Here is a 115,343-nt window from a genome sequence, read left to right as displayed (position 1 = left end):
AATTAAGTGCTGCTGTAAATAGTGTATTCTGGTCTGAACTTAGGATATTAATCCCCGTTAATTTTCTCCATTTTAAGGCTTCAAGGTATGGATAGATATGTAAATTTGCTCCATTTACTGTTGGTAAAACATTTAAATTCTGATCCCTTCTGATGTAGTAAAAATACGCATCATCTATCTGAGCCCAGTTTTGTGGCTGTCCAGCTTGCACATCTTGTCTAAATTTATCATAAGTTTGAATAATGGGAGAGTCATTTATACCATATTTTAGTGAATTACTAATTATTGAATTAAACAAGATTTGCTTAGAAGAATATGTAGTAATCTTTTTTAAATAAGATGGAATTATTAAGTTACCATTCGCATAAACGGTTTCACTATATTCTGTGCCATATGAACAACCTCCTCCTATCCAACTATTTGTTGTTAAACTCATTTTTTGAAAATCATTTCTATTATAAAATGAAGCCAAATAATCCCCTCTTTCATAATTTAAGTCGTAAACCAGTTGATTATGCTTATTATAAACCTTTGTTAAATACCAGGCACTAGAAGTTATCGCTGTATTAATTTGATTAAAAAAGTTTTGAAATGAAAATTCAATTGAATTTTGATTTACAATGTCTCCAAAAATAAATTTATTACCCTGATCATCCATTATTGTAATTTTTCCTAGTACTTTAGGAAAAGGAATATTATTGTTATTACCATAAGCAACGTAATAATAGTTATTTGGCTGTACTTTATCATTAATATCGATAATAACCTTTAAGTTATTAGATGATGATACTTTCCACTCCCCATCTGATCCTAAAAAAAACTTTCCACTATGTCCCATAAAATTAAATGTAAACACATCTGGTTCATAATCTGGATAATGGGTGGCATTATTAGCTAAATTTGATAAATTCTGTTGAGAATTCCAATTGCTAGTATTTAAAATATCTTTGAAATAATAATAACCTTTATTATCATAAGCATAGCCGTAATTATGTAAATCCCAATACATTTCATCCGCAGACTTTCCTCTTACCGATCTTGTTATAACACCTCCTGCTTGTAAAGTCCAATTTTGACCAACCCAGCCAGGAACATCATTAACCCTTACTCCTCCCGTATCATAGGACATCGAAATATCCATTGGAACCCCCCTTCTTCTAGCTGGTATAATGGTACGGTCACATTTGCTCTTCCTGTATTCAAGTCCATTGTTAAATCACCATATTTACCTAATGATGATGCATTTGGAGATTGTATATTAATTGGCATCTCTCTATTTTGTGACAATAATATAGTACTCAGAAATATTATTCCATATATTAACTTATTTATATTTTTTTCCATTTGTTTATTTCTTAATTAATTTGGCATTAGCTGTTTTATTCGTATCCGTTTTGATCGTGATGAGATAAACCCCCTGAATTAAATTCTGTGTGTTCATCTTTGTCACCTTATTCTTCGTTTTCAAACTTTGCAACTGTCTTCCACCCATATCATACAAAGTGATCTCTGCTTCCTTAAAATCAAATCCGATTTCCACATAGGCATAATCGGATACAGGATTCGGATATATTTTGATGTCTTGTTTTTCGATTAACTGATCGATTTGCTTGTCTCCCAACTTTACAATCTTCCAATTTTCTTTTCCGAGTTCTTCTGCGCTGGTTCCTGCTAAAACAATCGAACCGTCTCTGTTTAATTTAATATCAGACAATCTTTCCTCTCTTTTTCTGGATTCTCCTTTCACATGCTTTCTCCATTGTTCATTTCCATTATAATCCAAATACAGCATCCAAAAAGTCTCATCATCATTTTCAATTCTTCCTTCAGCCTGAGTGTAACCTCCTAACAAAATTCCTTTTGAAGATTTTTCATCGGAAGAATGTAAAACACTCATTCCCATTAAAACATCTCTGTTTTTAAAATTGTAAGACTTCTGCCAGATTTCTTCTCCTCTTTCATCAAGAGAAATCAACCAAAGGTCTGTACCTTCTTCAATGCCAACAGATTTATTTCCTGATCTCTCAGATCTTGATTCTCCTCCGATTAAATAACCCGTCGACGTTAAAGAAAGCGTTCTCAAATGATCGTCCCGCTTTCCTCCAAAGTTCTTTTCCCACTCAACCTTTCCGTCTTTATTTAGCTTAATGATCCAGTAATCACCTTCTCCGAAGTTTTCTGTTTTCTTTGACCCTCCTGCATTACTTCTTGAATAAGCTCCTAATAAAGCTCCGCCATCTTTTGTCGGAATCATTTTCTCGACTTCATCTAAACCTTTGCCGCCTAAAACCAGTTGTGATAATTCTTTCCCATTTTTATCAAGTCTTACAACTAAAACATCTTTTGAACCGTAACTTTTTGTTGAATTTTGAACATTTCCAGCTACAAAGAATCCTAAATCTGTGGTTTGAATAACTGATCTAGCTTCTTCATCCGAACTTCCGCCAATGGTTTTCTGCCACAATTCATCTCCAAATTCATTGATTCTGATAAGCCAAATATCTGATCCGCCTTTAGAGTCTTCTTTTTTGTCTAAACTTTTTCCTGAGTAAGAAGTTCCTGATAAAAGAAATCCGCCTTCCTGAGTTGCAACCGAACCTGCAAGAAAATCATGATTCTGCCCTGAGAAATATTTTTCCCAAACTTCTTCACCTTGTTGATTAAGTTTTACCAAATGAAAATCGTAGCCTTGATTTTGTGTGTTTTCTGTAGAAATTTTCTTAGATTGAATGGAGCTCCCTGAAATAAGGTACTGCCCATCAATTGTTGTTGTAATCTGAGAAAGAAAATCCTGTGTTGAGGATTTAATATCTTTCTGCCAAACTACTTCCTGAGCAGATAAGCTCAAGATTGTGCACATAGAAAGTACACTCACATAGAGTTTTCGCATTAGTTATTTTGTTTATTAAATTTTTTTAAACGGTGCAAAAATATTCATTTTACTTCACCATAAAAAGATTTATTAATTATATTTAATATGATCCTTATCACTTTTTAGCGTTTTCATATTAATTTAAATCATGTGCAGCAAAGATATTTTCTCAAAGCGTCAAAACTTGTCGTATAATTTTTCAATAAAAAATCAAGAGTTTTCTTCAATCTCCTCCCTCCTGTTCTTAATAAAATCCGTAGGGCGAATTCCATTAATTTCATAAAAAAGATCGGAGAAATTCTGGCGGGAAGCGATACCGCATTCTTTTGCTAAAGTTTCGATATTATATTTCAGATATTCTTTATTTTCGAACAGAAGATTTGTAATGTAATTGATTCGAAGTTCGCTGAGGTATTTATTAAAATTCACCCCTTTATGTTCGTTCACAACCTGCGAAAGATAATTGGAATTGGTATTCAGCTGAGTGGCTAGCTTACTTATTGTAAGACCTTTTTGGGTAAATTCTTTTTTCTCTTCAAAGGTTTTTAATTTTTGGAGCAATTCTTCAACTTTGCTTTCATTTAGGCTTGATCTTCGCTCCTCAACTGGTGCAGCAATGGGAAGTATCGGAAGAGTTTCATCGTGCTGTACAGTGAATTTTTCTTCCAGTAAAACATATTTCTGCTTAATTTCTTTTGCTTTTTTATGTCTTCTCGTTAATAAAGCCCCTAAACCGATTGCCCAAATAATGAGAACAATAATGATAACAGTTCCAAAATAATTGATCTTTTGTAGTTTTTCTTTCTCGTCCAACAGGGTTTTAGCATCATAATCTTTATGAATCTTCGGAGATAAGTAAATAAAATCCTTCGACATAATGCTATCCGCTTTGAGAAGCTGATTAGTATAATATAATTGCTGCTCCTGGTTTTTCTCCTTTTTACTCTGATCAATTAATATTTCATAATTTTCCCGTAATTCAGGGAGAATAAATTGATGTTTTGTAAAAATCGAATCAACTTTTCTAAAGTATTTCATCGATTCTTTGGTGTTTTTTAAACCGAAATATGTTTTACCGATGTAATAATAATCTACGGAAAGTCGGGCAAAGTCGCGCCCTTTTTTAATGGAGGGAAGCGATTGATTTAAATTATTTAAAGCAGATTGAAATTTATTATTCCTATACTCAGAAATCCCTTTAGACAAAAGAAAATATCCTTTTTCCTGCGCGTATTCAGGATTATCGCCAATTTCGGCAAGACCGGTCTGAATTGCGTAATCGGTTTCGCTGTACTGCCCAAGATTACGGTAGCAGATAAGCAACTGATGCAGACAGTTCAGATATGCTCTTTTATTATTATATATCGCATTCGAGCCAAGATCCTTTCTGGATTTTTCCTTACTGTAATAAGCTAAGCTTTTTTGGAACAGTTCCGAAGCGTCCTCATAATATCCTAAATAGCTTTTTACCACTCCCATATGATAGAGGTTCTGATATTTCAGATACTCATTTTTGGTATTTTTAGCATATTCATAGGCTTTAAGATATTCATTAAGTGCCTGTTGAAATTTTTTATAGTGGTAATAATAGATAATTCCCTTTTCTAGGTATGCAATACTCTGCAGATCTCCTACCTTGGACTGGCTGGCTACCGCAATCATACTATCAGCGTATTTTAACTTAACTTCATTTTCCGGAGAAAAAAATACACCGTCTTTATAGCCTTGAACTAATTTCTCATAGTTCTTTTCTTTTTTGGCTTTTTCAATATAAGGTTGTAAAAACGGAAATGCTCTTGAATCATTTTCTTCAAGATTTTCAAATTTCTGCCTTAATTTATAATAGTCACTATACCCTTCCTGAGATAAAAGAAGTTTAAAAAAACAAATAAAAAGGATAAAGTATATTTTTTTTACAACCTTAAACAACATTCAGTGTCTTAATTTCCCGTCAAAAGTACATAAAAATGATCAGTTTTCACGAATTAATTACAACATTTATATAATTTAAATTTAAACACTTAATAAATTATTATTCAGCGCATTAAATTTTACCAATTCATAAATTAGGACGTATCAATTTATAAATTAAGACAACAAGTGTTTTTTTTCTCCGCCCAAGATTATAATTTCGGCTCAGAATTTAAATGGAAAGTTAAAAAAACAAAGAGGTTGTAAAAACAGAAATACAGTAAAGGGGAAAAACACAAAAAAAACACTAATAAATTTTGAAGGGAATAAATATAATTTCATGATTGTACAGTAATAATACCGCCTTCCTTAATAGGGGAATTACTTTAGGGAAGGTTGGTTTTGTACTGATGATCTTTTTTAAAAAACTAATAACCATTTTTTTTAGAACTAATAACCTTTTTCATATAAAACTAATATCCATTGAATACCAGTTTAGTTGTGGTGTGGTCATATCTACAGGTAAATTTTGAAGGTTCTTGCAAAAGAACCTTTTTATTAAAGTTTTCAGTTTAAATCGAAAAGAGACTGTTCCGTATGGGCACAGCCTCTTTTCTTTTAAAACATTAAGGATTTATATCTACTTCCAGCCTCCTCCCAGGCTTTTGTAAATATCAACAACTGTACTCAGCTGTTTTTGTTTAGCTTCCACCAGCTCCATTTTTGCATCCAATGCATCTCTCTGGTTCAGAAGAACTTCCAGATAATCTGCTCTTGAATTTCTAAATAGCTGATTAGCAATATCGATTGATTTCTCCAAAGCCTGTGTTTCTTCAGACTTCAGTTTGTAATACTGATCTATGTTTTTCACTTTAGACATTAAATTGGCTACGTCCAAATATGCATTCAGAATCGTTTTGTCGTACTCGTAAAGAGCTTGGATTTGTCTTGCATCAGCCGATTGGAAATTTGCCTTGATCGCACTTTTATTAATCAGCGGACCAGCCAATTCACCAACTAAACTTGCCGCCATAGATTCCGGAAGCTTCACCAGATAAGATGGTTTGAAAGCTTCCAATCCTAGCGTTGCAGAGATCTCCAATGATGGATAAAACTCTTTTCTTGCTGCTTCTACGTCTAATTTTGATGATTTTAATTCTAATTCGGCTTGTTTAATGTCAGGACGGTTGGCCAGCAACTGTGAAGGAATTCCTGTATAAACGGTTTGCGGAATTGTAGTCATAAAATCTTCTTTCGTTCTTACAATAGGCTGAGGAAAACGGCCACAAAGTGCATTAATTTCATTTTCCTTTTCGATAATCTGCTGACGGATTGTATATTCCGAAGCTTTTGATTTTGCCAATTCTGCTTCAAACTTTTTCACCGCCAATTCAGTTGCTGCTGCAGCTTCTTTCTGAATTTTTGATATTTCCAAAGCTTTTTGCTGAAGCTTCGTATACTGCTGAATAATATCTAATTGATTATCCAATGCCAACAATTCATAATAATTGTCTGCTACTTCTTCAATTAAATTGGAAAGAACGAAATTCTTTCCTTCTACTGTCGAAAGATAATGAGCAACAGCTGCATCTTTCTCTGTTCTTAATTTTTTCCAGATGTCGATCTCCCAATTGGCCATTAAACCACCTTCGAAATTTCCAAGAGGATCGGGAACTTCTTTTCCTGGCTCGATCTCTGTGGACGCATCACCCGCACCTTCGCTTGTGTAACGCCCAACTTTACTTACGCCAGCTCCTATTCCTGCAGAAACCGTTGGTGTTAATCTTCCTTTCTTCGCTAAAACACCACTCTTTGCAATTTCAATTTCCTGCAAAGTGATCATCAGTTCCTGATTGTTTTTTAAAGCTGTTTCAATTAAAGAAACTAAATTTGGATCTGTGAAAAATTGTCTCCAGGGTGTAGTTCCGCTGTTATTATTCGCGTCGCCCTGCTCTTCCTGATTAAAGTTCTGAGGTACGTTTTCTTTCACCTCATCCTTTATCACGGTCGCCATCGGCGCCTTACAGCTTGCTAAAACAAGCGATAAGGCAATGGCTGCTATATATTTATTATGTTTATTATAGATCTTCATGTTTGTCATCGTGTTGATACGGTTCTGTTTGTTCTGTTAAAGGATTTTCTTCTTCATATTTGGACAGTCTCGACTTATCGGCAATGGTTCCAAAGATGTAGTATAATCCTGGGATGATCATTAATCCGAAAATGGTTCCGATCAACATCCCTCCTGCTGCTGCTGTACCGATCGTTCGGTTACCAATTGCACCTGGTCCAGTCGCCATTACCAATGGAATCAAACCTGCGATAAATGCAAAAGATGTCATCAAGATCGGACGGAAACGGATTGCCGCTCCTTCAATAGCTGCCTGAGCAACAGGAATTCCTTCTTCTGCTTTTTTCTGAACAGCAAATTCTACGATCAGTACGGCATTTTTACCCAAAAGACCAATTAACATGACCATTGCTACCTGAGCATAAATGTTGTTTTCTAATCCTAATAATTTTAAACATAAGAAAGCTCCGAAAATACCCGTTGGCAACGATAAGATTACCGGCAACGGAAGAATGAAACTTTCGTACTGTGCAGAAAGAATTAAATAAACAAATCCTAAACACACTAAGAAAATGAAAATCGCTTCATTTCCACGACTTACCTCATCTTTGGAAATACCTGCCCAATCGATACCGAAACCTCTAGGAAGTGTTTTGTCTGCCACTTCTTTAATCGCAGCAATCGCCTGTCCCGAACTATAACCCGGTGCTGGAGTTCCACTTACCTCGGATGAGTTATACATATTATGTCTTGTGATCTCCGATAAACCATACACTTTTTCCAAATGCATGAAATCTGAATACGGAACCATCTGATCTTTATCGTTTTTAACGTATAATTTCAATAAATCCGTCGGCAAAGCACGATATTGAGGTCCCGCCTGAACAATTACTTTATACGGTCTGTCGAAACGGATGAAACTCGTCTCATAATTCGAACCAATTAAAGTAGATAAATTATCCATTGCATTTTCGATCGTTACCCCTTTTTGTTCGGCAAGATCGTTATCCACTCTCAACATATATTGTGGGAAACTCGCAGAATAGAAAGTAAATGCAGAACCTAGTTCAGGACGTTTTTTCAGTTCCTTTACGAAGTCGTTACTTACCTGTTCCATTTTATGATAGTCTCCACTTCCCGCCTTATCCAGCAAACGAAGCTCAAAACCACCTGCTGCACCATACCCCGGAATTGATGGTGGTTGGAAGAATTCTATATTGGCACCCGGAATATTTTTAGCTTTTTCTTCAAGCTTTTCTATAATTTCCGCAGCAGATTCTTTACGGTCTTCCCAGCTTTTTAAGTTAATCAGACAAGTACCGGAGTTGGAACCTGTACCTTCCGTCAGGATTTCATAACCTGCCAGTGAAGAAACAGATTGTACTCCATCGATACCTTCAGATTCTCTTAATAATTCTTTCGCGATCTGATTCGTTCTTTCCAATGTTGAACCCGGTGGCGTTTGGATAATTGCGTAAATCATCCCCTGATCTTCCGCAGGAATAAACCCTGAAGGAAGTGAGTTACTCAGGAAGAATGTACAAGCACAGAATGCCAATAATAAAGGAAGAGTAAATGTTTTCTTTTTAACAGTTTTAGTCAACATTCTTTCATACTTCCCAGCTCCTTTCGTAAATAAATTGTTGAATTTATCCAAGAATATCGTGATTGGAGTTCTTTTCTTAGCTTTTCCGTGGTTATTTTTTAAAATTAAAGCACATAAAGCCGGAGTTAATGTCAAAGCTACAACCCCGGAAAGGATAATCGCAGAAGCCATTGTAATGGAGAACTGACGATAGAAAACCCCAACCGGACCCGACATAAACGCAATCGGAATAAATACGGATGCCATTACTAAAGTGATCGCGATAATCGCTCCACTGATTTCGTGCATTGCTTCTTCTGTCGCCTTTAATGGAGATAAATGCTTCTCTTCCATCTTGGCGTGAACGGCTTCAATTACTACAATCGCGTCATCGACCACAACCCCAATTGCCATTACGAGTGCAAAGAGCGAGATCATGTTTAATGTAATTCCAAATGCGGACATGACGGCAAAAGTACCAATCAATGACACCGGAACGGCAATTGCCGGAATTAAAGTTGAACGCCAATCTCCTAAGAAAAGGAATACCACAATTGCCACCAAAATAAAGGCCTCAAATAAAGTGTGGATAACTTTTTCAATCGATGCATCCAAGAATCTCGATACGTCATAACTGATGTCATAGTGCATTCCTTTTGGGAACGTAGTTTTCTGCAACTCTGCCATCAAAGATTTTACGTTTTTGATAACGTCACTTGCGTTGGAACCATAAGATTGCTTAACAGTGATCGCTGCAGAAGGTTTACCATTCAAGGTAGAATAAATATCGTACATCGAAGAACCGAATTCGATATCTGCAACATCTTTTAATCTGATAAATTCTCCGTCCGGTTTAGCTTTAAGAATAATATTTCCGTAATCTTTTTCATTATTAAAACGACCTGGATATTTTAAAATATATTCAAATGACTGAGATCTTTTACCCGAACTTTCCCCCGTTTTACCCGGAGATGCTTCCAAACTTTGTTGGTTTAATGCTTCCATTACTTCATCTGCCGAAATGCTGTAAGCCGTTAATCTGTCTGGTTTTAGCCAAATACGCATCGCATATTCTCTTGTTCCCAGGATATCTGCGAAACCAACTCCGCTTACCCTTCTCAATTCCGACATCACGTTGATATCTGCATAGTTGAAAAGGAATTTTTGATCGGCTTTCGGATCATCACTATACAAGTTGATATACATCAACATGTTAGGTTCTTCACGGGTAATTTTCACCCCTTCACGAACTACCAAAGGAGGTAATTTATTAACAACCGAAGATACACGGTTTTGAACGTTTACAGCTGCTACGTTCGGATCGGTTCCCAAATCGAAAACCACCTGAATAGAAGCTTCCCCGTCGTTTCCGGCATCGGAAGTCATATATTTCATTCCCGGTACACCATTTAAACCTCTTTCCAACGGAATAACCACGGATTTAATCAACAATTCGTTGTTGGCTCCAGGATATTCTGCGGTGATGTTTACTTTTGGCGGTGAAATAGATGGGAACTGTGTAACCGGTAATTTGGTAAGTGACAGTACTCCCATAAATACAATAATCAATGAGATTACAATAGACAGAACAGGTCTGCGAATGAATTTCTTAAACATAATACTGCTTCATTTATAGAGTCCTACTCTGCTTTTAATTTCAATGATTGAAGAACTTTTTTCGGATCCTGAGCTTTTGTCTGAACTTTCTGGTCGTCCTTCACTTTCTGAACTCCTTCCAACAAGATTTTATCACCAGTTGACAATCCTGACCCTACCACATAAATGTCCGGAAGCTCATAAGCTACTTTTATATTTCTAGATTTTACCACTCCGTTATTCCCCACTACAAAAACATATTTCTGATCCTGAATTTCGTATGTTGCTTTCTGAGGGATGATCATAGCGTTTTTAAGAGGTAAAGTCATTCTTACTTTTCCTGTTTCTCCGTTTCTTAATAATTTGTCAGGATTTGGGAATTTTGCTCTGAAAGCAATATTTCCTGTTTCGTTATCAAATTCACCTGTAATTGTCTCAACTTCACCTTTTTGTGGAAACAAATCACCATTTGCCATCAGCAAGCTTACCTGATTACTTCCTCTTGAAGCTACATTTCTCTGATAATTAAGATATTCCGGTTCTGAAACATTAAAATATGTATACATATTCGTATTATCAGAAAGGGATGTCAACAAATCTCCTTCATCCACCAAACTTCCTAATCTCAAAGGTAGTCTGTTGATAATTCCTGAAAACGGCGCTTTGATGTTTGTGAATGATAAATGCGTCTGAGCCAGATTTGCTTCTGCATTGGCTGCATCCAATTTAGCTTTAGCCATTGCTTTCTCATTTTTAGAAACAATATTGTTGTTGGCTAGCGTACTTGCATTTTTCAATTCGATTGTAGCTTGTGCTACTTCAGCTTGTGCTTTTAGTAATTCTGCCTGATAAAGTTTGGGCATAATCTGGAACAACACCTGTCCCTGATGAACGTACTGACCTTCGTCTACATAGATTTTCTCAAGAAAACCTTTCTCCTGTGCACGAACTTCGATGTTCTTCACAGATCTGATCTGAGCTACATATTCTTTGTCTATCACCGTATCCATTACTACTGGAGAGGTAACGGGATAAACCGCAGCTTCTTCTTTTTCTTCTTTTTTCTTGTTACAACTGAACAACAAAAGACTGCTTAGCGCAATACTTGCGACAACTCTTTTCATCATAATACTAGAGTTTATATAAATCGTTAATGTTTTAATTGAAATAAAAATGGTAATGGAGAATGCTTACGATGTGCAGATTACCAGCAAACACAACGCAGAATCTTTCCTACCAAAATCATTAGCAGAAAATAAATCGAAAAATAAAATCTTAAATTCTGATAGAACGAATCAGAATAAATCTTTTTACAGAATTAAATTCGGAGAGGAAGCCGTGGATAGTCGGCTTAAGTCTTTTGAAACTTTTTAAACCAAAAACATAAACCAGCGTGAAGACACTCGCAAAGAATACAATACTTTGCACTGTATCCAACAATTGAAAATCGTCTTCTGTAAGTTCCAGAGAGTAAGCATTGCTTGTATCATCCGGAGACTGCTGCATGGAAAGTTTTTCGTAGGTTTGGTTTAAGCGGTTTGCTCTTTTAGGTAAATTGTGGGAATTATGAGCAGTGTAATCATTTCGTAAAGTTTTGACGTTGATCTTGCTTTCCACTACGAATAGCAGAAAAAGACTTGTTAAAAAATATACGATATAATTTCTCATAATTTTGAAGGCACAAAGGTACACTTAGATTTCTATACAATCATAATGGATTAACAAAATTTAACGATCCTTTAATTTTCCTGAAATTTAAGGAGTTGTGATTGATTTAAAATCTCTTATTTTATTCTGAGACAAATCGGATACCAAAAGTACCAACCTGTTCAATTCTTAATTTTATTTTAATAATTCCTAATATGTCTATAAATAAGATTTTGAAGAATATTTTTTCTAATTCATATTAATTTAATTTCGCCAAAGCTTTTTATAAATTAATATTAAACATCATAATGCACTATTTGTATTATTCTTTAAAAGGATTGACGTTTAACTATTTTTAAAAATGAAAATTTATATTAATATTGCCGAAAATTTACACAAGCAAATGATGAAACGAAACTCTACTTTAAAAAATCAATTATACCTGAACAGATTTAAATCTAAAAATATTCTTTAACCCGAACTGTTCCAATCCCTTTCTATTAACATCAAAGCAGAATATTAATTTATTTTTTCATGAATTTTTGAAGCTAATAAGAATAATCGCTTTTCATAATTGGTGCAAATTTTTAATTAATTTATAAAAATTTAACATATTTAAATTAAATATATTTGTAAATTTATAGAATATTAACACTGAAATTCATGAAACACTTTAAAATCACTTATCATTATGAAAAAATTATTAAAAAGTCTCTTAATCGTAGGCCTGGCAGCCTTTTCTGCAACAGCATGTAAGCATCAAGCAAAGGACGAAGCGGTATCCCTTACTGATAATGCTGCTGTGAGTAACGACAAAATTATCAAAGATGTATTCACTGATGAATACGGAGATCAGATAGAAGTTGCTATCAACGAAACCAAAAATACCGCAATTGTACGTCTTGACGGGAAATCTTACGAATTGAAAAAGTCAGAAGATCTACCGGAATATACTGCAGGAGATGCAGATTATCAATATTCTGATGTAAAAGGAGATGTTACCTTTCTGAAAAAAGATTATAACATGGTGCTTTTTCATCATAAAAAGGATAAATCTTCCGGAAATACCAAAATGGCTTCTTACTAGCCAACAACCACTTGAATGAAAAAACAAATTTTAACACCAAATAAACTATGAAAAGAGTACTTAAATATTTCAGCACTTTGATGCTTATTATTTTTTTGGCATCGTGTATGAGTAAACCGACTACTCCAACAACTCCTGTTCCACCCAAAAATTCGAATGATATTACTGGGAAAAAATGGAAGCTAACCGAAATTATGGGGCAACCTATTAAATTAAAAAATCCAAGTGCTAATCCTTATTTTATGCTGAACATGGCGGATATGAGATACGAAGGACACGGTGGTTGCAATGGCGTGGGCGGAACTTTTGAAATAAAACCGGAGGTAATGCGTATTAAATTCAACCAGGGAATGTCTACAATGATCGCGTGTGATGATCTGGAAACGGAAAGAGCTTTTACACAGGCTTTACTTTCTGCAGACAACTATTCTGTAAACGGAAATACTTTAACATTAAACAAAGCGAGAATGGCTCCTTTGGCAAAATTCGTTCTGGATAAAGCTAAATAACCTTTATAAGAAACACATCCACATAAATGCAATGCGCTTTTACTTTTTTTAGTGAAAGCGTTTTTTAATTTAAATTCTTTCATTTAACATAATAACATCAAATAAAAAACTAATATTTTGATCTTTTATTGTCACTCGAGATACTAAAAGATTCTCCGTTGGCTCTAACATTAAATCTCTGTATAAATAGAAAAAAGCCGAAGAAAAAATTCTCCGGCTTAAACAACATTTTATGAAAATAACACTTACTTTTAATGTTTTGGTATGGTAGAAACGGAGGAATAATTGTGGAAATAGTCTCTGCCTCAAATTTGAAAATCGATGTGTATAAAAAATAAAAAATCATCATTTGGGAAATAAAAAAACAAGTATTTCGATTTTCATTTGGGAATTTGCAATATCAATTTTTTGTCATCATTTAAATTAATTATTCCTCCTTATTATCATTTGTGTATTTTTTTGTTTTAAATTTTTTTTTAGTGTTTTAGAATTTAGTGTTTAGAAAAATCATCATTTGTGTTTTTAAATCATTGTTTGTGTTCTGACTTGTTTTCTGATACAAATGTATAACCTCCTGAGTAATAATTCTATACTGCAATTCCACTTCTTAAAAATAAATAACTGATTATTAAAAAGTTACAAGACATAATGCAGTTTAATTGTAGTAGTCAAAATTTCATAGCATTTGATTTTAAGATGAAATTTTCATCAATAAATAATATTAACGAAAATTATCAATCAAAAAGAATCATTAATAGTTTAAAATACACCTTTATTTTTCATTGCCTAATAACTTAAATAAAAAAGCCAAAGAAAAACATCTTTGGCTTTAACTTCCTCACGATAAAAACTAACCTAATCTTCATGAGGCATCATAAAAAATTAATATTAAAAAAAATAAGCAGGGAATATGGAGAAAATAAATCTTTCCCTGCTTTGTACAACTAAAAATTAGTCGATTATATAAATAACATTGAGTCTTTAAAAAAGGAAACAGAAGCTATGAAAAAAATTGAATGCTCCTGCTTCCGACTATAAATAAACTTTCTTTTAATTATACTGTACCGTTCTAAAGCTTGCTCATCGAAAAAGTATATCCATAAATAGCACCAGGTACGCTGGATATCACATGTAATTTGCGAATTTCATTACCTTGAGGCTGCCCTCCCAAATTTGTTCTATAAATAACAATTCTTACCAGATCTCCTGAATTAAACTGTTCAATTGTCTGAGGTATAATTTGCGAATAACTATAAGTCCTATTTGCAGCACCATTAATTATGGCTCTTATCCCATTTATATTGTTCCATGTACTTCCATTATCAGAGCTTTTTTGAACATTAATTAAGATCCAATAATATTCATTAACAGAACTTGCTAAGTAAAAATTTATCATTCCACCGAACTGATAATATCCACTTCTGGTAATTTTTATATTTCCATTAATCACATCAGCTCCCATTGTATTAATAAAACGATGATTCGGTTGCAAAACGAGTGGAGTTGGAATTGATTGGTTTATATTGCTTAACGTAACAGATCCAGGAGGAGCATCAAGAGCATCTCCTCTAAAGTGTGCCACCTGACTTCCAACAACGGGAGCTTTACCAACCAGCCCATTTTGATCTACATACAAAGGAGATATTGTAGAACTTGTAAGCTCTTTAGTATCATTAACTTTTAAATTTCCGTTTACTTCAAGTTTAGTTGATGGGTTTGTTGTTCCTATACCAACATTACCACTTGTACGAGTTATTACAACATCGTTTATTTGCTGAGCTGTAGAGGGTGCTGCATTTACATTATTATCGAAATTAGAATCGATATGTAAAATTGTTTGTGGAGATGCCGTACCCACACCAACATTTTGATTATCAGCAACAAACAACCCCGGTCTTGAAATATTCTCAGTATATTTTCCTGGTTGTGAAGAGCCTATTGCTAAGCCATCAAATCCCTGATCTCCAGTAGCTGTATTATGCTTAATGTAATATCCATAATTGGTATCATTTTCATTAAATCTAATCTGGCCTCCTAAACCTGCTGCATTGGCTTTTGAATGAATTCTTAGTATTGGGTTATCTATTGTTCCTGCCTGAGAAGCTGATCCTCCAACTCTCATTTCACCACCAACAACTTGAAGGGTAGAGTTTGGAGCCGTTGTACCAATACCTACTCTGTTTGTAGCAGCATCTACGGATAATGTACTTCCATCTACAGAGAAATGATTTGTTCCTGTAGTTGCAGTACTCATGAATGCTAATGTATTTCCTGCTTGTGCTACTGTTCTGTTACTCGACAAAGTTCCGTTACCTGCATAAATACTTGTATCTGTAAAGCTTTGTGCTGGAATATCTTTCCAGGTCGCAACACCATTTGCGTCGGATGTTAATACTTTGTTTGCTCCCTGAGTTCCGTCTACAATTTTTACAGCTCCGGAAGTTGCAGAGTTTACATGTAATAAATTTGTTGGTGCATCTGTTCCAATACCAATATTTCCTGAAGACTTAATCGTCATTCTAGGCGCGAAGTCTTTAGAATTTCTGGTATGGAACTGTAAACCCCATACCCATTGCTGAAATCTCTGTCAATACCTCGAATAGAAGCGCCACTTAATCCGTTTCCTTTATCTCCCGGAACAAATTCTATTCCTCCAAAATTGGCATTTGTTGTTCTTGAGTTGTATAAAACAACATTTCTTGCATCTCCTGTATCTTTATTATAACCAGCAACAATAACGTTATCAGCCTGTGCAGATGAATTTGATACTGCCAAAGTTCCAATAGGAGTAGCATAACCAATTCCTACTCTATTGGTGTTTCCACTTACTGTAAGGACAGGTGCTGTTGCACTAGTGACTGAAAATCCATTTTCTGAAGTGGTGATAAAATTTAGTTTTTTATCATTCTGAGTTACCGTACGATTTGCAGCCAGAGTTCCGTCTGTATTGTAAATATTATTATCGTTGTCTTTAAACGCGCTAGGATCAACAACCATTTTCACCCAGTAGATACCATCAAAATAATAAAAACCTACTACATCAATATTTTTAGTCGTTCCAATTGCATTTCCATTAAGATTATTTACATAAATCATTGTAGACGTTTCTACATTCTGCATCAATTGAGCACGTGCTCTATCCACTCTCGGAATTAATAATCCATCTGCGTTTCTTGCAATTCCGGTTGGGTTTTTTGCTGTAATATCAAATGTTGATTTTGGTGTCGTCGTGTTTACACCAACCTGTGCATAAGATACACTTGCTGCCGTAAGAGCGAGTGTCAAAATAATTTTGTTTTTCACTTTGTTTTAATTATAGTTTGTAGTTTTTTAGTTTTATTTTTCAGGAACATTTGTATAAAAGGGCGCTTCTACATTTATTTGTAAAAACGCCCGGTTTTTCTTCATCTTAATCCAACAACATTAATTTTTTTATCTATGTGTTTTTTTTATGGGATTGTTTAATAATTTTTTTTACCGATCATCTGTGTTTTAAAAACACTAAAAAATATTTTAATAAAGCAGGGATACAAATAAAATTCCCATCCCTGCAGATGTCAACTCCTAAAAAGTTGTAATTAAATGATAACTCTTTTCGATCATATATGTTAAAAAAAGGTAAGACAGGAATTAAAAAAAGGAACGCCATTCCTGCCTTACGGTCATATAGTTATGTTATTTGATTGCTGTTGCGAAGATTGAGCTTTCAGACCACGTACTTCCAAATGCTTTAATAACCGTAGAAGCGTTTGGATTTCCTCCCGCAACAGTATTTCCTACAATATATCTGTATGTTTTGTTACCATTAGAAGTATTATTGATAAAAATAGTACCTTGAGCAACATCGAATTGTTGCGGTGCACCTGCTGAAGCAGGTCCCTGAACTCTGAAACTCATTAGTGACGGTCCTCCATTTACATCTCCTGATCTTGCAACCGTAGCTCCCAATGCAGGGCTACCTTCTCCAAATGTACTTCTTACAAATAACCAATCATCATTATCCAATGCTCCATAAGTTTGTGCAAGCTGAGTAATTGTAACCGCCCATTTTCCCGGAGGCAAAGTAATATATCTTCCTGTGTATTTATAATCTCCATTTGTTGCAAATGGTATGTCAATACTATTAGAAGCATCAATACCTCCTACGACTGTTTCTACAGTAGGTGTTTTCCATTCTGCAGTACCATTTGTATCAGTAGCCGTTAATACAGATCCAACAGCTACAGATCCAGCCGTAGCATTTTCGAATCTTCTTGTACCAATAGTATGGAAGTTTGTTGCCGGAGCCGTTGTACCAATACCTACTCTTCCGTTTTTATTTAATGTTATTAACGGGTCCCCTGTTGCTGTTGCTCCTGCAAACAATTGTAGAACATTCGCTGCATTGCCTAGCCCGTAGAAGTCATCTCCAGTTGCGCTATTCCATAATGCTAATTTTTTTCCATTACCTGGACCAAGATCCAATAAGTTCTGTGGTGTAGTTGTTCCGATACCCACTCTGTTTGTAACAACATCTACGGATAATGTACTTCCATCTACAGAGAAATGATTTGTTCCTGTAGTTGCAGTACTCGTGAATGCTAGTGTATTTCCTGCTTGTGCTACTGTTCTGTTACTCGACAAAGTTCCGTTACCTGCATAAATACTTGTATCTGTAAAACTTTGTGTTGGAATATCTTTCCAAGTCGCTACACCATTGGCATCTGATGTTAAAACTCTATTATTTGCCTGAGTTCCGTCTACAATTTTTACAGCTCCTGCTGTTGCAGATCTTACATCCAGTGGATTTGTTGGTGCCGCAGTACCTACACCTACTCTATTATTTACAGCATCTACATTTAAAGTTGTTCCGTCTACCGTAAAGTGACTGGTTCCTGTAGTTGCGGTACTTGTGAATGCTAAATTATTTGTAGCCTGTGCAACAGTTCTTGTAGTATTTGTTCCTGCAATAGTTCCATTACCTGCATAAATACTTGTATCTGTAAAGCTTTGTGCTGGAATATCTTTCCAGGTCGCAACACCATTGGCATCTGATGTTAAAACTCTATTATTTGCCTGAGTTCCGTCTACGATTTTTAAAGCTCCTGCTGTTGCAGATCTTACATCCAGTGGATTTGTCGGTGCCGCAGTACCTACACCTACTCTATTATTTACAGCATCTACATTTAAAGTTGTTCCGTCTACTGTAAAGTGACTGGTTCCGGTAGTTGCGGTACTGGTGAATGCTAAATTATTTGTAGCCTGTGCAACAGTTCTTGTAGTATTTGTTCCTGCAATAGTTCCATTACCTGCATAAATACTTGTATCTGTAAAGCTTTGTGTGGGAATATCTTTCCAGGTCGCAACACCATTGGCATCTGATGTTAAAACTCTATTATTTGCCTGAGTTCCGTCTACAATTTTTACAGCTCCGGAAGTTGCTGAGTTTACATGCAATAAATTTGTTGGTGCATCTGTTCCAATACCAATATTTCCTGAAGACTTAATTGTCATTCTAGGCGCGAAGTCTTTAGAATTTCTGGTATGGAACTGTAACCCTCCATACCCATTGCTGAAATCTCTGTCAATACCTCGAATAGAAGCGCCACTTAATCCGTCTCCTTTATCTCCCGGAACAAATTCTATTCCTCCAAAATTGGCATTTGTTGTTCTTGAGTTATATAAAACAACATTTCTTGCATCTCCTGTATCTTTATTATAACCAGCAACAATAACGTTATCAGCCTGTGCAGATGAATTTGATACTGCCAAAGTTCCAATAGGAGTAGCATAACCAATTCCTACTCTATTGGTGTTTCCACTTACTGTAAGGACAGGTGCTGTTGCACTAGTGACTGAAAATCCATTTTCTGAAGTGGTGATAAAATTTAGTTTTTTATCATTCTGAGTTACCGTACGATTTGCAGCCAGAGTTCCGTCTGTATTGTAAATATTATTATCGTTGTCTTTAAACGCGCTAGGATCAACAACCATTTTCACCCAGTAGATACCATCAAAATAATAAAAACCTACTACATCAATATTTTTAGTCGTTCCAATTGCATTTCCATTAAGATTATTTACATAAATCATTGTAGACGTTTCTACATTCTGCATCAATTGAGCACGTGCTCTATCCACTCTCGGAATTAATAGTCCATCTGCATTTCTTGCAATTCCGGTTGGGTTTTTAGCTGTAATATCAAATGTTGATTTTGGTGTTGGAGTATTTACACCAACTTGGGCGAATGCCATAGATCCCGCTGTAAGGGCGAAAGTTAAAATAATTTTATTTTTCATCTCTTAAGTTTTTATGTTTAATACAAATATTAAAAGGGATAAATTTTCTTTGTATTTTTAGAATTTTGAGTATTGTTAGGTAAAGAATAACAGTTTGAGGTGATCTCCCTGCTATTCTTTTACACAAACACAACAAAATTTTTCTACTAAGTGTTTTTTATATTTAATTAGTTAATAGCCGTTGCAACAATTGAGTTTTCCGACCAAGAGCCACCTAATGCATTTAAAGTAATTCCTGCAGCATTTCTGTTTGCAGAAGAGCTTCCTACGATATATCTGTACGTTTTGTTTCCTGTAGAAGTATTATTGATAATAATTGATCCTGTTTTTACATCTCCACGAAGTGTTCCTGATGCAAAAGGACCTGTTACAAGAAAACTGATTAATGTGGGTCTTACATTTACATCAGTAGACTGTACTCCTACTTGTCCTACCGTTGTTAAATTCTGATCAGAGAAAGTACTTCTTACAAAAACAAAGTCATCAGCAGAAAGGTTTCCTCCCTGAGGTTTTACCCACTGACTCACTGTTACCAGCCATTTTCCCGGAGGAAGAGTGATGTTCGCTCCTGTATATCTGAAATCCGTAGAACCACCGAATGGAAAATCGTATCCTGGACCCATCGCACCCGAAATCACCTGTGTCTTAGGAGTTTGCCATTCTGCAGTACCATTTGTATCAGTAGCCGTTAATACAGATCCAACAGCTACAGATCCAGCCGTAGCATTTTCGAATCTTCTTGTACCAATAGTATGGAAGTTTGTTGCCGGAGCCGTTGTACCAATACCTACTCTTCCGTTTTTATTTAATGTTATTAACGGATCTCCTGCTGCTGTTGCTCCTGCAAACAATTGTAGAACGTTCATTGAAGTACCCAATCCATAAAAATCATCTCCTGTAGTGCTGTTATTCCATAATGATAATTTCTTTCCATGTCCTGTACCAAGATCCAATAAGTTTTGTGGTGTAGTTGTTCCGATACCTACTCTGTTTGTAGCAGCATCTACGGATAATGTACTTCCATCTACAGAGAAATGATTTGTTCCTGTAGTTGCGGTACTTGTGAATGCCAATGTATTATTACCTTGAGTTACTTCTCTGTTTCCAGACAAAGTACCGTTACCTGCATAAATACTTGTATCTGTATTTGCTGCCGGTGTCTGCCAAGTTGCAACACCATTCGCATCTGATGTTAAAATTTTATTGGCACCCTCACTTCCATTTACCAGTCTGAAAGACCCTCTTACATCAAGCGTATTTTGAGGCGTCACTGTACCAATACCAACTCTACCTCCATTTCCGTCTGTAAGATATATTAGCTCATTAGGAGTTCTCCCTACACTGAAAGAAAGATAACGAGTTCCATTATTTGTAGTTGTATTGGTATCTCCAAAATTGATACGGGCAATGTTTCCACCAAATACACTTGAAGCAGTTCTGATGTTGATACCGTAATTATCTGTTCTGTTTCCGTAGGCAAAAGAATCCTGTCCGATATTGATATCTAGAGCATTTCTTGTAGTTGAATGTGTTCTTGCTGCATTTAGATACTGAGATCCTTCTACATGCAGCTTTATATTTGGGGCTGCTGTACCTATTCCTACTCTGTCATTTGCTGCGTTTACAGAAAAAGTAGCTCCGTCAACAGAAAATGCATTAGCCGATGTCCCTGTAAATGCCAAAGTATTTGCTCCCTGTGTTACCGTACGATTTCCGGTAAGGGCACCGTTGGAATTATATATGTTATTATCTGTATCAGGCTTTACCCAAGCTGTACCGTTGAAATAGTAGTATCCCACTTTATCAATATTTACGGCTGTTCCTGCCAAAGTTCCTGTTGAAACATTATTTACATAAATCATGGTAGAAGTCTCTACACCCGTCATCGATTGCGCTTTTTGACGGTCCACTCTGGGAACAAGTAAACCTTCAGGATTTGTAGAGGTTCCTTTATCACTTTTAGCAGTAATATCAAACGTTGCTTTTGGAGCTGAGGTATTTACCCCAACCTGGGCATAAGCTATATTTGCTACGGTAAGAGCAAGAGTAATTGTAATCTTGTTTTTCATTTTCTTAGTGTTTACATTAATCATCCATCCCACATGTTATTAAACCTAAGTTGTTTAATTTCTAATGAAGTCTAGATTTTAATTTTTTTTGTATTTTATGTTTTTAGTTTTCATGGTCATCATAATCCTTCGCATTTGTTATTTTAAAGATTAATAACTAACTTGCCTTGCTTAAAAATTGTTTTGGGAACAATGTTTGTGTTTGTGTGTTTTTAGAATCGTTATTTTTTGCAGTAAATCAAAACTGGTTGACTTGGAAAAATTGCTGCAAACAAAAACCGAATCATTACATTCATTTTATTTTTCATAATTTCTGAAGTTTTAGTGTTTATATTATGATGTTTTGTAGATCACTTTCATTCACTTTCATACTACATTCGCACTTCAAAACATTATTTGCTTTTCTTGGTACAAATGTAGAACCAATACTCCAAAAAATGGGTACTGCAATTATACTTTCAAAACACAAACAACTAAAAATCAATAAATTACAACGTAGTCGTAAGTAGATATTCAGTAGATAAAAAAGAGATAATTTTAAAAGAAAATAGTGGAGTTATTCTAAAAAAACCGAATTTTAGAATTTTTTGGCATGATAAAAAAGAAAAATATCAGATATTTTTTTATTTCTAAGATTTTTTGAAAATAAAATAACATATAAGAAGAATGATATTTACAAGGACAGCAAATGCATTCGACAGAATAATAGGCAATTCGTCTTTTAAGAAGCCATACCAAACCCATAAAGAAAGTCCGGTAATAAGAACCATCAACATTACCCAGGAAAGATTTTCTGCGTCTTTTTCTTTTAAAACTTTAATAAGTTGAGGAATCATAGAAATAGAAGTAAGAACTCCTGCAACAATACCTAAAATGTTTTCGTCCATATTAAATTCTTCTTGTTTCAAGATAAGAAATTTCGTGACATTTTGGAAATTTAAGATATTATTTAATCGAATTTAAGAAAACACTTAATTCTTCCTCCTTATCCAATCCTATTTTAGATTTTATTTTCGTTTTATAAACTCTAACGCTTCCCGGTGTAATATTTTCTAACAAAGACACTTCTTTCGATGATAAATTGAGCCTGAAATATACACAAAGTCTTAGTTCATGAACAGATAAAAAGGGAAATCTTTCGGAAAGTTTTCTCATAAATTCTTTATTTTCTTCCGAACTTTCATTCACAAGGTCATGGTTTTTCTCATCAATCTGCAATAGATTATTTATTTTAAAGAAAAGGTCTTTCACAGTTTCCTCGGCATCAATATTTTTTGATCGTTTAATTTTCTTCAGATTTTCCAGGAAAGCCTTTTCTGTTTCAATTTTAAGATTGAGGTTGAGATGTAAATTTTTAATTTTCCTTTTATGAATTTCTATATCTTTTTCAAGGTCTACATTGCTATTTTCAAGTATAACATTCTGTATTTCAAGAATTTCTTTTTCCTTTTTATTTTTTTCAAGAATTTTTAAAATGATTCTTATAACAATTACAACAATAATTATCGCCAAAAAAATGAAAATCGCAATATTTCTTCGCTGTGTTTCAATCTTGAAATCATATTTCTGGTTAATATTTTTTATAATATAACCATTTAAAATATCCGAAACATTATCCATATCTTTTCTACGCTCTTTATTATATATAGAATTGAGTTTCAGAAGTTCATCGGAAAATGATTTTAGATTTTTAAGATCGTTTTTTTGAGAATAATAATTTTGCAAAACAATGCAAGCCTTTATTTTATCATTTGTATTCTTCAAAAGCGGAAACATTTTCAACAGAAGATTAATCAATCGTGTTTCTTTTTCAGTTTCTCCTGCTATTTGATATACTTTCAGCAACTCTTCCGAGTTTTTTACCACATTGATGTTATATCGTTTTCTGGTTTCATAAAATTCAATTTCCCTCGAAAGGAAGAGTTCAGCTTTTTTATATTTCTTTAGTTTTAAATAATATAGCCCTACATTTCCTTTCATCAGACTTAGAAAAAAAGATTCATCTTCTGTAAGATTATTTTTTCCCTGCAGGATTTTAATTCCATGAAAAGTTTGCTCTATTGCTTCTTTTATATTGCCTTCAGCATTTTCACACAACCCGAAATTATTATACATCGAAGCTATATATAAGGTATCTCCTCTTTTAAAGACTTTTAAAGCTTTTTCGAAATATTTTTTTGCTAAAGAATAATTTTCATGAATATAATACCAGCGTCCTTTCGCATGATAAAGATGCGGTAGAAAGATCTTTTCCCCAACACTTTTTTCTTCGGTTTTAATAGCTTCATTCAAAAATTGAAGACACAATTTCGGCGAAGTTTCTTCGAATTCCAGCGCAAGATAAAAATTACATGCGGTCGTAATATATTCATATTCATCATCATTCGTTCGTAAAAGCTCATAGATAATAGATATTTTTTTAGATTTATTATCCGGGAAAAGGAATATTTCAGAATATTTGCTGCTTAGTAAATATTTAAGATCATGAGTGTTTTTGTATCTCTTTGTTTCTCTTTGATAAATACTGTAAATTTTTTCCTTATTATGATCTGTTGCAGTAAGTTCTTTATCTAAACCGTAAAAATACATATCATCGTTTTCAGAATGACAACAAATCACTGAAAATAATACAATTACATATAAAATTACAGCACGAAACATACTCTAATTTAGAAAAAATAAAAGCTGGATTTTCGTTATTCATTAACAATATAATCAATTAACATATAACAAACATAAAAGCGATTAAACCGATTTAATAAATACTATTAATTACCAATTTTCATGTATGTCATTAATTTCAGATTAACCATAATCTTAGTTTTTAAGCTATAAAAGCACTCATAAAAGTGTAATAAAAGTGAATCTTGCTGAATATTAACTCATATTGAAAAGATGGTTCACATTCATTTTAAACAATTTAAATTTCACCCAACCCCTTTTTCTTGATTAACATTAAGCAGATTTTTAGATTAATTGTATCTCAGTTGTTACTAATTATTTATCTAAAAAATTCGAAAAAAACATTTTTTATAATATTTATAGTTAACTCATTAAATTAATGCCTATAAAAAATTAACCTTCTAATTACCAATTATTTAAACTATTACAAATTAACAATCAATATCAAAAAAATAAATTTTGATTAACACGGATTAACAACAAAAATTCTTTGTTTTTTATTTTGCCCGAGTAGATTTGCTTTAGAATTTCGCGAAAGGAATACAATCTTAACTCATAAATAAATTGTCATGAAGTCTTTCAAAAATATCAATGCAGGAGCTTTAATTAAGCAAAGAGTTTTAGAATCCGAAATAGAAATTCCAAGAATCTGTAATTTTTTTAGTACCACAGAAGAAGGAATAGAAGCAATGTACGAATCCAAAAGCCTAGACGCCGAAATATTGTTGAAATGGAGCAAACTTTTGGAATACGATTTTTTTAGAATTTATTCACAACATCTGATATTATTTTCACCACAAAGCAATATTTACAGTAACAACAAAGATAAACCACACAGTGAATTGCCACAATTTAGAAAAAATATTTATACAAGAGAAGTTATCAATTTTATTGTAGATCTCATCCATTCCGGCGAAAAAAATATGAGTGAAGTTGTGGATAAATACGGAATTCCTAAGACAACACTGCATCGATGGACCGTAAAATACAAAAATGAAAAAGAATCTAAAAAAATAGTTTAAGCAGAAAATTTAACCAAACCATAAAATAAAAACCACATTATGCAACGCACTCACCCTAATTACAGACTGATTTATAATGACATATTAGCTCTAAAGCATCCAAGCAAAAGAGAAGAATGCCGATCTATTTTAAGCAAAAGCGAAATTTCTATTCTGGACGTCATTAAACTAAACAATATTATTTTCGGGATAAATGATAAAGAAACAAATATATTTAACCAAAAGCATCGCTCTTACGACGAGAAAACTATTCTTGAAATTCTGGATTATCAAGAAAAAAATGAACTGAACAATACTGAGGTTGCCAATCATTTCATGCTCAGTAGAAATACAGTCGCAAAATGGAAAAAACACTTTAAAAATCGGCATTTGCATTCTGTTGAAGAATGATGAAAAAACAAACAACTTCTCTCTAGAAACACAGTCAGCAAACGGTTTATGAATATTAATATTTTTCAAAACCAATGCAAATGCCATTTTAAAAGATAATCATAAAATAGTTTTAGTAAATGTTTAACCTTAAAAACTCAAAAGCGTGAGAAAATAAATTTTAAATCATACAGTATAATTATTCAGTGTTAATAGGAAGTGCAAATATGCCAATACAAGATGACATAATTAAGCCTCAAATGGCTGTTTGCCTCCTATTTTTCAAAAAAAATTAGGAAAAATTTACATCATAAGTTTTCATATAGTAATAGGATCGGTGGTTATCATCCTCAAAAAAGTTAACTCATTGTAAAAAATAACTGCCATCCTATTTTCACCAAATCATTAAACATAAATCAGGGCAAATATGCCGATTCAGAATATCATCCCATCTTCATTAGCTACTTGCATCCTGAGAAAAATAATTTTAACATCTTCATAATATTAAGTAAAGTGGAAGCAGGAATGTAAGTATAAAATGAAATTTTTACTCCAATGCTGCAGATATATTTACATCCTGTTTTTTTTAAGATTTACATTTCTCTTCGATAAGTTATTTTTCAAGACAATAAAATTTTCATTTTGATTTTTTAATCTCAAATTTTCTTTTTGTTGTGTTTTATGAATTTTTTATTGTCAATTTTAAGCTTCCATATTCGGAAGCTTTTTGTGTATGAAAATTTATTTACTGATCTGAAAATATTTATTTTAAATAAAATGAAACATTTTTCGAATATCATTAAATAAAAGGCATAATTTTACAATTAATTTTAAATAAAACTAAACTGTAAATAAAAATATTTAATATAATAAAGTAAAAAAAAGAAATCCAACACATACATATATCATTAATTATCAATTAATTAAGATAAAAACTATGATAATTTATATTAAGAATAATTCCATAATACCATTGTTATTATATTTAAATTGACATGATAATAATGATATCATTTAATTTTGCAACCTTAAAACATGAATTATGTTCTTAAATTGTTATTTCAAAAAAACATTTTATGCACTATCTTTATTTTTGATTATTTCCACTCACGCCCAAACTTATACTGTAGATGAACTCGACAGCATAACGGAAAAGCTAAGAGTAAATGGAAATATCAATAAAAGTATTTCTATTAATAAGGATGCAGTACAGCAATATCAGAAAGCTGGAAATGTGGAAGGTACAATTGGTGCTTACATCAATCTTGGTGGTTTGCTCTGGTTTCTTCATCAATACAAAGAAAGTCTTGATTATCTGGAAAAAGCTGAAAATCAATTAGAAAAAACAAAAAATCCTTTTCTAATTGCAAAATTGCATGGCGAATACGGGCGAAATTTTTCTTCGTTGGGACTTATAAATCAGTCGACCGATCATCTTAATACGTCTATTTTTTACGCCAAAAAAATTCCAAACAAAAAACAAAAAGAGAAATTACTCTACTTTTATTATACCTGGAAGCTGGCCAATTTTGAGGAACTTTCTATAGTAGATTCTGTAAATAGCATTCAGAGGAAACGTATGGAACTTACTGCACAGCCACTTACTTTTGTACATATTGCTCAAAAACTATTGAAAAACAAAGAGTTGGATTCTGCAGAATATTATCTGAATAAAGCGATGCAGATTTCAGGAGATTACAGTTTATATCAGAAAGCGATGACTTTATATGCTTTTGGAAAACTGCAAATAGAAAAGCAGAACTACGAAAAAGCTTTGGAATATTATTTCCAATCTTTGGAAATTTCCCAGCGTCTTTCCAGAAAGGCCGATATCACAAATACTTATAAAACCATTTCGGAAACCTATAAACTCATGAATAATGAGGAAAAAAAGAATGAATTTCTGGAAAAATATTCCGATTCCAAAGACAGCATAGAAGAATCTGAACGTGAGGCTCTTAGAATTCCTGTCGATAAAATCATCAGCAAAGAAACTCAGAAAGAGAAGGAAGAGAGAACTCAGGCTTACATCATTATTGTGTCAATTATTCTTCTGTCTGCGATGGTTATCACATTTTTTATAAGAAGATATATTAAAAAGCAAAAGGAAACTGAAGAAATCATCAACGAAACATTGCATGAAACTGGTGAATTAAAAGTAAAACTGAACGAAGCTTTCGAAGAATTATCAAAATTAGCCAGTACAAACGATCCGTTTTTCCTGTCGCGTTTCAAGGAAGTTTATCCTGAATTTTACGAAACCCTTACAACAAGATATCCTCATTTGACTGCAAATGATATTAAATTCTCTGCTTTTTTAAGATTAAATCTATCTACCAAAACTATTGCACAGTACAAAAACATCTCGATCCGTACAATTGAGTCGAGAAAATACCGATTGAGAAAGAAATTAGGCCTTTCTTCGGAAGTAGATCTCAACAAATGGATGATGGAACTGTGATATTATTATCAAAAAAGATATTTTTTTAATCCTTTAAATTTTTTTAAAGGATTTTTTTTGCTTTTTTCACTCAATAACTCCACAAATTTCAAAATTTCACACACTTCAAATACACTTCAAATCATTATTCAAAGTACTAATAATCAAAATATTAAAAATTAAGAGTAGTATTGCAGTAATGTATTTTTCGAAAATAGGGTCTAAATTTGTCTCAACATTCTCAAGTTAGTATTAAAAACACAAATTAGTTCCCTAATAAGGATTTTAAATAGTGAGCTGACTGCCACTAGCTAAATGCTCACTATTTTTTCTAACAGAGAATAAAATGAAATAAGAATTCAAATTTTTAGAAAACATAATAAGGTTATTTTAAGGTTTACTTTTAATTATTAATAATTTACAAAAAAATTAATTAGAGTGAAGTGGAAGTAGGAAAGCAAATATTTTAATGTAAAGACTCATCCCGTTTTAGATTAGGTATTTGCTTCCTCTTTTTTTAAAAAAACAGACATTTTTTTTGTGCATATAAGGGGTAGAGTAGTGAATTGCACACTAATAATTCTTTTATTCACTACTCTTTTTTTAAAAAATTAAAAAATAGAGATACTACTTGTCGATAAGACAAATTTTATATGATCCGATTAGTTTTTAAATTTACTTACTAAATGTTGTTTTTTGAAGTTTGTTTTTCAGTAAGTAAATTCAAAGTAGGAATGTAAACAATTGATTCAGAAATTCATCCCATTCTGTTTTAATTTTACTTCCTACTTTTTTTTCAATTATTTTTACACTAAGGAAATCGCTTCTTAATTAGAACGATTTTCTTTTTTTATTACTAAATATTTTACTTAAATAAGTAAATTTGTTAGAATAAAATACACATATGCCGCTGAAAATTTTTATTAAATTGTTCTCGACAGCCATTCTACTCCTCTATTCTACGCTTTATTCACAAACATACAGCTTAGATGATCTGGAAAGAATTTCGGAGGAATACAGGACCTCAGGAAAAATTCAGGAAATCATTGATTTCAATACAAAGGCACTCACTGCATATCAAAAACAAAATAATATAGAAGGAGAAATTGCGGCTACACTCAACATTGCAAATTATCTTGCTGTTCTCAATAAATATAAAGAAAGTATTGCTTATTTAGACAAGGCTGAAGCCAAGATTAAAAAAATAAATAATCCGGAGCTTACATCTAAACTATATGGAGGATATGGCAGAAATTATTCTTCCATCAATTTATTTGAACTGTCGAATGAAAATATTGATAAAGCAATAAAGTACGGAAAACTTGTAAAGGATGCCGAAAAGAGAAAAAAGAGACTAGCTGCGGGATATTCGTGGAAGCTGTTCAATTTTACGAAAATGAATATGCTGGACTCTATAAAAAGTACAGAGCGAAAATCTTTAGCTATTTCACCGGATCCCCGATTATATACCAATATTGCAAGACGATTTATAGAAACAGAAAAAAATCTGGATTCCGGGCAATTTTACTTGGATAAGGCTATGGCAATTACTGATAAATTTCCTGCTGATAAGCCGATGGTTCTTCTTAATTACGGTGGATTATACTCTGAAAAAAACAATCATGAAAAAGCACTTGAATATTTTCTACAGGCACTGAAATATTACGAAAAAGATAAAACCAAGCTCAATAAAAAAAATGCTTATAAAGTAATTGCTGAAACATATTATTCTCTAGGAGATAAAGAAAAAGCAGCAGAATATCTTAAAAAATATACTGCAATAAGCGACAGTATTTCTAATGAAGAACAAGCTATTGCACATATTCCTATAAAAAAAGCTGTTGATGAGAAAGAAAAAGAAAAAACAAAAATTTATAGTATTTCAGCGATTATTTTTCTTTGTCTAATTATATTATTTTACTTTTTAAGAAAAACATATTTAAAAAGACAAAAACAAAAGGACGAAATCATCATCGACCAGACAGAAGAAAACGAAAAACTAAAAAGGACTTTAAATCCGGCCTTCGAAGAAGTCATACAGCTCGCCAAATCGGGTACTCCTCATTTTATGACAAGATTTAGAGAGGTTTATCCTGAATTTTATGAAAAACTTACCTCTCAATATCCTGATCTTACCTTAGGAGATATTAAATTCTGTGCATTTTTAAAATTAAATTTTAGCGGTAAAGACATTATGGAAGCCGAAAATCTATCCATCCGAACGGTAGAAAATAAAAAATACAGGCTGAGAAAAAAATTAGAACTAACATCCGATGTAGATCTTGGAAAATGGATGATGGAATTTTAAGTTTTTGCATAAAAAAATATATAAAGACTCGTAATTTTTGCGGGTCTTTTTCTTTTTCCAACACCTACTCTCCTACTGCATTGCTACTTACACAAATTCAAATTAATCTAAAAATCAAGACATTACAAAAACAGAGTAACCGGAGAGTAGAATTTTATCCAATCAACGGAAATACATTTGCACCAGAATTTTCATCAATGATACATCGAAAGAAAAGCCGGCATTTTTCTGAGATACGATTCTAAACACACAAGGAAAACAAAAAATTTATTCTGATTATCAAAATTCTAAAATAGCAGATTTTGAAATCAAGCAAACAAAAACAATTTAAACATTTTAAACACTGAAAAATGGAAAAAATAACAATCGCATTAACTTTATGTTTTGGAATAACCACTTTCGGACAAGTTGGATTCAACACTCCTGCTCCCGAAGCAACAGTAGATATCACCGCAAAAAATTCCACAGGAACAACCTCATCTCCTGAAGGATTACTACTTCCAAGAGTTGATCGACAAAGAGCACAATCGATGACGGGTGTAAAAACATCTACCTTAATTTATGTTGAAAATATTTCAACAGGAACACAAACAGGCACAGCCATTAATATCGATAATCCCGGATATTATTATTTTAACGGTTCTGTTTGGACTAAATTAATAACAGGCGGATCTTCAGACAATATTTATACCGCTAACGGAACGCTTACTGGAAATCGCGTTGTCACGCAAAACGCCAATACATTGGCTTTTACAGGAACCGCAGTGAATGCATTTTCGGTGGACGGCAGTACTTTTTCTGTAGATGCAGCCAATCACAGAGTGGGTATCGGAACAACAACTCCGCAAAACAGACTTCATCTTGGAAGTGATGCTCCGAGTGCTGTAACAGATCCTTTAGGAAAAAAATTAGCATTGTACAACAACGACAATTTCACTTCTTTTTATGGATTGGGAGTAAGTGCAAACAGACTTCAGTTTCATGCAAGTTCCAAAAGTGATGAAGCGCCTGCAATGGTTTTAACCAACAATAAAAATGTAGGAATAGGAACTACAGATCCCAATTCAAGCGCTATTCTGGAATTATCATCTACCAATAGAGGATTTCTTCCGCCAAGAATGACAACAGCCCAGAGAGACGCGCTGAATCCTAAACCTGCAGGAATCATGATCTACAATACCAGTGTAAATATTATGCAGTATTGGAACGGCAGCAGCTGGCAGAATTATCAATAATTTTTTATCATTATTAAAGCCTAAAAAACACATTTAGAAAATAAAAAATTCAAACACTATCAAAATGAAAAAAATACTATTTTTATATGCATTAACTTATTCAACCATTGCCTTTTCTCAGGTTGGTTTTAATACTCCTACTCCAGAGGCAACATTGGATATTACGGCAAAAAATTCGACAGGAAATTCTGTAAACGTTGATGGTTTGTTGATTCCCAGAGTGGATCGCCAGAAAGCACAATCGATGAGCCAGGTAAAGGTTTCTACCATTATTTATGTTAATAATATTTCTACGGGAACTCAGTCCGGAACTACGGCTAATGTAGACAGTATGGGATTTTATTACTTCGATGGAACTCTTTGGACTAAGTTTAATTCCACCTCATCACAACGAAATATATATAACATCAACGGAACTCTTTCAGGAAACCGAACTGTTGCCCAAAGATTGAATACCATTGCTTTTACAGGAAACAGCATAAATGCATTTTCTGTGGATCAAAACACATTTTCTGTAGATGCTACGAATCATAGAATTGGGATAGGAACTCGATCTCCTCAAAATAAAGTTCACTTGGGAACCGATGCTCCAGCGTCTGTTTCAGCTCCTGAAGGTAAAAAACTGGCACTTTACAACAATGCAGAAAAAAGTTCGTTTTACGGATTGGGAATAAGCGCCAACAAACTTCAGATCCACGCCAGTTCTAAAAATGATGAAGCTCCTGCAATGGTAATCACCAATAATAAAAACGTAGGAATAGGAAATACAGATCCGGGAAGTAGTACAATACTGGACCTTTCTTCTGCCAATCGAGGATTTTTAATGCCCAGACTTTCCACCGCACAAAGAGATGCAATTAGTCCTAAGGTTGCAGGATTGGCGATTTATAATTCTACGATAAACTGTATGCAGTATTGGAATGGTAGTTCTTGGAAAGGAAGATGTCCGGGAACCATAATTAATCCACCACCTCCGGATTTAAGTGCAAATTGTACAGGAGCTGTTATTAATAATTTTCCGGTAGGAACATACAATTTTGGATCTTTGGATGGGCAAAACTTAATCGCAACGTATACTACAAATACAATTTCCTACAAAACTTCAAGTACTTTCACAGATTGTAATTTGACATATACTTTCAACCCGTCATACAGCTTTACAGTTCCAAAAGAAGGTTGGAATAATGGTACTAGTAAGATTGGTACAGTCTCAATAAAATTCAATAGACCAGTAACCAACTTAAAAGCTATTTCAATGAGAAATATCACGGGAACTACTATAAAATATACATTTAAGAGAAATGGAGTTGTTGTATATCCTACCGTAACTTTCGCAAATATAGGATGCAGCAACAGTTTTAATGCCAGTAAAATTGGAAATGATGTTGTTGTAAGAACAATAACAGGAAGCGGAAATCAGAGAACGGGCGGTATTTATAATATGGGAGGAGTATGGTTTGATGAAGTTACTATAAATAAGGATGAAGCACAATTTTTCTATAATAGTCTTGTAACGTTTTGTCTGGGTAATGCTTCATAATAATTAAAATAAAAAAATCATTACATCACTTAGATTTTTCATTTTCAACAAGTGATTAGTGTTGTGTTTTGTGTTTATGAAAGCTGAGACTTCGGTCTTGGCTTTTTTATTTTATAAAAATTTTAATGAGAATCTATTCTTGGGATATTTTCATTCATTATTTTTATTAAAAAACTTATCTTCGTTATACAAAACACTTATTATGCTTCAAAAAAAAATTGGAAAATTTATCTGTATTATTCTGATGCTCACATTTTCTCTGCTAAAATCTCAGGTGTATACTTTAGACCAGCTGGAAAGTATTACTGAAAAATATCGTAAAAAAGATGATATTCAGGGAGCAATAGATTTCAATAAAGATGCCCTTAAAATTTATTATAAAGTAAACAATGCAGACGGAATTGTTGCTGCTCAATTAAATATCGCCAACTACTTATCGGTTTCCAACAATTTCAAAGAGAGCATGAAGTATCTGGATGAATCTGAAAAGTATATTACCAAAATAAAAAATCCGGAAATTATTTCTAAGTTCTACGCCTCCTATGGAATGAATTATTCCAGACTTTCTCTTTATGAACAGTCTAATGCTAAACTTGATAAGGCTATCAATTTTGCCAATCGAATTGAAGATAAGAAAAAAAAGAAGTTAGACTTTATCAGGGATATTCCTGGAAGCTCATTAATTTCCAGAGAATGCAAGTCACTGATTCCATTAAAAAAATCGAGAAAAAATGTCTTGCTTTGTCACCCAATCCTGTTTTATACATTAATATTACGCAAAGATTTTTAAGCGGGAAAGAAAAGAATCTGGACTCGGCAGAATATTATCTGGACAAGGCATCCAAGATTGTCAGCAAATTTTCCGATTATGAAAAAGGCAACGTATTTTTCTATTATGGAAATTTATATACAGAGAAAAAAGAATACGAAAAAGCTATAGACAATTATCTAAAATCCATTGAGATATTTGAAAAAAATAAACATGATGAAAACCTGAGAGACTCATACAGATTTATTGCTGAAGTCTATCACCAGATCAATAATAAAAATAAGGAGGCAGAATATTTTCATAAATATCAACAGATAAGTGAGGCTATCATCGAACAGGAAAAAAAGGGAATCAATATTTCCGTTGAAAAAACAATTAAAGAAAAAGAAAGTCATCATCAACAGCAAAAAAATAAACTTTACGGGCTCATCATAGCGATTTTTCTCGTAATCCTTGTCATTTCCTATTTTATTTTTAAAGCTTACCAAAAGAAAAAGAAAGCCAAAGATGATCTTATCCTAGAAAAATCTTTAGAAACAAATAATCTAAAAAAACAGCTTGATTCCTCAGCTTTTGAAGAGATAAAGCATCTAGCGCAAACCGGAGATCCTTTTTTTCTGGCTCGTTTTCAGGAAATCTATCCGGATTTCATCAATACGCTTACTTCAAACTATCCCGATCTCACTGCAAATGACATCAAATTTTGTGCTTTTTTAAAGCTAAATCTTTCCAACAAAGAAATTATGCAGTACGAGCATCTCTCCATCCGCACTGTTGAAACAAAAAAATACCGTTTAAGAAAAAAATTAGGAATTTCGTCGAAGATTGATCTTAATAAATGGTTCATGGAGTTATAAATCTTCTATAACTCCACTATTTTTCTAGTATTAAAGCCTACTGCATCACTACTTAACACAAAACATAAATACCTATATATCAACAACTTAAAATCAAAACGTAAATTTGTCGTAAAAGTTTTCTCGTTTTCCTACTGTACATTTGCACCAGAATTTTGATCACATGATTTTATGAGTAGATCCGGAAATATTCATAAAAAAAAGATCAAATCTGATTCTAATTACACACTAAGGAAAAAAATCAACGAATGAAATTTAATTGTAATAAATGTTCCCAAAATAAAATTACAATTGAGAAAACACTAACGAAAAAATTTACACTAATGAAAAAATTAATTGCAGCAAGTATCCTGCTGTCTAATTTAGCTATTGCACAAATTGGAATACAAACAGCGAACCCTATGGCTTCATTGCATGTCGATGCAGGCAGAGATAATCTCGATAAAAATGATTTGTCTCAAGACCAGCAGAGCAATGACTTTGCAATATTAAAAGATGGTAGCGTGGGAATAGGAACTATTGCTCCCAAAGGAAAGCTGGATATTGAAAGTACGAACTCCGGTTTTGTTCCCCCAAGATTAAATAATGACCAAAGAGATAATATTCCTGTAGGAAGAAGACCTCCCGGAACAATGATTTACAATACACAGGCTTCAAAACTACAGGTAAATGTAGGAACAGACGAAATCCCTGTTTGGACTAATCTTGATACATCCAGTAACACCATCAATACATCAGTTGTTTTTTCAAAAACAGATGAACAGACAATAACCCATGGAAGTTCTACTACCAAATATTATCCTGTTACTTTTCAGTCCACTCTTTTTTCAAATGTTCCTGGAGGTTTTATTACAAAAAAAGCAGATAATACCACAATAGCTTTAGCACCTGGAAAAACGTACAAAGTAGAGGTAAATATGGGACGATTACTTTCTAGCGACAATAATCATACATGGTGCAGAATTATAGGAGATGACGGTGAATATCTTAGCGCTGTTTCCATATTACCCAATATTATGGATTCATGGTGGAATACATTTAATACGATGCTTACATTTATAAAAGTAACCGGAGCACAAAAAACGATCAATGTTTCATGTCAAAAACAAGGTGCTGGAAGCGTTATCATCAATCATAAAATAGCACCAATCGTTTCTATTACCATTATGGATTAATAGAGGTTAAAATAGATTCTAATTACACACTAAGGAAAAATCACAGATAAAATTGAATTGTAATAAATGTTCCCAAAATAAAAATTACAATTAAAAACACTTTTAAAATTTACACTCATGAAAAAAATGACAATCAGCTGCGTACTGTTTCTGGCTTTTAATGCCACTTACGCACAAATTGGAGTAAATACTCCTGATCCTTCTGCTACATTTGATATTACTGCAAAAAATACAACAGGTGTATCTACGAATGTCGACGGATTGCTTATACCACGAGTAGACAGAGAGAGAGCTCAAAATATGCTCGCTGTTCCTACTTCCACTCTTATATATGTTAATAATATTTCAACCGGAACACAGACAGGAACTGCTGTAAATATCGATGATTCAGGATATTATTATTTTGATGAAACTGTTTGGAAAAAACTAAACTCAGGTAATGCTACCGACAAAGATTCCAACATCTACAACATAAATGGAAGCCTTCTGGATAACAGAACAGTTTCTCAGGGAAATAAGACTTTAGCTTTCACAGGAACTGCTAATAATGCATTTTCAGTAGATGGATCTACATTTTCGGTAGATGCTAACGCTAACTCTGTCGGTATCGGAACAACTGCTCCGGGAAGTAAGCTTTCTATAATTGGAAATTTTGCATTAGGAACCAATTATGCAGGTTTGTCTGCTCCATCTAATGGAGCTATTATACAGGGTGCTGTAGGAATAGGAACCAATAATGCATCTCCTGCCAAGCTTCGTGTTGTATCTCAAAATGATGACGTTGCAAATGAATATCATTTTGATGATTACAGTGGAAGCACGAATAAATACAATGCTCTGCGTTTCCATAAATCTCGCGGTACGGTTGCTGCTCCTGCAAACCTAAATAATGGCGACAATATAGGTTCTATAGAATTTATCCCTCATTTTAATGGTACAGTAGAACCATACCACAATGGTACCGGAATCAATGCATTATACGAAGGAAACGGAACAGACAATCTTACATCCCTACGATTTTTTACCAGTGGAGATATGCCTTACAGTGGAGAGAAAATGCGTATTGACCCAAAAGGTAATGTGGGTATAGGAACCAGCTCTCCTACGAATTTACTGCATCTTAATTCCTCTACAAACGGAGCTTTAAAAATCGTAGACGGAACTCAGGGAGCAGATAAAGTATTGACATCAGATGCAAATGGTGTCGCTACCTGGAAAGACCTTCCTGCTTCAGGAGGAAATTCGGAGAATATTTACACTGCAAACGGAGCACTCCTTGGAAACAGAACAGTTACACAGGACAATAAAACATTAGCCTTTACAGGAACTGCTAAAAACGCTTTTTCTATAGACGAAGACACGTTCTCTGTAGATGCTGCGGATAACAAAGTCGGAATTGGAACTACATCCCCAACTCAAAAATTTGTTGTGAAGGGAGCCAATGCTCAACCTTCCGGTACATCAGCTACAGTAAGAATCGAAGGAGACTCTAACCATGCACTTGATTTTGGAACTTTTGCGGATTCACCATATGGATCTTATGTTTCAAGTATCGACAAAAACAGTGGGAACGGATTGCCATTAATTTTAAATCCTATAGGAAGTAATGTGGGTATTGGAACAAATAATCCGCATTCAAGCGCAATTCTGGAGTTATCGTCTACCACACAGGGATTTCTTCCTCCAAGAATGACAACAGCGCAAAGAGATGCAATAGCTGCTAAAGCTGAAGGATTGGTAATCTACAATACAAGCACGAAACTATTAGAATATTTTGATGGTACTAATTGGAAAAATTATCAATAATCCTAACTGTTTGTGATGAAAAAATATATTTCAATAAGCCTCTTACTATTTTCCCAAATAGTTCTGGCTCAAGTTTACAGAGGTTTTCTACCTCCCAGAATGACAACAGTTCAAAGAGATGCCATATCTGCACCTGCAGAAGGACTTACGCTGTACAACACTACCCTGAAATGCCTGCAGTATTGGAATGCCGCAGTATGGAAAGGGAACTGTAACATATTAAAACTAGACTGTTCAGGAGTAGTTCATAATGGTACAATACAAGCCGGAGTTGCTACTCCAGCAGGTGTTACATCGGTTATTTCTTACTCGGGTGGAAATGGAAGTTCATATAATGGACAAACAATAGCCTCAACAGGAGTAACAGGATTAACTGCTACTCTTTCGGCAGGAAATTTTGCTAATGGAAACGGTATTTTAACGTTTACCATTACAGGAACACCTTCCGGATCGGGTAATGCTAACTTTATAATCGCTGTTGGTGGACAAACTTGCTCTTTTACGAGGAATGTTATAAGCGGAGATGTACCGCCAAACCCTGATACGGGAGTGAATTGCGCAGGATGGCTCGTTACTTATGTAGGTACGGGTACGGCAACCGGTTTGGTAAAAGATAAATCCGTTACAGCTACCCTTACGTTTTCTAATATTGGAGTAAGCGGTAACGCTCAGACTAGTAATTCAGGATGTCTGCCTCTTCCTCCAGTAACACCAGTCGGAACAGGATTTGGCTCCGCTAATAATACTACAGGAACTATGACTTTAAAATTCAATAGAGAAGTAGCAAATATTAAAGTTTATGGATATAGAGTTGGAATTTCAGGCGGTAGTGGACACGGACAAAAGCAGACTGCTTCAATCCGATTTAAAAAGAATGGCACCTATGTAACAGGTATGTCAAATTCTAATTTAAGTTTTTGTACTCCTAGTAATTTTAGTTATGTAAAGCTAACAAATACTGCGAATGGATATACTCTTGAAAATCAATTTGGTGTAGAATCGGGAGATATTGCAGTTCTTTCGACAGGTAAATGGTTTGATGAAATTGAATATAATATCACTCCGGGATATGGAGCCATTTTGTTTTGTATAGGTGATGCTAAATAATTGAGCTTGTATACAAATTAAATAAAGCTGTTGTTTTCATTTCAGTTTTAGTGTTTGTGTTTTTCAATTCGCTCTGTGATTTTGCAGAGCGAATTTTTTATTGGAAAATTATTATTTAAGAAGACTTTCTATCAATTTATTTTGAAGCTCCATCAGTTTTGCCATCTGGTTTTGATTATCTAAAATTTTTGAAATTAATTCTGGTGAATCATAGCTAATTGTATTGTGTGTAGATTTAATGACAAAGAATGGAGAATTTTCAAATTTTGCATTGGATAAATCTAGATTTGGAATCTGTTCTTGAATCAATTCATAGAAATCAACTTCAAAAATTTCCGCAATTTTCTTTAAATTTTGCAGAGTTGGCTTTGCTTGTCCAGCTTCCCATTTGTTATACGCAGATTGAGATAAATGACAACCAACGGTTGTTGATTTTATAACTGTTGGTTGTTGTGGAAAAATGCTAGTGTAAATATCTTGCCGGAGTGAAATAAAATATTATTAACTTTAACAAAATTCAAAATGAAAAAAGTTTTTTATTAGGAGCATTTGCTCTAAGTATCTTTATTACGATCTCTTGTAATGAAGACATTGATAATAAATCGGAAAACAGCATTCCTCAAACAGAGTTGACTCAAAAAATGCTGCTTTTATTTTAGCAATAAAATTAATATGAATAAAAGCATCTGTCTGTTAAAAACAGTAACTGATTATTCATAGAACAAAGACGGGAAATTTTTTTCATTTTCCCATTTAGTGTTATGACCTCCCCTTTTGGGAGGTTTTTATCTAAATGAAACCCGGAGTTTATTAACAATCAGCTTCCTCTATACGTAGAATATCCATAAGGAGATAACGTAATCGGAACATGATAATGATTATTATCCCTGATCTGGAAGACTACTTCTATAAACGGATAAAAGCTCTCTAAACCGTTTTTCTGAAAATAAGGACTTGTGTAATATGTTAACTTGTAAATACCGTTGTTGTTTTTATCTGCGGGTAAAAAATCCGGAATTCTTCCGTTGGCGTCTGTCTTTTTCTCATCAACAAAGCTCCACACTTTCGACTGTTCATTATACTTTTCCAATTTAATGGAGATGTGAGCCGCAGGAGTTCCTTTTGTAATGTCCAAAATATGACTTGAAAGCTGATATTTGACTGTCTGACCAAATATTCCAATAGAAAGCAATGAGAATAACGATAACAATAATAATTTTTTCATTATGGTGAAATTTAGATGTTTCTTGCGATATAAAAATATCTATATTAGAGCATAGAAAATTATTTTTATGCGATGCTGTTTCAAAGTCTAAAATTAAATTTCGAAACTTAAAATTATATTTTCTTTATGTTTATGTAAATCTCTCCAAAGAAACTTCCTCATGCAAAGGGAGATTTTCTTCAATAAAATCGTATAAACTCTTTGAAAAATAACATCCATTTAAAATTCCTCTTGCTCCCAATCCGTTGAAAACGTAAAAATTCTGATGCTCGTGATGCCTTCCAATAATTGGTCTTCTGTCTCTTACGGTAGGTCTGAAGCCAAAGTTTACTTCTTTCACTTCAAAATCATACGGATAAATTTCAGACAGTCCATTTACAAGCTGCTCTACCGCAGAATCATCGATGTGATGATGCAATTGCTCTCTGTCATATGTTCCCCCATAAAAATACAGTCCGCTATCGGTTGGGAAAAGAAAATGTTTTTTCTTGATCGTTACATTTTCAGGAATTGGTTGAGAAAGTTTTACTTTAATATGATGACCTTTGTTTGGATTTACCGCAATTTCAGAAAAGAATGGATTTTCCTTTACGCCCATTCCTTCACAAAACAGAATATTTTTAAATTCAAAATCGTCATAAACTGAATTTGCCGTATCAATTTTATCATAATTGAATTTTTCCTTGATTAATTTATCCTCTTTTTCTAAAAAACTAAATAAACCATCAAAAAAACCGCTAACATCCAGTCTGGCAGATTGAGACACCTTTCCGGTAAGAAAATCGTTTTTTACTATATTTAAACGATCGAAATTTTTGTCTAAAAAATGAATAAGTTCATAATTTTCGGATTTTTTAAGCCAAAGCTTCTGCTCATTCTCATCATGAAATATTCTGTGAATGCGGGAATCAACTAAATAATTCTTCCCAGTATAAGATTCTATTTCTTTCAAAGACTCTTTAAGGAAATCAATTTGCTCCTGAGCTTTCCAGAAAGTAGTGAATTTCTTTAAAACAACAGGGTTTATAATCCCCGCAGAAACTTGGGAAGCACTCCTCCTACCCTCTGAAAATATCACAAAAGATTTGTTATTCTTAATCAGCTGATGGGCAAAAAACAACCCGGCATATCCGTCTCCAACGATAATATAATCTACATTTTTCATAATAAAAAAACCTGAGTAAAAATACTCAGGTTTTCTATAATTATCAAGTGAAATCTTAGTAATTCCACATATCATTTTCCATTTGAAGGATTTGTCCTTTAATTCTGTCACTCTCTTCAAGTTGCTCATCAGCATCTCTAGGGATGTAGTCTTTGATAACTCCATCACCCAAACCTGTTGAAGATTTGAAGATTACAGAAGAAAATCTTCTAGCATTGATCAAATCATCGAAAGATAGATCTGCAGATGTATTTTTTCTGTTGTAAACAAAATTATTAGCTAAAATATCTCTTGCATTCGGATAATATACCCAGAATAGATCGATCAAATCATTAGCACCGGCAATTGGCTGTCCATCAGGACCTACTCTACCAATCATCTGTGGATCTGGTCCCATTGCAGCAATACCTAGAGGTCTGTACTTCAATGCACCATCTCTCTTGTCGATGAACCACATACCGAATACTTTAAGAACTCTTACTTTATCAGTAGTCGTTTCATAAACGTCAGTAAGCTCTTTTTTCTCTTGCTCTGTTAATTGACGACCACTGTTTAAGATGTTAACAGCTTCATCATCAACACGTACACTTACCAATCTGTCTTTAATCTGTTGAGGAGTAAGTCTTTGAACGAAATTTTCATCGTCATACACTTCTTTGATATCTCCACTTAAAGCTCCGTCTAATAAAAGTTTGTATAAAGACTTCGTTTCTGTAGCCAATAATCCATCAGGATTGTTATAATAGAAAGGTTGATTGATCTTATCGTTCATATCAATTACTTCCCAAACAAACATGCTTTTCAAGATATCTTTATCATCTACAAAACCGTACTCCAAAGGTTTTACTTTTTTATCGATGATCGTATCTCCTACTTTCATTTTGTTCTCAGCTCTCATTTTTCTGAATTCTTCAGGAGAAGAAGCATTCAGGATAGTTTGGGAGAATGCAAACCCCGAAACTAATACTAAAAAACTGCTAATATATTTTTTCATAATACTTTTTATTGAATATTAATTAACACAGGTGAAATATTTCCAACTCTCTGATCTCCAAGACCGGTAGCTGTCGCTTTAATTTCAAATATGTAAACACCATCACCAGGTCTTAGGTTTTTGAATAATCCTGCAGCTCCTTGTAATGAATTACCCTGAACTTGTAATGCTGCTCTACCCGGCACTCTTACCATGAACGAAGTCACGTTGAATGATACTGGGAAGTCGAAGTCTGGAATAACAGCTTGAAGTTGCTGATTTTCAACAGAGCTTGGTGGCATTGTTAAGATATTCTTACCTCTAATCTGTCCTTGTGGTGGAGGTACGTTTTTAATTCTGTATTCAAATACCTGAGATAAAGACTTACCGTAAGGATCTGTTCCAGATAGTGTTACTTTCAGGATATTTCCAGCGCCTGGTTTGATGTCCCACTTACCAGGACCAGTGCTCTTCACAGCAGCTCCCGGAGCAGATAATGATAATTTAGCATTATCAGCACCCAAGATAGATCCAGAAACTGGGTTATCAAGACCTCTGTACATTACATTCATCTTATCAGCAGAAAGTAATAAACCTTTTTGAAGTTTAACTTCCTGAGGACCAGCGATAACATTATAAGTATGTGTGAACGGGAAGCTCTGAGCTTTTCCACTCGCATCTGTTAATGTGATACTACCACTCAAAGTACGTGGTCCGATTCCGCCAGTATTAAGAGATGCATAACCTTTACCGTTTTCCTGTCTGCTTACACCAGAGATACTGATCTTATTGCTCGTAGAATAGTTACCTAACATAATCACAGCCTCCGCAGGCTTACCTGAAACTACATCCGTAGGTGCAGAAACGATAGCTTCGTAGCTTGAGAATTTGATACTAGCATCTACTTTTTCCTGAAGCATTAAAGCTAATGCATCAGACTGTACGTTTCTTGCATCATTCTGAATAATTTCAAGATTTGAAATCGCCGCGATCAAAGGCTGGTGGTAGAATTTATTCTGAAACCAAGTCTTTTCGTTTGGAGATTTTCCTTTCGGATATTCAGCAATTAGAGATTTATTAGCTCTTTCAACTAAATCTTTCAGTTGAGGATTGTTACCAAAAGTAGTATTGATATAATTTCTTACATCATCAATTTTAGCTTTCAAATCATTAGCTCCTTTTGAAGGTGTATTTTCATCTCCTTCCTTAAAGAAATATTCAGTTGTAGCTTCGTTATTGTTCAAAGCTGCAAAGTTTTCACTTACATCGATATCTTTTCCTGTTTTAGGATCCTTATCGTGAAATTCTGATTTCTTTTTTAATAATACTTTAATTTTTTCAGCATCCGAAACTAAACTGTTGATCTTATCTCTTAAAACTTTATACTGTTCCCAAGGTTGTGCATAAGTATCGGGCACTTGTTGAGCTTTTGCTTCAAGAGTTCTTTCGAAAATCTTTTCGTTTTTCTTTTCAGTTAAAGATCTAGTTTCGTTAAGAGCTTTAGTAGAGTCATAATATGACCTGATGATTTCTGCATCAATATTTAGGGCCATCATAGCGATGAACACCAAATACATCAGGTTGATCATCTTCTGACGAGGGGTCTGTTTTCCTGCTGCCATTCTCTGTTGTTTGTTTTTTGATTAAGTAGTTAAATTAGAAAAATGGTTTTGGAAATTAAGACTTCATAGCAGTTAACATACCACCATAAACTCTGTTTAAGTTGTTTAAGTTTGATGTTAAACCTTGTAGCTCTTGGTTGAATTTTTCCGATTGTTCAGCAGATTTTTGCATATCTGCTACATATTTATTAGCAAATTCTGATTGTCTTTTACCGCTTTCCAACTGCATTGCATATAAAGCGTTCATGCTTTCCATGTGCTGAGCAGCCTTGTTCAATTGGTCATTATATTTATGAGTAGAAGCAGAAACATCCACAGTTTGGTTGATCTGATCTACAGAGTTTGAAAACTTGTCGATACCTGTTCTTAATCTCTCGAATAGTTGTACATCTAATTTAGCGTCTTCAAGCATTTTGTCCAATTTAGTAGAAAGAGAATTTTCTAGTTCTGCAAACTGAGCAGCAGCGTTACCTTTAGATACATTTGAGTGTAAAGGGTTTGGATTAGCATGTTTATCTAATAATTCAGGATATACATTTTCCCACGCATAAGACTCCTCAGATTTTGGCGGGTCGAAAGCGAAGATAATGAAGATGATAGCTTCCGTAATAAGTCCCACTGTAAGAGCCATGTTTCCATTGATTGGTCCCAAAGTAATGTGAGTAATTTTAAGCCAAGCTCCAAGAATTACAATTGCAGCACCGAATGAATAGAAGAAATTCATCCACGCATCTTTAGTCTTAAACATATAAGTTAGTTTTTTTTAATGTTAAATAAAATTGTTATTGAAAAATAATGGTTGAAAAATTATCTGTTAACCCTTCTTGGTTTCACAGCCGCTTCAGGAATATCCTGTACAGTTCTAAATCCGATATAACTTCTAGCTGAATCTTTTCTCTCCCAATCTCTTGCACCAGTCATTAGCATATAGCCAACATCTTTCCAAGAACCACCTCTAACAGACTTTTTAGTATCGGTCTTATCTTTAGTAGAAGGATTTAGAGTAGATGAGAACCCGTATGAAGAGTTGTTGTAAGCAGATTCTGTCCATTCAGAAACGTTTCCAGCCATGTCAAATAACCCAAATCCATTTTTTCTAAATTTCTTTACCGGAGCTGTATATGTATAAGTACCTTTTTTGTCGTCTTCCATATAGTTACCTCTCTTAGGTTTGAAGTTTGCCAGGTAGCAACCTCTGTCGTCCATTAAATAAGGACCACCCCAAGGGTAAGTAGCATTTTGCATTCCTCCTCTTGCAGCATATTCCCATTCGATTTCCGTAGGAAGTCTGAAGATTAGAGGTTTTTGTTTTCTTCTTTTTAAGCTTTCGTTGTAATCAGATTTTAATTTAGTTCTGAAGTTACAGTAAGCTCTTGCCTGATCCCAAGTTACCCCAACTACAGGATAGTCTTTGTAAGCTTTGTGCCAGAAATATTGTTCAAACAATGGCTCGTTATATGCAAAGTGGAAATCTTTTACCCAAACTGTTGTATCAGGATAGATTGCAATGCTTTCACTTTTAAGATAATTTACTCCTCTTTCTTTTTCAGCTAGAGCAGCATCTGTATCTCCCCATCTGTAAGTATATTTTAATTTACTAACATCAAGAATTCTTTCGTTTCCAACTCTTGAAGAAGCAGGTAAATACATAGATTCTAGAACTTCCGCGTATTCTACATCCGGATATTTACCAGTGTTCCAATGCAATGGAACTTTCCAGTCTAATTTTTTGCTTGGATCGTATCCTCCTTCTTCTTGTCCTCCAGCTCCTTCTAAATATTCCTGATATGGTGTTAAATTTTCTTCTTTTTGAGCAAGGTATGCATAATCTCCGATTGCTACCCCTCTACCTTTACCTTCACCACCTTCTCCGGCAGCTTCAGCAAGTAAAGTTCTAGCGATAGAATCTCTTACATAATTAATGAATACCCTGTACTCTGCATTAGTAGTTTCTGCTTCATCCATGAAGAAAGAAGAAACAGTAACAGTTTTTGGATTTGCTTTTTCAGGTGAATTTGTAGGGTCATAATCTGTAAGACCAGCAACAAATGAACCTGCAGGAATCCCAACCATACCGTATGGTCTTTCTGCAACAAATGATTTCGTTTTTTCTCTTGGTATCAATTCTCCTTTTGTTCCGGGTTTTCCCACTGAAGATGATCCCCCACCTGAACAAGATACCGATGCTACCGACGCAGACAATAATAAAAGAAATATCCTTTTCATGTTAATTTTTATAATTAAGCCGTAAATATATAATTTTTTTAAGAAACTTTTAAGATTTTTTTTGAAATAACGGAAGAAATCTAAATTTATTTTATTTACAACAAATTTTTATTCCACAGTTACAGATTTTGCAAGGTTTCTCGGCTGGTCTACATTGGCACCTCTATAAACAGCAATATAGTAAGCTAACAGCTGTAAAGGCACTGATGCAACGATTGGTGAGAAACATTCTGCAGTCTCAGGAATTTCGATAACGTAATCTGCCATCGCGCTTACCTGTGTGTCTCCTTTATTTACAACAGCAATAATTTTTCCTTTTCTTGCCTTAATTTCTTGAACGTTGCTTACAATCTTATCATAATGTCCTTTTTTAGGAGCAATAATAACAATTGGCATATTTTCGTCGATTAACGCAATCGGACCGTGCTTCATTTCTGCAGCAGGGTATCCTTCAGCATGAATATAAGAGATTTCTTTTAATTTTAACGCACCTTCCAGTGCAGCAGGATAATTGTATCCTCTTCCTAAATATAGGAAATTTGTCGCACTCACAAAATCTTTTGCAATATTTTGTACCAATTCGTGCGTAGTATTTAGAACTTCTTCAATTCTTTTAGGAATAGCATCCAATTCTGAGATTAAGCTCATGAAATCTGCATTTCCTAAGTTTCCGTTGTGTTTACCTAATTTAAAGGCAATTAACGTAAGAATGGTAAGCTGCGCAGTGAAAGCTTTTGTAGAAGCTACCCCGATTTCCGGACCTGCATGAGTGTAAGAACCAGCATCTGTAATTCTCGCAATAGAAGAATCTACTACATTACAAATACCATATATAAATGCTCCTTTTTCTTTAGCTAATTTCAATGCAGCCATTGTATCTGCTGTTTCCCCTGATTGAGAAATTGCAATAACTACATCTTTATCAGTAATAATAGGATTTCTATATCTGAATTCTGAAGCATATTCTACTTCAACAGGAATTCTAGCGTATTCTTCAATTAAATATTCTCCGATAAGACCTGCATGCCAGGAAGTTCCACAAGCGATAATGATAATTCTGTTCGCATTTTTGAATCTTTCGATATGATCCCAGATTCCCGCCATTTTGATCACTCCTTCATCTACAAGAAGCCTTCCTCTCATTGTATCGTGGACAGATTTTGGCTGTTCGAAAATTTCTTTTAGCATGAAATGTTCGTAACCACCTTTTTCAATTTGTTCTAAACTCAACTTAAGCTCCTGAATTTCAGGCTCAATCTTAGAATTATCATTAATTGTTCTGATGTCTACTCCATTTTCCAACGAAATAGTTGCCATATGACCTTCTTCAAGGTAAATTGCTTCCTTTGTAAATTCTACGAAAGGAGATGCATCAGAAGCAATAAAATATTCTTTATCACCAATTCCGATTGCCAAAGGAGAACCTAACCTTCCTACAACCAAAACTCCAGGGAAGTCTTCGTGCATTACTGTAATTGCATAGGCTCCATAAACTTCGTTAAGTGCATATCTTACAGCAGTCGGGAAATCCATTTCAGTATTAAGGTCCATAAAATACTGGATAAGATTTACTAAAACTTCCGTATCTGTTTCAGATTTGAAAGTAAATCCTTTCTCAGTAAGCATCGTTTTAATAGTATCATAATTTTCGATGATACCATTATGGATAATTGCAATTTTATTATTATTAGACAAATGAGGGTGAGAATTTCTATCACTTGGAACTCCATGAGTTGCCCAACGAGTATGTCCCATTCCGATTTTTGCCTTTCCTTTTAATTGGCTTGAAATGTTAACAAGATCTTCAACTTTACCTTTTGTTTTTTCAACTTCAAGTTTGTTGTTGGTATCTTCCAGAACAATTCCGGCACTGTCATATCCTCTATATTCCAGTCTTCTAAGACCATTAATTACTATATCGTAAGCGTCTTGAAAACCTGTATATCCTACAATTCCGCACATATTTTTATCAAGTGTTTTTTAAGTTTTTATTTTTTTGTTCCGTAAATTACTTTTAACTGAACTCTATTTGGATTTCCTGCATCTGTTCCAACAAATACTGCTCTGCTTGTGTTAAAAGCTGTACCTGTGTATTGATACCCTGCTAAACCTGTTCCGGCAGAATTTGATAAAAATGATCCCATATCAATTTTGAAATATAAAGTTTTTCTCTTAACAGGATCATAAGTCTGGCTTGAGTAAGAACCTGAATCCGCTTTTTCTACAAGGTCTTTTATAGATTTTGTAACAATAAACTCATAATATGCCGGATTTTTATCTAAATTATAAGATTTATAAATTGTATATCCTGCAAGACCAGATAAATTTAATAAATCATCCGTAAAATTGGTTACAGTTTTATTTTGATCCGTTGCCGTACCATCTTCTTTATATGCTCGTTTATATTTTTGTAAAAATGTAAATGCTGTTGGTTTAGCATAATTTACATTATTCCAAGAAGGGTCTGTATAAATTCTGATTTTAGCACTAATAATAGCTGCTTTATTATCATTATACAATTTCTTAAGCTTATCTATTTCCGTTTCAGGAATTCTAACTCCGATTGAAGGTCCACCCATTCCTTGTGTAAACAATTTCTTATCACCTGTTTGGCTATTACTTGTTGCCATTGCTGTGTTATATGCACCCGATCTGTTGTAAGCATAACTTCCAATATGAGTATTTCCAGAACCTAAAGAAAATGCATATGTTGTCTGAGGCCTTGTTGTAGTACTACCGTCAACCTTATCATATTTATAATACATGATTAACTCCATTGCATCCGGAGCAAACTGGAATAAATACCCATCATTTTCATCAACAGAAATTCTTAAACCTTTAAAATATCTGATAAAGTTAGACGCATCCTGAAGCTCAGGCTGATCTTTTTTAGCAATAATTTTATTTTGAAAGAAAGTTTTATCTAGAGGAATTCTAATATCCGGAACAGTAGTACTAAATAAAGAACTACCATCAGAATCTTTAGTAATAGTGATTGTTTTTACATTACCATTAAATTCTTTAGATCCTAAAGAAGTTGCATCGTAAGCAAATGTTTGATTAGATTTTACAGAATCAGAAGATCCTTTTAAGAAATCTGTAACTTCATTTACTCTGATATGGAAAGTTCTTTTCGCCTTACCAAATTTAGTAACAGGATAAGTACTCACAACTTTTTTAGCATCCACATTTCCATCCACACCAGCGAACACATAAGATTCATCGGTAGTCGTTGTAACAGAATCTGTCGCATACGTTGGTTTCATTACCAAAACAACAGAATCAACAACTGCATTTGTTCCAAAATCAGGATCATAAGTTGATAGTTTCAATTGAGTAAGGTAAGATGCTTTTTGCATACCAAACTGATCTTCATCAAAAGCACCAAGTACGGCAGAACTTAATTTTCCTGCTTCGCTTCTAATAGTATCATGGTTGTCGATATTAAAAGCCGTAACTTCAAAAGACTGCTCATTCCCCTGCGCCGCGCCGTCTAAAAACAATTGCTCTCCCAAAGAATCCGCATCCGGTTCGCAATTATAAAGCAATACGCTTCCAAAAACCACCAGAGAAAATACGGTGATCGCTTTTTTCATAGTATGAATCATTAAAATGTGTTTTTTTAATATAATTGATTTATAGAATCCACGTCAAGATATTCAGACTTCTGGGTAGAAGTTTCGTTGAAAGCCTTATCCAGGTCTTCATCAAGGAATTCGTCTCCTTTTACTACAGCATCCACATAGTTCATGCTTTCTATCACGAAAGATTTTACTGTTGGATTATCTAACGCTTTTAAGCCTGAAATATTATCAAACTTCAGTTTTTCGTCGATATTTGAAGCCAATGGTGCGTCCTTTTCATTATATAAAGAAAGAACGATTTTAGCATCTTTGAAATAAGTATCTGATTCGTAGTACGTTTTCAAGTAAATTGGAACGAAAGAAGACATCCATCCATTTAAATGAATTACATCAGGAACCCAGTTCAGTTTTTTGATGGTTTCAATTACCCCTCTCGCAAAGAAAATTGCTCTTTCGTCGTTGTCGTCGAAAGGAGTTCCTTCGTCATCAAAATAATATTGTTTTCTTTTGAAGTATTCTTCGTTGTCAATAAAATAAACCTGAAGTCTTTCCCCAGGAAGAGATGCTACTTTAATAATAAGAGGTTGATCAAGATCATTAATGATAATATTCATTCCCGAAAGGCGAATAACCTCATGTAGTTGGAATTTTCTTTCACTTATTTGTCCAAATCTTGGCATAAAAACTCTTACATCATTGCCTTCTTGGTGCATCTTAAGTGCCATTTTGTTTACTACTGCAGCCATGTTTGTGTCTTCTTGATATGGATACATCTCTGTAGTAATGTACAGTATTTTTTGATTCGGCATAAACTTCTATCTAATTTTTGTAAAAATGCTTTAATGTGCAAAATTACGAAAAAACATTCAACATTAATTTAATTAACATTTTTTTACGATAATTCCCTTTTTCAAATTATTAAAACTAGCCCAAATTGTACAATAATTATATGATATTTTTAGTATTTTTGAATTACTATTAAAATAAACTATGGAAGTTCTAAAAAGTAAGAAAATTCTTCAGGATTTCATTGAAAGACAGAAAGAAATGGGTAAAAAGATCGGCTTCGCACCTACCATGGGAGCCCTTCATAATGGTCATTTATCTCTATATAAAAATGCCAGAGAAGAAAATGATCTTGTGATATCATCAATTTTTGTTAATCCAACTCAATTTAATAATCCTGAGGATTTAGAAAAGTATCCGAGAGATATCAACCGAGATATTTTAATCCTTGAAAATTCAGGATTAGTAGATGCTGTTTACATTCCTGAAGTTACAGATATCTATCCCGAAAAAACTGAAAGTCAGCATTATGACTTCGACGGCTTGGAAAATGAAATGGAAGGAAAATCTCGTCCGGGACATTTCGATGGTGTAGGAACAGTTGTTGAAGAACTCTTCAATCAGGTAAAACCGGACAATGCTTATTTTGGAGAAAAAGATTTTCAACAATTGGCTATCATTAAAAAAATGGTTGAAAAGAAAAAACTTCCTATTAAAATTGTTGGAGTTCCTATTTATAGAGCGGAGAATGGTTTAGCTTTAAGTTCTAGAAATCAAAGACTTCATGAAGACAGAAGAGATGCTTCAAAAGTTATTTATGAAACCTTGAAAAAAGTAAATGAATGGTTTCGAGTAATCACTATTCCCGAAATTAAAGAAAGAGTTCAGGATATTTTCGACGATCAAAAAGGAATGCAACTTGAATATTTTTTAATTGCAGATGAACAAACCTTAAAAGAAACAGATTTTTTCTATAAAGACAAAAATTTCAGAGCATTTATCGTTGTTGTAGTTGATGGAGTAAGATTGATTGATAATATGCATTTAGATTAGATTAAGATTTAGGTTGAGATTGAGGCTAAGGCTAAGGCTAAATTAAGATTTAAAAAGATTTAGAACTAATATATTGAGCGTTGCTTTTTGGGTGACGCTTTTTTAATTCAATTAAATTTTTATTTTAAATTAAAAAGAATCTGGAAAGGATTTAATGGAAAATTGATTTAGCTTTGAGTATATAAAAAATCAAAGGCCTCCTGTAGGAAGCCTTTGAAACACCAAATCACAAAATATTAATATGAAAAAAATTTACTTTTCAGTAAACTTGTGACCCGGCTGGGATTCGAACCCAGGACCCATACATTAAAAGTGTATTGCTCTACCAGCTGAGCTACCGAGTCGGTCACTTAAACTAAATCAATTTTAAATTGATTTTTGTTTTTTAGCGGTGCAAAGATACAAAAAAAATTGTATTTGCAAAATTTATTTTAAAAATTAAAGGCCTCTTACGGAAGCCTTTAAAACACCAAATCACAAAATATTAATATGAAAAAAATTTACTTTTCAGTAAATTTAGTGACCCGGCTGGGATTCGAACCCAGGACCCATACATTAAAAGTGTATTGCTCTACCAGCTGAGCTACCGAGTCGGCCACAATTGTATGATAAATATAAAACTAAATCTAATACATCATACGAATTATTTCAATTTTTCTGCAGTGTGCCTGCGACTGGACTCGAACCAGCACATCCTTAGGAAACCACCCCCTCAAGATGGCGTGTCTACCAATTTCACCACGCAGGCAATAAAATTACAAAAACTAGTAATTTTCTTGCTTGTGACCCGGCTGGGATTCGAACCCAGGACCCATACATTAAAAGTGTATTGCTCTACCAGCTGAGCTACCGAGTCGGCCACTTTATTATCGATTAACACAGTGATTGTGTCCCTCGTTTTTAGTGGTGCAAAGATATGAGTTTTTTCTTTATCTCAAAACTTTTTCGCAAATTTGTTTAAAAAAAATTCATGATAATTTCACTTGTTGGATACATGGGAAGTGGCAAATCTCACATTTCCAAAATATTAAGCGAAAAAATAGATTTTAGATTAATTGACCTGGATAAAGAGATTTCCAGACGAAATAAATTAACCATTCCCGAAATCTTCGAGAAAAAGGGTGAAATCTACTTTAGAAAGCTGGAAAGAGAAACTTTGGAAGAGATCCTTGCTTCCGAAGAAAATGTGATTTTGAGTCTTGGCGGAGGAACTCCTGTTTACTATAATAACATGGAAATCATAAATCTTAATTCAAAAAGTGTTTTTTTGAGAGCTTCGATTGGAACTTTAGCCGAGAGAATTTCAAAACAAAAGGAAAAAAGACCGTTGATTGCAAAAATTCCGGATGAAGATCTTCCAGAATTTATTGCGAAACATTTATTTGAAAGAAATGAATATTACGGAAAAGCACAATTTAGTGTAAACACAGACAATAGAACACCGGAAGATATCATCAACGAAATAATAGAAAAGCTCTATCTCTAGAGCTTTTTTGTTTAATTTTCATTTTCATCAGAGTCATCACCCGACTCGCCGAAAAAATCGTCCCAGTTGGTAAAATCTCCTTCTATATCATTTCCTACATAGTCGTCCATATCACGTCTGTCTTTTTTGGTCGGTCTTCCCTCCCCTTTTATTCGGTAATAATCCTGAGACATTTTACGCATTTTTAATATTTCGTATTGCTCTTTATCGGTTACATCAATGATATGTAGAGGAACCAACTTCGCACCGATCCTGCTTTTAGGAATTTGAATAACCTTAATTTTATAATCAATTTGGTTTTTTCTGATTTTAATAACATCCCCTTCCTTTACTTCTTTAGATGACTTTACGGTAGACGTTCCTATGGATACTCTGTTCTTCTTAATCTCCTCTGTCGCAATACTTCTCGTCTTATAAAAACGAATACTCCATAAAAATTTATCTATTCTCATAATTTTTTATACTTTTGTCGTTATATTATTTGTAAAGTAATTAAAGTTTTTGAAATGAAAAAAATATTTTTATATATCCTTGCGGGATCTCTTTGTTTTTCTGCTTGTAAAAAGGATGATGATGTGGCAACTTTTACAGAACCAGAAGACATTAATGTAAGAAATTCTTATGATGACCAAGCAATCCAAAAATATATGGATGCCAATTATCTAGATGTTCAAGGAAATATAAAAGCTTTCAGTTCGACAGATACGACGGATGATCATTACAAAAAATTATCTGAACTAAATCCTGTAAAACTTCCTTCTGGGGTTATTTATATTAAAAGAGATGGCGCACAGCCAACAACTGGCGTAACAATAGAAGCTAATGCAAAGACCCAGATCAGAACCATGATGAGAGCAAACTACATGCTTGCTACTGATACAGATGGAAATGTTTCGTTTGCTTCTTCAGGAGTTCTTTTAAACACAATTAACGGATCAGGATCTCCGACTACAGACCCATCATTCTATTACGTTAAAAATTCTGTACTAACCTCTGCAAGTACTGATGCAGCAAAACAGAGAAGCTATTATGAAATTGAAGGTCTACAGGAAGGTTTAACATACTTCCAAGGATTTGCCGATCACAATGATGGTGACGCTTATAATTTACAAGGCGTAATTATTGTACCATCAAGAGCTGCCTTCGCAAGAGATACTCACTATAACTATACAGGATATTCGCTTCAAAATAACTGTTTTGTGTTTAATTTTCAAATATATAAAGCAAACACAAGACCAGTTGCTGAACAATAAAAAACAAAAAGCGCTTCGGATTATGAAGCGCTTTTTTTATATCGAAAATCTAAATTTAAGATTTAGCTTTTTGTTTTACATTTCCAAGAATATCCGGGAAATAAAGATCAGCCAAATGATCAAACTCATCTCCTCGCATAAACATTGTGGCATCTACTTCTTCGTAAGAGCTTTTTCCTGCTGCTGCAATCAGTTCATTACAAGTATGAAGGGTATTTTTATGAAAATGGTAGACTCTTTCTGCTTTATCAGTAACATCAAGACCTTTAATTAACATTTTATCTTGAGTCGCAACTCCCGTCGGACACATATTATTATTACATCTCAATGCCTGGATACAGCCTAAAGAAAACATAAATCCTCTCGCATTGTTACACATATCTGCTCCCATTGCAATTGCTCTCAAAATATCAAGGCTGGTAAGAACTTTTCCACTGGCAATGACTCTTAATTTCCCTCTTAAATTGTAATTTTTAAGTGTTCTATTCACAAAAATTAAGGCTGGTTCCAAGGGCATTCCGACTCCATCCGAAAATTCCGGTGGTGCAGCCCCTGTTCCTCCTTCAGCACCGTCGATTGTGATAAAATCAGGATAAATTTTTAAAACATTCATCTGAACACAGATATCCTCAAATTCTTTGGTATCACCGATACATAATTTAAACCCAATTGGCTTTCCTCCAGAAAGTTCTCGCAATTGCTGAACAAATCTCAACAATTCTGCAGCATTAGAAAAAGCTGAATGCGATGGCGGAGAAATAATCGTCATTCCTGGCGTGACATGACGGATTTTTGCAATCTCAGGTGTATTTTTCACTCCCGGTAAAACTCCACCGTGACCAGGTTTTGCCCCTTGAGATAATTTAATTTCAACCATCTTCACATTTGGAAGCGTAGAATATTTCGTAAATAATTCAGGATTAAATTTTCCTTCGTCATCTCTACAACCAAAATATCCGGTTCCAATTTGCCAGCAAAGATCACCACCTTCCAAATGGTGCGGAGAAATTCCCCCTTCTCCTGTATTATGATAAAAATTTCCTTTTTTAGCACCTCTATTTAATGAAATTTGAGCACGATCACTCAAAGCCCCAAAACTCATTGCAGAAATATTGAAAATTGAGGCATGATAAGGCTGCGTACATTGCTCACCACCAACCCAGACTCTTGGAAGCTCTTCTGATGGAGATTTGGCGTAAATAGAATGCTTTATTCCCTCATATTTTCTATGATTAACTTCTAATTGTGTTCCGAAAGGAACTGTATCACTCAGATTTTTTGAACGTCTGTACACCGCAGAACGCTGATTTCGTGGAAAAGGTTTCCCATCGGTTTCCCTTTCAATGAAATACTGCTGCATTTCGGGTGAAATACTTTCAAAAAAATATCTGAAGTAACCCAAAACAGGAAAATTCCTCAGAATTGCATGTTTGGTTTGATAAGCATTGTAAACTCCCAATGCATAAATTGCGGATAACAGCGTCGGTATCCAGTAATGTGCTCTTATTAGTATCGCCACAATCCACGTAGCAATGACTAATACAATCCCCCAAGATAAAAACTTATCTCTCATGAATGTAGTATTTAAAAGTTAAAAATAAATTTAGTGGAAATTTTGCAAAGAGACTACGCTTTTGCTAAAAAACTTTCGTAAGAGGATTGCACAGAAACCGTGCCATCTGACAGGATTTTTTCTAAATTTAGAAATTCGATTTGATTTACAGAAGCTTGATCAAAGTCTTTTTGAACTCTCACATAATTTTCTGTAAAACCATACATTTTTCCATCTTTGTTTTCGTGTTCCCACAGCACAGGAAGCGTCTTCCCAAGCTGGGTTTGATAAAATGCCATTTTTTTCTTTTCAGATAAAATTCTCAGCATTTTATTTCTTTTCTTTCTCTCAGAAATAGGAACTACTCCATCCATTTCTACAGCCTCTGTGTTTTCTCTTTCAGAATAAGTAAATACGTGCAAATAAGTGATCGGCAGCTCATTAAGGAAATTATATGTCTCCATAAATCTTTCCTCCGTTTCGCCTGGGAAACCGACAATTACATCCACACCAATAGCCGCATGAGGCATCACCTCGTGGATTTTGTTTACTCTATCATTGTAAAGCTTCGTCAGATAACGACGCTTCATTTTTTTCAATAAATCATCACTTCCCGATTGCAACGGAATGTGAAAATGCGGAACAAAACTTTTACTTTTTGAAACCAATTCGATACTTTCATCCTTCAAAAGATTCGGTTCGATGGAAGAAATACGAATTCTTTCAATCCCTTCAACCTGATCTAATTCTGAGATTAAATCTAAAAAAGTATGCTCGTGTCTTTTGTTTCCGAACTCGCCTTTACCGTAATCACCAATATTTACACCCGTCAGAACAATTTCTTTGATGTCTCTTGCGGCAATTTCTTTAGCATTTTTCAAAACATTTTCGATGGTATCGGAACGAGAAATTCCTCTTGCCAAAGGAATCGTACAGTACGTACATTTATAATCACAACCATCCTGAACTTTCAAAAAGGCTCTGGTTCGGTCGCCGATGGAATAACTTCCGATAAAGAAATCTGTTTCTTCAATTTCGCAAGAATGAACGATCCCTTCACTTTCAGATTTCTCCAAATCATCAAGATAACTTAAAATGTTGAACTTTTCTTTGGCTCCTAAAACCAGATCAACCCCTTCAATTTGCGAAATTTCTTCAGGCTTCAACTGTGCATAGCACCCAACAATAACCACCAAACCTTCAGGATTGGCTTTCATGGCTCTTTTCACGTGAAGTTTACATTCACGATCGGCGTTTTCAGTGACTGAACATGTATTGATTACATAAATATTCGCCTTTTCATCAAAACTCACCTTATCATAACCTGCATCTGTTAATTGACGGGCAATAGTAGATGTTTCCGCAAAATTTAATTTGCAGCCAAGGGTGTGAAATGCGGCAGTTCGTTGAAAAGTTGACATTGAATACTCCTGTTTTTTCTGGGTGCAAAGATAGTAATTTTAATATGAATTCTAAATTGATTCAGTCTATTGCTTAAATTCGTCTCTTACTTCTGTGCTATCTTGAAAGAATACAGGTTAAGAATTTGAATTAAAACTTTCTTCCGATAGTTGATTTTTCATTTCATTATTAAATTCTTCAGATTTATTTTTTGCTATGGAAAGGGTTTTCCAGTTATCATTTTTCATCATTTTTGCGATGTAAACGATTTGTCCGATATGATAAGGATAATGTGCTAATTGTCTAAAAACCGCATCTAAAACAGAATGTGCCTCACCTCTTATATAAATTGTTGCTTGTAAATTTTCATCATTAATTTGATGTAAAGCATCAATAAGACATTTCCAGCCTTCTTCCCAATACTCTAAAACTTCCTGTTTTGTTGTAAATGTATTAATAAATTCTTCATCACGGTTTCTCCATGATTTTTCACCATCTTCTGTTAAAAAATTTGTCCATCTTGAGAGCATATTTCCTGCAATATGCTTAACAATAATCGCGATAGAATTACTTTCTTCATTAAATTGCCAAAAAATCTGTTCCTCGGAAAGCTGATCAAATGATTTGTCACCGAGGTTTTTGTAATATTCAAAACGTTTTATAAATAGATCTTTCATATTTTTTAATTGAATATCTAAGTTAAAAATTTTCTATGATTTTTTATACGGTTGAAAATTTACATGATTGAGAATAAGCTGCTTCGCATCGTTCGCAATCTTAGAAAAAGAAAAACCGTCACTATTGCGACGGTTTTTCAAATTTAATTATAAAAATTATTCTCTGTTTTTTACCATTACCCAACCGGAGTATTTGATTAAGGTATTCTTTTTATTATTTTCATTCCAGGTTACGGAAAACCAGTATGTGCCTGTTGAAACTTTTTTTCCGGCAATCGTTCCGTCCCATTTATAGCCATTGGATTTATCTGCCTGGAAAATTTTCGTTCCGTATCTGTCGAATATATTGAAAACCAAATTTTGCTTGCTTCCCAATGCAGAATAATCAATCATATCATTCACACCATCACCATTTGGCGTAATGACGTTCACAAGATTCGGAACAACAATCGTAATATCAATAGGTTCGCAATCATAAGAGTCTTTTACAAAAATATGACTGTCGCCACGCGGAACATTATTGAATACATTAGAATCCTGCCAATTTATCCCATCAATTGAGTATTTGTAAGGCCCAGTTCCGCCCGTAACGTTTACTGTGACAGTATTGTTGGCAATATCAACATCCGAAATAACAGGCTGCTCAGAAGCATAGACTTTTACATTTTGTCTCGTGATACAGTTTCCTGTTTTTAAATCTACCCAATAACTTCCAACTCCTACATTTGTAATAACTTGCGATGTTGCTCCTGTACTCCATTTATAACTTGTAAATCCTGCTCCTGCATCCAGTGTTGTTGTATCTTCCATACAGATAATTTTGTCTTCCAAAACATTAGAATATACTGGTGGAAGAACAATTAAGGTAACTTTTGCGATGCCAAAACATCCATTTGAATTGAAGACTTTAATATAAACAACTCCGTTTGGAGCAATATAATTCTGAGCATCAAGGATTGGGTTGGTTCCATTCAGAGCATCCGTTAAAGATGGATAATATTCTTTTGTTGCCCCTCCTAAAGTTGTTACCGGAGCAAGTGTTAAATTAAATAAAGCGGTAGAAGGTTTTGTATCAATAAAACAAGACCTTAAGGTTGCTTCTGTTACAACAACGATAGGATAAAATTTCAAAGTAATCTCTGCAATCGCGACACAACCGTACTGTGAAGTGATTTTCACATAAACCGTTCCTTCTGCAGATACATAAGATGTTGTATTATTAATATGATTAATCCCTGCATTCAGATCGGACATGGTGGTAAAATATTCTTTAGTTGCAGTCGGATCTCCGAAAACAGCTGCTGACGTAAGGTCATAAGTTGCCGTTCCTAGATTATTGTTATTACATGCATAAAGAGTAACATTATTTCCTGTAATGTTTCCATATTTAAATTTAAACAAACCAATCTGCCTACATGAATTTATTGGGTTACTAGGATTTGCAGGATCCTGATAATGAATACTGTAATAATAGGTTGAAGTTGTATTCACTGTAAGTGGTGCTAAAATAGGATTTGCTCCCGAAAGCGCATCATTTTGAGAAGTATGGTAACTTATGACAAAATTTGGATTTCCATTTAAAATTCCCGCAGATAAGCTATTGAAATTAAAAATCATAGGATTTTCGCAAACAATAATTTCTCTAGGATTGGCAGGATTGGCAGCCGGAACTCCTGGAGGAGTAAATGGATGTGGTTGAATTGCTGGATCTGTAAATGGTGAAGCAAGTGTTGCAGTTCCACCCCAAGTTAAGGAAAACGGAGCAACAGTTGTACTTCCCGCACCTACCCAGTTATCGATGTATAAATAATACGTCTGTCCCGGTAAAACGTCCAAATATCTACAATAAGGAGTGAGTGAACCTCCTGCAGCACTTAGAAGCGTACTCGTCATATTCAATCCTGTTGAAGCGCCGACTCCGATTACCGTTGCAGCATTGCAACGTAAAGGTGCGCCTAAGCTTCCGCAAGTAACATTCGGCCCGTAGACCGCCCAGTCATAATCTGCATTTGGGTCTGTAGGAACGAGATCAAAAGTCAGCGTTCCGCCTGTAGCAATGGTAAATCTATACCAAATTGAATTATGTTCACCGGTTGATAAACAGCCTCCAAGATTTTCATTAACAGCCCCAATTCCCGTCGGAGAATAGGTAATATTCGAATTTCCACAAACCGAAAGCGCTGTTGCACAGTCTGCCTGAGCAAAAAAAGTTCGTGAAATAAGCAGAAAAAGAAGAAGTAGAGTTTTTTTCATATTCTGTTGAGTTTGGTTACTAATTTAAATAATCTAATTTGTTGGATATCAAATATAAACAATTCAGACCAAAAATAACGAATTCAACAAAAATAATTCAATAAAAATTGAAAAACAATGAAAATTAATCAACAAATCATTTAATACTCGTAATATTTCCGCAAAGATTCTCTAAATGAAAAATCTTATGAAACGGACTTTTCACCTGCTGCAAATGTTCTTTATCCTGGATAAAAGTATATCGCGATGCAATGGAATTCATATCCGAAACGATGACCAGCCAACATTCATCAACGGAAGTATCGTAATAGGGAAATTTTTCGTTCTTTTTTTCAATGAGTTCTAAAATTTTTTCCGAACATAATTCGTCAAACAAATTCATATTATATTCATGCGTGATGAAAACATTTCTACGATGAGAAGATTTTCTAATACTTTTTACACATCCGACAGGTTTTCCTTTTTTAATGCTTTTATAAATATTTAAGATAATTTCTTCATGACTTTCCAACGTATCCAGTTTAATATTTGGATAGAATTCTAAAAAATAAACACCACGATATTTCGTAGTGTCTTCTTGTTCCAATAATATTTCTGCCTGACGGAAAATCTTGTTTAAGTTGCTTTCAACCTTTTTCATTTCAAGATGGTTGATTACTTCGGTCAATTCAATTCCAATTTTTTTGTCGTTGAATTTTGCGATAAAGTCGGGACTTTCGCAAGTAAGATTTTCAAATTGTACTTCAGGAAAATGATGCATAAAAGAATTCAGGAGCAAAATTTCTGCTTTCTTTTTGTATTTTTCGCGGTCGTGAAGCGGGGACTCATCTATTTTGCGATGATACTTCTCTATCGGCTTCTTTTTCAAGTGTCGGTTCAGATAATATAAGCTCAGATTTTTTATTAAATCTTCATCAGAAAATGCCTTTTTCATGTGCTTATTATTTTATTGTTATGGAACACATAGAACTCCAGTTTCAGATCATGAAGTTTTGATTATCAAAAATTTACATTTAAAGGTAAGTAAAAAAAACTATAAAAACCATTGTTTTAAAAATAATTTATTGAATAATTAACATCTTGTTTACTTTCATATTTAATACCTTTGACCCTTCAATTATAAAACTGTAATGTATGGATTTTAAAAACTTTAAAATACCTTTTAGTGTTAATCCACAATATTCTAAAAAAGTAGCCTATTTCTCGATGGAATTTGCCATTGAGCAGGTACTAAAAATATATTCGGGAGGTCTTGGTTTTTTAGCGGGATCTCACATGAGAAGCGCTTACAACCTTAAACAGGATCTTATCGGAATCGGAATTCTTTGGAAATTCGGATATTATGATCAGGCGAGAAATCACGATCAAACCTTACAGCCAACGTGGACGAAAAAAATGTACAGTTTTCTTGAAGATACAGGCATTAAGTTTCAAATTGAAATTCACAGCGCACCTGTTTGGGTAAAAGTATATTATCTTGATCCCGAGATTTTCCACACAGCACCGATGTTTTTCCTTTCAACGGATGTTCCTGAGAACGACCACGTTTCCAAAACAATTTGTCACAGATTATACGATGCGAACGAGTCTACAAAACTGGCACAGTATATTTTGTTAGGAAAAGGCGGAGCCAAATTATTGGATGAAATGAACGTTGAAAGAGATGTTTATCATTTAAATGAAGCTCACGGACTTCCTGCCGCTTTCCATTTGTTAAAAAAATATAACGGTGATTTAAATAAAGTAAAAGAAAAGCTGGTATTCACAACACACACGCCCGAAGAGGCTGGAAATGAAAAACATAATCTAAGACTTTGTTACGATATGTCATATTTTTCAGGTTTCAGCATGGAAGACGTAAAAAGTATTGAAGGATCTACCGATGACCGTTTCAATCACTCGCTGTGTGCTTTGAAAATGGCGAGAGTGGCAAATGGCGTTTCCCAGCTTCATGGTGATGTTTCCAGAGCAATGTGGAGCAAATATCCTGGAATCTGTGAAATTACGTCGATTACCAACGCTCAAGAATTCAAATATTGGGCAGATAAACCGCTTTATAACGCAAAAGATGAAAACGACGAAACGGTTTTTGATTATCGTAAAAAACATTTGAAGAAAAGGTTATTTAAAATTGTAGCCGATCAAACAGGAAATTTATTTAATCCAAATGTTTTCACCATTGTTTGGGCGAGAAGATTTGCGGGCTACAAACGTGCAGATTTGCTTTTACACGATAAAGACAGATTTTATAAACTATTAAATAATCCAAAATATCCGGTTCAAATTATTTGGGCAGGAAAACCTTATCCAATGGATTATTCTGCAATTTCAACATTCAATTTGTTGGTTGAAGAAAGCAAAAATCATAAAAATATGTCGGTTCTTACAGGTTACGAACTGTCTCTAAGCAAATCTTTAAAACAAGGTTCAGATCTTTGGTTAAACAACCCGAGAGTTCCAAGAGAAGCATCCGGAACATCGGGAATGACAGCAGCTATGAATGGTTCTATAAACCTTTCCACAGACGACGGATGGATTCCTGAATTTGCTAAACACGGCGAAAATTCTTTCGTAGTTCCAAAAGCAGATTACATGAATATGAGTATTTATGAACAGGATAATTACGATTTAAATAAATTATACGAAATCCTTGAAAATGAAATTCTTCCAGCCTATTATGACAATCCGGACAAATGGAGAAAAATTCAGTATAACTCGATGAATGACGTAAAAGACCAGTTCAACAGTGATAGAATGGCTGATGAATATTATAAGGTGCTTTATAATTATAATGGATAATATAATGTTAAAAACAATAAAATCGGTTTGAAAATATTTTTCAGACCGATTTTATCTTTGTGTATTAATCAATTTTTCTTTTTAGGTACTTTCAAACCTTTTTCTTTTGCTTCAGAAATACCGATGGCTACAGCCTGCTTTCTGCTTGTCACTTTTTCTCCGGAAGAAGATTTCAGTTTTCCTTCCTTGAATTCGTGCATTACTTTTCCTACTTTGTCCTGAGCTTTTTCTGAATATTTTGTTTTGCTCATGATTGTATTTTTTAAGATTTTGGCAGGGAAACCCCTATTTCATAAACTTTAGCATGCTTCAAATATTTTGAGCGCTCTCTGGAAGTTACCGATTCAAAATGATCATTTTTAATCACCACAATCGGATCTTCTGCATTTTCTATTTCAAAATTAGCAATATACCTTTCATCCGGTGGAGATTGCTGAAGCTTTGCTTTTATTTTTTGCAGCTCATCAGCATATTTTCTAAATCCTGGGTCAGATGAATGTATAAATTTATATTCTGGTCCTGCGTCTACATAATAATGAAGTTTTTTTTCTATTAAATCACAGTCGGTACAAACTTCAGGATTATCATTTCCGTCCTTAAATCCTACTTCTACCAAATTCCCTCCTTTTTTCTGTGCGCAATCTTCAGCATCTTTAAAACTTGAAAATCCGGTATATACGATCTGATCGTCTAAAACATAACGGTTCAGTTTTTGGTTAAAAGCATTCGTTTCCATAATTATTATTTGATTTGATTATGCTTAATGATATTCAATTTTGTTGCCAAAAGCCTTATTTTAATTTGCTTTTTTTTGGCATTTTAAAAATTATTATATTTGAAATCTTTAAAATTAGAAATGAAAAAATTCTTACTAACGCTTACAGTAGCAGCTGCATTTCAAAGTTTATCCGCTCAGGAGATCACTTTAGATAAAATATATTCAGGATATTACCGTGGAAAGGGCATTGCCGGAATTACTTCCATGAAAAACGGTGAAAATTATTTAGTGATCGAGCAAGGAGGAATTGCAAAATATTCTTACAAAACTTCTCAAAAAGAAGGAAACCTTGTGGACGGACAATTCCAGAGCTATGAATTTTCTGATGATGAGTCTAAAATTTTGTTGCTAAAGGACAGTCAGCCTATTTACAGACATTCGTTTTTAGGAACTTATGATGTAAAAGATCTGAAATCCGGAAAAACAGTAAGTTTAAATGAAGGAAAACCTGTTCAGGAACCAAGATTTTCTCCTGATGCGACAAAAGTAGCTTTCATTGTTGATAATAATATTTTTTATCAGGATTTAAATTCGGGAAAAATCACACAGGTTACAGAACACGGTGTAAAAAATAAAATTCTGAACGGTCTTGCAGACTGGGTTTACGAAGAAGAATTCGGACACGCAAGATTATATGAATGGACAAAAAATTCGGATGCGATTCTTTTTGTAAAATTAGACGAAACAGAAGTTCCGGAAATCTATATTCCGATCTACGGAAAAACGCTTTATCCAAGTGAGATGCGTTACAAATATCCGAAAGCGGGAGAAAAAAACTCTGTGGCTTCGGCTCATATTTATCAGTTGAGCGATGGCAAAAAAACGAAAGTGAATTTAGATAGTTTTAAACATTATTATATTCCGAATGTTATTCAGACGGCAAAAGCAGATGAAATTGTTTTGATTACTTCTGACAGAATTCAGAATGCTTCTGATGTTTTGAAAGTGAATACAAAAACGGGAGCTGTTCAGAAATTATTCACGGAAACAGACGATAAATGGATTGATACAGACAGTCCTACTTTGGAATTTTTAGAGGATAATTCTTTCCTTTGGGGTTCTGAGAGAGACGGAAACCGTCATCTATATTGGTACGACAAAGATGGTAAGTTGAAAAAACAGGTTACAAAAGGAAACTGGGAAGTAACTGATTATTACGGATTTAATCCAAAATCAAAAGAAATTTACGTTCAGACTACTGAAAAAGGAAGCATTAATAAAGTGGTTTCTAAAGTAAATATCGAAAACGGAAAAACTCAGCTGATTTCTAATACGGAAGGAAATAATTCTGCAAATTTCAGCAAAAACTATAATTATTTCATTGAAACATCTTCTACGGCTGCAAAACCTTACACTTATGTTTTAAAAGACGGAAACGGTAAAGTGGTAAAAGAACTTCAAAATAATGATGCTCAGCTTCAAAAATTAAAAACTGACAATTTCACTGAAAAAGAATTCATCACGATTCCAAATGAAGCAGGAGATCAGATGAATGCATGGATTATCAAGCCTAAAAACTTTGATAAAAACAAAAAGTATCCATTGTTCATGTTCCAATATTCAGGTCCTGGTTCTCAGCAAGTGGCGAATTCTTGGGATAACGGAAATGCCATCTGGTTTGAAATGCTGGCACAAAAAGGTTATATTGTAGCTTGTGTTGATGGGCGTGGAACCGGTTACAAAGGTGCTAAATTCAAGAAAGTGACGTACATGAATTTAGGAAAATATGAAATTGAAGATCAGATTGCTGCTGCAAAATGGTTCGGAAATCAATCATACATCGACAAATCAAGAATCGGAATGTTTGGTTGGAGCTTTGGAGGTTATATGACGAGCTTGGCAATGACAAAAGGTGCTGATGTTTTCAAAATGGGAATCGCTGTTGCACCAGTTACGAACTGGAGATATTATGATTCTGTTTACACGGAAAGATTTATGAGAACGCCTCAGGAAAATCCTGATGGATACGATAAAAACTCGCCTACTGAATATGCGAATTTATTGAAAGGAAAATTCTTATTAATCCACGGAACTGCCGATGATAACGTACATTTCCAAAATTCTATGGAATTCTCGGAAGCTTTGATTCAAAACAAAAAACAGTTTGATTTCATGGCTTATCCGGATAAAAACCACGGCATTTATGGCGGACAAACAAGACCGCAGTTGTATCAGAAAATGACTGATTTTATTTTTGAGAATTTGTAAATCAACAATGAAAAAAATTATTTTATCTGCTTTTGTTATATTTTCTTTTTCAGTAAAGTCACAAATAAAAGCAATGACAGAAGACGGAAAAGAAATTGTTCTTTTCGACAATAAAACATGGAAATTTGTAAATGATAGTGATGAAAAAGCGCTTGAAACAATTTCTACTAATGAACAGCCTTATGAAAAAGCTAAAGAGGCAACATTCTTAGTAAAAAGTAAAAAAGTAGACGGCGGGATATATTATAATCCTAAAGTTTGGAAAATTATAAAAACAGAGTTTAATTTTCCATCACTAGAACAAGTATTTACCAACGTATCAAATTCAAATATTTTTGCTTTATTTACGAGTGAGAATGCGCCAGTTCAGACACTTAAAAATTTAAAGGATTTAGTGATAGCAAGTGTTCAAAAAAATGCTACATATTTTAGACTAAAAGAAGCAGAATACAGAACCATAAATAATATTAAAGTGCTTCATATGAAGTATTCGGTTAATGCAAAAGGTCTTGATTTTGAATATATGGGAAATTATTATCTCACAAGTGACGGATATTGCAGTATTACAGCATATACCTTTGTAAACAAATATGATGAAAATAAAAAAGCCATGGAAAATTTTATTAATGGTATAGCAAAAGTGGAAAAAAATCAAGTAACTGAGGCAATAGAAGTTGCTCCTCCTCCACCTCCAATGTCATCTAAAAAAACAAAATAAATATAAAATCCCTTTCAATTTTTTGAGAGGGATTTTATATTTATAATATTAATCATTTTACGAAAATTCAATTTATTTTATCAATTAAAATTAAAAACCTATTTTTGAGAAATTTGAAATTTGAAAATATGAAGACTAAACATCCTAAGGGATTGCCTTTCCTCTTCTTTACGGAAATGTGGGAACGTTTCGGGTATTATCTGATTCTCGGAATTTTTGTGTTGTATGTAATCGAACCAACAGGTTTAAAAGGAGGTCTTGGACTTCCCGACAAAACCGCAGACGACATTTTCGGGACGTATATTGCTTTGACTTATTTAACGCCTTTTATCGGTGGGTTCTTGGCAGACAGAGTTTTAGGTTATATTAAATCTATTTATCTGGGAGGAGTTTTAATGGCGGCCGGATATATTGGAATGGGGGTTTTCAAAGATCTTACATTATTTTACTGTTCATTAGCATTAATTATCATCGGAAACGGCTTCTTTAAGCCTACCATTTCCACATTATTAGGAAACTTATATTCCGAAGAACCTTATAAAGCCAATAAAGATTCCGGATACAATATTTTTTACATGGGAATTAATATTGGGGCGTTTATTTGCAACATAATCGCAGCATTCATGCGAAATAAATTCGGTTGGGGCGAAGCGTTCATTACTGCCGGAGTCGGAATGTTGATTGGTATGGTGATTTTTACCATTGGTAGAAAACATTATATTCACGCTGCACAAATGAAACCAAAGCAGGAAGGAGATACCAAGCTTTCTGAAATTATGTTGAAGGTTTTCTTACCTGCAATTATAGCTGGAGCCATCGGTTGGGTTATTCCGGGAAATATTTTCGGAAGTGATAATACAGATGCCTTTATTTTTGCGTGTATTCCTGTCATTTACTTTTACGCATCTCTTTATTTTAAAGCAAAACCAGAAGAAAAATCTTCTATCGGAGCTTTGTTATCAGTCTTTATGATTAGTATGTTCTTTTGGGCAGTTTTTAAGCAAAATGGAACAGCTTTAACAAGATGGGCCAATTATTATACAGACAGAAGCGTTCCTGCATCGATGGAAAAACCACTGGAAGGAATTTACATGGTTGATGGAAAAAGCTATGAAAATAAAGAAGTTCCAGTATACGACGATCAATTCCAGTCGCAAAAAGATAAAGATGGAAAGACTATAAAAGTTCAAGGAAAAGATGTTTATTTTAAAAATATTTCTCCTGAACAACGTGCAGCATTAGAAAAAAATCCAGAAGCTAAAACTTATTTATACAATACTGAATTATTCCAATCCATTAATCCGTTTTGGGTAATTGCTTTAACGCCTGTTGTCGTAGGATTTTGGGCATTGTTAAGACGAAAAGGAAAAGAACCTCTAACACCAACGAAAATCGTTTTGGGGCTTTTCATTTCAGGACTATCATGTTTAGTAATGGTTTTGGCAGTTTGGGCTGGAGATAACGGCGCTGTAAAAGTTTCGCCTTGGTGGCTGGTTGCAAGTTATGGAGTAATCACGGTCGGAGAACTTTGCCTTTCGCCAATGGGACTTTCATTTGTTTCAAAACTTTCACCTGCGAGAATTACGGCTTTGATGATGGGAGGTTTCTTCCTTGCAAACTCTGTAGGAAACAAGCTTTCAGGAATCTTGGCGAGTACCTGGTACAGCTATGATAACAAAATGAATTATTTCCTTGTGAATTTCGCTTTGTTGATATTTGCTACCCTTTTAGGTTTATCAATGTTAAAAAGATTAAACAAAATCATGAAGGAAAAGGGACATTAGTTCTTATTTATAATAAAGAAAATCAGGCTGTAGAGTTATTCTGCAGCTTTTTTATTGAATTATAAAATTAAAACCTTGCCGAAAACACAAAAAAAACTATATTTGTCAGTCTTAACAAAAATTAACAATAAAAATGGATAATACTGAAGCATTAAGTCCGAAACCGGATGAATTTGTAGAGAAGAGCAATTCCAGGCATCCGAAAGGATTATGGGTTCTTTTCGGAACAGAAATGTGGGAGCGTTTCAACTTTTATGGGATGAGAGCATTGCTTACCTTATTTATGGTAAACTCGCTTTTGATGAAGGAGGCTGATGCTTCAATTGTATACGGAGGTTTCCTTGCTCTTTGTTATCTTACTCCGATGTTGGGAGGTTTTATCGCCGACAGATTCTTAGGAAACAGATATTGTATCCTTCTTGGAGGAACTTTAATGGCGATTGGTCAGTTCTTGCTATTTATTAGTGCAAGTACATTCGGATCAAGCTTAGGGACGGCTACAACGATTATGTGGACTGCTTTGGGTGTAATTATTTTCGGTAACGGATTCTTCAAGCCAAACATTTCTTCGATGGTTGGAAGTCTTTATCCAAAACAGGAAAAATCTAAATTAGACTCTGCGTTCACAATTTTCTACATGGGAATCAACTTAGGAGCTTTCTTGGGACAGTTGATTTGTCCATTAATCGGAGACGTAAAATCTGCAGACGGTATCAGAGATATCCACGCTTTCAAATGGGGATTCTTAGCAGCTTCTATTGCTATGATGGTGGGAACGGTTACGTTCTTAATTCTTAAAAATAAATATGTTGTAACACCGACAGGAAGACCAATCGGAGGTTTACCAAAACACAATACTTCAGAAGATTTTGAAGAAGGAGAAGCACAGACTGCAAAATTCTCTGGCGCATCTGTTGGAATTGCAGTAGTTTTATTCGCAATTTTAGGATCATTATTCCACTTTGCATTAGGACAGAATGTGATCTACTCATTGGTTTACGCAAGTGGTATTTCATTGGCATATTTAATTATGTCCGATTCTTCTTTAACTAAAATTGAAAGAGACAGAATCTGGGTAATTTACATCGTTTCATTTTTCGTAATTTTCTTCTGGGCTGCATTTGAGCAGGCTGGTTCATCTTTAACGTTCATCGCAGATAACCAGACAGACAGACATTTCTTCGGATGGAACATGCCACCTTCAATGGTACAAATCTTCAACGGAATTTTCGTTGTTGCTTTAGCAGTACCGTTCAGTATTCTTTGGGATAAATTGAGAGCAAAAAGCAAAGAACCTGTATCTCCATTCAAACAGGCAATGGGATTGGCTTTGATCGCAGTTTCTTATTTCATTATTGCACACAATGTTAAAGATTTAGGAAGCCACGGACTTTTAGCTGTTAAATGGTTAATCTTACTATATTTCATCCAAACTTGTGGTGAGCTTTGTTTATCACCAATCGGATTATCATTGGTAGGAAAATTAGCTCCAAAAAGATTCGCTTCATTATTGTATGGTGTATTCTTCATCGCGAACGCAGCTGGATATGCATTGGCTGGAACACTAGGTTCTATCCTACCTGCAACAGGTGATAAATTTGAAGCAGCTCAGAAAATAGGCGTAAATCTTCAGGATGTTTTAGATAAAAAAGTGACTTTAAATGCCGATCAGGTGGCTGCCTTCGAAAAAGCCCAATTACCTTTAGCAAACCCGACTTTTGCAGGATTTGAAATCCATAATTTATTCGAATTCTTTATGGTATTCGTAGTTCTTTGTGGTATTGCTGCTGTTATCTTGGCATTAATTTCACCAATCTTAAAGAAAATGATGCACGGTGTAAACTAATCGACATCAAATAAAATACAACGAAAACCTCTGCTAAGTCGGAGGTTTTTTTTATTTTCGTGTGTTCTTTATTAAATTTTCAATTGTTGATACTCAAGAATTGAAAGAACTCTTAACTAAAATTTAATCATATACAATTATGAGCAAAACTCTAGAAGAAATACAAAATTTCGAAGGAAAATATCCAAGGCAGATCTGGAGCCTTTTCTTCTCTGAAATGTGGGAACGTTTCTGTTTCTACGGAATGAGAGGTATGTTGGTTTTCTTTATGATTTCTCAACTTAATTTTCATGAAAGTGAAGCCAATCTTCAATACGGTGCAACACAGGCGTTTGTGTATGCTTTTACATTTATCGGCGGTTTATTTGCGGATAAAATCTTAGGTTTCAGAAAATCTTTATTTTGGGGCGGACTTTTAATGATTGTAGGAAGCTTAATTTTAGCAACAGATCCTCACAAATTTTTCTTCTTAGGAATTGCATTTACTGTTGTAGGAACAGGTTTCTTCAAGCCCAATATTTCTTCAATGGTCGGACAACTTTACAAGCCAAACGATTCAAGAGCTGATGCAGGATTTTCACTTTTTTATGCCGGAATTAATCTTGGAGCATTGCTTGGTGGATATTTTTGTATTGCAATCGGAAAAGGTGAAATTTTAGCCAATACAATTTCAGAGGGATTAAGATGGAATGTCGCTTTTGGATTGGCTGCGATTGTTATGGTTATCAGTTTAATTAATTTTGTCTTTACACAAAGAAGATTAGGAACAATCGGTCTTCAGCCGGGACATCCTGATAACGAAATAAAATCTGCACCCATTCCAAAATGGCAGGAGTACGGAGTTTATGTTTTATCATTGATCTTCGTTCCAATAATTATGGTAATGGTTGCAAAAACCGAATATACAGATTATTTCATGTGGACAATCGGACCATTGACGTTGATTTATTTGTTCTACGAAATGACAAAAGTAACGCCTTCAGAACGCAAAAAACTGTGGGCAGCTTTAGTCTTCATTTTATTTTCGATCTTATTCTGGGGGATTTATGAGCAAAGTGGAGGTTCATTAAGTATCTTCGCGGCGAAGAATTTAAATAAAGATTTACTAGGTTTAGATCCAAATGGTGTCAATAATTCAGGAGGGGCGTTCTTCATTATTTTTCTTGCACCGTTGATTGGATTACTTTGGATTTGGTTAAATAAAAGAAAAATCGAGCCGAATACTATTATTAAATTCGGTCTAGGTTTCATTTTCTTAGGTTTAGGATATTACGTTTTATTCGCAACAAGAATTTTCGTAAACCTTCAGGGAATCACATCATTAAATTTCTTTACCCTTGCTTTATTAATTATCACTTTGGGAGAACTTTGTCTTTCACCCATTGGTTTATCAATCATGACAAAACTTTCTACCAAAAATCTTCAGGGAATGATGATGGGAATGTGGTTTTTGGCTTCTGCATACGGACAATACGTTGCAGGAATCATTGGTGCAGGATTGGCTACTGCAAAAGAAGGTTCGACAAACTATGATGCTTTTATCACTTATACTGATGGATATAAACAATTGGGATTATATGCCGTTATTGCCGGTGTAGTATTAATTTTGATCTCTCCGATTGTAAAAAAATTAATGCAGGATGTAAAATAGAAATAAGTAAATTATGCTTATTTTTACTTAAATATCAAATTATGAAGAAAATTATAAGCATAATCTGCCTATTTTGGTTAACACTGAATTTCGCGCAGGTAAAATGGATGACGATCGATGAAGCTTTAAAAGCCCAGAAAGAAAATCCAAAAAAAATACTGATTGATTTTTACGCAGACTGGTGTGGTCCGTGTAAAATAATGGATAAAAAAACCTACGGGCATCAGGTTATAGCTGATATTTTAAATCAAAATTATTATCCTGTAAAATTTAATGCAGAAGAGAAAGCGTCTTACGAAATTTTTGGAAGAACATTTTCAAATCCTGATCAGGAAAAGAAGAAAGGAAGAAATTCTCTTCATGAATTTACACAATATATGAATGTAGGAGCTGTTCCCAGTACTGTTTTTTTGGATGAAAAAGGAGATCCTATCACCATTTTACAGGGAGAACTATCTGCAAAAGAATTAGAACCTTATTTAGAGCTTATTTCTAAAGATCTTTTCAAGAAAATCCGTTCGAGAGAACAATGGGAAGATTATCAGAAAAAATTTAAATCAAAAATAAAAGAATGATTAAAATTTCGAGATGCTTGATTTGAGTTTAATCTTAAAAAATATAAGAGAGACTTTCAATTTTTTTGGAAGTCTTTTTTATTTTCCCGAAATTCGAACCTTCGTTTTTTTAACCAAAATTTAAAGATTAAAACTTCAACACCCGTATCCTGAAACCCGAAAAATGAATCTCGAAACCTCTATAGAATATGTAAAAGGAATCGGTCCTGAAAAAGCTAAACTCATCAAAAGTGTGTTGGGAATTTCCACCGTGGAAGACCTTCTGAACTTCTTCCCTCTTCGTTACTTGGACAAAAGTAAAGTTCATAAGATTTCTCAACTCAGCGACGTTTCAACAGATGTTCAGTTAAAGGGAAAAATCACCAATGTTCAGGAAATTCAGACGGGAAAAACGAAAAGACTTTCCGCCAAATTTAATGATGATACGGGTTCAATGGATTTGGTCTGGTTTCAATATTCAAAATGGTTGAAAGAGCAGCTTCCGATCAATCAGGAAGTTTATATTTTTGGAAAGATCAATGTTTTTAACAATCAATATTCTATGCCGCATCCGGAAATAGAAGTTGAGGAAAAAAAGGACACCGAAAATCGTTTAAAACCCATTTATCCAAGTTCAGAAAAATTAACCAAAAGAGGTTTAAATCAAAGATTTTTTCAAGTCGTTTTAAGAAATGTCTGTAAAGAAATCCCGAATCTTATCTATGAAAATTTTCCGGATTATCTGATGAAAGCCTTTAAATTTTTATCCAGGCAACACACTTATCTCAACATCCATTTTCCGAAGGATATGGAACATTTTGAGAAGGCAAATTATCGTTTAAAATTCGAAGAATCTTTCTTTTTTCAACTGGGGTTTGGTTTAAAAAAACTTCATCATAAAACACATACAACAGGAAATCCTTTTCCGATTGTAGGAGATTACTTTAATGATTTCTATAATAATCATCTCCCGTTTGATTTAACGGGAGCTCAAAAGAGAGTTTTAAAAGAAATCCGAATGGATATGAAACGTCCTATCCAAATGAACAGGTTGCTGCAGGGAGACGTTGGTTCGGGAAAAACAATGGTCGCTTTATTAACGATGCTGATTGCCTTAGACAACGGTTTTCAAAGCTGTATGATGGCTCCAACAGAAATCCTTGCACAGCAACATTTTAACGGAATTAAAGAACTTCTAGAAAATACAAATGTCAAGGTCCGACTTTTAACAGGTTCAACCAAAAAATCTGAACGAAATAAAATTCATGAAGAACTAGAAAATGGCGAACTTTCTATTTTAGTAGGAACTCATGCTGTTTTGGAAGATAAAGTTAAATTTAAAAACCTTGGTCTTGCCATTATCGATGAACAGCACCGTTTTGGTGTGGCTCAACGTGCAAAACTTTGGGCAAAAAATAAAATTCCGCCTCATATTCTGGTAATGACCGCCACTCCTATACCGAGAACTTTAGCGATGAGTTTTTATTCTGATCTCGATGTTTCTGTAATTGATGAAATGCCGGTTGGAAGAAAACCTATCATTACGGCTCACAGACGTGAAAAAGACAGAGCTTATGTGTACAATTTCTGTCGTGAAGAAATCCAGAAAGGTCGGCAAATTTATTTTGTTTATCCTTTGATTGAAGAATCTGAAACATTGGATTATAAAAATTTAATGGAAGGTTTGGAGCATATTATGGATAATTTTTCGAATTACAATGTCACGATGCTTCATGGAAAAATGAAACCCGATGAAAAGGATGCCGCGATGAATTATTTTGCCTCAGGAAAAGCCGAAATTATGGTTGCTACAACGGTAATTGAAGTAGGTGTAAATGTTCCGAATGCTTCTGTAATGGTTATTGAAAGTTCCGAAAGATTTGGTTTATCCCAGCTTCATCAGCTTCGTGGGCGCGTTGGTCGTGGTGCAGAACAGAGTTACTGTATTTTAATGACTTCCGATAAATTATCAAAAGACAGCAGAACCCGCATCAAGACAATGGTTGAGACGACTGACGGCTTTAAAATCTCTGAAGTTGATATGCAGCTTCGTGGTCCGGGAGATATTTTGGGAACGCAGCAAAGCGGTGTTGTGGATTTTAAAAGACTGGATCTTGTAAACGATTCGGCAATCATTAAAGCAACGAAAAATACGGTAGAAAAAATCCTGGAAGCCGATCCTTTATTAACCAGACCGGAGAATCAGATTATTAAAAATTACTATCTGAGGAATTATAACGGAAAAAATAAATGGAGTAAAATTTCATAAAAAAACCGCGAAAAGAATATCTTTCCGCGGTCCCCCTTATAAAACTGTTATTTTGAAGAAATTACTTTTAATTTAAATTATTAGTCAGCTTAATATTTTGTGAAGTGGTGTGAGAGAATATTTATATCTTATTTGAAATCAGCCGAAAACTATTAAGATAAATTAAAAACAAAATGAATTATGTTTCCAACTTGCTTATTTATAAAAACTAACTAGGTTTTCGCCAAAGGATTTTTTAAAATGAAACGAATTTGTCCTTTAACTACTTTTCGAGTTTTCATGATTGTACCGTTTTGTTTAAAGATCTTCTACGCTTATAAATTGGAAATTATTATAATTCATTTTGTTTAACTAACATTGTGATTTATATAATTTAGTTTCTCTGAAACAAAAATTTTTCCCATTCATTTGATGCTTTTTATATAGTAAATCTGTGTTCCGATTTTAATAATACAAAAGTGCTAAATACATCACTAAAATATTTTATATTATTTTCATTATTCGTTATAAAATTTTCACCTTTATGTGAATATTATGTAACAAATATAAAAATTTAATTTTAATTAACGGATGTTTTACATACAATTTATCACACCTTCATGATAAAGTTATTCTTATTCAATCCTGATGTCTGATACTGCCAGTTTACTGTTACTACTTCGGAAATAACTTTCTTAAGCTCAGTATAATTATCAGGTTTTTTCATAAAAATATTTGCACCTTTTACAAAAACATCTTCAATTTCTGCTTCCGATAATCGGTCGGAATAGATTGTTGTTATCATTTGATCAAACTTTGCATTTGCTTTTATTTCATGTAAACATTCCAGACTATTTTTCTTTGGAATATCAAAATCAATGAATAAAATTTCCGGAACAATAGCTTCTTCGCTTTTCAAATATTCCATCAGATTTTCGCCGTTACAAAATACCTGAACTTTAATTCCTATTTTTAAATCTTTAAATATATTTTTGAAGAAAATCTGATTGCCTTCGTCGTTGTCCACCAAAATTACATTCAGATATTCTCTATTCATACTGCATTTCTGTGTTAATGAACATATTCTGGGCCTCTCTTCTCTTTGTAACAATCTTTTGAAACTGTGAAGGAGTAATTCCCGTTGTGTTTTTAAACTGCGTACTCAAATGAGCTACACTCGAATAATTTAGTTTGTGAGCAATTTCTGTAAGACTTTGTTTATTATTGATAATCAATTCTTTGGCATACTCAATTTTTTGAATAATAATAAAGTTTTCAATTGAAGTAAAGGCTACTTCAGAAAACAGATTCGATAAATATCCGTAGCTATGATTGAGCTTTTCGGCAATATAAATCGATGCTTTTACAGGAATTATTTCATCAGAAAAAACCAATTCTACAATCGCATCTTTGATTTTTTGAACCAAAGCCGTTTTTTGGCTTTCAATTATTTCTATTCCGTAATCTTCAAGGTTTTTCTTAAAAATTTTATGTTGTTCTTTCGTAAAAGATTCATAAAATTCTACTTCGCCAAAGTTCAGCAGTCGATATTTCAATCCCTGCTCTTTTAGTTTCTCATCCAATACCTTTTTGCAAAGCGCATTGAAATCAAATTTCACATACATTTTCATCCTAGTACAAGTGTCAAATTTTTACGTAAATATAACAACTTTATTTCATATAAAAGTGAATTAGATAAAAAATTTTAACAAAATGTTTAGACGCAAAAAACTCCTGCATTATTGAATACAGGAATTTAAACACTAAGGATGAAAAAAAATATACCGATAAAAAGCTAAAATAGCTTCAAACCAAGCATATGAATGTATTGTTATAGAGTGATTTGGTTCTATTGCAAAGATGGCTCAAAAAGAAACATCACTTATTATAGAATTATAATTAAATGTTACAGAATTTTAAGTCAATTAAATGTGAATTAAATACTCCATTTGGTAATCATCCATTACGAAACCATTTCCAATATCCAAAACAACTTCATTATATACTCTGAAACCCTGTGATTCGTAGAATTTTTTTGCATTGTTTTCTTTATTTACATTTAAAATAATTCTACTGTCGTTGTTTTCAGAAAGCTTTTGCTTTAAAAAATCAAGCGCTCCTTTTCCAAAGCCTTTTCCTTTACTTTCCGGAACAAGATAAATCCTGTGAAGTTTTGTTGTGCCTTCTTCATATCCATGTTCATAACCAATAAAACCTTCAAATGAATTATTATTTTCATCTAAAATTAAATAATAATGATAGCTTGGGCTCTCAAGATGTTTTGAAATTTCCTCTGTTGAATACATTTCCCCCAACATGTAATTAATCTGTTCATCGGAAATAATTCCAACGTAAGCACTTTCCCATGATCTTCTTGCCAAATCCTGAATTAATGGAATGTCTTTCTCTGTTGCTTCTATTAATTTCATTTCTGTAAATTTTATGATTAAAAAAAGTGAAAAACCATTGGCTTTCCACTTTATGATAAATTGAATTTTTTAATTCTTAAATGTTCGCCATTTCCGCTTTAATCTTAGCATAAAGTCCTTCTGAAGCAGGAACAAGAGGAAGTCTTAAATAATTTTTAATAATTCCCATTTCTGCTAAAATTACTTTAATTCCGCAAGGATTTCCTTCAGCAAAAATCAGTCTTGTAATTTCTACCAATTTGTTGTGAATTTCGTACGCTTCATCAACTTTCTTATCGAAAGCCAACTGAACCATTGTTGAAAATTCTTTTGGATACGCCTGTCCGATCACAGAAATTACACCATTTCCACCTGCCAAAGTTACAGGAAGTGTATATTCATCATCTCCTGAAACCAAATTGAAACCTTCTGGTTTTTTTCTTAAAATATCAAAATACTGTAAAATATTCGGTGCAGCTTCTTTAATTAAGAATAAATTTGGGAATTCATTGGCTAAACGTAAAGTTGTTTCCGCTTCAAGATTTTGTCCTGTTCTTGATGGAACATTGTAAATAATGATATTTTTCCCCGTAGAAGCCAAAGCTTTATAATGCTGATAAAGCCCTTCCTGATTAGGCTTATTGTAATATGGAGACACAGAAAGTACCGCTTCAAATGCAGAAAGATCTGCTTCTTCAATCTGTTTCTTAACTTCAAGAGTATTATTTCCGCCAATCCCCAAAACTAGAGGAACACGTTTATTATTAACCTTAATGATATGCTCAATCACCTGTTTCTTCTCCTCATCAGAAAGCGTCGCAGCTTCCGCTGTAGTTCCCAAAACAACTAAATAATTGGTTCCGTTTTCGATGTTATAGTTAACAAGTTTCGTTAAACTGTCGAAATCTACGGATAAATCTTCATTAAAGGGCGTCACCAATGCAACACCTACTCCTTTTAAAATGCTCATCTGTTAGAATTATTTTTGCCAAATTTAATGATTTCGACTAAGAATTTCTAATAATTAATAATGTTTTATTATACATATAATTATATTTGCATATACTAAAAGATATTATGAAAAATAAATTCTTGTTACTAGGAATTGCTCTGGCTACACTTTCGGCTTGTAAGACGGCTTCATCGGCTTCTTCCATGCAGATTACGAATGTGAAGACCCAGAAGAATATTTCTATTAATAATGAGCTAAAGAATGATGAGGAGTTTGTAAAATTTATTGAACCTTATAAGCAAAAATTGGACAAAGAGATGAACCAAAAAATCTCTCACACCAATGTTGATCTTACAAAACAAGGTGACAATAGCAATCTGGGCAATCTTTTAGCAGACTATACATTCGAAGGAGCTGATGAGTGGGCGAAAAAAAATCTTCAAAAAAACGTTGATGCGGCGTTGATCAATATCGGAGGAATCCGTACAACGATCGGGAAAGGCGATATTTTGCTTAAAAATGTTTTTGAAGTAATGCCTTTTGAAAATGAAATAGTCATCGTAAAAATGAAAGGTTCGGATTTACAGGGACTTTTCGATTATTACGCAGAACATCAGGTGAATAATCCGGTTTCGCATTTATTTATTGAAACAAAAGGAGGACAGGCAATTAAAACTTCCATCAACGGAAAAACGGTAAATCCGGCTCAGGAGTATTACGTTGCAACGTCTGATTATCTGGCTTTGGGCGGCGATAATATGAAATTTTTCGCCAAAGGAGAATCCATTTCAACGGGAATTAAAATGAGAGATTTATTTATCGATTATTTTAAGAAAAATCCTGAAGTTGTTGTAAATAATGATGTTCGTTTAAATTTTATCGGTAAGAAGTAATGGATAGAAAAAAGTTTTTAAAAGCAATAGGTGGCGGAACTTTAGCAATGGCTTTAGCTCCCAATATGATGATGGCGGAAGAATTAAAAATTCTTGATCTGAAATCCGCAAACAAACTTACGATTCTTCATACCAACGATCAGCACAGCAGAATTGAGCCTTTTGATGCAAGTTATACAAAAAATCCCAATCAGGGTGGTTTTGCGAGAAGAGCAAGTTTAATTCAGCAAATCAGAAATCAGGAAAGTAATGTTTTGCTTCTTGATTCCGGTGATATTTTTCAGGGAACTCCTTATTTTAATTTTTTTGGAGGTGAGCTGGAATTTAAATTAATGTCCATGATGAAGTATGACGCTTCAACCATGGGAAATCATGATTTTGATAACGGTCTGGATGGCTTTTTAAAGGTTTTGCCTAATGCGCAGTTTCCTTTTATCTGTTCAAATTATGATTTTAAAAATACAATTCTCGACGGAAAAACTTCTCAATATAAGATTTTCAATAAAAATGGAATCAAAGTAGGACTTTTCGGCGTGGGAATTCAGTTGGATGGATTGGTTGGCAAAAAACAATATGGAGAAACTGTGTATTCAGACCCAATTGATGTCGCTCAACATTATTCCAATTTCCTGAAAAACGAACAAAAATGTGATCTTGTGATCTGCCTTTCACATATCGGTTACGATTACAAAGACGAACCCAACAAAATTAGTGATAAAATCTTAGCCTCAAAAACAGAAAATATTGATATTATTCTGGGAGGTCACACCCATACTTTCTTACCTGAACCACAAACTTTTACCAACAGAGCAGGTAAAAATGTGCTGGTAAATCAAGTTGGTTGGGCCGGGCTTCTTTTAGGAAGAATAGATTTCTTCTTCGATTCAAATAAAAACGTAAAACATATTTCCTGGAATAACCAGGTAATTGACAGCAGCATAATAGCATAACATGAAAAAACTCTCTTTAATTTCCCTTGGTATTTTAGCATCCCTACAATTTGTAAATGCACAGAACATTTCTTCTAAAAAATGGGCAGATCTGTTTTCTTACAACAATGTTTTGGCCATGAAAGAAGAAAATGGAAAAATCGTTGCAGCAGCAGAAAACGGACTATTCTATTATACGATTTCTACAGGTGAAATTACCAAGCTGTCTAAAGCAAACGGCTTGCACGAGGTTAAAATTTCAGCATTCGATTATAATCCACAGACAAAAATCGGGTTAATAGGCTATCAAAACGGTTCACTAGATGTAGTTGCACCAGACGGAATTACTTATGTTGTTGATATTCCGATTGCAACAGGATACAACGGAAGCAAAAAAATCAATCATATTTCGATTACAGGAGATCTTGCCGTGATTTCTGTGGGATATGGTGTTTCTATTTTTGATTTAAAGAAAAAGGAGTTTAAAGATTCTGCATTCTTTTTATCAGGAGGTGTTTACCTGGCAAGTAACGAGGCTACTATTTTTGGAAATAAAGTGTATTCTGTGACTAATACCGGATTAAAATCACACGAAATGAACACCACTTTCCCTGTTTTCACGACCTGGACAACAGAAATGGCAGGAAACTTCACGCATATTGATTCGGAAGGCATTCTTAGCTTTTCATCTCCAACAACTACATATATTTATAATGGCGCAACTCCGACACAACTTTCTCAAACTTTTACAAATGTTCATGATGTCGTTGTTAATAGCAACAATATAGTTGTTACAGATGCAGCGAGAATATATACATTTAATACAAACGGAAATTTTAACAATACTGTCATTTTAGGTGAAGAATGTAATACAGCAACAACAATAGGATCAAGTGTTTATGGAGGAACTATTCTTTCAGGTATAAAAAATGAAAGTAATAATACTTTTAAACCAGATGGACCTTATCTGAATTATGCATATAAAATTAGTTTATATGGAGAAAATCAACTATTAGTTTCTTCAGGTGGAAGAGAAAGTAGATATAATACACCTATTACCAATGCAAAAAATCCGGGCTTTTATTATTTCAATGGAATGGAATGGATTTACCCATCATATTTTATAGGAAGTACAACTCCATTCAACGTGTTGGATGTAGTATCGGATCCTGTAAATCCTGATGATGTATTTTTCACAAATTATACCACAGCACCGGGGCGTGGTGTTTACAAGATGAAATATAATGCAGGCACTAAAGATTTTACATTTATTAAAAATTATAATCTTGGTACCAATGATAATTTTGCAAGACGTGCAGTAGGTATGACTTTTGACGATGTAAATAATTTATTCGTAACGATTGCCTTTTCTAGTGACGGAACAGCATTTGGTCCATATACGGCAGTCGGAGCTTACGACAGAGGAACAGATGATTTCTTGATCAAAAATACAGGGCAAAATTATGGGGTGGCGCAAAAACCATTATTTCATGAAGGATTATTGTGGATACCAACACCAAGAGTAAATGACTTTATCGCGTATGATGCGAAAAAAACAGTGAATACTTCTGATGATACAGAATATATCTTGCACCAAGCTAATGGTTTTGCTTCCAATTCGGGTGGTACACTTTCCGTTGCCATCGATAAATCTGGAGATGCATGGATTGGTGGAGACATTGGCCTAAGAGTTTTACCTAATGCTGTTTCGGCCATTAAAGATCCTGCAAATGCGAAGGTAGAGCCTATAATTATCGAGCAAAATGGACTTGGTGAGGAACTTTTCAGAGATACTTCAATTTTACAGATCGAAGTAGATGCAGGGGATCACAAATGGGTTTCTGTAGATGGTGGAGGTGTTTATTATCTTTCAGCAGATGGTCAAAAAACAATTCAACATTTTACGAAAGAAAACTCTCCGTTACCTACAAATAGTATCACTGATATTAAAATTGACAAAAAAACAGGAAAAGTATATTTCGTTTCTTATAGCGGAATTGTAACATACCAAGGTGATGTTTCAGACGTAGGATCTGGTTTCGGAAATGTGTTGGTATATCCAAACCCTGTTGTTTATTCTAATTTTAAAGGAAAAGTAACGATCAGAGGTTTGGCAGAAGTTACCAATATCAGAATTGTGGATGCAGCTGGAAATATTGTACACTCAGCGTTGGAAAGAGGAGGTTACCACGAATGGGATCTTAACAATCAAAGAGGGCAAAGAGTGGCTTCTGGGGTTTATTTTGTATTAATGACCAACGAGGACGGTTCAGATAAAGCTACTGCAAAAATAGCCGTGGTAAATTAATGAATTCACAAAACGGATTTCTATTATCATACATAAAATACGGTGAAAATGATGCAGTTCTGCATTGTTTTACAGAAGAAGATGGGTTTCAGTCTTATTTTTTGAAAGGAATTTATGCCAAGAGAAATAAGAAAAAAGCCCTTCTTTTGCCGTTGAGTAAGCTCAATTTTTCTTTAAATCCAATCAAAGGAAACGGTATACAAACCATTTCAAAATTCGAATTGGTAAAAAGCAACGATATTTACACAGATATTAGATGTAACACGGTAGTATTTTTTCTTTCAGATTTTTTAAATCAAAATTTAAAACACGAAAACAAAAACCATGATATTTTCTTTTGCCTTGAAGAATTTATTGATGAATTAGACAGTCAAAACTACCAATCTCACTTGATTTTTTTAATTAAAATTTTAAAAATTCAAGGTGTTGCACCGTTAATAAACGAAGGAAATTTTCTCGATCCCGAAACTGGAACTTTCGCATTAGAATCCAAACATCAACTTTTCAATGAAGAAATTTCTATGATCTGGAAAGCCATTCTTTCTGTGGAAAATCCTTATCAGATCAAGATTCATTCGACTTTTAGAAAAGATTTTTTAGATAGTATTTTGGTGTATTATCATTATCATATTACTGATTTTAAAATGCCAACTTCGTTGGAAGTGATTCAACAGATATTTGAATAATATTTAATTATAGATCTATGTATTACTTTTATTAAACTTCATAATCTTATTTTGAACACTAAGCTCACTAAGATTTTTTTATTACTAACTGTTTTTAGCTTCACAAAGCCGTTTCACTTATAAAAGCTCATGAGAAACCAACCATCAACCAACAACAATCAACCATCAACCGAAAACATCATTTCGCATCTTCCGGCATTTCTGTTTCCGATTCTGCAATTTCTTTTTTGGTGAATCTTGGCATCAGAATTTTTGCAATCAAACCAGTCCAGCCTGTTTGGTGCGACGCTCCTACTCCACGACCATTGTCACCGTGAAAATATTCATAAAACAAAATGTAATCTTTAAAATCAGGATCGGTCTGAAATCTTGGATATTGTCCGTTCACAGGGCGATTCCCGTTTTCATCTTTCAAAAATATTTTGGATAATCTTTTGCTTAAAGCATCCGCAATCTGGTCTAAATTTGAATAATTTCCACTTCCTGTAGGATATTCAACCATAAAATCGGGACTGTAATAAAAGAAAAACCGTTGCAGACTTTCAATAATTAAAAAATTAATAGGAAACCAAATCGGTCCTCGCCAATTGCTGTTTCCCCCAAAAAGTCCGCTATCGCTTTCAGCAGGAGTGTATTTTACGGTATAATCTGTATCGTTTAAATTTAAAGTATATGGATTTTTTTCATATTCTTTCGACAAAGCACGAACACCAAAATCACTCAAAAACTGGTTTGGATCCAACATTCTGCTCAATAATCTTTTCAAGCGATGTCCCCGCAAAAGCGAAAGCAAATGTTTGGAATCATCACCCTTTACTTCCCAATGCGAAACTAAAGCTGCCAATTCAGGTTTATTTTCCAAAACCCAATTCATCCTTTTCTTGAAATTTGGTAATTTTTCAATCATTTCATCATCAATAACTTCAACCGCAAACATTGGAATTAATCCAACAATCGTTCTCAATTTCAAATACATATGATCTCCATCGCTGGAAGCAAGGGCATCATAGAAAAACTCGTCTTCCTCGTCCCAAAGACTGAAACATTCATCTCCCATGTTGTCTAGCGAATTGGCGATTGAAAGGAAATGCTCGAAAAATTTCATTGCCATTTCTTCATATACTTTATTGTAAAGTGCCAATTCTAAGGCAATTCTCATCATATTTAATGCAAACATTGCCATCCAGCTCGTTCCGTCGGATTGTTCTAAATGTTCACCATTTGGAAGTGGTAAGTTTCGATCGAAAACTCCAATATTATCAAGTCCCAAAAATCCACCTTCGAAAATATTATTCCCATTGCTGTCTTTTTTGTTCACCCACCAAGTAAAGTTCATCAATAGCTTTTGAAAGGCACTTTCAAGAAATTCTAAATCAGGTTTATCCTTTAAATATTCATCGATTTTAAAAACACGGAAAACTGCCCAGGCGTGAACCGGAGGATTTACATCGCTCAAATTCCATTCGTAAGCCGGAAGCTGCCCGTTTGGATGCATATACCATTCGAAAAGAAACAATTTTAACTGATGTTTCGAAAAATCGGGATCAATTAAAGAAAAACTGATCGTATGAAAAGCCAGATCCCAAGTCGCGTACCATGGATATTCCCATTTGTCTGGCATGGAAATAATGTGATCGTTGTTGAGATGTTTCCATTCAGAATTTCGGATTTTTTCTCGGGATTTGGGTGGAGGAACTTCTGTAGGATCGCCTTTTAGCCATTTTTCTACGTTGTAATGATAAAACATTTTATTCCAGAGCATTCCTGCAAAAGCCTGTCTCTGAACCAATTTTTCATCATCTGCTTTTATTCCGCATTGAATCTCTGCATAAAATTCATCCGCTTCTTTTTGTCTTGAATTAAAAATTTCATCAAAATCATTAAAAGGTTGTTTTAAATCTTTATCTGAAAGCCTGAATTCAAAGGTTTTTGTTTCTTTAGGCTTAAAATTTTCGTCAATAAAAAATGAGGCTTTTGTTCCAAAATCTTTTGGATTTACGGATTGAGAATTTCTATTAATGATAAAATTGTTGATTCCATCTTTTGTATATCGTGATTTATTCGGACTTTGATAAAGCCTTTCGTTATTGGTTTCATTATCGCAGAACAGAACTTTTTCAGATTGTTTGGCGTAAATATTTTTGATTTCTAAGTCTTTATGATGAATTTTAACTGAATGGGCATCATCGGAATTCATTTGAGCTTTGTAATCATCGTAACCCCAATTCCATGTATTTCTGAACCAAACTGTTGGAAGAATAATTAGAGGAACTTCATTTTCAGACTTGTTTACGATTGTAAGCTTTACCAAAATATCATTCTGACTTTCCTTTGCATATTCTATAAAAATGTCGAAATATTTATTGTTGTCGAAGATTCCGGTGTCGATTAATTCATATTCAGTTTCTTCCTTGCTTCGTGCTGCATTCGTTTGAATTAAATCTTCGTAAGGAAAAGCATTTTGAGGATATTTGTACAACATTTTCATGTAAGAATGCGTCGGTGTTGAATCCAAATAATAAAAGTATTCTTTTACGTCTTCCCCATGATTTCCCTGGTCGTTTGATAAGCCAAAGAAACGTTCTTTCACCATTTTATCCTTTTTATTCCAAAATCCGACTGAAAAAACCAGCTTTTGAAGATCATCACAAATTCCGCAAATTCCTTCTTCGCCCCAACGATAGGTTTTAGCTTCTGCAATGTCGTGATTGGTGTAATTCCATGCGTCACCATTTGCGCTATAATCTTCGCGCACTAATCCCCATTCGCGGTTGCTTACGTAAGGTCCCCATTTTTTCCAGGTAACGTCGGAAAGTCTTTCTTTTTCTTGCATGTTTGATGATGATTTTTAATTTATAAGAATTAAAAGGTTCTGTTGCGGTGACTTTGTCATTCCGTAGGAATCTAAGCGAAGAACGGAAAGATTCGAGTCTAGATTCCTACGGAATGACAAACTGTATGAATACTTTTATTAATGAATGATAATTTTTTTCGTTTCAAATTGACAAGTGAAACAAATTCACCGACTTTCAAAAGACTTACTCTTCTGCTTCGACTACAATGCGCCCCGGATTGAATGGCATGTCTGAGCTCTTTTTGTAAGCTTCAGAAAAGCAAAGGCACAAAAAAGCGAGTAGTGAAAGCCGGAAATGTGCGCCAAAAAGCTTACCCTCCTGTTGAGAAGCTTTCAAAGGTCGTCATTCCGCCATCGACGAAAATACTTGCTCCGGTAATATAATCTGCCAAATCGCTCGCTATAAAAGCAGCCAAGTTCCCGATGTCCTGTGGTTGTCCAATTCTGTTGTATGGAATTAAATCTAAAAGTGAATTAAGAGCTTCCGGAGTGCTCCAAGCATCTTTATTGATCGGCGTTTGAATCGCTCCCGGACAAATGGAATTCACACGGATTTTGTCTGCGCCATATTCCTGAGCCAAAGTTTGCATCAACATTCGGATCGCACCTTTACTCGAAGCATAATTCGCATGGCCTGCCCACGGAATAATCTCATGAACCGAACTGATATGAATGATTTTTCCACATGCAACAGAACGTGAAGTATCAATTCCACGGCGAAGAAATTCTTTGATCGCTTCTCTTGCACATAAAAATTGTCCTGTGAGATTGATTCCGATTACGGTATTCCATTGATCTAAAGTCATTTCCGTGAATTTTGAATCTTTCTGAACTCCGGCGTTGTTGATGAGAATATCTACTGTTCCGAATTGAGAAACGACGTCCTGAAACATTTTCACGACTTGATCTTCCTTGGAAACATCGCATTGATAGGTGATTCCGCTTCCGCCTGCATCGGTGATTTCTTTTAAAACAGCCTTTGCTTCATCTTTTGACCTTTCCGAAGAGTGATTGACAATGATTGTCGCACCAGCCGAAGCCAATGATTTTGCAATACCTGAACCAATTCCGCTAGAAGCTCCTGTGACCACAGCAACCTGATTATGAAGTGAAATTTCCATACTTTATTATTTGATGTTACCCAAATTTAGGTGAAAGTTTCGCGCCAAACGTGAAAATTTTGGATTAAAAATTTCTTAAAGTTTTTATTTTCTTTCGCTGATTTGGAGATTATGCAGATGTTTGCGTTGAAACTAATGTGTGTAATTTTATGAAAAATAAATTTTACAGTTTTTTGTACATTAAATATTGTAGGCCGCTTCGTCCGATTCTTGTTTTTCCGTCGTAGTGATAACCGACTTTTAAGTATAATTCGTAAGCGGAAATGTTATTTTGATTAACAGCCAAAACAATTTCTTCACAATCTTTGAAATTTTTTCGCACAAAATCATCCACCAGAATCATTGCTGCTTTTCCGATTCCTTTACCTTGTAATTTAGGATTGATAGATAATGAACGAAGTAATGTTGAATCTTGATTATCTGTAATATCCAATTTGTCTTCACCAAAATCAAGGGTGAAAAATCCGACAGGTTGTTTGTCATCGAAAATGGTAACAGGAAATTCTAATCCTGTGTTTCTTTCTGTCATTCTATTCAATGCAAATTCGGCGGTTGAAGTGTATTGTAACTGAAGTTCATTTAAAGCATAATTTACTCCTGGCAAATCTTCTTCTTTGAAAAATTTTAGGCTAACCATAAATTAATGATGATAAATATCTTCATACATTACTCCTGCGCGAATTTCTACAGGCAATTTATTTTCCTCGGGAACGATCGGACAATTATAATCGTAAGCGTTGTAGGCACAGAAAGGTTGGTAAGATTTATTGAAATCCAAAACAATTGTATTTCCTTTTGGAATGGTAAGATCCATATATTTTCCACCACCGTAAGTTTCTTTTTCGTTGGTTGCATCGCGGAAAGGAAGAAATAAATAATTCTTATATTTCTTCTGTTTGATTAAATCTAAACTTTGATATAGCGTTAATGTATAAGATTTTCCTTCTAATTCGAAAGTTGCTTTTCCATATTCTTTGTAAGATTTTGTTTTGCCGGAAGAAGTTGGTAAATCAAATGGTTTTGCGTTTTTTGTTTTTTCAAATTTTGCGGTAACTCGATATTTTAAATCAAATGGAAAGAAAGGATGCCCTTTGAAATTGGTGAAATTATCTCCACGTAAAGGCGTTTCTTTAGGATTTAAATATTCTGCATTCAGTTCTTCCTGAAATTTTTTCACTTCCATGACTTCTTTGGAAACCATTTTCTGTGAGAAAACAAAAAGTGGAAACATCAGGAAAATCAAAATATACTTCTTCATTATTTTAAATTTAAAAGTTAAAGCTATGAATTTTTCTGTTTATGCATGTTAAAAAATGATTACGTATTTCTATTTTAATGCAAAACTCGCGAAGATTTTTTTTGAATTATTTTATGGATATCTTTTATTCGCAAAGGCGTTTTACTCAGCAAATGATAGAGAATTTTTTGTTATAAATAATTTTCTTTATTCCATTCAAAATCAAATAATTTTTAATATGAAAATGAGAAATGTGAAGGTGGGAAAATATAAATAATCATAATTAAGTTTAAATACTATTAACCTTCAGTTTTCTAGCATAAATTTTGAACGAGCTGATTCAAATTTCATCAATGGACAGAAAAAGTTTCATTAAAAATAGCCTTTTGGCAGTGGGAGGATTTTATTTTTTGCAATCCAATTTTTTTCAGGCAGCTCAGCCAAAAATTAAATCAGAAAAAAATATTGATGCTCCGATCATCATCATTGGTTCAGGATATGGCGGTGCTGTTTCTGCGCTTCGACTTTGCCAAGCCGGTAAAAAAGTAGTCATGTTGGAAATGGGTATGAACTGGGGAAAATCCGGAATTCCTTATTCTAATTTATTGAAACCAGATAAAAGTTCGGCTTGGTTGAAAACCAAAACGATTGCTCCATTTTTTAATATTTTTTCGTTGAAACCTTTCACAGGAGTCTTAGACAGACTGGATTTTGAACATATTAATATTTGGGTTGGTCGTGGTGTTGGCGGCGGTTCTTTGGTGAATGGCGGAATGGCTGTAACTCCGAAAGAAAGCTACTTTAAAGAAGTTTTTCCCAATTTAGATGCAGAAAAATTTTACAATACTTATTTTCCAAGAGCAAGACAGGAATTGAAAGTGAATGTTATAAATGAAGATTTTTTAAAAGATTGTCCTTTTTATAAATTCACGAAAGTGGGCGAAGAAGAAGCTCACAAAGCAGGTTTCAAGACGATGAGAGTTCCTAATGTATATGATTTCAATTATATGGAAAAGGAATATAAAAATGAAGTTCCTCGTTCAGCTTTCAATACAGAAGTTATCTATGGAAATAATCATGGAAAGAACAGTTTAGATAAAACTTATTTACAAAAAGCATTAGACACCGGAAATTTAGAAATCTTAGATCTTCATTCTGTTGATAATATTAAACTTAATAATGATAAAACCTATACTTTAAACGTTCAGCAAATTGATACTTCAGGAAACACTGTTGCGGAAAAAATTTTCAACTGCAAAAAACTGATTGTTGCAGCCGGAACAATGGGAACTTTAAAATTATTATTAAAATCAAGTTCGGTTAATAATTTTCCAATTCCTGAAAACGTCGGGAAAAACTGGGGAAATAATGGAAATTTCATGACGGGAAGAAACTGGGTAAAACCACTCTCGGGTGGAACGGGAGCCAAGCAATCGACAATTCCTGTAGGCGGAGTTGATAATTGGGATGATTCGGAGCATCCTTTCTTTGCTGAAATTGCTCCGCTTCCGATGGGAATGGATGTGGCAACGGCTTTGTATCTGCAAATTAACAGGGTTGATAAAAAGGGTTCTGTTTCATACGTAAATAATAACCTAAAAGTAAATTGGGATGAAACCAATACACAAAAGATGAAAGAAAACGCAGATTATTTCATCAAAAAAATGAATAAAGCAAATGGCGGAACAAGAGCTCATCTTCTTTTTAACAATGGTTTTGGAGCGAATATTTGTTATCATCCCTTAGGCGGATGCGTTTTAGGTGAAGCAACTAATGAATTTGGAAAACTTAAAAACCATGACCATCTTTTTGTGTTGGATGGCTCATTGATTCCCGGAACAATTGGGGTAAATCCTTTTGTGACGATTGTAGCGCTTACGGAATATTGTGTTGAAAATTTAATTAAAAATGGTGAGTTTGCTTAATTTTTTTCTCTCGCTGATTTTGAACATTGCGCAGATGTTTGGGTTTTAATTTATCCTAAAATTTACTTGATAAAATTTAAATAAAAACTCCATCGCTGTGATGGAGTTTTGTGTTATATATAAGATTCTGAAATCTTTACCCGATAAATATCTGATGAATTTCGCTTGATGGATTCTACAAAAAATCCGCCTTCTTCGGGAATAACTTCTTTCAAATCAAAGCTTTTGCAATCCTTCGGAAGTCCTGAAAAAACCAGCGTAAACCAAAAATCCTGCATAAAAGGAACGGGTGTCCAATTGGGATAGATGGTAATATTTTCTGCATGAATCAATCTGCTTTTATGATCCGACTGATTATCAAAAAGATACGTCGAATGCCAAATTCTTATCAGATTTCCTAAAAATGGTGACGCTGGAAAACAACAATGCACAATCACCTGCTGCTCCTCTTCCACTTTGGTTTGAAGAGATTCCAGCAATTCTTTTACAATGATAGGTTTTACGAGTGTGTCTGCCATTTTTTATGATGAGTAATAGATAATGTGTAATAAGTAATTTGTAAAGATACTTCATTATTACTCATTGCTCATTACTTATTGCTTATCTTTAATATTCGAGTTCCAATTTCTCTTTTGAATAACTTCTTACTTTTTCGGTCAGTTCAGGATGATCGGCTAGTTTTTTTCCGTATGACGGTATCATTTCTATTAATTTTTCTTTCCATTCTCCGTGAAGTTTTTCAGGGAAACATTTTTCAAGGACGTTCAACATGGCGTAAACTGCCGTTGAAGCGCCAGGAGAAGCACCTAACAATGAGGCAATGGTTCCGGCTTTGTTTACGACAACTTCGGTTCCGAATTCTAATTTACCTCCTTCTTTTTCATCTTTTTTGATGATTTGAACTCTTTGTCCGGCAACTTTCAATTCCCAATCCTCTTCTTTCGCATCTTTGATAAACTCCCTTAAATGCTGTATTCTTTGAGATTTTGTCATAGCAACCTGTTGAACCAGATATTTCGTTAAAGGAATATTGTGCCACCAAGCTCCAAAAAGAGATTTTAAATTTTTTGTATTTACACTTTCAGGTAAATCCAGATAGCTTCCTTCCTTTAAAAACTTGGTTGAAAAACCTGCAAAAGGCCCGAAAAGAAGAGCTTTTTCACCATCGATAATTCTTAAATCCAGGTGTGGAACAGACATTGGAGGAGCATCAACTGTAGCTTGAGTATAAACTTTCGCCTGATGTTTTGCTACCAATTCCTGGTTATGGCTTACCAACCACTGCCCTGAAACCGGGAAACCTCCATAACCTTCACTTTCTTTAATATCCGAACTATCCAACAATGGCAAAGCATAACCTCCGGCTCCTATGAATACAAAATTCGCTTCCACTTCTTGTTTATGGCTGTGAATTCTGTCTTTCACCTTCATTTCCCAAGTTCCGTCTTCTTTCGGATCGATGTCTTTCACTTCATGATATAAGAAAACCTCAACGTTGGAATCTTCCAATAAATGTCTTCCCATTTTTCTTGTTAATGTTCCGAAATTTACGTCGGTTCCTTTATCCATTCTCGTTGCTGCCATCACTTCAGACTGATTTCTTTTACTCATGACCAAAGGAATCCATTCTCTTAATTTATCATGATCTGTCGAAAATTCCATTCCTTTGAATAAAACGGATTCCGACATTTTATCGTGGCGTTTTTTCAAATATTCAGCGTCTTTTTCACCGAATACCAAGCTCATATGTGCGCAAGAGTTGATAAAATCTTTGGGATTTTGAATGTATCCTTTTGTTACTAAATAAGACCAGAACTGTTTTGAAATTTCGAATTGCTCGGCAATACTTTCCGCTTTGGAAATATCGATGCTTCCATCGGGTTTTTCGGGAGTATAATTAAGCTCACAAAACGCGGAATGACCTGTTCCTGCATTATTCCAGGCTGCTGTACTTTCTTTGGCAAACCTACCTAATCTTTCGAAAATTGCGATCTCCAGATTGGGATCAAATTCATGTAATAATGTGGCTAAAGTGGCACTCATAATTCCGCCACCTATTAGAACAACGTCGTATTTGGGTTTCGGCGTTCTGCTTGTAAGCGATTGTGACATAATCTAAATTTTGTTACCTCAAAGTTCGGGAAAAGTTATTAAAATCGGATTCAATTTTAATAGTTTTAACACCATAAAGTTTTTGTATTATCTATTAATTTCAATTCACTTCTTAATAAAGAATGGTGATTTATCCAAAATAAATATCAATCAATCAAAGATTTATATTAAATTATTTACTTTTTTAATTAAATTAAAAAAATAACACTTTATTTCAATTTAACTATAATTATAAATTTGAGATAATAAAAGCCTTTATCCATAATTGTTTATAAAAACAAAATTCATCAACAAATAGTGAATAAATTGAAAATTTTACATCAAATATTCATTTTATAGTGAAAAATAAAAAGTTTTAACGTCGTAAAATTGAAAAATATCCACATTTATATTTATTTTATTTTGTAAATTGCGCCAAAAATAATACGGCTTTTTTACAAATCGTATTAAAATTATTTCGAATTTTTAAAAAAAACAGGGATGAAATTTTTAAATTTAGCGGGTATATTACTCGCTCAATTCTTCTTTTCTCAAACGGGAAATGTAGGAATAAACACGTCCAATCCGGACAACAGTGCAATTTTACACATCGAAAATTTTAGCGGAACCCAAGCAACGGCTACAGCAACAATTTCAGGAGGCGTAATTACAGCTATTAGCATCAACAATGGTGGAAGCGGCTATCAAACTGCTCCAACTGTGAATTTCTATGGAGGCGGAGCTATTGTAAACGGTGGGGCAAAGGCAAGGGCAACTGCAACGATTACCAATGGTGTCGTGACAGGAATAACGATTAACAACGGGGGAAGTGGCTACACAAGCGTACCAAAAGTTGTTTTATCTGGTGGTAACAAGGGGCTTCTATTACCCAATCTTAATCTTACAAGCTTAACGAGTACAACAACTCCTGTTGCTTCTCCTGCAGATGGGCTACTTGCCTATAACGGAGGTACAAACAGCAACAACAAAGCAATTCATTTTTTTAACAGCACGAACAGTCAGTGGCAAAGCTCGATCTATGCTGAAGATACTCCAAAGGTTGCTTATGTGACATTAACAGGAAGTTTAGCTTTACTTGATAATGCAATACAGGGCGTAAGTGCACGACTTCTTCAAAATCCTTTGGCGGTTTCAGCAGTATCTAACATTAGCGGATTCAAGGTTGTTCCTTACGATAATGCTTATGATTTGGTTTTACCACAGGGAAATTATTTGGTTGAAATTAATTTAAATCTTAATTCGCCACAGGAAAATCCTTCCGGATATAACGGAACTGCTCCACTTTCGGGAAGTACGTATTATTTGATGGGTTATTTTATGGATTTCTATGGAGATACCTATAATAATTCAACGGGAACTTTCACAGCTGGAAGCAATATTGGGCGAAAAGAAATTCCGATTGTATCGAAAGTGAATACAAATCATCTGGCAACCTGGTCTTTATATTATAATGTTCCTGCAAATGCAAATGCTAACATCATTGGTGGACTGAGACTATATCTCGGAAGAATGCAGGGAAGCACATTTTACGATCTTGTAAATGTGATCTCTGATGAATCTTATATCAAAATTTCAAAGCTTTAATTACTCTTTAAAAAAACATGAAAAAAAATTATATCGTGATCTTATTGATGATGATCAATATGGTCTATAGTCAGGTGGCTATTGGTAAAACAACTGTGAACAGTTCTGCTGTTTTAGATATTGCAAGTACAAATAAAGGTGTGCTTCTTCCAAGAGTAGATATTGTTGATATTCTAAATAATACAACTCCCATAAGCAATCCTGCAGAAGGATTAATCGTTTACAACAAAGGAAATAGTATAAGTCCGGGATTATACCTTTGGAAAAATAATAAATGGAACCAGATTTCGGATACTTACAATTTGGTGAGTTTTATGATGCTTCAGAGATCAACAGATTATTCTGTGTTGGCTGGTTCTGCTAACGGCACTTACCGAAACTTCAATGATGCCGGTTTTACAGTACTTTCTAATGATATTGGAGCTTCTTATAATTCAGGAACAGGAATTATTACCCTTCCGGGAAACAGTGGATATTTGGTGAATGTTTGTCTAGACATTAAAGATACCGATGAAAGTTCAACAGCAGGTGTTGGAAACACGGCAGTGCACGTTCATCAATATGTTTTAAAATTAATTGATCCAAATACAAGTACTCAATACGGTAAAGCCATCAGTGTAAATGCTTTATCCATCGCAAGTAATAAAACACATACCATTAATCTGAGCTTTTCCTTTGTAACGACATCAACTACACCGATCAATCTTTTGCCTGCGATTTCTCACGCGGCAGGAGGAACTTACCAATCAGGAAGTGGCGGAACAACACAGAACAATGGTGGAATCATCATTACCAATGCAAAAGTTGACATTCAAAGATCTGCTTTAAACCAATAATCAATAACAATGAAAAAAAATATTTATATCATCATACTTCTTTTATTTGCATTACAAATAAAAGCGCAAGTCGGCATCAATACAACATCCCCGAATGTAAGCAGTGTCTTAGACATCAATTCAACCAATAAAGGAGTACTTTTTCCACAATATGATTTGACGGTTTTAAACAGCACTTCAACACCCGTTGCCAATCCTGTAGACGGATTAATGATTTACAATAAAGGTGGCGTTTCAACCTATCCGAAAGGATATTATACTTGGATAAAAGATCAATGGCAAAGAACAATTTCGGTGGGTTCCGAGCCTCAGAATATGGTTCTTTTAAATAATACGGTAACTGCGCCGAATGTTTTGATTCCAGCAAACAGCTACAACAATGCAATTACAAATCTAGCAGTAGCAACCAACAAAATTACAGGCGCTTCTCTGGCTTCAGATAAGTCCACAATTACACTTCCTGCAGGAACTTATATTTTAAGATATTCTGTAGATGGAGGATACGGAACAGATAATACCGGAACTACAAATACACAGCAATTATCGCATAATTTTACGTGTACTAGATCTTATTTGGTGAATGCTTCAACGAACGCAGTTTTAACGGAAACCAATAATACCTGTCTTTTAAGCGATACGTTTTTATTTTTCCAAGGAACTTTCTTTTTAAAATTGACAGCTCCTACTACGATCAAACAAAAATTTGAACTGGATACAGGAAACGGTTTCAACAGAAGCGCAATTACGATCCGTTCTTCATTCTCATTGGCGATTACAAGAATGGCTCAATAAAAAACTCAAGCCCATTGACCTGAGTTTTAATAAAAATATTTTGAAACAGGACTTTATTCATTTAAAGTCTTGTTTTTTTTATTTAATTCAATTTAGTTGTCAATTTTTTGAATTGTTTTTCTGCATTTTTCCCTTCATATAAAATTCCGTAAATCGTGTCAACGATCGGAAGTTTTAAACCTTTTTCCTGTGAAGTTTTATAAATTGAATCTGCCGCATAATACCCTTCCGCCACCATGTTCATCGACTGAATTGCAGATTTTACGGTATATCCTTTACCAATAAGATTTCCTAAGCTTCTGTTTCTTGAAAATAATGAATAAGCTGTTACGAGTAAATCGCCTAAATAAGCACTTTCGTTAACGTCTCTTGGCGCTTCGTAAATGGATTCCAGGAATGTTTCCATTTCACGGATTGCGTTGGATACGAATACTGCCGTAAAGTTATCTCCATAACCCAAACCGCTTGCAATTCCAGCTCCGATCGCGAAAATATTTTTCAGAATTGCGCTGTATTCGTTTCCTAAAATGTCTTTGCTAGAATGAACTTTAATAAAATCTGAATTAAAAATATCAACCAATTTTGCTGAAACCTCATCTTCCACTGTTGCAATGGTAAGGTAAGAAAGTCTTTCCATTGCTACCTCTTCTGCATGACAAGGTCCTGCAATTACTGCCTGATTTCTGAAACCTATTTTAAATTCATCTCTTAAATAATGCGCTACAACATCATTCACTTTAGGAATAATCCCTTTGATTGCCGAAACAAAAATTTTGTTTGAATAATCACAAGTCATTTTCTCCAACGTATCCGAAAGGTAAATCGAAGGTGTTGCCAAAACCACCACATCACAAGCAGAAACCAACTCGTTGATATCTGTGGTTAATTTTAAACTTTTAAGATTAAAAGTCGCTGCTGTAAGGTAACTTGGGTTGTGCCCTCTCTGTTCGATTGCTCCTTTTACATACTCGCTTCTTACACACCAATGCACTACTTTGCAGTTTTCAACCAACATTTTCACGATTGCAGTCGCGAAACTTCCGCTTCCAACAACGCCTACTGCAACATCATTTTTGCTTTTTTTCGGATTCGATTCTGTATTCGTTTTCTTTTTAGCCATAATAGAAATGTGAACTGCAAATATATTAAAACAAAAGATTGAAGAGTGCCTTCCGTTACATGATAAAACCCAATTTTAGATAAAAATTAACACTTGATTACAATTAAATATCTAATTAAACGTTAATTACAGAAAAAACTAAATTTTTGTTAAAAATAAGTCCAAAAGTTTATTTTTAATTAAATTTGCAAACTTAAATCGTTTTGTAATTATACTAAGAAAAGAAAAATGAAGAAATTTCTAAGCAGCAAAAGGAACGTAAACATCCTTCTGGGAGGGCTTTTACTAGTAGTTTTTGCACAAGGCATTTTCATTGCAAAATTGTATTCTCAAAAGGACGACAAAACTTATGAAGTGAACCTTGTAAAAATAAACACTGAGAAAGACAGTGTAGATTACTTAAAAATGAAAACAGATCTTACATTAGTAGATCAGACAGTAGCTCAGCTAAATTCTTTCCTTAAATCTAAGGATGTACCGAATGAAAAGCTGACAATCCTGAGCAAAGACAGTATTTCGAATTCTATTTACCTAGCAAAACAAGCAAACAGATACAGCCAATATCTGATGGATCTTCAGAAAAAACTAATGCAGGTTCCTTTGGGGATGCCAACTGAAGGATATATTTCCTCGAATTTCGGAATCAGAAAAAATCCTATTCCTTTTAAAACCGTTTTCGCTGCTGTAAAAACAAGCGCTAAAACTGAAGCAAAACCTGCTGCTGTTGCAGCCGCTCCTGAAGTAAAAGCTGAACCTGTAGAAAAAATCATTGAAATCACGGACAGCCGTGGAGACAAGAGACAGGTAAAAGTAATGGTAACGCCAAAAGCAACTCCTACACCTTCTGCTCCAGCTCCAACCGCTAGTTCATCAACAAACGCTGTTGCTTCAAATACAGCAAAACCAACAGAAAAAAATAATGCTCCTGCAGAAGCAGATCAGATGCAATTCCATAAAGGATTGGATATTGCGGTTGCTTTCGGTTCTGATGTTATCGCCACTGCTGCCGGAACTGTAATTTTCTCTGGTCAGAAAGGCGGTTATGGTAATTGTGTAATCGTTTCTCACGGAAATGGTCTGGCGACGCTTTACGGACATTTGTCTCAATTGGTTGCTAAAGTAAATGATAAAGTAAAAGTAGGACAAGTGATCGCAAAATCTGGCAATTCCGGGCGTTCTACAGGACCTCATCTTCACTATGAAGTACACAAAAATAATACTCCTGTTAACCCAAAATTATTTATGAATTTATAAATTAATTTAAATAAAATTAAGCAGAAAATAATTTTCTGTTACTAAAATCGCAATCCGTTCGCAATAACGGATTGCGATTTTTTATTTGTTGTGATCATACAATATTTATTAAAAAAAGGTGAAATTTACAATAGAAATGGGTATTTTATGATTTATTTATCTAATTTTACACTAAAATAACACAGCACTGAGTAACTATTATATTCATATTACGTTACAGAAAAGTAATTATCGAAAAATGCAATTGTTGAAGAAAAAATCTACTTTTTATTTGTTTCTAATATGTTTTTCAGATAGGGATTTATACAATTTATAATTTTAACCTAACTAACAATAAAAACATGAAATTAAAACAACATTTATTTTTAACGGTTCTTGTCTCGGCAAATTTTTTTTATGCCCAAACAGGAAACGTAGGGATTGGAACAAACAATCCAGGAACTAAACTAGATGTAAATGGAGGAATTACCAATCGTGAAACACAAGTGACGGTTTCAGGAAACGCAGTAACTATTCCTTCTAATACAAGTCAGGTTCAGTTGGAAGGTACATCAACAGCAGATATTGTAATTACCGCTCCTACTCCACCCAATGCAGGGCAAAGATTGGTAATTTACAATAATACCACAAGTGGATTTAATGCCGTACTGAACGGAGTAATAATTCCAAACAACACCGCTCTGGAATTCGTCTACAGCAATGCAAACTGGAGAGCTACTGATGGCGGTGCTGTAGCGATTGCAGAAGAAGCTTTAAACAGAAATTATTACGGTTGGCTGAAAACCGGAGATGCCCAGGTTTTGGATCCTGCAGATATTACGGGAAACATTTACCATTTGAACGGAAATGTTGGAATAGGAAAAACCACACCTACCGCAAGATTAGATATCGCAGGAGATGGTACGACACAACCGGTAAGAATGACAAATTTGTTATATTCTAATGTAACAACCAATATTCCAGCTATTACAAGAACTACTATTACTCCAGTATTTATTGATAATAATGGAGTTGTCGCAATGCAATATTCGCCGATTATTCAAGCCAACAGTTTTGCTTTTACCGGACTAGTTTCCGGACTTGCAGGTTCCTCTACAACGTTTGTTTCAGGAATTGGAGCCGGAACAATTGTAACTTTTAAATTTGCTACCAATCTGGCTTTTGGTGAAAATGATAGCGGAATACTTTATGGGCAAATCAGTTATTCTCAAAGGAGAGGTTTTCAGGTTGCAGGAGACTGGAATTATTCTGACAGCTCAGCTACATCCAATGTCAACATTACGGGTTTAGGAACCAACACATTAACGTTTGTTTCCAATTTATATCCAGATTTAATATTTTCTTATTCAGGAGGTAATATCTCGGTTGGTAAATCCAATGAAGCAAGTACAACAGGTTTTTCCGTTCAGATCTATGACTGCAAAAAAATCAGGTAACCTTCGCTATTTAACCTTAAAACTGTTACAAATGAAATCAAAATTTTTAATATTTTTAATTCTAAATATAGGAATACATATTTTTAATGCTCAACAAGGATCTGTAGGAATAGATCTTTCCAATCCGGGAACAAAGCTGGATATTAACGGGGGTATTACCAATCGGGAAATACAAATTCCTGCATTATCCAATTCTGTTACAATCCCAGGCAATACAAGCTTTGTACAAATAACAGGTTTAGCAACAGGAGATATTGATGTTTCTGCTCCTACCGCTCCCAACCCAGGACAACGTTTAATTATTTATAACAATACTTCCGGAGGATTTGATGCATTTTTGAACGGTGTAATTATCCCCAACGGAACTGCTCTGGAATTTGTTTATAGTAACACAGATTGGAGAGGAACAGATGGAGGAAGTCCAAACATTGCAGATGAAGCTAATAACAAAAACTATTATGGATGGCTAAAACCAACTAATATACAGCCGACACTTCCGACAGATAATACAGCAAACATCTATCATGCAAGCACTGGGGCAATTGGTAATATTGGCATTGGTCCCACCGCGCCTACTGCAAGAATTGATCTTGTAGGCACAGCTACTGCAGCTCCATTAAAGATATCAAATCTCAGAGGTTCAGAAACTCTTCTTCCGGCTGCAAACGGTTTGGCGGCACTGGCTCTCGATGCCAACGGATATTTTGTAAAGCAGTATTCAGGAGGCATACAAATAGCCAATAGCTACATGAGTGAAGGAATTTACACCGCAGCACCGGGTGTAACAAGTACTATTTTTAATAATATTGGAACAAGCACAATTGTTATTTTTAAATTTACTACAGACCTTTCTTTAGGACAGACTGATGGCGGAATTCTTTATGCCCAGGTAAGTTTTTCGGCCAAAGACGGCTTTAAAGTTGGAAATGACTGGAGCTATTCTGATAATTCATCTTCTACCGTTACATTATCCGGATTGGGTACAAGCACACTAACATTTGATTCTAATACCTCTGCGGATTTAGTCTTTAATTTTGATGGAAGTAATATTACTGTTACCAAAACTATCGACGGAACATCTACCGATTATACTGTATATGTGTATGAAGGCAAAAAGATAAGATAATACTCACTTATTAATTTTTAAAAATTGAAAAACTATGAAATCAAAAATAATATTGTTTTTAGCATTTTTTTCGGCATTACCTATTTATTATGCACAAGAAGGAAATGTGGGAGTGGGTATTACAGATCCAGGAACAACACTGGATGTAAACGGCGCAATTACTCACAGAGAAACTTTAATAAATATTACTGGAAATATAGCAACCATACCTCAAAATACCAGCCAAGTACAACTTTCCGGAGCGGCTACCGGAGGAATTATCATTAATGCTCCTGCAGCACCCAATCCCGGACAACGTTTAGTAATTTTTAATAATACAAGTGGAGGTTTTAGCGCTACACTCAATTCTAATATCATACCTAATGGAAAAACCAATGAATATTTACACCAATACAAATTGGGAACCAATTGATGGCGGAAGACTAGATATTGCCCAAAATGCATTTAATAGAAAATATTATGATTGGCTAAAACTCGGAGGAGAAATTCTTACCGACTCCGGAGATAATTCAGTCGATATTTATCATACAGGAAGAATGGGTATTGGAATTTCAAGTCCGCAGGCTTTTCTTGATGTGGCAGGAATTGTATCAGGAACCGATGCCACCACAACAATACGAGCTAGAAATATTCCTGTAACAGATACCTCCGTCCTTATTAATAATCAAACTTTATCTCCTTTGTATATCTCGGCTGCAGGTTTTATTGTAAAGGGAATTTCACCAGCCGTTTTTCCTAACAGCTATTCTTTTAACAGAAGTATTGCAGCAAATTCAGGAGCTACTTCAGGAGCTATTTTCTCGGGAATTACGGGCAGTACGATTGTTACATTCAAATTCGTCACCAATTTCTCTTTTGGAAACAGTAATACTGGTATCCTTTACGGAAATATAAGTTATTCGAACAAAAGAGGATTTCAAATCGACTCTGATTGGAGTTATTCGGGAAATACATCTACAAGTGCCGTAAATATTGTCGGGGTAGGAACAGATAGTCTTGTTTTTGATTTTGTAACTGGTCCTGATCTTACTTTTTCTTATGCAGGAGGAATCATAAGAGCTACAAAAGCAACCGGAGGAACAAATACCAATATATTTATTTACGAAGGAACAAAAATGAGATAATCTTTATCTCATTTTTAAAAAGTTTCGGCGAGCCTTTGGCTCGCCGAAACTTTTTAAAGATCTATCTGAAAATTAGTAAGCCGCAGTAAAACGCTCTCTAATGTGGTTATTCTGTTCCAATTCGTCTACCAAAGCAACTGCAACATCTTCCACAGAAAGAATGCTTCTTCCCTCTTCATTAAAAACAGGATTTTCCAAAGCTGTTCTGTATTTTCCAACTCTTACTCCTGCAGTTCCCTGGTGCATTTCGATTGCGGGACTGAAGAAAGTCCAATCCAATGTATTATTTTCTTTGATTTTATTTAAATAATCTCTTGCTGCCGTAGCTCCGGGCTTTATTTCTGCAGGAAATTCGGGAGAATCAACCAGCTGCTTTCCATCAATAAAAAGGCTTCCCGCTCCACCAACGGTAATAAATCTTTTAACTCCAGATTTTTCAACTGCTTTTTCAATATTGATTGAACCATTCAGGAAATCGTCGTACAAATTTGGGTTTGTCCAACCTGCATTGAAAGAACTGATTACCGCATCGTTTCCTTTTAAAGCTTCTGCTAATTCATCTACATTATTTACATCTACACTTTTTGCAGTTACTTTTTCATTTTGTTGAACTTTTGACGCGTCTCTTACAATCGCTTCTACTTCATATCCTCTGTTTGATAATTCATTTACTACTTGTGTTCCCACAAAACCTGTCGCACCGATTACTGCTACTTTTTTCATAATATTTTATTTTAAATTAAATTGTAATAATATTTGTTACATTTATAGTTAAATTTTTTTATCTGAATTGATCACTGAATTCTTTCAATGATTTATCACCTAAAAAATTTAAAACCAATTGATCTGTTTCCGCAAACAGCGTATTTAAGTTGTCATTAATATTCCTTCCCACACTGCATGCAGGATTCGGATTGTTATTTTTCTTCCCTAAAACTTCTGTGTTTTTTACCGCCAGATAAATATCCGAAATAGTTATAGAATCAGCTTTTTTCGCCAATTGGCTTCCTCCTACTTTTCCCTGTCTGCTTATAATTAGACCTGCTTCTCTCAATATGCTCAATTCTTTACGGACAATCACAGGATTTATATTGATACTTCCCGCCATCCATTCGGATGTGAGCCAATCCTGCGGACTTTCCGCTAATAGAGTCATGATATGTATTGCCGTAGCAAATCTTGTATTGTTCATCTTAATTATATGGCAAATTTAAAACAATTTTTTAATGTAACAAATTCTATTACAGTTAAAATTTTCTTAAAGAATCAGTCGATCCAAATCCAATAACAAATAATTGATATTCTGATTGATCGTCCTCGTCGCCGACTGCATCTGATTGAGCATTGCAGCACGATTATGCAGATCGTCCGCCCGATAAAAACCTCCGTCACTGAAAATTACGGATCCATCAGCTGCTTTCAGATCATTATCAAACTGAAAATGAAGCCATCTTTTTCTGATGCTTTGGATGATTGGAATGCCATCCTTATTAGAGAATTTCTTTTCCGTGTACATATACCAGACGAAGGGCGGAAAATTCGGTGACTCCAGCTTTTCATTCCAAATATCTCTTAACAGATTTCTTTGATGAATAAATTCAACTTTTTTACCTTTCGGGTTTAATGTAGCCAACCCAAAGCCTGCTCCCAAAGCACCACCTCCAATGTCGATCGCACTACTCCATGCATCATCTTTCACAATTCCACCGGCAATTGAGGCTGCAGCACCTGCCACAATTGAATATAGAATAAGTTTATTGTTTCTGGAATCGTTTAAATTATCCACATAATTTCCGATTTGTGCAACACGCTCACCTTCACAGTCGAATTCTGCGGCAACAGCGTCTAATTCCGTTAAAGCAATGGTTATTTTACTATTTATTTTAGATTTTAACTGTAAAACTTTCACCTGAGATTCCAAAGTAGAATCTTTTTTGAGTTCCATGATTTGGTGAACTTCATCCAGATTATCCAACGCATTCAGAATCAAAATGCTTTGGTCGGAAAATTTACCTTTTAGATCCCTATTCGCTGCAATAATAGAATCTGAATTGTATGAAGGAATACGATTATCATAATTATACTGAAAAGGGGCTTTGCAATAGCTGTCTTTCAAAGTCAGAATATTCTGCTTGATCACCTGATTTTTTTTTGAAACGCAGGAACTTATGAGAGTTAGAATTGATAAAAAATAAAGTAATTTTTTCATTTATTTATATCATTGAATTTGTCAATCTGAACGAAATGTAATGAAGTGAAAAATCTCCTAAATAAATAAAGATTCCTTCTATCGTTGGAATGACATTGTGTTTATAATTTAAGCTAGTTACAAACATAAAGATACACAAATAAAAAAATTTACCCGAAAGTCAGGTAAATTTTTAAGCTATTTTTAAGATCAGGATTATTTAATGTCCAACAATTCCACTTCGAAAATAAGGGTACTGTTTGGTCCTATTTCTTTGCTGATCTGTTGATCTCCATAAGCCAAATGTGGAGGAAGGATCAATCTCCATTTGCTTCCGACAGGCATTAATTGAAGCGCTTCTGTCCACCCTTTAATTACTTTATTCAAAGGAAATGAAGCCGGAGTTCCTCTTTTTACCGAGCTGTCGAATACTTTCCCAGTAATTGTCGTTCCATGATAGTGACATTTTACCGTAGATCTCGGTCCTGGTTTTGGTCCGTCACCTTCCGTGATGATCTCATATTGCAAACCGCTTGGCAACTCAACTACAGATTCTCTTTTTCCGTATTCTGCCATATATTCCTGACCGTCTTTCAGGTTTTTTTCTGCCAACTCTTTTTTACGCTTAAATAACATATCTGCTACTCCCATAATTGATAATTTTTACAAAGATAGTTCTTATTGCTGGAAGATAGGAGTTGGAGGATGGAAGTTTTTTGAGTCCAGAAAAATTTCAAAATTCTTAAATGATTTGTTTTCAAACTATTAAACATCAAGCTTCCAGCTTCAAACAGCCATCCTCAAAAAGTTCAAATAACTTTAATATTCTGTTAATAGATTTTTAGAAAGTTGGTGTTATAATTGAATTTAAAAACTAAATGCCAAGTCCACAAAAATATAATAAGAAATACGATAAGCTGACTGATGAGGAAAAAGAACTCCTCGAAATTAACAAAAAAAGCATTGCCGATTTTGTTGAACAGTCGCCTTCGGTGAGTGATGTAGATTATGCAACAAGAAATGCTCACGCTAAAACATATGCTGTCGCCAAGGGTAAATTTATCATCGATAAAAATGTTCCCGAAGAATTGCAGCAGTTTTTTGATAAAGAAAAATATGATCTTGTAATACGTTTCTCGAACGCTCATCTAAAGATTAATAACAATAAAAAAGATTTTCCGGCTTATGGATTTTCAGTTAAAATAAAAGATGAAAAGGGTGATTTATTAGCCAATTACCCGTTGGTGAATTTCCCTTTATTTCCGATTAATTCTGTGAGTACTTTTTTGAAATTGTTTACGTCTATAAATAGGTTTTATATTAAAAAATGGAGTTCATTTAATTTGATGATGCAGATTATCAGAGTCATTCCTTCGACTTTTACGGGATCGTTTTTGAAAAATATATTCAAACTTTGGACGAAAAAGAGCGACTTTTTTCTGTCTTTTAATTTTCATTCTGTTGGAGCTTATCGATTGGGCGAAAATATGATGAAGATAAAATTGAGTCCGAAATCTGTCGATAAAAATTTCTGTAAAAAATCAACTCAAAAGGATGCTTTAGGAAGTTATTTTAAAGCCATTGATTTTACCGCAGATGTTTTGATACAGATTTGTTATGATTTGAAAGATCAGCCGATCAACCGACTGAATGTTGAGTGGAAGAATTCTCCTTTTATAAAAATCGGTGAAGTGAAGATCGATAAAAACTCTCTTCTTGATCCCCGTTCGTGTGAGAATGAATTACTTTCTTTTAATCCTTTTGAAAGCAAAATATTTTTTCAGCCAGTAGGAAAAATCCAGAAGCTGAGGGAGGAAGCGTATAAGGTTTCGATGCAGACGAGGAATAAGATCAATAAATTGCTGAAATATAAGTAGGTTGATTTTTGGTGTGGATTGTCAATTTTGTTTTGCAAATTCGAAATTCCAAACCCGAATCTCATCAAAAATTCAGCATTTATTTATCATTTCTTACTATTTTCTAATATTGTATTTAGACCCTTGACAGGAAGAAAAAACTGAACGGAAATTCAACTTGAAATTCCTTTATTTTTCTGAGATTGCTTCGTCGCTTCGCTTCTCGCAATGACAACGGACTTCCACCTTAGCCCCGATTGAAACGGCATCCTTTTTGGTTGCGGCTGGAGTGAAGCGGAAGCCGTAACCAAAAAGATACAGTGGAAAGCGGGAAAATGCTCCTAAAAAATTAAATAAAAAAGGCTCTACGAATTGTAAAGCCTTCCTATTTTTAATGATAATTGATATTATTCTTCAATTTTTTCTTTTTCTTCATCTTCCTTTTTGTCAGGGAAAATGATGGAAAGAAGCACCGAGATCACCAATACTCCTCCAACGATTCCTAACGAAACCGGAGACGGAATGTGAATCCACGGAGCAATTAACATTTTAACACCGATGAATGATAAAATAACGGCCAATCCGTAAGGTAATTTGCTGAACATGTGAATAAAATTCGCCAACAAGAAATACAAAGATCTTAATCCTAAAATCGCAAAAATATTCGATGTGTAAAGGATAAACGGATCATTTGAAATTGCAAAGATCGCAGGAATTGAATCTACTGCGAAAAGCACATCCGTAAATTCGATAACAGCTACCACTACCAATAGCGGAGTCGCCATTTTGATACCGTTCTGAACGGTAAAGAATTTATCTCCGACATAATTATCAGACACTTTCCAGAATCTTTTGATGAGTCTTGCTCCTGCTGTGTTGCTATAATCTTCGTCATCGTCATCATCGCCATCACCCCAGGATTTGATTCCTGCATAAACGAGGAACAGACCAAATAAAGTCATTACAACATTGATTTTCACGGTATGTCCGAAGATATTCATTTCAGGCAGATACGTTAAATTAATTAATCCAACTCCCGCAAAAATGAAAATAGCCCTGAAAATCAAAGCTCCGATAATTCCCCAAAAGAGAACTTTGTGGTGCAGATATTTCGGAACTTTAAAGAATCCGAAAACAAGGATGAATACAAATAAATTATCCACCGAGAGCGCCTTTTCAATCCAATAGGCAGCCTGATATTGCGTGAATTTTTCTACCGCCAGTGCATGACTTTCCGGACTTCCGTCTGTATTGAAAACCCAATACACAACGCCCGAAAAGATCATAGACAGCGAGATCCAGACAATTGACCAGATTGTAGCTTCTTTGGAAGAAACCTCATGACTTTTTTTGTTAAAAACCCCTAAGTCCAGGAGCAACATGATAACCACCGTTATCGCAAATCCCCAAACCAAACCGGGATGAAGATCCAGAATACCTTGATGTTTGTCCACTTTTAATTATGTGTTATTATATGATAAAAGCAATAGTTGTACGAATACAAGTATTGCTAAGTTTTAATTTTTATTTTAAAATTTATTCAATTAATAAGTTTTGGCTGAAGCCGAATCGGAAACCTATTTTTTATCAAACAGGCTAAAGCCCGTTCCTATTGATATAATTTTAAACGTTTTATATTTTTACAAATATTTTTGTTTTACAGTTTCAATTGTCTCCTGTAATTTTCTGTCAGCTGTAGGATCTCCGATTGCGTTGAATTTCCATTCGCCGTTTCTCTTGTAAAAAACACCCATTACCATGGCAACATGACCTCTGAAAGAAGCATCGTTTGCGATGTCGTATTTAGCGAAAACTTCTCTTACATTTGTCGGTGTCCCTTCGTAAATTCTGATGGATGCGAAAGGAATTGTTCCGAAATCCTGACCTTTGTAGCTGTTTAAAACCAAAGCAACATGTTCTACGTTTGATTCCAAATTGCTGAAATCTACTGTGATAACTTCATTATCCAGACCGTCGTTTCCGTTAACGTCACCAGTTAAATCGTCGCCACTGTGTCTAACAGCTCCGTTTTTGGATTTTAAATTTCCGAAATAAATAACTTCGGTTGCATTTTTATTAGAATCATATAAAATACAGCTTCCGTCTAAGTCTACCGCTTCTCTTGTCACACCTCCGAAAAATCCTTTTTTCTCGATTGCTCCCCAATTAATCCCTACACAAGCTTGTGAAAGAGTCGTTCCGTTTTCCTTCGTAAGGTTTATTCTTTGACCTTTTTGTAAGTTAATAGCCATCTTTTTATGTTTATATTATTATTTTGTTTTGGCGAAAAAAATCTGTTTTAAACTTCTTTTTTTCTTTAATTATTATTCAAATTCAAATTTAGCATTGCGCGAAGAATATTGGTTTCTTCATTGATGTCAAACATTTTGCTCATGATGTCTGTATTTTCGAGATTTTTAATATAATCTTTCAACACGTTCACCACTTGTTCCGGTAATATTTTTTTCCTTTCGTTCATTGTTTCTTCCAATTGTTCATTTTTCTTTTTCAGTTGATTTATAATCGTTCCCTGATTCGATTCGTTGGGCATTGTATCTAGTTTTTCCAGTTTTTTAGGATCAATTAAATACATTTTTTTGCCTTCAAGATCAAAAATAAACTGATCGTCGGACTGAAAAATTTTAAACAATTCATATTCATTTCCGGAAATTACATAACCACAAACAAAACGAACTTTAAAGTTCTGAATATTAAGCCTTCCCAACAACTTTCTCTCTATCTGATAATCCTGATATTGATACGCTGGAAAAGCTCCGGATTTCAATAATTCTTCATCAACATTCGATCTGTAGAATTCTGTTGCGTATTTTTTATAGAAATACAAAACATTATCCCAATTCAAACGGAATTTATCTTCCGTTAAATCTTTATACAGATTTTTCAGTTGATTCGAAAAAATACTACTGTACATTTTCCTGTCTGTTTCAAAACCATCTACACGCTTCTCTTCGAAACCGGAAATGTATTTGCTATTGACATCAATTTCATTGAGAACCGCCAACATATCATTTTCCTTTTGTCTTTTAATTTTAGTTAAAAGTTCAATGAGACTGTCGGTAAATTGCAGATGAAAAAGCTCAAGTTTACTGTAGTCCAATCCCTTATTTTCCTGAAAAAGGTTGTGAATAATATCCGTCTTGATGTAGATAGAAATTATATCAACATTTTCAAAAAAATTCGCCAGAAGCTTAAGTTTCGTTAATCTTCTTTTGCTCTGAGATAGTATGTTTACAGCATCATCATTCACTTTTTCATCCCGTTATTATCCTCTTACGTTTGCTTTTAGTTCGTGTTCCAAAGTCATCAAATCCTGATCCAGTTTTCTTCTTCCTTCTGCACCTTGTTTCTGGATTTGTTTCACTTCGTTTAATGTATTGATTAATTTCGCAGTTGTTTCTCTCAAAACATCTACAGAAACAATTGTCTGTTCGTTTGCTCTTGCAACATTCACAGAATTCTGACCTAAACGTTCTGCATTTTTTCTCAAAATTTCTTCCGTTGTAGCCGAAACTTTTTGCTGAATTTCAATGCTTTGCTGTTGTCTGTACATTGCAACCGCCAATGAAAGCTGGTTTTTCCAAAGAGGCAACGTTGTTGTCAAGATGGTCTGTGCTTTTTCCGCAATCGAAACGTTGTTGTTCTGAACTAATCTGATCTGCGGAAGAGACTGCATCATAATTAAACGAACCACTTTAAGATCCGCCAGCCTTCTGTCTAATCTCGCGATAAAATCTCTCTTATCCGCAATCTGATAATCCTGAAATTCCTGTGGATTTGCTTCCATGTGAGCCAATTGTGCTCCGGCTTTTTCCATTCTCAGGTTTCCGATGATGACCAGCTCTTCGATTTGCTTAATTGCATTTACATTACTTTCGAAAATCGTCTGCAAAACAGCATTATCTTTCGTAGATGTAATGATTCCTGCGTTTACTTTATAAGCAATCTGATCGATATTGTTGATAATTTTATCATATTTAGCAAATAAATTCTCGATCTGCGTCATTACACTTTTCATGAAAGGTAATTTGCTTAAAAAACTTTTGAATTTATTTTGATTTAATTCTTCAACATCTACATAATTCAGTTCAACAAGTAAATTATTAATCAATTCACCCACTTCTCCTGAATTTGATCTTCTTACATTTCCAAGGAAACTATCACTCTGGTTCGATAACGTTCTTTGTAGATCTGCTCCAAAGTTTACGATTGATCCCGGATTTGTTTCATCAATAGAATCTGCAAGAACTTCGTATTTTTTTCTCTCTTCCGACTGTAATTGTGTAAGATTTACATTTCCTTCTCTGTCCACAAGCGGTGCAGGTGGCATACTTGGCGTTGCCGGAGTTGGTGGCGCCATTGGAGTGGGTTCAAATGTCTTTAAAGGTTCAATAGATCCAAGTGGATCAATCGGTTGATTTTCTTGATTATCCATAGTAAATTATTGATAAATTGATACAAATTTTTCAAGACCTTCTCTTTGTCCAGCCCCAACTGCTTCGAATTTCCATTCTCCGTTTCTGTTGTAGATTCTTCCGAATTCTACTGCCGTTTCGATAGAGAAATCTTCGTCTAATTCATATTTCAAAATTTCTTCGTTCGTATCTGTATTAAAAATTCTGATGAAAGAATTTCTCACCTGTCCGAAGTTTTGTCTTCTTGCATCTGCTTCGTGAATCGTCACTACGACAGTGATTTCTTTTACAGCAGGATCAATTTTAGTTAAATCAATTTTAATCTGCTCATCATCTCCTGCTCCATCACCTGTCAAGTTATCACCAGAGTGAATCACAGCCTTGTCCGGAGATTCAAGATTGTTGTAAAAAATAAAGTGATTATCAGAAATTAACTTTTTATTTTCACCTAATAAAAATAAAGATGCATCAAGGTCAAAACCTGTTCCTGTAGATGTATTGTTGGTGTCCCATCCAAGTCCAACAGTGAATTTAGGTGCATTTATATTTTCTCTCTGTCCTTTCTGTAAGTTAATAGCCATAATATAATTCGGTTTGCGTTAAAGTGTTTATATTGTTTTCGTATTCTTTTATTAAATGATAATTGTTGCTGATTGCCAGTTCCAATAAATTATCCATATGTTCCTTTGTTACTTTAGACGTAAGATACTCAAAATTACTTGAATCTAAGCCTAAAATATATTTCACAATCCTTGTATTAAATTGAAAACTAGGCTTTAACATTACTTCTGCGATATGTTCTACATTTTTTACCGCATAATAATTAAAATAATTTTCAATCTTAGGATCGAGTTCAAAATTCATCAATTCAGCATAATACATGAATAAAAAATCGGCTTCTACATCGTATTGATCCAAAATCTTATTCACTGTAAACTCATGACTTCCTGTGATTTTAATATCATCTATAAAAATACAAAGTTTTCCTCTAAGAAAATCTTTATCAAGATAATAAGTGTCATTGGCAATCAAATTTTTACGATCTTCAAAACTTAAATTTCCGTAATCAGTCGTATACGTATGATTTCTGTTAATTTTCGATAAAATACTTGATTTTTTTCCTTTCTGAAATAAATAAAAATCCAGATGCTTTTTAAAGTAAAAACATAAAAAATTAGAAGCCGTCGGAATTGCCATGTACGGACTTGGCAATACAATGATATCTTTATCTGTATTTAAAATTTCTTCGTGTTCAGAAACAAATCCTTCGAATAATTCTTTCGCAAATTTCTCAGCATACGACTTATCGCCATACTTGAAATAGCTGTATTCCGTGGGTGAAAAGGTAAATTCATCCGCCGAATGAATGTGGTGTAAGCTGTACCTTTTATTCATAATTATATCTTGTGTTTAAGTAAGTGTGCGTTGAAACCAAAATCTATTGCCCCTTTGTAATCAGCGATCGGATTGTCACCAATGTGTAAAATTTGTTTTAAATCTAAATCCTGATTTTTAATTAAATTTCTCACCTCCTGAAAAATCTGAGGATTAGGTTTTGAGCAATTGATTTCATCGGAATAAATATGGAAATCGATGTATTGATCCAGGTCTTCGTTGATCAGGAATTTTCTCATTGTCTTTCCTTTGATAAAGCCTGTATTACTCAGAATATTAATCGTTTTTCCCTGATTTTTAATTTCATCAAAAAACTGGTGTAAATTTTCGAAAATCACAACGGGTTGATATTCCAAAAACAAGTCTTCACTTTTTTGGTAAAATTGATTTAATTGATTCTTATCTACTTGTTTTAAATCTACTTCTAAAGCATTCAAGATCAATAAATATATTTCAAAAGTGTCTACATTACCCCCAATTACCTCATTAATAGAATTACAAAGATCGTCATAATATTTTACGACTTTTGCAACTTCTTCAATCGTTTTTTTTACGTCAAAAAATGAGGAGAACAGCTCAACTCTTTTTGCTTTAAATTCAGGATGAGATTTTATTAAGGTAAGCCACAAATCAAAAGAAAAATGTGAGTTATTGTGGATGTCGATATCTGTTTTCAAAATGGTTTAGTTAAAAGTTTTATTTAGCTTTTTTCTTGAAAAAGATTTTTAAATGGTTATTGTTTGCTTTCATCAATTCGTGTTTAAAATTTGTCTATTCATCCCAAAGATAGAATTTTTAAATTAATGTGTAAATGTAGTTTGTTGTTTTAAGATATTTTTATGATTTTCCTTAGTTTGAATTTAATATTTGATGGCGGAAAATTCTTTTTTTTTAAACACAAAGTCCGCAAAGATTTTTTTAAAATTATTGGGCATATTTTCGTTCGCAAAGGCGCTTCACTCAGCCAAGGCGTTCCGCTATCATTTGCTGAACATAAACCGAGGTTTTTATTTCTTCGATTTTTCGGTCGCTTAAAAAAATTAAAAAAGTTTTTGCCGTTAAAATATTTTTTCTAATTTCGCAACCGATTAAGAATCAACAATGTCAACAAAAATGATAAATATTATAACTTTAAGCAATCCTATCAGAGCTGTGTACTTTGGTAGCACTAAATATTTATCTGAATAACGATCGACCTTTATTAAACAAAACATATTGAAGGCCTATCTGTTCAGATAGGTCTTTTTTGCTACCCTACTTTTCAGCTTTTTACATTCGAAAAGGTTGTCAATAATTTTTAACGCAAACAACACTGAATTTCTTACTGAAACAAAATGTAAGATCATGGAATTTTTGTGCTTAAAAAATTTAAATACAGCCTTAAAAATCAACAATTTAAATTAAACAAAATGAAATACAACACACGAAACATAGGGATAATAGCACACGTCGATGCAGGAAAAACAACTTTAACGGAAAGATTGCTGTATTATACAGGAATGATCCACAAAATCGGAAATGTTGATGAAGGAAATACTACAATGGATAAAGACATTCAGGAGAAAAGCAGAGGAATAACGATTTCATCTGCAGCGATTTCCACACAATGGAAAAAAGATGATCATATTTTCAATATCAACATCATTGATACTCCGGGACACATTGATTTTGCGGTGGAAGTTGAACGTTCGTTAAGAGTTTTAGACAGCGTTGTTGCCGTTTTCTGTGCTTCTTCGGGAGTTCAGCCACAAACGGAAAATGTCTGGTTTCAAGCCGAGAAACATGGAATTTCCAAGATTTGTTTCATCAATAAAATGGACAGGATCGGCGCCGATTTCTTTGCTGTTTTAAATGAAATTAAAACCAAACTGGATGCTGTTCCTTTAGCTTTACAAATTCCGATCGGTTCTGAAGACAATTTTGAAGGAGTTATCGATTTAATCAAACAAAAAGCTTTGTATTGGATTGATGAAAATGGAGAAACAATTGTAGAGAAAGATATTCCTGAAAATTATCAATCTGAAGCCAATGAATGGAGAATGAAATTAATGGAAACATTAGCCGAATTTGATGAAAAGTTTTTTGAATACTTCCTTGATTCTGAAACTCAAATTTCTGAGGAAATGATTTTTGAAGCGATACAAAGAACTTGTCAGTCAAGAAGTTTAGTTCCGGTTTTATGCGGTTCTGCGTTTAAAAACAAAGGCGTTCAACCTTTACTTGATGCAATTGTAAGCTATCTTCCTGCTCCGAATCAATTGTCTTCTGTTAAAGGAAAAGAGACGAAAACAGAAGAAACAATTGAGTTGGAAAGAAATGAAGAAGAAACTTTTTCAGGATTGGTTTTCAAGGTGGTTATTGATAAACATATGGGTAAACTTTCGATGTTGAGAATTTATTCCGGAAAGATAAAATCCGGTGACACGGTTCAGAATGTGAGAACAGGTGAAAGTTTTAGGATTTCTAGGATTTTACAGATGCAGTCGGACAAAACGTTAACGATTGAAGAAGGAAAAGCGGGGGATATCGTTGCCTTGACAGGAATAAAAGATGCGAAAACAGGTGATTCTTTATCATCCATTGAACGAGCTGTTTTGCTTGAATCTATCACGATTCCAGCTCCGGTTATCCGAGTTTCGATTGAGCCGAAAACGAATGCTGATGAAAAATCTTTCGGTTTGGTTTTAGCGAAAATTCAGGAAGAAGATCCGTCGTTGGTTATTGAAAGAGACAAACAAACGGGAGAAACTTTGTTGAGTGGTTTGGGAGAATTGCATCTTGAGGTAACTTTAGAAAAAATCCGGTTGAATCATGGAATTGAAATCAATCAAGGAAAACCGAAAGTTTCGTACAAGGAAATTTTAACGGAAACAAGACGACACAGAGAAAAACTTTCTAAACAAAACGGTGGAAGCGGACAATTTGCCGATATCACTTTTGAAATCGGGCCTCGAGAAGATAATGAAATCGGTATGGAATTCATTAATCAAATTAAAGGTGGTGTGATTCCGAGTGAATTTATTCCGTCTGTCGAGAAAGGTTTTAGAGAAGCGATGGAACACGGAGTTTTAAGCGGAAATCCTTTGGAAAGTATGAAAGTGACGCTTTTGGATGGGTCAACTCATAGTAATGATTCTCATGCTTTGGATTTTGAACTTGCAGCAAGAGATGGTTTCAGAGAGATTGGAAAGTCTTGTAAACCGAAATTAATGGAACCTATTATGAAAGTTGAGATTCAAACGATCGAGGATTATACCGGAGTTGTGACTGCGGACATCAACAAACGAAGAGGAATTATTACTTCAATTGATGAAAAATCAGGAAGAAAAATCTTCACGGCAGAAGTTCCTTTGGCTTCTACTTTCGGATATATTTCTGATCTGAGAACGTTGACGAGCGGTAGAGCTTCGATCAGCATGAAATTGTCGCACTATGCTTTGGTGCCTGATTTTATTGCTAATACATTAGTAACCTAAAAACGAGGGCTGTAAATTTTATTTTGCAGTCCTTGTTTGGGTTATTGGGTGAATGTTCAATGGTGAATTGACAATTTTTTCTCTATGATTTATTGATTCCAATATCCAACATTTACTTTGATCGCATTTTATACGATCCTGTTTTAAATCGTTCCTTTGGGACTACAAACACAAAAACACTCCCACTCTCAAACCCTAAAACTCTCCTACTTTTCAGGCATTACTTTATAAGTTGGGTCTTCCTGAATATTTACCTCGATTACAGCTTCGGCATTTTTCAACATTTTAATAGAATCTTCGCTGAGATGTTTTAAATGAAGTTTTTTATTAAGTTGACTGTATTTTTTTGATAATTTATCTAAAGCATCAATGGCACTCATATCAACAATTCGGCTTTCCTTAAAATCAATAACCACTTGTTCGGGATCGTCCATAGGATCGAATTTATCCGTAAATGTTGTAACAGAACCAAAGAATAATGGCCCGGAAATTTCGTAATATTTAACACCACTTTCGTCAA

At 34.2% G+C, this 115,343-nt stretch carries 93 protein-coding genes and 4 tRNA genes (2 of these 97 cut by a window edge); 39 read left to right on the top strand and 58 right to left on the bottom strand.

What is annotated here, in order from left to right:
* The 7 genes from ACKX2A_RS16235 to ACKX2A_RS16205 form a co-directional block, all read right to left on the bottom strand.
* Window positions 1-1,141, bottom strand: partial view of a DUF5977 domain-containing protein gene (locus ACKX2A_RS16235; protein ID WP_415325869.1) — the 5' end (the start) only. Its footprint begins 2,273 nt before the window's first position; 1,141 of the gene's 3,414 nt are visible here — the first part of the coding sequence; its start codon is at window positions 1,139-1,141; its stop codon lies beyond the left edge, outside the window.
* A gap of 207 nt (window positions 1,142-1,348) precedes the next feature.
* Window positions 1,349-2,890, bottom strand: coding sequence for a T9SS type A sorting domain-containing protein (locus ACKX2A_RS16230; protein ID WP_415325868.1), 1,542 nt, complete (start codon window positions 2,888-2,890; stop codon window positions 1,349-1,351).
* 192 nt (window positions 2,891-3,082) lie between these two features.
* Entirely contained in the window at window positions 3,083-4,804 is a 1,722-nt protein-coding gene (locus ACKX2A_RS16225) for a helix-turn-helix domain-containing protein (RefSeq protein ID WP_415325867.1), read from the bottom strand.
* Window positions 4,805-5,423: 619 nt separating this feature from the next.
* Entirely contained in the window at window positions 5,424-6,875 is a 1,452-nt protein-coding gene (locus ACKX2A_RS16220; protein ID WP_415325866.1) for a TolC family protein, read from the bottom strand.
* Window positions 6,862-10,056, bottom strand: a complete 3,195-nt coding sequence (locus ACKX2A_RS16215; RefSeq protein WP_415325864.1) for an efflux RND transporter permease subunit — start codon at window positions 10,054-10,056, stop codon at window positions 6,862-6,864. Before ACKX2A_RS16215 ends, ACKX2A_RS16220 begins: the two co-directional genes overlap by 14 nt.
* Window positions 10,057-10,079: 23 nt before the next feature.
* On the bottom strand, window positions 10,080-11,159 hold the full coding sequence (locus tag ACKX2A_RS16210; RefSeq protein WP_415329481.1) for an efflux RND transporter periplasmic adaptor subunit: 1,080 nt from the start codon (window positions 11,157-11,159) through the stop codon (window positions 10,080-10,082).
* Between the two features lie 151 nt (window positions 11,160-11,310).
* Window positions 11,311-11,703, bottom strand: coding sequence for a hypothetical protein (locus ACKX2A_RS16205; protein WP_415325862.1), 393 nt, complete (start codon window positions 11,701-11,703; stop codon window positions 11,311-11,313).
* A gap of 670 nt (window positions 11,704-12,373) precedes the next feature.
* Here ACKX2A_RS16205 and ACKX2A_RS16200 point away from each other — a divergent pair.
* Both ACKX2A_RS16200 and ACKX2A_RS16195 read left to right on the top strand, forming a co-directional pair.
* Entirely contained in the window at window positions 12,374-12,769 is a 396-nt protein-coding gene (locus ACKX2A_RS16200; RefSeq protein ID WP_415325861.1) for a hypothetical protein, read from the top strand.
* Between the two features lie 47 nt (window positions 12,770-12,816).
* Window positions 12,817-13,278: an META domain-containing protein gene (locus ACKX2A_RS16195; protein WP_415325859.1), complete on the top strand. Its 462-nt coding sequence runs from the start codon at window positions 12,817-12,819 to the stop codon at window positions 13,276-13,278.
* A 1,069-nt stretch (window positions 13,279-14,347) separates the two neighbouring features.
* On the opposite strand, the gene ACKX2A_RS16190 is transcribed toward ACKX2A_RS16195, so the two are convergent.
* From ACKX2A_RS16190 to ACKX2A_RS16165, 6 genes are all read right to left on the bottom strand, one after another.
* Window positions 14,348-15,796, bottom strand: a complete 1,449-nt coding sequence (locus tag ACKX2A_RS16190) for a hypothetical protein (RefSeq protein ID WP_415325857.1) — start codon at window positions 15,794-15,796, stop codon at window positions 14,348-14,350.
* Window positions 15,793-16,581, bottom strand: a complete 789-nt coding sequence (locus ACKX2A_RS16185; protein WP_415325856.1) for a hypothetical protein — start codon at window positions 16,579-16,581, stop codon at window positions 15,793-15,795. The genes ACKX2A_RS16190 and ACKX2A_RS16185 overlap by 4 nt, the downstream gene beginning before the upstream one ends.
* A gap of 372 nt (window positions 16,582-16,953) precedes the next feature.
* Window positions 16,954-19,557, bottom strand: a complete 2,604-nt coding sequence (locus ACKX2A_RS16180) for a beta strand repeat-containing protein (RefSeq protein ID WP_415325854.1) — start codon at window positions 19,555-19,557, stop codon at window positions 16,954-16,956.
* 167 nt (window positions 19,558-19,724) lie between these two features.
* Window positions 19,725-21,626, bottom strand: a complete 1,902-nt coding sequence (locus ACKX2A_RS16175) for a hypothetical protein (RefSeq protein ID WP_415325852.1) — start codon at window positions 21,624-21,626, stop codon at window positions 19,725-19,727.
* A 629-nt stretch (window positions 21,627-22,255) separates the two neighbouring features.
* Window positions 22,256-22,534, bottom strand: a complete 279-nt coding sequence (locus tag ACKX2A_RS16170) for a SemiSWEET transporter (RefSeq protein ID WP_415325851.1) — start codon at window positions 22,532-22,534, stop codon at window positions 22,256-22,258.
* A 37-nt stretch (window positions 22,535-22,571) separates the two neighbouring features.
* Entirely contained in the window at window positions 22,572-24,287 is a 1,716-nt protein-coding gene (locus ACKX2A_RS16165; RefSeq protein WP_415325849.1) for a transcriptional regulator, read from the bottom strand.
* Window positions 24,288-24,877: 590 nt separating this feature from the next.
* Here ACKX2A_RS16165 and ACKX2A_RS16160 point away from each other — a divergent pair.
* The 11 genes from ACKX2A_RS16160 (at window position 24,878) to ACKX2A_RS16110 (ending at window position 38,936) form a co-directional block, all read left to right on the top strand.
* Window positions 24,878-25,330, top strand: coding sequence for a transposase (locus ACKX2A_RS16160; RefSeq protein WP_415325848.1), 453 nt, complete (start codon window positions 24,878-24,880; stop codon window positions 25,328-25,330).
* A gap of 39 nt (window positions 25,331-25,369) precedes the next feature.
* A complete protein-coding gene (locus ACKX2A_RS16155) occupies window positions 25,370-25,720 on the top strand; it encodes a helix-turn-helix domain-containing protein (RefSeq protein WP_415325847.1) in 351 nt (116 codons plus the stop codon).
* Between the two features lie 1,021 nt (window positions 25,721-26,741).
* Window positions 26,742-28,160, top strand: a complete 1,419-nt coding sequence (locus ACKX2A_RS16150) for a hypothetical protein (RefSeq protein ID WP_415325846.1) — start codon at window positions 26,742-26,744, stop codon at window positions 28,158-28,160.
* Between the two features lie 883 nt (window positions 28,161-29,043).
* On the top strand, window positions 29,044-30,447 hold the full coding sequence (locus ACKX2A_RS16145; RefSeq protein WP_415325845.1) for a transcriptional regulator: 1,404 nt from the start codon (window positions 29,044-29,046) through the stop codon (window positions 30,445-30,447).
* A 350-nt stretch (window positions 30,448-30,797) separates the two neighbouring features.
* Window positions 30,798-31,682: a hypothetical protein gene (locus ACKX2A_RS16140; RefSeq protein ID WP_415325843.1), complete on the top strand. Its 885-nt coding sequence runs from the start codon at window positions 30,798-30,800 to the stop codon at window positions 31,680-31,682.
* Window positions 31,683-31,746: 64 nt separating this feature from the next.
* Window positions 31,747-33,222 carry a hypothetical protein gene (locus ACKX2A_RS16135; protein ID WP_415325842.1) on the top strand — a complete coding sequence of 492 codons (1,476 nt, stop codon included), beginning with the start codon at window positions 31,747-31,749 and terminating at the stop codon, window positions 33,220-33,222.
* Between the two features lie 202 nt (window positions 33,223-33,424).
* Complete coding sequence (locus ACKX2A_RS16130; RefSeq protein ID WP_415325840.1) at window positions 33,425-34,012, top strand: hypothetical protein; 588 nt, start codon at window positions 33,425-33,427, stop codon at window positions 34,010-34,012.
* Entirely contained in the window at window positions 33,916-34,848 is a 933-nt protein-coding gene (locus ACKX2A_RS16125) for a hypothetical protein (RefSeq protein ID WP_415325838.1), read from the top strand. The genes ACKX2A_RS16130 and ACKX2A_RS16125 overlap by 97 nt, the downstream gene beginning before the upstream one ends.
* Window positions 34,849-35,171: 323 nt before the next feature.
* Window positions 35,172-36,023, top strand: a complete 852-nt coding sequence (locus ACKX2A_RS16120) for a hypothetical protein (protein WP_415325837.1) — start codon at window positions 35,172-35,174, stop codon at window positions 36,021-36,023.
* A gap of 117 nt (window positions 36,024-36,140) precedes the next feature.
* Window positions 36,141-37,829, top strand: a complete 1,689-nt coding sequence (locus ACKX2A_RS16115) for a hypothetical protein (protein ID WP_415325836.1) — start codon at window positions 36,141-36,143, stop codon at window positions 37,827-37,829.
* 15 nt (window positions 37,830-37,844) lie between these two features.
* Window positions 37,845-38,936: a hypothetical protein gene (locus ACKX2A_RS16110; protein ID WP_415325835.1), complete on the top strand. Its 1,092-nt coding sequence runs from the start codon at window positions 37,845-37,847 to the stop codon at window positions 38,934-38,936.
* Between the two features lie 111 nt (window positions 38,937-39,047).
* Here ACKX2A_RS16110 and ACKX2A_RS16105 read toward each other — a convergent pair whose 3' ends face one another.
* The 10 genes from ACKX2A_RS16105 to ACKX2A_RS16060 all read right to left on the bottom strand — a co-directional run bounded on the left by ACKX2A_RS16105 (window position 39,048) and on the right by ACKX2A_RS16060 (window position 50,540).
* Complete coding sequence (locus ACKX2A_RS16105) at window positions 39,048-39,374, bottom strand: helix-turn-helix domain-containing protein (RefSeq protein ID WP_415329479.1); 327 nt, start codon at window positions 39,372-39,374, stop codon at window positions 39,048-39,050.
* Between the two features lie 379 nt (window positions 39,375-39,753).
* Window positions 39,754-40,161, bottom strand: coding sequence for a hydroxyisourate hydrolase (uraH, locus tag ACKX2A_RS16100; protein ID WP_415325833.1), 408 nt, complete (start codon window positions 40,159-40,161; stop codon window positions 39,754-39,756).
* Window positions 40,162-40,291: 130 nt separating this feature from the next.
* On the bottom strand, window positions 40,292-41,326 hold the full coding sequence (locus ACKX2A_RS16095) for an NAD(P)/FAD-dependent oxidoreductase (RefSeq protein WP_415325832.1): 1,035 nt from the start codon (window positions 41,324-41,326) through the stop codon (window positions 40,292-40,294).
* Window positions 41,327-41,381: 55 nt separating this feature from the next.
* Window positions 41,382-42,320, bottom strand: a complete 939-nt coding sequence (gldN, locus tag ACKX2A_RS16090; RefSeq protein WP_415325830.1) for a gliding motility protein GldN — start codon at window positions 42,318-42,320, stop codon at window positions 41,382-41,384.
* An 8-nt stretch (window positions 42,321-42,328) separates the two neighbouring features.
* Complete coding sequence (locus ACKX2A_RS16085; protein WP_415325828.1) at window positions 42,329-43,921, bottom strand: GldM family protein; 1,593 nt, start codon at window positions 43,919-43,921, stop codon at window positions 42,329-42,331.
* A gap of 55 nt (window positions 43,922-43,976) precedes the next feature.
* A complete protein-coding gene (gldL, locus tag ACKX2A_RS16080; protein WP_415325826.1) occupies window positions 43,977-44,669 on the bottom strand; it encodes a gliding motility protein GldL in 693 nt (230 codons plus the stop codon).
* A 59-nt stretch (window positions 44,670-44,728) separates the two neighbouring features.
* Entirely contained in the window at window positions 44,729-46,147 is a 1,419-nt protein-coding gene (gene gldK / locus ACKX2A_RS16075) for a gliding motility lipoprotein GldK (protein ID WP_415325825.1), read from the bottom strand.
* Window positions 46,148-46,255: 108 nt separating this feature from the next.
* The gene (gene glmS / locus ACKX2A_RS16070; protein ID WP_415325823.1) at window positions 46,256-48,109 is read right to left on the bottom strand and encodes a glutamine--fructose-6-phosphate transaminase (isomerizing); all 1,854 of its coding nucleotides are present in this window, start codon (window positions 48,107-48,109) and stop codon (window positions 46,256-46,258) included.
* Window positions 48,110-48,135: 26 nt separating this feature from the next.
* Complete coding sequence (locus ACKX2A_RS16065; protein WP_415325822.1) at window positions 48,136-49,755, bottom strand: DUF4270 family protein; 1,620 nt, start codon at window positions 49,753-49,755, stop codon at window positions 48,136-48,138.
* A 14-nt stretch (window positions 49,756-49,769) separates the two neighbouring features.
* Entirely contained in the window at window positions 49,770-50,540 is a 771-nt protein-coding gene (locus ACKX2A_RS16060) for a glycogen/starch synthase (protein WP_415325820.1), read from the bottom strand.
* 181 nt (window positions 50,541-50,721) lie between these two features.
* Between ACKX2A_RS16060 and panC the strand changes: the two genes are divergently transcribed.
* Complete coding sequence (panC, locus tag ACKX2A_RS16055) at window positions 50,722-51,570, top strand: pantoate--beta-alanine ligase (RefSeq protein ID WP_415325818.1); 849 nt, start codon at window positions 50,722-50,724, stop codon at window positions 51,568-51,570.
* A 271-nt stretch (window positions 51,571-51,841) separates the two neighbouring features.
* Here panC and ACKX2A_RS16050 read toward each other — a convergent pair.
* The 4 genes from ACKX2A_RS16050 to ACKX2A_RS16035 form a co-directional block, all read right to left on the bottom strand.
* Window positions 51,842-51,914, bottom strand: a tRNA-Lys gene (locus ACKX2A_RS16050).
* A gap of 176 nt (window positions 51,915-52,090) precedes the next feature.
* Window positions 52,091-52,163 (bottom strand) — tRNA-Lys (locus tag ACKX2A_RS16045).
* A gap of 72 nt (window positions 52,164-52,235) precedes the next feature.
* A tRNA-Leu gene (locus tag ACKX2A_RS16040) sits at window positions 52,236-52,318 on the bottom strand.
* Between the two features lie 35 nt (window positions 52,319-52,353).
* Window positions 52,354-52,426: transfer RNA gene (locus ACKX2A_RS16035), tRNA-Lys, on the bottom strand.
* A 114-nt stretch (window positions 52,427-52,540) separates the two neighbouring features.
* Between ACKX2A_RS16035 and ACKX2A_RS16030 the strand changes: the two genes are divergently transcribed.
* Window positions 52,541-53,056 (top strand): shikimate kinase, encoded by a 516-nt coding sequence (locus tag ACKX2A_RS16030; protein WP_415325817.1) that lies wholly within the window; start codon window positions 52,541-52,543, stop codon window positions 53,054-53,056.
* Between the two features lie 11 nt (window positions 53,057-53,067).
* Here ACKX2A_RS16030 and ACKX2A_RS16025 read toward each other — a convergent pair whose 3' ends face one another.
* Window positions 53,068-53,508 (bottom strand): RNA-binding S4 domain-containing protein, encoded by a 441-nt coding sequence (locus ACKX2A_RS16025; protein WP_415325815.1) that lies wholly within the window; start codon window positions 53,506-53,508, stop codon window positions 53,068-53,070.
* A 54-nt stretch (window positions 53,509-53,562) separates the two neighbouring features.
* Between ACKX2A_RS16025 and ACKX2A_RS16020 the strand changes: the two genes are divergently transcribed.
* Window positions 53,563-54,309, top strand: coding sequence for a hypothetical protein (locus ACKX2A_RS16020; RefSeq protein WP_415325813.1), 747 nt, complete (start codon window positions 53,563-53,565; stop codon window positions 54,307-54,309).
* Between the two features lie 55 nt (window positions 54,310-54,364).
* Here ACKX2A_RS16020 and ACKX2A_RS16015 read toward each other — a convergent pair whose 3' ends face one another.
* The 5 genes from ACKX2A_RS16015 to ACKX2A_RS15995 all read right to left on the bottom strand — a co-directional run bounded on the left by ACKX2A_RS16015 (window position 54,365) and on the right by ACKX2A_RS15995 (window position 61,126).
* Window positions 54,365-55,882 carry an FMN-binding glutamate synthase family protein gene (locus tag ACKX2A_RS16015; RefSeq protein ID WP_415325812.1) on the bottom strand — a complete coding sequence of 506 codons (1,518 nt, stop codon included), beginning with the start codon at window positions 55,880-55,882 and terminating at the stop codon, window positions 54,365-54,367.
* Between the two features lie 53 nt (window positions 55,883-55,935).
* A complete protein-coding gene (gene mtaB / locus ACKX2A_RS16010; RefSeq protein ID WP_415325810.1) occupies window positions 55,936-57,282 on the bottom strand; it encodes a tRNA (N(6)-L-threonylcarbamoyladenosine(37)-C(2))-methylthiotransferase MtaB in 1,347 nt (448 codons plus the stop codon).
* A gap of 117 nt (window positions 57,283-57,399) precedes the next feature.
* Entirely contained in the window at window positions 57,400-57,939 is a 540-nt protein-coding gene (locus tag ACKX2A_RS16005) for a DUF1572 family protein (RefSeq protein WP_415325809.1), read from the bottom strand.
* A 156-nt stretch (window positions 57,940-58,095) separates the two neighbouring features.
* Window positions 58,096-60,192, bottom strand: coding sequence for a T9SS type B sorting domain-containing protein (locus tag ACKX2A_RS16000; RefSeq protein WP_415325808.1), 2,097 nt, complete (start codon window positions 60,190-60,192; stop codon window positions 58,096-58,098).
* Window positions 60,193-60,328: 136 nt separating this feature from the next.
* Entirely contained in the window at window positions 60,329-61,126 is a 798-nt protein-coding gene (locus ACKX2A_RS15995; RefSeq protein ID WP_415325807.1) for a hypothetical protein, read from the bottom strand.
* Window positions 61,127-61,326: 200 nt separating this feature from the next.
* On the opposite strand from ACKX2A_RS15995, the gene glgP reads away from it, so the two are divergent.
* Window positions 61,327-62,991 carry an alpha-glucan family phosphorylase gene (gene glgP, locus ACKX2A_RS15990; protein WP_415325806.1) on the top strand — a complete coding sequence of 555 codons (1,665 nt, stop codon included), beginning with the start codon at window positions 61,327-61,329 and terminating at the stop codon, window positions 62,989-62,991.
* Between the two features lie 68 nt (window positions 62,992-63,059).
* Here the strand turns inward: glgP and ACKX2A_RS15985 are convergent, their stop codons facing one another.
* Together ACKX2A_RS15985 and ACKX2A_RS15980 are read right to left on the bottom strand one after the other, a co-directional pair.
* Window positions 63,060-63,242: a DUF6496 domain-containing protein gene (locus ACKX2A_RS15985; RefSeq protein ID WP_415325805.1), complete on the bottom strand. Its 183-nt coding sequence runs from the start codon at window positions 63,240-63,242 to the stop codon at window positions 63,060-63,062.
* 11 nt (window positions 63,243-63,253) lie between these two features.
* On the bottom strand, window positions 63,254-63,727 hold the full coding sequence (locus tag ACKX2A_RS15980) for a hypothetical protein (protein WP_415325804.1): 474 nt from the start codon (window positions 63,725-63,727) through the stop codon (window positions 63,254-63,256).
* 120 nt (window positions 63,728-63,847) lie between these two features.
* Here ACKX2A_RS15980 and ACKX2A_RS15975 point away from each other — a divergent pair, with 120 nt between their 5' ends.
* From ACKX2A_RS15975 to recG, 7 genes are all read left to right on the top strand, one after another.
* Window positions 63,848-65,977: a S9 family peptidase gene (locus tag ACKX2A_RS15975; protein WP_415325803.1), complete on the top strand. Its 2,130-nt coding sequence runs from the start codon at window positions 63,848-63,850 to the stop codon at window positions 65,975-65,977.
* A 7-nt stretch (window positions 65,978-65,984) separates the two neighbouring features.
* The gene (locus ACKX2A_RS15970) at window positions 65,985-66,695 is read left to right on the top strand and encodes a hypothetical protein (protein ID WP_415325801.1); all 711 of its coding nucleotides are present in this window, start codon (window positions 65,985-65,987) and stop codon (window positions 66,693-66,695) included.
* 128 nt (window positions 66,696-66,823) lie between these two features.
* A complete protein-coding gene (locus ACKX2A_RS15965) occupies window positions 66,824-68,479 on the top strand; it encodes a peptide MFS transporter (protein WP_415325799.1) in 1,656 nt (551 codons plus the stop codon).
* Between the two features lie 133 nt (window positions 68,480-68,612).
* Window positions 68,613-70,325 (top strand): peptide MFS transporter, encoded by a 1,713-nt coding sequence (locus ACKX2A_RS15960; protein WP_415325798.1) that lies wholly within the window; start codon window positions 68,613-68,615, stop codon window positions 70,323-70,325.
* A 139-nt stretch (window positions 70,326-70,464) separates the two neighbouring features.
* On the top strand, window positions 70,465-71,976 hold the full coding sequence (locus ACKX2A_RS15955) for a peptide MFS transporter (RefSeq protein ID WP_415325796.1): 1,512 nt from the start codon (window positions 70,465-70,467) through the stop codon (window positions 71,974-71,976).
* A gap of 41 nt (window positions 71,977-72,017) precedes the next feature.
* Window positions 72,018-72,551 carry a thioredoxin family protein gene (locus tag ACKX2A_RS15950; protein ID WP_415325794.1) on the top strand — a complete coding sequence of 178 codons (534 nt, stop codon included), beginning with the start codon at window positions 72,018-72,020 and terminating at the stop codon, window positions 72,549-72,551.
* Between the two features lie 163 nt (window positions 72,552-72,714).
* Window positions 72,715-74,799, top strand: coding sequence for an ATP-dependent DNA helicase RecG (gene recG, locus ACKX2A_RS15945; RefSeq protein ID WP_415325792.1), 2,085 nt, complete (start codon window positions 72,715-72,717; stop codon window positions 74,797-74,799).
* Window positions 74,800-75,388: 589 nt separating this feature from the next.
* Here recG and ACKX2A_RS15940 read toward each other — a convergent pair.
* The 4 genes from ACKX2A_RS15940 to dapA form a co-directional block, all read right to left on the bottom strand.
* On the bottom strand, window positions 75,389-75,835 hold the full coding sequence (locus tag ACKX2A_RS15940; protein WP_415325790.1) for a response regulator: 447 nt from the start codon (window positions 75,833-75,835) through the stop codon (window positions 75,389-75,391).
* The gene (locus tag ACKX2A_RS15935; protein WP_415325788.1) at window positions 75,828-76,409 is read right to left on the bottom strand and encodes a helix-turn-helix domain-containing protein; all 582 of its coding nucleotides are present in this window, start codon (window positions 76,407-76,409) and stop codon (window positions 75,828-75,830) included. Before ACKX2A_RS15935 ends, ACKX2A_RS15940 begins: the two co-directional genes overlap by 8 nt.
* A gap of 294 nt (window positions 76,410-76,703) precedes the next feature.
* The gene (locus ACKX2A_RS15930; RefSeq protein WP_415325786.1) at window positions 76,704-77,207 is read right to left on the bottom strand and encodes a GNAT family N-acetyltransferase; all 504 of its coding nucleotides are present in this window, start codon (window positions 77,205-77,207) and stop codon (window positions 76,704-76,706) included.
* 76 nt (window positions 77,208-77,283) lie between these two features.
* The gene (dapA, locus tag ACKX2A_RS15925; protein WP_415325784.1) at window positions 77,284-78,156 is read right to left on the bottom strand and encodes a 4-hydroxy-tetrahydrodipicolinate synthase; all 873 of its coding nucleotides are present in this window, start codon (window positions 78,154-78,156) and stop codon (window positions 77,284-77,286) included.
* A 107-nt stretch (window positions 78,157-78,263) separates the two neighbouring features.
* Between dapA and ACKX2A_RS15920 the strand changes: the two genes are divergently transcribed.
* The 4 genes from ACKX2A_RS15920 to recO are packed head-to-tail and all read left to right on the top strand — an operon-like array spanning window position 78,264 to window position 82,954.
* Window positions 78,264-79,031, top strand: coding sequence for a 5'-nucleotidase C-terminal domain-containing protein (locus ACKX2A_RS15920; protein WP_415325783.1), 768 nt, complete (start codon window positions 78,264-78,266; stop codon window positions 79,029-79,031).
* Complete coding sequence (locus tag ACKX2A_RS15915) at window positions 79,031-79,981, top strand: bifunctional metallophosphatase/5'-nucleotidase (protein ID WP_415325782.1); 951 nt, start codon at window positions 79,031-79,033, stop codon at window positions 79,979-79,981. Before ACKX2A_RS15920 ends, ACKX2A_RS15915 begins: the two co-directional genes overlap by 1 nt.
* A gap of 1 nt (window position 79,982) precedes the next feature.
* Window positions 79,983-82,268: a T9SS type A sorting domain-containing protein gene (locus ACKX2A_RS15910; RefSeq protein WP_415325781.1), complete on the top strand. Its 2,286-nt coding sequence runs from the start codon at window positions 79,983-79,985 to the stop codon at window positions 82,266-82,268.
* Entirely contained in the window at window positions 82,268-82,954 is a 687-nt protein-coding gene (gene recO, locus ACKX2A_RS15905) for a DNA repair protein RecO (RefSeq protein WP_415325780.1), read from the top strand. The genes ACKX2A_RS15910 and recO overlap by 1 nt, the downstream gene beginning before the upstream one ends.
* A 178-nt stretch (window positions 82,955-83,132) precedes the next feature.
* Here recO and ACKX2A_RS15900 read toward each other — a convergent pair whose 3' ends face one another.
* The 4 genes from ACKX2A_RS15900 to ACKX2A_RS15885 form a co-directional block, all read right to left on the bottom strand.
* A complete protein-coding gene (locus ACKX2A_RS15900) occupies window positions 83,133-85,787 on the bottom strand; it encodes an MGH1-like glycoside hydrolase domain-containing protein (protein ID WP_415325778.1) in 2,655 nt (884 codons plus the stop codon).
* A gap of 332 nt (window positions 85,788-86,119) precedes the next feature.
* Entirely contained in the window at window positions 86,120-86,929 is an 810-nt protein-coding gene (locus ACKX2A_RS15895) for a glucose 1-dehydrogenase (RefSeq protein ID WP_415325776.1), read from the bottom strand.
* A 163-nt stretch (window positions 86,930-87,092) separates the two neighbouring features.
* Complete coding sequence (locus ACKX2A_RS15890) at window positions 87,093-87,566, bottom strand: GNAT family N-acetyltransferase (RefSeq protein ID WP_415325774.1); 474 nt, start codon at window positions 87,564-87,566, stop codon at window positions 87,093-87,095.
* Window positions 87,567-87,569: 3 nt separating this feature from the next.
* Window positions 87,570-88,187 (bottom strand): DUF1684 domain-containing protein, encoded by a 618-nt coding sequence (locus ACKX2A_RS15885; protein WP_415325773.1) that lies wholly within the window; start codon window positions 88,185-88,187, stop codon window positions 87,570-87,572.
* Between the two features lie 332 nt (window positions 88,188-88,519).
* Here ACKX2A_RS15885 and ACKX2A_RS15880 point away from each other — a divergent pair, with 332 nt between their 5' ends.
* The gene (locus ACKX2A_RS15880; protein WP_415325771.1) at window positions 88,520-90,091 is read left to right on the top strand and encodes a GMC family oxidoreductase N-terminal domain-containing protein; all 1,572 of its coding nucleotides are present in this window, start codon (window positions 88,520-88,522) and stop codon (window positions 90,089-90,091) included.
* Window positions 90,092-90,204: 113 nt separating this feature from the next.
* Here the strand turns inward: ACKX2A_RS15880 and ACKX2A_RS15875 are convergent, their stop codons facing one another.
* Window positions 90,205-90,609, bottom strand: a complete 405-nt coding sequence (locus tag ACKX2A_RS15875; RefSeq protein WP_415325770.1) for a hypothetical protein — start codon at window positions 90,607-90,609, stop codon at window positions 90,205-90,207.
* Between the two features lie 88 nt (window positions 90,610-90,697).
* Window positions 90,698-92,203, bottom strand: coding sequence for a malate dehydrogenase (quinone) (gene mqo / locus ACKX2A_RS15870; protein WP_415325768.1), 1,506 nt, complete (start codon window positions 92,201-92,203; stop codon window positions 90,698-90,700).
* Between the two features lie 480 nt (window positions 92,204-92,683).
* Between mqo and ACKX2A_RS15865 the strand changes: the two genes are divergently transcribed.
* The 3 genes from ACKX2A_RS15865 to ACKX2A_RS15855 are packed head-to-tail and all read left to right on the top strand — an operon-like array spanning window position 92,684 to window position 95,415.
* Window positions 92,684-93,787 carry a hypothetical protein gene (locus tag ACKX2A_RS15865; protein WP_415325766.1) on the top strand — a complete coding sequence of 368 codons (1,104 nt, stop codon included), beginning with the start codon at window positions 92,684-92,686 and terminating at the stop codon, window positions 93,785-93,787.
* Window positions 93,788-93,804: 17 nt separating this feature from the next.
* Entirely contained in the window at window positions 93,805-94,623 is an 819-nt protein-coding gene (locus tag ACKX2A_RS15860; RefSeq protein ID WP_415325764.1) for a hypothetical protein, read from the top strand.
* A gap of 9 nt (window positions 94,624-94,632) precedes the next feature.
* On the top strand, window positions 94,633-95,415 hold the full coding sequence (locus tag ACKX2A_RS15855; RefSeq protein WP_415325762.1) for a hypothetical protein: 783 nt from the start codon (window positions 94,633-94,635) through the stop codon (window positions 95,413-95,415).
* Between the two features lie 82 nt (window positions 95,416-95,497).
* Here the strand turns inward: ACKX2A_RS15855 and ACKX2A_RS15850 are convergent, their stop codons facing one another.
* Window positions 95,498-96,535 carry an NAD(P)H-dependent glycerol-3-phosphate dehydrogenase gene (locus tag ACKX2A_RS15850; protein WP_415325761.1) on the bottom strand — a complete coding sequence of 346 codons (1,038 nt, stop codon included), beginning with the start codon at window positions 96,533-96,535 and terminating at the stop codon, window positions 95,498-95,500.
* A gap of 228 nt (window positions 96,536-96,763) precedes the next feature.
* On the opposite strand from ACKX2A_RS15850, the gene ACKX2A_RS15845 reads away from it, so the two are divergent.
* The 5 genes from ACKX2A_RS15845 to ACKX2A_RS15825 all read left to right on the top strand — a co-directional run bounded on the left by ACKX2A_RS15845 (window position 96,764) and on the right by ACKX2A_RS15825 (window position 101,475).
* Window positions 96,764-97,789 (top strand): M23 family metallopeptidase, encoded by a 1,026-nt coding sequence (locus ACKX2A_RS15845; protein WP_415325759.1) that lies wholly within the window; start codon window positions 96,764-96,766, stop codon window positions 97,787-97,789.
* Window positions 97,790-98,130: 341 nt separating this feature from the next.
* The gene (locus tag ACKX2A_RS15840; protein ID WP_415325758.1) at window positions 98,131-99,225 is read left to right on the top strand and encodes a hypothetical protein; all 1,095 of its coding nucleotides are present in this window, start codon (window positions 98,131-98,133) and stop codon (window positions 99,223-99,225) included.
* Window positions 99,226-99,256: 31 nt separating this feature from the next.
* Window positions 99,257-100,351 (top strand): hypothetical protein, encoded by a 1,095-nt coding sequence (locus ACKX2A_RS15835; RefSeq protein ID WP_415325756.1) that lies wholly within the window; start codon window positions 99,257-99,259, stop codon window positions 100,349-100,351.
* A gap of 34 nt (window positions 100,352-100,385) precedes the next feature.
* On the top strand, window positions 100,386-100,763 hold the full coding sequence (locus tag ACKX2A_RS15830; protein ID WP_415325754.1) for a hypothetical protein: 378 nt from the start codon (window positions 100,386-100,388) through the stop codon (window positions 100,761-100,763).
* Entirely contained in the window at window positions 100,714-101,475 is a 762-nt protein-coding gene (locus ACKX2A_RS15825; protein WP_415325752.1) for a hypothetical protein, read from the top strand. The genes ACKX2A_RS15830 and ACKX2A_RS15825 overlap by 50 nt, the downstream gene beginning before the upstream one ends.
* Window positions 101,476-101,547: 72 nt before the next feature.
* Here ACKX2A_RS15825 and ACKX2A_RS15820 read toward each other — a convergent pair whose 3' ends face one another.
* The 4 genes from ACKX2A_RS15820 to ACKX2A_RS15805 form a co-directional block, all read right to left on the bottom strand.
* The gene (locus ACKX2A_RS15820; RefSeq protein ID WP_415325751.1) at window positions 101,548-102,198 is read right to left on the bottom strand and encodes an NAD(P)-dependent oxidoreductase; all 651 of its coding nucleotides are present in this window, start codon (window positions 102,196-102,198) and stop codon (window positions 101,548-101,550) included.
* A 58-nt stretch (window positions 102,199-102,256) separates the two neighbouring features.
* Window positions 102,257-102,667, bottom strand: a complete 411-nt coding sequence (locus ACKX2A_RS15815; protein ID WP_415325750.1) for an Rrf2 family transcriptional regulator — start codon at window positions 102,665-102,667, stop codon at window positions 102,257-102,259.
* Window positions 102,668-102,733: 66 nt separating this feature from the next.
* Entirely contained in the window at window positions 102,734-103,615 is an 882-nt protein-coding gene (locus tag ACKX2A_RS15810) for a hypothetical protein (RefSeq protein ID WP_415325748.1), read from the bottom strand.
* Between the two features lie 264 nt (window positions 103,616-103,879).
* A complete protein-coding gene (locus ACKX2A_RS15805) occupies window positions 103,880-104,314 on the bottom strand; it encodes an FKBP-type peptidyl-prolyl cis-trans isomerase (protein WP_415325746.1) in 435 nt (144 codons plus the stop codon).
* A gap of 227 nt (window positions 104,315-104,541) precedes the next feature.
* On the opposite strand from ACKX2A_RS15805, the gene ACKX2A_RS15800 reads away from it, so the two are divergent.
* Window positions 104,542-105,540, top strand: a complete 999-nt coding sequence (locus tag ACKX2A_RS15800) for a catalase (protein WP_415325744.1) — start codon at window positions 104,542-104,544, stop codon at window positions 105,538-105,540.
* Between the two features lie 386 nt (window positions 105,541-105,926).
* Here the strand turns inward: ACKX2A_RS15800 and ACKX2A_RS15795 are convergent, their stop codons facing one another.
* The 7 genes from ACKX2A_RS15795 to ACKX2A_RS15765 all read right to left on the bottom strand — a co-directional run bounded on the left by ACKX2A_RS15795 (window position 105,927) and on the right by ACKX2A_RS15765 (window position 112,024).
* Complete coding sequence (locus ACKX2A_RS15795; protein WP_415325742.1) at window positions 105,927-106,973, bottom strand: TerC/Alx family metal homeostasis membrane protein; 1,047 nt, start codon at window positions 106,971-106,973, stop codon at window positions 105,927-105,929.
* 186 nt (window positions 106,974-107,159) lie between these two features.
* A complete protein-coding gene (locus tag ACKX2A_RS15790; RefSeq protein ID WP_415325740.1) occupies window positions 107,160-107,771 on the bottom strand; it encodes a TerD family protein in 612 nt (203 codons plus the stop codon).
* A 65-nt stretch (window positions 107,772-107,836) separates the two neighbouring features.
* Entirely contained in the window at window positions 107,837-108,787 is a 951-nt protein-coding gene (locus ACKX2A_RS15785) for a hypothetical protein (RefSeq protein WP_415325739.1), read from the bottom strand.
* 15 nt (window positions 108,788-108,802) lie between these two features.
* Entirely contained in the window at window positions 108,803-109,972 is a 1,170-nt protein-coding gene (locus ACKX2A_RS15780; protein WP_415325737.1) for a toxic anion resistance protein, read from the bottom strand.
* Between the two features lie 6 nt (window positions 109,973-109,978).
* Window positions 109,979-110,533, bottom strand: a complete 555-nt coding sequence (locus ACKX2A_RS15775; protein ID WP_415325735.1) for a TerD family protein — start codon at window positions 110,531-110,533, stop codon at window positions 109,979-109,981.
* Window positions 110,523-111,347 (bottom strand): phosphoribosyltransferase family protein, encoded by an 825-nt coding sequence (locus ACKX2A_RS15770; protein ID WP_415325733.1) that lies wholly within the window; start codon window positions 111,345-111,347, stop codon window positions 110,523-110,525. Before ACKX2A_RS15770 ends, ACKX2A_RS15775 begins: the two co-directional genes overlap by 11 nt.
* A 2-nt stretch (window positions 111,348-111,349) precedes the next feature.
* Window positions 111,350-112,024, bottom strand: a complete 675-nt coding sequence (locus tag ACKX2A_RS15765) for an HAD family hydrolase (RefSeq protein WP_415325731.1) — start codon at window positions 112,022-112,024, stop codon at window positions 111,350-111,352.
* 732 nt (window positions 112,025-112,756) lie between these two features.
* Between ACKX2A_RS15765 and fusA the strand changes: the two genes are divergently transcribed.
* Window positions 112,757-114,823, top strand: a complete 2,067-nt coding sequence (gene fusA, locus ACKX2A_RS15760) for an elongation factor G (RefSeq protein WP_415325729.1) — start codon at window positions 112,757-112,759, stop codon at window positions 114,821-114,823.
* Between the two features lie 206 nt (window positions 114,824-115,029).
* On the opposite strand, the gene ACKX2A_RS15755 is transcribed toward fusA, so the two are convergent.
* Window positions 115,030-115,343, bottom strand: partial view of a SulP family inorganic anion transporter gene (locus ACKX2A_RS15755; protein ID WP_415325728.1) — the end only. Its footprint extends 1,225 nt past the window's final position; only the last 314 of its 1,539 coding nucleotides appear in the window; its start codon lies beyond the right edge, outside the window — the gene reads right to left on this strand; the stop codon is at window positions 115,030-115,032.

Origin of the sequence: Chryseobacterium sp. MMS23-Vi53, assembly GCF_047651245.1 — a bacterium.
Classification (GTDB): domain Bacteria; phylum Bacteroidota; class Bacteroidia; order Flavobacteriales; family Weeksellaceae; genus Chryseobacterium.
The sequence above is the reverse complement of the archived record's forward strand: the minus strand, read 5'-3'. Positions and strand labels throughout refer to the sequence as shown.

Bases quoted from the DNA above. Each gene is read 5' to 3' on its own strand.
- ACKX2A_RS16230 (WP_415325868.1), bottom strand. From the start codon at position 2,890: ATGCGAAAACTCTATGTGAGTGTACTTTCTATGTGCACAATCTTGAGC.
- ACKX2A_RS16225 (WP_415325867.1), bottom strand. From the start codon at position 4,804: ATGTTGTTTAAGGTTGTAAAAAAAATATACTTTATCCTTTTTATTTGT.
- ACKX2A_RS16220 (WP_415325866.1), bottom strand. From the start codon at position 6,875: ATGAAGATCTATAATAAACATAATAAATATATAGCAGCCATTGCCTTA.
- ACKX2A_RS16215 (WP_415325864.1), bottom strand. From the start codon at position 10,056: ATGTTTAAGAAATTCATTCGCAGACCTGTTCTGTCTATTGTAATCTCA.
- ACKX2A_RS16210 (WP_415329481.1), bottom strand. From the start codon at position 11,159: ATGAAAAGAGTTGTCGCAAGTATTGCGCTAAGCAGTCTTTTGTTGTTC.
- ACKX2A_RS16205 (WP_415325862.1), bottom strand. From the start codon at position 11,703: ATGAGAAATTATATCGTATATTTTTTAACAAGTCTTTTTCTGCTATTC.
- ACKX2A_RS16200 (WP_415325861.1), top strand. From the start codon at position 12,374: ATGAAAAAATTATTAAAAAGTCTCTTAATCGTAGGCCTGGCAGCCTTT.
- ACKX2A_RS16195 (WP_415325859.1), top strand. From the start codon at position 12,817: ATGAAAAGAGTACTTAAATATTTCAGCACTTTGATGCTTATTATTTTT.
- ACKX2A_RS16190 (WP_415325857.1), bottom strand. From the start codon at position 15,796: ATGACGATTAAGTCTTCAGGAAATATTGGTATTGGAACAGATGCACCA.
- ACKX2A_RS16180 (WP_415325854.1), bottom strand. From the start codon at position 19,557: ATGAAAAATAAAATTATTTTAACTTTCGCCCTTACAGCGGGATCTATG.
- ACKX2A_RS16175 (WP_415325852.1), bottom strand. From the start codon at position 21,626: ATGAAAAACAAGATTACAATTACTCTTGCTCTTACCGTAGCAAATATA.
- ACKX2A_RS16165 (WP_415325849.1), bottom strand. From the start codon at position 24,287: ATGTTTCGTGCTGTAATTTTATATGTAATTGTATTATTTTCAGTGATT.
- ACKX2A_RS16160 (WP_415325848.1), top strand. From the start codon at position 24,878: ATGAAGTCTTTCAAAAATATCAATGCAGGAGCTTTAATTAAGCAAAGA.
- ACKX2A_RS16155 (WP_415325847.1), top strand. From the start codon at position 25,370: ATGCAACGCACTCACCCTAATTACAGACTGATTTATAATGACATATTA.
- ACKX2A_RS16150 (WP_415325846.1), top strand. From the start codon at position 26,742: ATGTTCTTAAATTGTTATTTCAAAAAAACATTTTATGCACTATCTTTA.
- ACKX2A_RS16145 (WP_415325845.1), top strand. From the start codon at position 29,044: ATGCCGCTGAAAATTTTTATTAAATTGTTCTCGACAGCCATTCTACTC.
- ACKX2A_RS16140 (WP_415325843.1), top strand. From the start codon at position 30,798: ATGGAAAAAATAACAATCGCATTAACTTTATGTTTTGGAATAACCACT.
- ACKX2A_RS16135 (WP_415325842.1), top strand. From the start codon at position 31,747: ATGAAAAAAATACTATTTTTATATGCATTAACTTATTCAACCATTGCC.
- ACKX2A_RS16130 (WP_415325840.1), top strand. From the start codon at position 33,425: ATGCTTCAAAAAAAAATTGGAAAATTTATCTGTATTATTCTGATGCTC.
- ACKX2A_RS16125 (WP_415325838.1), top strand. From the start codon at position 33,916: ATGCAAGTCACTGATTCCATTAAAAAAATCGAGAAAAAATGTCTTGCT.
- ACKX2A_RS16120 (WP_415325837.1), top strand. From the start codon at position 35,172: ATGAAAAAATTAATTGCAGCAAGTATCCTGCTGTCTAATTTAGCTATT.
- ACKX2A_RS16115 (WP_415325836.1), top strand. From the start codon at position 36,141: ATGAAAAAAATGACAATCAGCTGCGTACTGTTTCTGGCTTTTAATGCC.
- ACKX2A_RS16110 (WP_415325835.1), top strand. From the start codon at position 37,845: ATGAAAAAATATATTTCAATAAGCCTCTTACTATTTTCCCAAATAGTT.
- uraH (WP_415325833.1), bottom strand. From the start codon at position 40,161: ATGAAAAAATTATTATTGTTATCGTTATTCTCATTGCTTTCTATTGGA.
- ACKX2A_RS16095 (WP_415325832.1), bottom strand. From the start codon at position 41,326: ATGAAAAATGTAGATTATATTATCGTTGGAGACGGATATGCCGGGTTG.
- gldN (WP_415325830.1), bottom strand. From the start codon at position 42,320: ATGAAAAAATATATTAGCAGTTTTTTAGTATTAGTTTCGGGGTTTGCA.
- ACKX2A_RS16085 (WP_415325828.1), bottom strand. From the start codon at position 43,921: ATGGCAGCAGGAAAACAGACCCCTCGTCAGAAGATGATCAACCTGATG.
- gldL (WP_415325826.1), bottom strand. From the start codon at position 44,669: ATGTTTAAGACTAAAGATGCGTGGATGAATTTCTTCTATTCATTCGGT.
- gldK (WP_415325825.1), bottom strand. From the start codon at position 46,147: ATGAAAAGGATATTTCTTTTATTATTGTCTGCGTCGGTAGCATCGGTA.
- glmS (WP_415325823.1), bottom strand. From the start codon at position 48,109: ATGTGCGGAATTGTAGGATATACAGGTTTTCAAGACGCTTACGATATA.
- ACKX2A_RS16065 (WP_415325822.1), bottom strand. From the start codon at position 49,755: ATGATTCATACTATGAAAAAAGCGATCACCGTATTTTCTCTGGTGGTT.
- ACKX2A_RS16060 (WP_415325820.1), bottom strand. From the start codon at position 50,540: ATGCCGAATCAAAAAATACTGTACATTACTACAGAGATGTATCCATAT.
- panC (WP_415325818.1), top strand. From the start codon at position 50,722: ATGGAAGTTCTAAAAAGTAAGAAAATTCTTCAGGATTTCATTGAAAGA.
- ACKX2A_RS16030 (WP_415325817.1), top strand. From the start codon at position 52,541: ATGATAATTTCACTTGTTGGATACATGGGAAGTGGCAAATCTCACATT.
- ACKX2A_RS16025 (WP_415325815.1), bottom strand. From the start codon at position 53,508: ATGAGAATAGATAAATTTTTATGGAGTATTCGTTTTTATAAGACGAGA.
- ACKX2A_RS16020 (WP_415325813.1), top strand. From the start codon at position 53,563: ATGAAAAAAATATTTTTATATATCCTTGCGGGATCTCTTTGTTTTTCT.
- ACKX2A_RS16015 (WP_415325812.1), bottom strand. From the start codon at position 55,882: ATGAGAGATAAGTTTTTATCTTGGGGGATTGTATTAGTCATTGCTACG.
- mtaB (WP_415325810.1), bottom strand. From the start codon at position 57,282: ATGTCAACTTTTCAACGAACTGCCGCATTTCACACCCTTGGCTGCAAA.
- ACKX2A_RS16005 (WP_415325809.1), bottom strand. From the start codon at position 57,939: ATGAAAGATCTATTTATAAAACGTTTTGAATATTACAAAAACCTCGGT.
- ACKX2A_RS16000 (WP_415325808.1), bottom strand. From the start codon at position 60,192: ATGAAAAAAACTCTACTTCTTCTTTTTCTGCTTATTTCACGAACTTTT.
- ACKX2A_RS15995 (WP_415325807.1), bottom strand. From the start codon at position 61,126: ATGAAAAAGGCATTTTCTGATGAAGATTTAATAAAAAATCTGAGCTTA.
- glgP (WP_415325806.1), top strand. From the start codon at position 61,327: ATGGATTTTAAAAACTTTAAAATACCTTTTAGTGTTAATCCACAATAT.
- ACKX2A_RS15985 (WP_415325805.1), bottom strand. From the start codon at position 63,242: ATGAGCAAAACAAAATATTCAGAAAAAGCTCAGGACAAAGTAGGAAAA.
- ACKX2A_RS15980 (WP_415325804.1), bottom strand. From the start codon at position 63,727: ATGGAAACGAATGCTTTTAACCAAAAACTGAACCGTTATGTTTTAGAC.
- ACKX2A_RS15975 (WP_415325803.1), top strand. From the start codon at position 63,848: ATGAAAAAATTCTTACTAACGCTTACAGTAGCAGCTGCATTTCAAAGT.
- ACKX2A_RS15970 (WP_415325801.1), top strand. From the start codon at position 65,985: ATGAAAAAAATTATTTTATCTGCTTTTGTTATATTTTCTTTTTCAGTA.
- ACKX2A_RS15965 (WP_415325799.1), top strand. From the start codon at position 66,824: ATGAAGACTAAACATCCTAAGGGATTGCCTTTCCTCTTCTTTACGGAA.
- ACKX2A_RS15960 (WP_415325798.1), top strand. From the start codon at position 68,613: ATGGATAATACTGAAGCATTAAGTCCGAAACCGGATGAATTTGTAGAG.
- ACKX2A_RS15955 (WP_415325796.1), top strand. From the start codon at position 70,465: ATGAGCAAAACTCTAGAAGAAATACAAAATTTCGAAGGAAAATATCCA.
- ACKX2A_RS15950 (WP_415325794.1), top strand. From the start codon at position 72,018: ATGAAGAAAATTATAAGCATAATCTGCCTATTTTGGTTAACACTGAAT.
- recG (WP_415325792.1), top strand. From the start codon at position 72,715: ATGAATCTCGAAACCTCTATAGAATATGTAAAAGGAATCGGTCCTGAA.
- ACKX2A_RS15940 (WP_415325790.1), bottom strand. From the start codon at position 75,835: ATGAATAGAGAATATCTGAATGTAATTTTGGTGGACAACGACGAAGGC.
- ACKX2A_RS15935 (WP_415325788.1), bottom strand. From the start codon at position 76,409: ATGAAAATGTATGTGAAATTTGATTTCAATGCGCTTTGCAAAAAGGTA.
- ACKX2A_RS15930 (WP_415325786.1), bottom strand. From the start codon at position 77,207: ATGAAATTAATAGAAGCAACAGAGAAAGACATTCCATTAATTCAGGAT.
- dapA (WP_415325784.1), bottom strand. From the start codon at position 78,156: ATGAGCATTTTAAAAGGAGTAGGTGTTGCATTGGTGACGCCCTTTAAT.
- ACKX2A_RS15920 (WP_415325783.1), top strand. From the start codon at position 78,264: ATGAAAAATAAATTCTTGTTACTAGGAATTGCTCTGGCTACACTTTCG.
- ACKX2A_RS15915 (WP_415325782.1), top strand. From the start codon at position 79,031: ATGGATAGAAAAAAGTTTTTAAAAGCAATAGGTGGCGGAACTTTAGCA.
- ACKX2A_RS15910 (WP_415325781.1), top strand. From the start codon at position 79,983: ATGAAAAAACTCTCTTTAATTTCCCTTGGTATTTTAGCATCCCTACAA.
- recO (WP_415325780.1), top strand. From the start codon at position 82,268: ATGAATTCACAAAACGGATTTCTATTATCATACATAAAATACGGTGAA.
- ACKX2A_RS15900 (WP_415325778.1), bottom strand. From the start codon at position 85,787: ATGCAAGAAAAAGAAAGACTTTCCGACGTTACCTGGAAAAAATGGGGA.
- ACKX2A_RS15895 (WP_415325776.1), bottom strand. From the start codon at position 86,929: ATGGAAATTTCACTTCATAATCAGGTTGCTGTGGTCACAGGAGCTTCT.
- ACKX2A_RS15890 (WP_415325774.1), bottom strand. From the start codon at position 87,566: ATGGTTAGCCTAAAATTTTTCAAAGAAGAAGATTTGCCAGGAGTAAAT.
- ACKX2A_RS15885 (WP_415325773.1), bottom strand. From the start codon at position 88,187: ATGAAGAAGTATATTTTGATTTTCCTGATGTTTCCACTTTTTGTTTTC.
- ACKX2A_RS15880 (WP_415325771.1), top strand. From the start codon at position 88,520: ATGGACAGAAAAAGTTTCATTAAAAATAGCCTTTTGGCAGTGGGAGGA.
- ACKX2A_RS15875 (WP_415325770.1), bottom strand. From the start codon at position 90,609: ATGGCAGACACACTCGTAAAACCTATCATTGTAAAAGAATTGCTGGAA.
- mqo (WP_415325768.1), bottom strand. From the start codon at position 92,203: ATGTCACAATCGCTTACAAGCAGAACGCCGAAACCCAAATACGACGTT.
- ACKX2A_RS15865 (WP_415325766.1), top strand. From the start codon at position 92,684: ATGAAATTTTTAAATTTAGCGGGTATATTACTCGCTCAATTCTTCTTT.
- ACKX2A_RS15860 (WP_415325764.1), top strand. From the start codon at position 93,805: ATGAAAAAAAATTATATCGTGATCTTATTGATGATGATCAATATGGTC.
- ACKX2A_RS15855 (WP_415325762.1), top strand. From the start codon at position 94,633: ATGAAAAAAAATATTTATATCATCATACTTCTTTTATTTGCATTACAA.
- ACKX2A_RS15850 (WP_415325761.1), bottom strand. From the start codon at position 96,535: ATGGCTAAAAAGAAAACGAATACAGAATCGAATCCGAAAAAAAGCAAA.
- ACKX2A_RS15845 (WP_415325759.1), top strand. From the start codon at position 96,764: ATGAAGAAATTTCTAAGCAGCAAAAGGAACGTAAACATCCTTCTGGGA.
- ACKX2A_RS15840 (WP_415325758.1), top strand. From the start codon at position 98,131: ATGAAATTAAAACAACATTTATTTTTAACGGTTCTTGTCTCGGCAAAT.
- ACKX2A_RS15835 (WP_415325756.1), top strand. From the start codon at position 99,257: ATGAAATCAAAATTTTTAATATTTTTAATTCTAAATATAGGAATACAT.
- ACKX2A_RS15830 (WP_415325754.1), top strand. From the start codon at position 100,386: ATGAAATCAAAAATAATATTGTTTTTAGCATTTTTTTCGGCATTACCT.
- ACKX2A_RS15825 (WP_415325752.1), top strand. From the start codon at position 100,714: ATGGAAAAACCAATGAATATTTACACCAATACAAATTGGGAACCAATT.
- ACKX2A_RS15820 (WP_415325751.1), bottom strand. From the start codon at position 102,198: ATGAAAAAAGTAGCAGTAATCGGTGCGACAGGTTTTGTGGGAACACAA.
- ACKX2A_RS15815 (WP_415325750.1), bottom strand. From the start codon at position 102,667: ATGAACAATACAAGATTTGCTACGGCAATACATATCATGACTCTATTA.
- ACKX2A_RS15805 (WP_415325746.1), bottom strand. From the start codon at position 104,314: ATGGGAGTAGCAGATATGTTATTTAAGCGTAAAAAAGAGTTGGCAGAA.
- ACKX2A_RS15800 (WP_415325744.1), top strand. From the start codon at position 104,542: ATGCCAAGTCCACAAAAATATAATAAGAAATACGATAAGCTGACTGAT.
- ACKX2A_RS15790 (WP_415325740.1), bottom strand. From the start codon at position 107,771: ATGGCTATTAACTTACAAAAAGGTCAAAGAATAAACCTTACGAAGGAA.
- ACKX2A_RS15780 (WP_415325737.1), bottom strand. From the start codon at position 109,972: ATGGATAATCAAGAAAATCAACCGATTGATCCACTTGGATCTATTGAA.
- ACKX2A_RS15775 (WP_415325735.1), bottom strand. From the start codon at position 110,533: ATGGCTATTAACTTACAGAAAGGACAGAGAGAAAATATAAATGCACCT.
- ACKX2A_RS15770 (WP_415325733.1), bottom strand. From the start codon at position 111,347: ATGAATAAAAGGTACAGCTTACACCACATTCATTCGGCGGATGAATTT.
- fusA (WP_415325729.1), top strand. From the start codon at position 112,757: ATGAAATACAACACACGAAACATAGGGATAATAGCACACGTCGATGCA.